Raw genomic sequence first — 115,343 nt, 5'->3', positions numbered from 1 at the left:
GCGAGGGAGCGGCGACAGGAGACGGTGGGGAAAGCGGGGCCGACAGGGATCCCGCAGAGGGCGACGGGGCCGGTGCCGGCGGTGAGCCGGCAGGTCCCGCCGACGAGGACGCCGAGGATCTGCGCAACCGCCTCGACATCGCGGGCGGCGGCACCGACTCGCTCGGCGAGCCGCCGACGGGCCCCGCGAACGAGAACTGACGCGATCGCGGTGAGGGATCGGGAACCCGGTGCGGGTTCCCGATCCCTCACCATGTATGGATCCCTCAGAGGATCTGCCGCAGGTTCGTCTTGGCGAGGTCGACGATCTCGTCGCCGCGCCCCGAGAGCACGGTGCGCAGCGCGTAGAGCGTGAAGCCCTTCATCTGCGCCGCGGAGATCGAGGGCGGCATCGACAGCTCCTGGCGATCGGTCATCACCTCGACGAGCGCGGGCCCCGGATGCGCGAGAGCGTCGCGCAGCGCGGCTTCGAGTTCGGCCGATTCGGCGACCCGCACGGCGTGCAGGCCGACGGCCCGGGCCACCGCCGAGAAGTCGGGATTCTTCAGGCCCGTGCCGTAGTTCACGAAGCCCGCCGCCTTCATCTCGAGCTCCACGAAGTTCAGCGACGAGTTGTTGAACACCACGATCTTCACCGGCAGGGGCTCGTTCTGGCCCAGCGTGAGGAGTTCGCCGAGCAGCATCGCGAAGCCGCCGTCCCCGGCGAGCGCGATGACCTGGCGATCCCTCTGGGCCGCCTGCACCCCGATCGCCTGCGAGACGGCGTTGGCCATCGAGCCGTGGCTGAAGGAGCCGATGAGACGCCTGCGGCCGTTCATCCGCAGATAGCGCGCGGCCCACACGACCGGCGAGCCGACGTCGGGGATGAAGACGGCGTCGTCGGCGGCGATCTCGTCGATCAGGCGCGCGACGTACTGCGGGTGGATCGGCTTTCCCGAGCCCGCGGGCACGGCGAGCTCGTCGAGCCGCCGCCGCGTCTTCGTGTAGTGCTCGACGGAACTCTCGAGGTGGGAGCGGCTGCGCCGGTGCTTCAGGAGCGGGAGGAGCGCCGCGGCGGTCTCGCCGACATCGCCCACGATCCCGAGGTCGAGCGGGGTGCGCCGGCCCAGGTTCTCGCCGCGGAGGTCGACCTGGATCTTCACCGCCTTCTCGGGGTAGAACTGCGGGTACGGAAAGTCGGTGCCGAGCATGAGGATCGTGTCGGCCTGCTCCATCGCCCGGTAGCCCGAGGCGAAGCCGAGGAGGCCCGTCATGCCGACGTCGAAGGGGTTGTCGTACTCGACGTGCTCCTTGCCGCGCAGGGCGTGCACGATCGGGGCCGCGAGCTTGTCGGCGAGCGCCACGACCTCGTCGTGCGCACCCGCGACGCCGGCCCCGGCGAGGATCGTGACCTTCTTGGCCCCGTCGAGCAGCTCGACCGCTCGGTCGAGCTCGGCCTGCGACGGGATCACCCGCGGCTGCGACGGGGTGAGGCGGGTGACGGTCGTGTCGGTCGCCTCGGTGAGCGCGACATCGCCCGGGATCACCACGACGGCCACGCCTCGCTTCTCGATCGCCGTCTGCATCGCGATGCGCAGCACGCCCGGCATCTGCGCCGGGGTCGAGACGTGCTCGACGTAGACCGAGCACTCGCGGAAGAGCTCCTGCGGATGCGTCTCCTGGAAGTAGGTGGAGCCGATCTCGTCACTCGGGATGTGCGCGGCGATCGCCAGCACGGGCACGCGCGAGCGATTGGCGTCGAAGAGCCCGTTGATGAGGTGCAGGTTGCCCGGGCCGCAGCTGCCTGCGCAGACGGCGAGCCTTCCCGTCGTCGCGGCCTCCCCCGATGCGGCGAACGCCGCGGCCTCCTCGTGACGCACGTGCACCCACTCGATGTCGGAAGTGCGGAGCGCGTCCGTGAAGCCGTTGAGCGAGTCGCCCGGAATGCCGTACACGCGCTGCACCCCGTTCTCGGCGAGGGTGTCGACGATGTTCTGCGCCACGGTGACCATAGCTTGCCTCCCTTTTTGCTACTGCCGTTCCATCCTCTCTCCGCCGCGCGGGCGGCACGAGGGGTGGTGCGGCCCGCGTCGCAGTGGTAGTGGGACGGCGCGCGTGTAAGGGGCCGGCCGAGGAGCCTCCGGGGATTGCCCGAGGAGCTCCCGCGGCACGAGGATGGGAGGGTGACCACGACGCTCCTGCTGCTCGCCGACACCCACGTGCCGAAGCGCGCGCGGCGCCTCCCGGGGGCGGTGCTGGACGCCGCCGGGGCCGCGGACGTCGTGGTGCACGCGGGCGACTGGGTCGATGAGGCGACACTCGACCTGCTCGCGTCGCGGGCGAGCGTGCTGCACGGCGTGTTCGGCAACAACGACGGCCCCGAGTTGCGGGCGCGGCTGCCCGAGGTCGCGCGGTTCTCGGTCGAGGGCGTCTCGGTCGCGGTGGTGCACGAGACCGGCCAGACGCGCGGCCGGGAGCAGCGCATGGACGAGCAGGTCCCAGGAGTCGACCTGCTCGTGTTCGGGCACTCGCACATCCCGTGGGACACCGTCTCGCCGGGCGGCATGCGCCTGCTGAACCCCGGGTCGCCCACCGACCGCCGCAGGCAGCCGCGCTGCACGATGATGGAGGTGACCATCGACGGCCGCGAGATCGATGCACGGTTGATCGAGGTCGACAGGGACCGATAGGGATCCCTCTCGCGCGACGCCGGGGGCCGTCAGGGATCCCTCGCCCGAGTCGCCCGAGATCCCTCGCGCAGTGCAGTATCTCGCTCCCGATCCCGCGCCGTCGGGCGCTATTCGAGCACGAAGGTGGCCTCGGGGTCTTCGATCAGCCGGAGCGTCGCCCGCGCGTGCTGCGCCGTTTCGCTGTCGTGCGCGGCGTCGATCGTGACGGCCTGCAGCGCGGGAATCGCATCCTCGCCCAGCTCCACGAAGGCACGGCTCAGGCTGCGCTTCACGTCGAGGTCGCCGCGCCCCAGCTCGCGGGAGAACTCTCGGGCGAGATCCGCGTGGGTGTCGAGTGGCGCGAGCCCGGCTGCGGTGCGCCAGGCGGCGCGGGCGACCTCGTCGTCGGCGTCGTGGAGATGGGCGGGTGTGATCGCGTGCCATCCGCGCTCGTCGCCGAGCTTCGAGAGTGTGTGCAGCGCCTGGCTGCGCGCCTGCGGCACGTCGGATCGCGTCTCCTCGAGCACGCGCGGCAGCACGATCTCGGGCGACAGCCGCGTGAGCGCCCAGGTGAGCATGTCGCGCACGTAGAAGTCGGGCTCGACGGCGCAGCGCTCGATCAGGGGCTCCAGGTACGCGTCGTCGGGGTGCGTGCCCGCGGTGAGCGCCGCCTGCAGGCGCGCCGAAGACTCATCTGCGCTCAGCGCAGCGGCGAGGTTGGCGGCGGTCGTTCCCGTTTCGGTCATGAGCTCCATGGTGGGCGCGATCGTCCCGGAGCGCAAATATCGGGTGTAACGCGGATGGTGCGGTCGGGGATCCACCTGGTCGGCTCCGCCGCAAGGTGGTTCGCGGCGGCCGTGCCTTCCTAGCTGTTGCCCTACTGCGGGTGGGGAGTCTCGCCGTTCTCGAGCATCGTGAGGATCTTGGCGAGCCGGTTGCCGCGAGTCGTGGCGTTCGAGGCGGTCATGAGGCGGTGCAGGATCGCGTAGCGGTTGGCAGCGTTGAGGGAGGCGAACGTCGCGGCGGCCTTTTCGGATGCGGCGAGCGCGACCGTGAGATCGTCGGGCACCTCGGCCTTCGCGGATCCCGCGTATGCGCGCTCCCAGCGACCGTCGACCTTGGCGCGATCGATCTCGGCCTGGCCGCGCTCGCGCATGCGTCCCTGCGCGATCAGCTCCTCGACGATTCCGATGTTGCGCTGCGACCACATCGACGCGCGGCGGCGCGGTGTGAATCGCTGGCGGAACGTCGCCGCGTCGAGGCTGCCCTTCTGCCCGTCGATCCACCCGCTGCACAGGGCCTCCTCGAGCGCCTGCGCATAGCTCAGCGTGGTCGGCTCGGTCGTCCCCTTCTTCGCGAGCACCAGCCAGACCCCGTCGGAGGTGTCTTCGTGCTCGTCGAGCCAGGCGCGCCAGGCGGCGACGTCGGGGACGATGAGGAGCTCGGGAAGCTGTGGCTGCTGCAGTGCCTGCGGAGCGGTCATGGTTCCATCGTAGGGAGTCGGTGCGGTGAAGCTCTGACTCTGATTAAGCAGAAGCGGAGAAGCTGCGTACCGCAGCCGCGAATCCAACGTCGGAGGCCGCTCGTACACTCGTAGGAATCAATCGAACGTAGAGCGGAGCACCCGATGACCCATCTGAAGCAGCAGTTCAAAGATGCCCTGAGCTCTATCGAGCCCGGCGACGACAAGGCCAACGCGCCGGAGGCGCATCGCCTGGTTCGCGAAGTTCTCGAGGCCGATCCGAAGCTCACTGGCTACGGGGTGAATCCGGTGCTGATCGGTTCCTACAAGAGAAGCGTTTCGATCAAGCGTGTGAAGGACGTCGATGTGTTCGTGCGACTTCCCGAGCTGCCGAACGATGTCACGTCGAAGGAGATCCTCGACCGGTTCTTCTCGGTTCTGGATGCCGAGTTCGGCAGAGACGCCGACGGGCATCTCCGGACCAAACGCCAGGATCGGAGCCTGCAGGTTTCCTTCCCCGAGTACGACCTCTATGTCGACGCTGTTCCCGCACGCCCGTACTGGGACGGCGAGTCCTGGGAGATACCGCAGAAGGGGAACGACAACGAATGGGTGCGCACCAACCCGGAGTCACTCACTTCGCTCTCATCTGAGATGAATGCAGCGCACGATGGTTTCTACGTCCCCACCGTGAAGCTTCTGCGGCAGACTCGGCGCTCGCTCCTCGGCACCAAGAAGCCCGGCGGCTTCTTCATCGAGGTCGCAACATACCAGGCCTTCGCTTCCGGCCAGGTGACGGGCAACGACCACGCCGAGTACTACGTCTCGGCGCTCGGCGAAGTGTCCAAGATCGTACGTGCCTTCGTCGATTATGGCATCGAGGTGGATGACCCGACGCTCCCCGGTCACACGATCAGCATTCGCGCGACCGACGACGAACTGGAATTGGCTCAGCGCCGTTTCGCTGATGCTGCAGACGACGCTCAGGCGGCGCTCGCAGAGGAGCACGAGGGCAAGGCAGCGCTCGCTTTCCAGAAGCTGCTCGGCAAGAACGGGGACGACGAGACGGTGTTTCCGATGCCCCCCGGTTTCAATGAAGACGGTTCGAAGCGCGCGTTCGCGATCTCCGCGGGCGAGCGGTTGGTTCCGGCTGGCACGAGGACGTTCGGTTGATGACCGCCGAGCACGAAGAATACGTCGCATACTCGCGTCAGCATTTTGAAGAAGGACTGATCCGCGCCGGTTTCACAGAGAACGAACGCGGGTGGCGAGGCGAGATCGCGCATTCAGGCGAGGCGACGGACGTGGAGATCTTGCTTCCCGTGCGCTTTCCGTTCCGTCCACCGCGCGTCAACCCAGTCGATCCCGACGCCGTCCCCTGGTCATGGCACAGAGAGCTCGACGGGTCCCTATGCCTGGTCGCAGAGGACGATCATGACGACTTGTGGTGGACCGAAGCGGCGGCATTCTTGGAGCACATCGCCGCCTGGCTCGAGGACTCCGACGCCGGGTGGCCAGCGGACCGACCCGACCTAGATCTCGAACGGTACTTCCATCCGTCCGAGGATGAGCGCCTGTATCTCTACGATGATCTCGCCCACCGTCGAAACAGTTTCGTGCGATTCCGACCGAGCAGCAATAGCACGATGCGGATCGGGAGCGGTACGCGCCCGGCGAAGTCTTCCAAGCACAGAAAGGACCGATTCGGCTATATCGCCGATCTCGGCGAAATCGACACTCCGCCGAGGACTTGGGCGGACGTGGCAGCCCGGATCGATCCGAGTGTGGACCTGGACCGGCGTATCCGAAACAAGCTCATCACGATCGTGGTGTTGATCTATCGACGAGGCGACCACGACGCCGCGATCACCCTCGAGGTGCGGCCGACGAAAGACGGAGACATCGATGTTCGACGCCTGCGTGCTGCAGCTGACACCACCGCAGCTAGGACTGCCCGCGCGGGCCTGATCGCGCCCCGGCTTGGGCAGGCGCGGGTCGCCATCGTCGGCGTCGGCGCGATCGGCTCTTTCGTGGCAGATATGCTCGTGCGCTCAGGAGTCCGCTATCTCACGCTGGTTGACGATGACATCGTCATGCCCGGCAACCTCATCCGTCACCTCGTCGGTTCCGAAATGGTGGGTCTGCCGAAAGCCGCCGCCGTGCGGCGGCATCTCATCTCGCGGCACGAGATCCCGCCTGGCAGCGTCGAGGGACTCGTGGAGGCTGTGACTTCGGGTGATGCCGCCATGGAACTCCTGACGAATCACGAACTAGTCGTGGACGCCAGCGCCGACTTCGCGACCACGGCACTGCTTCACGTCATGGCGAAGTCCGTCCAGAAGCGGATCGTCTCTGTGTCGATCCAGGATGACGGTACGGCCTTTCGCATCGACTTGCTCCCGCCGCTCGACGAGGCTGACGCGCTGCCTCGCTCAAGCGGCGGGGGCGACGCGCCCCCGCTCTTCGAAGCAGGGTGCGGCAGCCCGGTCTCGCCGACGCCCCCTCACGTCGCGATCGAGGCTGCGGCAACGGCCGTGCGCCACGCGATCGGGCTTCTCACTGACCGCCCACTCCACCCCTCCGGCGAAGTGCGAGACGTGCTCATCGCTGCAGCAAGGACTTCCCAATGACGCGCTCCACCCTGAGCATCGACGTCCGTCCAGGCGCTTACGAGACGATCGCGGCGGAGTCAGCGAAGCATCTCCCGCTCGAGATCGGGGGCATCCTTCTCGGATACCACGAGGACAACGACGTCGTCGTTACTCACGCCCTCGTCGTCGACAGCGCTGCCGCGACGAAGGACCGCTACGTTCGCGATGATGTGCTGGCGAACGCCCGTCTCGCGGCGTTCCTTACCGATCGAGCAGCAGATGACCCCATCGGCTACGTCGGGGAATGGCACAGCCATCCCGCGCCTTCCGGCCCCAGCTCGATCGACCGCGATGCCATGCGAGCTGCCGCCAGCGCAAGCGACAGCCCCGTCGCTCTGCTCGTCTTCACGCCGGGCGGCGTTGGCAGATTCTTCGGGCTTGTCGCCCGCCGTAGACGACTTGCGCGCGCCACCATAAAGGAAGCGACCGTGACTCTTCCCACGCGATTCGACCCACTGGGCCCACTCCCCGACGGCGCAGTGCGGGGCGACGGCCCCGTCTTCATCTCCTACCGACAGTCAGACGGGACACAGCAGGCGGAGGCGCTGGAAAATCTTCTCCGGGCGGCCGGGCTCGTCGTGTGGCGAGACCGTGTCGATCTTCGCCCTGGCACGACAACCGACCGACTCGAGCAGGCACTCACCCAGGGGCTATCGGCGGGCGTGCTTATCGTCACACCTGAGGTCGCTGCCAGCGAGATCGTCCGTGAACGCGAACTCCCACGGCTCCTTGAGCTTGATCGTGATCCCGCGTTCAGTCTGTGCATCGCTAACAAGGTCGCCCGGCTTCGAAGCCCAAGAAAGTGTGACTACGACGCCCCAGACCGGCTGTTGCGACTCGCGCCGGCGAGGACACTCGCGGACAAAAAGCAAGCCAACATGCTCGTGCCCGAGGGTGAGATCGAGATCGTTCGCGATCTCCTCATGCACCGCATCGAGCAACGAAGGCCACAGATTCATGCGGAGAGCAGGGACTTCACGATCCGGATTCAGAGCCGCCCCGACCCGTTTGCTATCGACGCCGACGACGACGACCTGCACCTTCGGATCAAAGCCGCGACCGAGGGACGGCTCCCCTCCTCCGAGGGGCTCCACCTGTTGCGCCGCACACTCCCGCTGACCGGTGATGCCGTGTTTGCTGCTGGAGCGAAGCGGGTGCAGATCTCTGGAGGCGCTCATCTGTCCATCGGGCTCGCGCTGGGTGCTGCTTTCCCGGAAACCAAGATCGGCAATCTCGCTGTTCTCGATGTGCGGGGCGACTCGTGGGAGTCCACCCCCTCAACCGACGACCCAATAACCACAAACTTCACGTCAGCGAAGCCCTCAACAGGCGCTGCACCGTCGACCGAAACGGACAGGGTCGCCGTTTTTATCACGCTGACGCCGGCCCCGGATCGTGAGGCCTTCGAACGCCTCGTGGCCGACTCCCCCGAAGGCTTCGCCGCAGTCGAGATTCTCTCAGCGACCGGTTCCGATCGAATCGATTCTCGCGAAGCAGGGCGTCTCAGTCAGGCGCTGGCCGGTCACATCAAGCGCCTCTCCGCCGATTACGGGAGAGCAGAGGTGCACCTTGCATTCCATGGCCCCTTCCCCGTGGCCGTACTCATCGGACACTATCTGAACACCCTCCGCACGGTCGTCTACGAGTGGGACGGTGACATGACCAACGGGCCCCGCTTCGAAGCAGCTCTCGTCCTCGAACCAGGAGCGACCGCCGGCCCCATGATGGACGTGCTCCTGCCGCGTTCGACCGACCGTCCGGCCTGACTGAAGATGGAGAACTGTTCCCGTGAGAAACGATGATGAGGGCTTCGACCCCGAGTCGCTGAACTGGACGAATCCCGACGCTCAGGAGATCGAGGACCTGGAGAAGCGGATTAGCCAGCACCCGGGGAATCGCCTCGCCAATCGCCTGGATCAGCTCAAACGCGTCTTCGAAGCATGGGCAGGCTTTTCCGTCTCTTTCGCCGACCTGTTGAACAAGTGCGAGAACGACGAAGAGTTCATGGCCGAGCTGATGCGGAACACCGGCGACCGCACGAAGCAGCAATGGATCATTCGGTCTCTCGACCAGGTCACCATCGCCTATACGGCTGGCCTCGGAGCGGTCATCGACCAGAGCCGAGCCGTCGTCCGAGCTCAGAGCAAGACGATCCAAGACGACTACGCGAAACGCGCCGCCGTCATCATGAAAGACCACCCCGGCGGCCCATTCCTCGCGAAGCTGCGCAACTACGTGCTCCACAATGTCGCGGCTCCGTGGCGCTTCAGCGGAACCATTGGCGAGGCATCGGCTGCGCGGGTAGCGCTCGACTCTGATTCGCTCCTTGAGGACAAGAAGGCGTGGTCCAGCGACGCGAAGAACTTCATCAAGGCGAGCGGAGAGAGCGTTCACCTGTCGCCGCTCATCGCGCCGTATTTGGACGCGATGGTCGAACACATCCGATGGATCTTCCCAACCGTCGCCCAAGCCAACACAAAGATCATCCAAGACTGCGACAAACTCATCGCCCGGCAGAATCTGCTCCTGACGGGCGGCGTGACCGACGGACACGACTGGGAGGAGCGGGTCGCCCACATGGCCGAGAACGTGAGGCGCGCCGATCGCGGCGAACCGCAAACTGACTACCGGACCGGACTGCCGATCGCGGAAGAGAACTCGGCTTAAGCTGTGACCCGCGTTCGCTCGCTGGTGCGCATCGCCGCGTCGCTAGGCGTCGAGGCCGGAGCGCTTTTCGAAGGCATCGAGCCATCTATGTTCGAGCAGGACACCTGAGGGCGGAGAACGAACACGGTGCGAGGGTCGCGTTCGTTTGCACTGAGCACGGCGTACGGAGTCTGGCCGACCGGTACCGAGCCCTCGCGCCGACCGGCGTACTCGGCCCCCCCAACGAGGCTTCCCGCAGATTCGGGTGTCGTACCCCGCCGATAGGATGATCACGACGTGACGCGCTGCCTCATTGAGGAGTCAAAGGCGCGCTATGACTTGCTGTTTCGGAGCAGCACGTGTGAAAGTAGGACATCCATATGGCGGGACTCAGCTTGAAAGCCATCGAGGAGCGCGTCGCGCCTCTGGCTGGCAGAGAGATGTATAACCGAGAGTTCATCTTCGATCTGCTGCTCGCCTACGGGAAGCCTCAGGGCAATGTCACAAGGCTCCGCAACGGCTCGCTGAACGTCGCTGTCGATCCCTCGACCGAGGTCGCGCAGAAGAACGTCGTCTACTTCAAGGAAGCGAACGGCGACCCGCTGGAGGCCCTCGAGGAACTCAAGACGACTCCGGCAGTCGTCCGATTCAGCACGCGCTTCGTTATCGCCACCGACTACGTCGACCTCATCGCGCACGACACGAACACGAATGAGACGATCGGCTTCCCCATCCGGGAGATCGACCAGCACTTCACCTTCTTCCTCCCCTGGGCGGGTATGGAGAAAGCGCAGTACGTCGCGGAGTCGCACGCCGACGTCAAGGCGGCCGAGCGGATGGGCAAGCTCTTCGACGAGCTGCTGAATGCGAACCCGGGCATCTTCGACGACGTGCAGGGGCGTCACTCGCTGAACATCTTCTTCACCCGGCTTCTGTTCTGCTTCTTCGCCGAGGACACTGGAATCTTCGAGGACAACCAGTTCACGAACGCGGTCGGGTCTCAGACCCAGCCCGATGGGTCGGACCTCGCAGAGTTCCTGACGGAGCTGTTCAAGGCACTGGACACTGCCGATCCAGCTGACAAGCCGACTCACCTCGCGGGCTTCCCGTACGTGAACGGCCGACTGTTCACGGTCACCGACGAGCAGGTCGTGCCGCGCTTCACGAAGCAGGCGCGCGACGAGCTCATCGCCTCGGGGAAGCTCATCTGGCGAGACATCAACCCCGACATCTTCGGCTCGATGTTTCAGGCGATCGTCACGCCCGGCAAGCGCAGCGACCTCGGCCAGCACTACACGTCGGTGCCGAACATCCTGAAGACGATCGAGCCGCTGTTCCTCGACGAGCTGAAGGAGGAGCTCAACCAGTCGCAGGGCAGCGAGCGCCGGCTGGTCCGGCTGCTGGACCGTATCGCGACCATAAAGGTGTTCGACCCCGCCTGTGGGTCGGGAAACTTCCTCGTCATCGCGTACAAGGAGTTGCGGAAGCTCGAGCACGCGATTCTCGAGCGTCTCGCCGAGCTGAGCCCGTCGCATCAGGTCCTGTGGGCCGACTCGAAGATCAGCATCGAGAACTTCTACGGAATCGAGATCGACGACTTCGCGGTGGAGGTCGCGATCCTGTCGCTGTGGATCGCCAAACACCAGATGAACAGGGAGTTCCGCGAGAAGTTCAAGGTCGATATCCCGCTGATCCCGCTGAAGGCGACAGGACAGATCAAGGCCGGCAATGCGACACGAGTGGACTGGAACGAGGTCTGTCCGAACGACGGCGAGACGGAGATCTACCTGATCGGGAACCCTCCGTACAAGGGGGCTAGTGAGCAGACAGCAGAGATGAAGGCCGACTTCCTGCCGGTCTTCGGCTCCAGTGCTTATCCGAAGAACCTCGATTACATAGCGCTGTGGTTTATCAAGGGCGCTCGATACATATCGTCTACGCAGGCGGAGCTTGCCTTCGTGACGACGAACTCGGTGGCGCAAGGGCAGCATGTTGAGCTGATGTTCCCAGGCATCTTTGCGCTTGGCCTCGAGATCGGCTATGCGTACACCTCGTTCAAGTGGGAGAACAATGCGAAGTACAACGCTGGCGTCACGGTAGCGGTTATCTCGCTGAGGAACAGGTCGGCGCAGCCGAAGTACATCTTCACGGATGGACTGCAGATCGAAGCAACGAATATCAACGGATATCTCGCCGACGGGACCGACGTCATCGCAACTCGCCGCACTAAGCCCCTGAATACACAGCTGCCACCAATGCTCTTCGGTTCAAAACCCGCGGACGGCGGCAATCTGATCCTTTCATCGAGCGATCGAGAATCCCTGATCACCGCGTCGCCAGTGAGCACGGTGTACATCAAGAGGTACACGGGCGCTGATGATTTCATCAACGGGCGAGATCGGTACTGCCTCTGGATCGAACCAAGGGACGCAGACGAGGTAAGGTCGATCCCCACGATCGCCGATCGGGTGAAACGCACTGCCGCTACACGATCCGAGAGCAAGAAACTCGCTACGCAGCAACTCGCTAATGTTGCGTTTCAATTTGCAGAAGTTCGTTACAAGCCCACCGATGCGATCATCGTGCCCAGGGTGTCCTCGGAACGTCGGTCTTACATACCTATCGGGTATCTGGAGCCGGGATGGGTTATCAATGATCAGGCGTTCGCTGTCTACGACGCAGAGCCGTGGCTATTCGCACTGTTGACGTCACGCATGCACATGGCGTGGACCCGAGCAGTAGGCGGCCAATTGGAGACTCGGCTCCGCTACTCGAACACGATTGTCTACAACAACTTCCCGGTGCCTCCGCTGTCGGAGACGACCAAGGAGAAGCTCACGATCGCGGCACTCCGGGTGCTGGACGTGCGCGAATACCACTGTGAGCAGACACTGGCGGAGCTCTACGACCCAGACAAGATGCCGCGGGACCTGCGGGACGCGCACGCGGAGATCGACGCTCTGGTCGACTCGATCTACTCGAAGAAGCCATATGAGTCCGACGAGCAGCGACTGTCGGACCTGTTCGAGCTGTACGAGCGCATGACAGCTGAGGAGGCTGCGTCGGCCCCGGCGAAGAAGACCCGGAGGACTGCGAAGTGAACGCGATCAACAAGCCCGTCAACATCGTCAACGTCACCTATGCGCAGACGAAGGCCTCGGTGAATACCGACGTCCTGGGCATGCGCGAGATGCAGCAGCGCGTGTTCGAGCAACGCGACGCCCAGCACCTGCTGGTGAAGGCTCCGCCGGCGTCGGGCAAGTCCCGCGCGCTGATGTTCGTGGCGCTGGACAAGCTCTACAACCAGGGCCGCAGGAAGGTCATTGTCGCGGTGCCGGAGCGGTCCATCGGCGCGTCGTTCGCCTCGACTGCGCTGACGAAGCACGGTTTCTGGGCGGACTGGGAGATCAAGGACGAGCACAACCTGTGCGACGCGGGCTCGTCTGCGGGCAAGGTCGACGCGTTCATCGAGTTCCTCGAGGGGCCTGACGCGGTGCTGGTGTGCACGCACGCCACGTTGCGCTTCGCGTTCGAGAAGCTGGCTCCGGAGTCGTTCAACGGCACTGTGCTGGCGATCGACGAGTTCCACCACGTCTCGGCCGACACCGAGACCTCGCGGCTGGGCGCTCTGCTGCGCGACGTAATGAGTGGGTCTGACGTGCACATTGTCGCCATGACCGGCTCGTACTTCCGCGGAGACTCGGTGCCGGTACTGTCGCCCGAGGACGAGGCAAAGTTCACCCCGGTCACGTTCAACTACTACGACCAGCTCAACGGCTACGAGCACCTGCGGTCCCTGGGTATCGGGCATCACTTCTACCAGGGCCGGTACACGGATGCGATCCATGAGGTGCTCGACCTCGACAAGAAGACGATCGTGCATATTCCGAGCGTGAACTCGGGCGAGTCCACGAAGGACAAGCTCGAGGAAGTCGGCCGGATCATCGACGCGATCGGTCACGTGGAATCGACCGATCCCGACACGGGGATCATCGGCGTGCGCCGCTCGGACACCGGCGAGATTGTGCGGGTCGCGGATCTCGTCGACGACACCGACCAGAAGAAGCGCGGCGACACGCTGCACTACCTGTCCCACACCGCCACGAAAGAACGTGACGCGGTCGACATCATCATCGCGCTGGGCATGGCGAAGGAGGGCTTTGACTGGCCCTTCGCAGAGCACGCTCTAACGGTCGGCTACCGGGCTTCCCTCACCGAGGTGATCCAGATCATCGGGCGCGTGACCCGCGACAGCTCTGGCAAGTCGCACGCGCAGTTTACGAACCTCATCGCCGAGCCCGACGCCTCGCAAGGAGAGGTCAAAGTGTCGGTGAACAACATGCTGAAGGCGATCACGGCGTCGCTCCTCATGGAGCAGGTGCTCGCACCGAACTTCAACTTCAAGACCAAGAAGTTCGACGACGAGCCGGCGAAGAAGGGCGAACTCAAGATCAAGGGCTTCAAGGAGCCCTCCAGCGACCGTGTGAAGCAGATCGTCGCGACCGACCTGAACGACCTCAAGGCGACGATCCTGCAGGACGACGCCTTCGCCCGTGCCGCCGCGGGCTCGGTCGACGCCGAGACGACGAACAAGGTGCTGATCCCGAAGATCATCCGCGAGAAGTACCCGGATCTGACAGAGGAACAGGTCGAGGAGGTGCGCCAGCAAGTAGTCGTGGACTCGGTCATCAAGAACGGCGAGGTGCGCGAGGTCGGCGACAAGCGCTTCATCAAGATGGCCGAGAAGTTCGTGAGCATCGACGAGCTGAACATCAACCTCATCGACTCGGTGAATCCGTTCCAGCGGGCGTTCGAGGTGCTGTCGAAGTCGGTCACCCCCTCTGTGCTCCGACTGATCCAGGACACGATCACCTCGACGAGGATTGAGTTCTCCGAGGAGGAGGCTCTGTCACTGTTCCCGAAGATCAAGACGTGGAAGCAGGTGCACGGAAGGAACCCGGACATCCGGTCCGAGGACCCCACCGAGAAGCGCCTGGCCGCGGCCCTGCTGTTCCTGCAGAAGCTCGCGGCGCAGCGTAAAGCAGAGAAGGCCGCGACGGAGACGGGAGAACGGTGATGACGCCCATCGACTTCACGTCGAACGAGAATCTGGTCATCACGCTCGACGACATTCTCGACGACGAACTCCTGAACGCGGCCGAGAAGCCAAAGAAACTCACCTCGTCAGACCGGCTGGAACGCGCCTTCCTCGAGATCGTTGAGTTCAGACGGACCGAAGGACGACCACCCAGCTCGCAGACGCGCGAGATCGCCGAGCGCAAGCTCGGAGCTCGCCTCGACGGGTTCCTGTCCAACGAGGCGAAAGCCGAGGCCGTGAAGCACCTCGACGAGTTCGGGCTGCTCGAGATATCCGAAGCGCCGACATCCATTGACGACCTGCTGGAAGGCGACGACCTCAACGAGCTGCTCAGTGATGAGTCTGGGATTCTCGACGTGTCGGATCTTCCCGTTCGGCGCTCGGCAGATGCACCGGATTCAGTGGCGCGACGAACACGGGCGAAGGACTTCGACAGCTTCGAGTATCTCTTCGCCGAAACGCATGCTGGATTGCGCGACGGTTCAATGCGTCTTGCACCGTTTCAGGGGGTTCAGACGATCGAGGAGGGCCGTTTCTTCGTCTTGAACGGGATGCTGTTGTTCGTTGCCGAGGTCGGCGAATCCAAGACCATGGTTGTGGGCGGCAAGGCTGAACAAAAGCAGCGGCTCCGCGTGATCTTCGAGAATGGTACCGAGTCATCGCTCTATCGACAGTCGCTCTCCATCAGACTCCATGAGCAGAGCGGCGAAGCAGTTGTTCGTGCCAAGACTGACCTGAATGAGATTTTCGACGGCGATACGGAAACAGGCCACATCTACGTGCTGCAGTCGTTGAGCACCGACCCGCTGATCGCGAATATCAAAGACTTGCACAAGATTGGCTTCTCGACCACCAGCGTCGAGCAGCGGGTGAAGAGCGCCTCTATGTCGCCAACGTACCTGATGGCTCCGGTCAAGATCGTCGCTGACTACCGTGTGTACAACGTCAGGGCCTCAGCGCTAGAGAACCTGCTACACCGGGTGTTCGCCGACGTGCGCCTCGACCTCACCCAGGTTGATCGGAAGGGCCGCGATTACGACCCTTCGGAGTGGTTCGTCGTTCCTCGCGATGTGATCAACCAGGCGGTCTCGATGATTATGTCCGGCGAGATCGTCGACTATGTGTACGACAAGACGCAAGGGCGATTGGTTGAGCGTGGCTGAGAGGTCGACATCATGGACCGCTGATCCCGCCGGCATCTACTTCAGCGACCGCTTCAATGTTGACCCGCAGGTGTTAGAGGAGTGGGGCGCATTCGACATCTCCGTGGTCACCGACCTTCCGGTCTTTATCGATCCGTTCCTGCTCTTCAACAGCGACAAGGAAGAATACTAGGCGCTGCACGAGCAGATCGTGGATTACTTCCGATTCCTGCGGGATCACGCCCACGAGCCCCTGTCCCCCGGCCGCATCAAGAGCTGGTACACCTTCAGCGAGGTGCGGCAGAACTGGCTTGGGTTCACAGTCGACGGCAACGCCGGGCACGGCCTCGGGAGGAACTTCGCCGTCTCCCTGCACGGAGCGCTCGGCAGCCTCCTCCGAAACATCGGCGATGAGCAGATCACGAGCTCCAGCCACGTGGAGAAGCTTGCGCTCGTCAGCAATGGCGTCGGTAGGGACACGATCTCCGATCTCACGACCAACCTGATCAAGCACTTCCTATTGCGTTACACGAGCGATTTCGCGGTGAAGCACGTCTCCGAAGGCGACCGGCGGAAGGTGCCGGTCGCGCGGGCCAAGTTCAACTACAACATGCAGACGGGTCTGCTGCACGAATAGGTGACAGTTCCTAGTCACGCCGCCAGTGCGACGGTCGTGTTCATGATGGTCTCGAACTCGATGGGCGTCAAGCGCCCCAGACGGGCCTGGCGACGTCGGCGGTGGTAGGTTCGCTCGATCCAGGTGACGATCGCTATGCGCAGTTGCTCGCGGGTGGTCCAGGACCGGCGGTCGAGGACGTTCTTCTGCAGAAGCGCGAAGAAACTCTCCATAGCCGCGTTGTCCCCGCTCGAGCCCACTCTTCCCATGCTCCCAACCATGCGGTGACGGTTCAGCGCGCGCAGGAACTTCCTGCTTCGGAATTGAGATCCCCTGTCGCTATGGACGATGCAACCGGCGACATCGCCGCGCATCAAGGCGGCGTTCTCGAGCGCCTGCACGGCCAAGCGAGACTTCATCCTGGAATCGATCGAGTACCCCACGATCCGACCGGAGAACACGTCTTTGATCGCGCAGCAGTAGAGCTTGCCTTCGACGGTTTTGTGCTCCGTGATGTCCACGAGCCACAGCTTGTTCGGTGCGTCGGCCGCGAACACATGCCGGGTCCTGCCGTCCCCGTCAATTACGGCGCACAGATCGTCGTGAACCGGCGGTCCAGGACGGCGTCCCTTGCCGCGCTTGGGCTTGCCGAACGCACTGAACCAGCCGTTCGCGGAGGCGATACGCCACGCGGTCCGGTCCGACATCGCCTCACCGGCGTCACGCGCTTCGTCGGCGAGGAGCCGGTGCCCGAACTCGGGGTCGTCACGGTGAGCGTCGAACAGCGCGTTCGCACGATACGCCTCCACCACCTCGCTATCGGTGATGGGGTTCGTTAACCATCAGTAGTAAGGCTGGCGGGAGAGCTTGAGTACCCGACACGTCACCGTCACAGGGATTCCTGCATCAGCGAGCTCCGTCACGAGCGGGTAGAGCCTTTTCCCGGCAGGTTCGCCTGCGACAGATACGCCGCCGCCCGACGCAGAACCTCGTTCTCCTGCTCCAGAAGACGGTTCCGCTTGCGCAGCTCACGGATCTCGGCCGCCTCAGTCCGCGATTGGCCAGGCTTGGCGCCGTCGTCGATGTCGGCGCGACGCATCCACTTCTGCAACGTCATCGGGTGAACGCCGAAGTCTTTCGCGATCTGCTCGATCGTCACTCCAGGCTCGCGGTTCCTCGCGACGCGCACAACATCGTCACGGAACTCACTCGGGTATGGCTTTGGCACAACAACATCCTTCCAGACCCACCCCTCGGGCAAGCCAGATCAGATGTCACCTAAACGTGCAGCAGACCCATCAGGACGGCTGGCGCTTGCTCAACAAGGGGGACAGCAAAGGACTGTCGAGCGAGCAGGATGTCCAGTTGTTCTTCGGCCTCCTGCTTCAGAAGTCCAGGTTCGATGTCAATCGCGAGCCCAACAACGGCCGTGGTCCGGTCGATTTCAAGATCTCGGAGGGACTCGACAAGAGCCTGATCGAGTTCAAGCTGGCCAAGAGTAGCTCACTGAAGCGCAACATGGAGAACCAGGTCGAGGTCTACAAGAAGGCGAACGGCACTAACTCCGCTGTCTTCGTCGTCATCGCCTACACAGCGAGTGAGATCCAAAAGACTAAAGAGACGGTTCTGGACCTCGGGCTGAACAAGCCGGACAGCATGGAAGTCGTAATTATCGATGCTTCGCCAAAACCTCGGCTTCGAAGGTCTGGCAAGGCCGTCGAACCGAGTCCGACGCGGTCGAATCCACCTGGGCTACGCCCCCCCCACTCCGGCCTCGGACGCATGTGGTACATCGCCGACGCCCTCCTCTACCGCTTCGCCGACCCGCTGCCGCCGCATCTTGGTGGCAGGCAGTAACGAGGAATCACCCGGCGGCTATCCTCGTCACATGGAGGATCGCGGACCCGTGTTCGACGGGGTGAAGATCGGTCGCCCGGCGACGGGGGCGCTCATCGACGCGGGCTATGCCGCTGTCGAGGAGTTGCCCAGAGATCTGACAGAGCTGCTGGCCCTGCACGGCGTCGGCCCCAGCGCTGTCAAGCGACTCGAGGAAGCACGCGAGCAACGGAGCGGAGACTGACGATGATCGAACTCATACTGGTGCGGCACGCGAAGTCCGATTGGGGCGATGCCGGCCTCCGCGATCACGAGCGCACCCTGAACGAGCGCGGACTACGCGACGCTCCAGCGATGGCGGAGCGGCTGGTCGCCGCGGGCGCCGAGGTCGAGCGCATCCTCTCGAGCACCGCGGTGCGGGCGCGCACGACCGCGGCCGAGTTCGGCGCCGCGCTCGACGTCGAAGTCGACCTCGACCCCGAGCTGTACCTCGCGCCGGCGGAAACGCTGTTCGAGAAGGCCGGGGAGAGCGGCGCCGCCTCGATGATGGTGGTGGCGCACAACCTGGGGATCAGCGACCTGGCGGCGCAGCTGTCGAACGGCGGCATCGAGCACATGCCGACGTGTGCTGTCGCGCGATTCGCGTGGGATGCGGAGTCATGGGAGGAGATCGCAGGGCGCGCCGCGGATCGCTGGGAGTTGAATACGCCACGGTAGATCGACGGTCAGGTCACCTCAGGTTTCCTTCTATAGGCTGCGGCCACACCGCATCGAGAGGGGACCGCTCATGGCTGAGAACGCGGGCAACGAAGGCAAAGCAGACAACACCGACAACAACTGGTACGAGGAGTTCAAGGTCACGGGCGACGAGCTCATGGCCAAGGTGCGCGAGATCATCGAGGAGGGGAACGCGCGCCGCCTCTACATCAAGCGCGAGAACGGCGAGACGATCTTCGAGATCCCGCTGACCGCGGGCGTCGCCATCACAGCGGCGAGCGCCCTGCTCGCACCGATCCTCGTCGCCGTGGGCGCGGTCGCGGCGCTCGCGACGAGCCTCACGATCGGGGTGGAACGCTCCGAGAAGGGCGAGAGCGATGGCGATCCCGAGGAGACGGAACGACCGCCTTCCTCCGAGACAGGTTCATAGATCACGGTCTATCGATCACTGGGAGCCTTCTGAGCCCCGCGACCTACACCGCTTCGTACACCCCGGTCACCGTTGCGCTCACGGTGATCTCGGCGACGGTCACCTCGGGCGCGCCGGAGCCGGCCGCCGACCGTGCGAACGCGGCCACCGGCGCCCCGCCTCCCGCAGGCGTATCGGAGATGCTCACGACGCGCTCGACGCGCTGACCGAGCGCCTCGGCGTAGTCGTCCGCGACCTCGCGGGCGGCCTCGACCGCGGCCTTGCGAATGCGCCGCTCGTAGACGCGACGGGTGTTCTCGGTGAGGGACCAGTCGACATTGGTCGTCACCCCGGCCTCGGAGAGCTCGGTGACGAGCGCGCTGACGAGCGACAGGTTCGACAGCTTGACGCGCACGCGACTCGAGGTGCGGTGCTCGAAGACGACCTGCTTCAACTTGCCCTCGGCGTAGCTCTTGTAGCTGTACGTGCTGATGGCGTCGGCGGAGTGCCAGGTCGCGTCGCAGCTCCCCCGCAGCTGCTCGGCCCGCTGCACGAGCCAGTTGTGCAGCCGGGTCGCCGCGTCGATGCTCCCCGAACGGTCGCGCGACGTCACGGAGACGAGCGCGGTGATCGTGGCGCGTTCAGCGAGCACGTGCGTCTCGCTCGTACCGGTGGCGTGGATCGTCGTCATGGACACACGCTAGCAGGGGGCCTCAGTGCGTGGAGGGATCGCGGGGGCGGCGGAGTGCGGCGCGTTTCGACTCGCTGCGCTCGCTCAACGGGCGGCTGGGGACTCTGCGCTCGCTCAACGAGCGGCTTGGGACGCTGCGCCCGCTCGACGGACGGGTTGCCCCGCTCAACGGGCGGGACGGCGCAGTACGCTGAGTGGATGGCGATCCTCATCGACCCGCCCGCGTGGCCGGCCCACGGCACCCTCTGGAGCCACCTCGTCTCCGACACCGCCACCGACGAGCTGCACGCCTTCGCGAAACGCCTGAGGATCCCTCGCCGCAGTTTCGACCTCGACCACTACGACGTGCCGGCCTCGCTCCACGATCAGGCCGTCGCGATCGGCGCTCGCCCGGTCACCGCAAAAGACGTGGTGCACGCGCTGCGCGACTCGGGCCTCCGCGTGCGCCAGGCCGAGCGCCCGATCGTCACTCCCCTGCGCCGACGCCAATACCTGACCACCGAGTGGCAGAGCCTCGGCGAGCTGCTCGGCGCGACGAGCGTGACGCGCACCACGAGCGCTACGGCCTCCGACGCCTGGCTCAGCCTCGGCGAGAACACCCTCGCCCGCTGGAGCGAACCCCACCGCAGCTATCACGACGAGCGCCACCTCGAAGACGTGCTGCTCGCCCTCGACCACCTCGCGACCCGCGGCGAGCGCGTCTCCCCGGAGTCGCTGCTCGCGGCCTGGTTCCACGACGCCGTCTACCTCGGCCGGAGCACCGACGAGACCGCCTCGGCGCAGCTGGCGGTCGCCTCCCTCGAGGTGTTCCCACTCGACCCCTCGCTGGTGAGCCGGGTGGGCGAGTTCATCGTCGCCACGGCGCCTGATAAGGAGGCGAGGGATCCCTCCCCCGCACTCGCCCACCTGCTCGACGCGGACCTCTCCATCTTCGCCGCGCCCCGGCACCGCTACGAGGAGTACGCCGGGGCCGTGCGCGCCGAGTACGCCCACGTCGCGGACCCCGAATTCGCGGAGGGTCGATCCCTCATTCTCTCCCGCTACCTCGAGCGGCCCGCCATCTACCGCACGGCCACGGCGCGGCAGCTGTGGGAGGAACGCGCGAGACGGAACGTGGCCGACGAGATCGCGCGGCTGCGAGCGAATGACCACCGACCGGCACGACGGAGGGGCGGAGCATGACCGAGGTGAGCATCACGAGGGCCAAGACCGGCGACGTCTCGGCGACCGAACTGGCGGCGTTCGCGGCGCGCACCTTCCCCGATGCGTGCCCGCCGTCGCTCCCCGCAGGCGAGATCGAGGCCTTCATCGGCGCCAATCTCTCGCCCGCCGAGTTCGAGCGGCACCTCGCCGCGGCCGAGAGCGCGGTGTTCGTGGCCGAGGCCGCGGGCGCGGTCGCGGGCTACGCGCTCAGCGTCCACGGCGTGCACGACGCGGGCCCCACGGAGTGGGCGGGCGAGCGCACTGCCTACCTGTCGAAACTCTACGTCGACCGCGAGCTGCGCGGCGCAGGTGTGGCCGGCCGGCTCCTCGCCGCCGCGGTCGAAGCGGCCCGCACCGAGGGCTGCGCCGCGATCTGGCTCGGCGTCAACTCCGAGAACGCGCGAGCGCGCGCCTTCTATGCCCGTTCGGGAATGCGAGTGGCCGGGCAGCGGCGCTTCGCCGTCGGCAGCGTCGAGTGCGTCGACGACCTGCTCGCAATCCCTCTCTGAGCGCAGCACCGCCGCTCCCCCCTGGCCGGGTGCCACGGGCCGCCGCTCGACTATTGGTCAACTGAACAATAGAATCGGCCTCACGCGCACCGAGCTCGATCCATCCGCGCCGCGCCGCATCGCACAGCGATGCAGCACCGCACCCCGCAGCACCCCGCAGCACCCACCGCGCTCGACCCCGCCCCAAACACCCGCCGAGAGGATCCCGATGTCACGCCAGCTCTACCGCAACGCCCGCGTCTTCACCGCCGACTCGCGCAGGTGGGCCGAGGCCTTCGTAGTCGACGGCGAGCGCATCGCCTACGTCGGAGACGCGGCGACTGCGGGGCGCATCGCGGGAGACGACGCGGAGACGGTCGATCTCGGCGGCGCGACCGTGCTGCCAGGCTTCGTCGACGGGCACGCCCACGTCGTGGGCACGGGCGAGGCCGCGCAGCAGGTGGATCTGTGGGGCGCCGACTCGGTCGAGGAGATCCAGCGCCGCATCTCGGAGTGGGCGAGCGCGCACCCCGATGAGCCGCGGATCCGCGCGCAGGGCTGGGCGCACGGCGCCTTCGGCGGGGCGCAGCCGCACCGAGCCATGCTCGACGCCGTCGTCGCCGATCGCCCGGTCTACGCGCAGGCCTACGACTACCACTCCATCTGGTTGAACACCGCGGCGCTCGCCGAGGTGGGCATCGACGCCGCGACCGAGGCGCCGGAGGGCGGCCGCATCCACGCCGACGCCGAGGGCCCCACAGGCCTCGTCGACGAGACGGCGATGCATCGGCTCGTCTGGCCGTTCCTCGACGGCGCCGTGACCCCGGAGGATCTCGACCGCTTCCTCGCGAGCGCACTGAGCTCGTACCGCGAGCTCGGCATCACCGCGTCGACCGAGATGGCGCTCGACGAGGGCGATCTCACCGCCATGCGCGGAGCCGAGGAGCGGGGCGAACTGACCGCCCGCATCGTCGCTCACTGGCGGGTGCAGCCCACGGGCGACACCGCTCAGAACCTCGCCCAGGTCGAGCGGGCGCGATCCCTCGCCGAGACCCACCGCTCGCCGTGGCTGCGGGTCACGGGTATCAAGGTGCTCGTGGACGGCACGGTCGACGGCTGCACGGCGGCGCTCGGCGCACCCTACGCCGACGGTTCGACGGCCGAGCCCGTCTGGAGCCTCGACGAGCTCGCTCCCGTGGTGATCGCGGCCGACGCTGCCGGCCTGCAGGTCGCCATGCACGCGATCGGCGACGAGGCGATCCGCATTGCCATCGGGGCCGTCGAGGCGGCCATCGCGGCGAACGGGCCGGCCGAGCGCCGCCACCGCATCGAGCACCTGGAGGTCGTGACCCCCGACGAGATCGCGCGGCTGGCGGCGCTCGGCATCACGGCGAGCATGCAGCCCGTGCACTCGGATCCGGCGATCCAGGAGAACTGGCGTTCGATGCTCGGCGACGCGCGCGTCGACCGCGGCTTCCCCTGGCCCGAGATGACGCAAGCCGGAGCCCGGCTCGTCTTCGGCACCGACTCGCCCACCTCGCCGCAGGCGCCGCTGCCCAACATGTTCGTCGCCGCGACCCGCCGCTCGGCGCTCGATCCCTCGCTCGAACCCAACGTGCCCGCCTTCGCGCTCCCCCTGCTCGAGGCCGTCGAGCACGCGACGCGCGACGCGGCGTGGGCCTGCCGCGCCGAGCACGAGTACGGCCGCATCGCGGCCGGGCTGCTCGCCGACTTCGTGGTGCTCGACCGCGACATCTTCGCAGCGGACCCCGAGGAACTGCTCGAGACCACGATCGTGCGCACGGTCGTGGGCGGGCGCACGGTCTACGCGCGCTGAGTTCCGCGAGGGATCCGGCTGTCCTCCGGGCCGGCCGGCCTCGCGGGCCCGGCGAGCCGGTCCCCCTCCCCCGCATCGCCCGACGGACCAAAGGCCCAGCAGCGAGCCGCGCTAGCCGCCCGCGCCCTCCCGCGCGACGCCCCGCAGCGCACCGGCCTCGAGCCCGAGCGCCCACTCCGCGGCGTCGGCGACGAAGCAGGTGAACGCCGGGTCTTCGAAGGAGCTACGGTTGTTGGCGTAGGCGCCGAAGCCGTCCACGGCGATGAGGATGCGAACGGCCGCCGCCGCCGCATCCTCGACGCCGAAGACCCCCTCGCGCACCCCCTCGGCGATGATCGCGGTGAGCTGTTCGCGGTCGAGCGCCTCCTGATCCTCCAAGCACGACCCGAGGAGCGGGCTGAAGCGGGAGAGGTGGCGCGCGTTGAGCCACAGCCGCGAGAGTTCGCGGGCGCCCTCGCTCTGGGCGCGCGCGGCCAGCCGGGCGATCCGTTCGAGCGGGCTCCCGCCGGTCGGAAGGAGCTGCTCGCGCTCCTCCGAGACCGCGAGCGCGAAGGCCGCTGCGACGAGTTCCTCCGCCGCGGGGAAGTAGTGGGTGATGAGCCCGGGCCGCACGCCGAGTCGCTCGGCGACCGCGCGGAGGGTGACTCGTTCGAGCCCGTCGGAGAGGGCGATCGCCGCCGCAGCAGCCACGATCTCGGCCCGGCGCTCCGCCGGAGGCTTGCGCCGAGCCCGCTTCTCCCCGCTTGACACCATGCCCGCAATGCTATTGGATAAGCGGCAGACACACTATTGGCCCAATGACCAATTAGGTGGAGGGATCGAAGACGATCCCGAGATCAGCCCGAGAGGAACCCCGTGGACGAGACCACATCCACCCCATTCGATCCGGCCGCCGACAGCGCCACCCGGGTCGAGACCCGCGGCATCGACCTCGTGGGCGACGACGAGCGTCACGGCAGGGCCCGGCAGCTCTTCGCCGTGTGGGCCGCGCCCAACGTCAGCGTGCTCAACTTCACCATCGGCGCGACCCTCACCCTCGTGCTCGGGCTCGAGATCTGGCAGGCGCTGATCGTCGTCTTCGCCTCGTGCCTGCTGTGGATCTTCCCCGGCATCATCGCGACGAGCGGACCCACGGCCGGCACGTCGGGATCCGTGATCCAGCGCGCCATCTACGGCTACCGCGGCAACAAGATCGTGATCGCCTTCTACGGCTGGTTCATCTCGGGCGTCTTCCTCGCCCTCAACTGGGTGGCCTCCTCGTTCATGGGCGCAGAACTGCTCAGCCGCTGGGGCATGGCCGACCACACTCTCGCGCTCGTCGTCGTCTCGCTCGTCGTCGCGGCGATCACGGTGCTCGTAGCGGTCTACGGCCACGGGCTCATCCTGCGCTCGTACGGCGCGGTCACGGCCGGGCTGCTCGTCGTCTTCCTCGTCGTCGTCGGCTTCATCGCACCGCACATCGACTGGAGCTTCGCACAGCCCGAGCCGCTGTCGGGCCTCCCGCTCTGGTCGTCGCTCACCATCGGCTTCGCGATCCTCGCGTCCACGCCCCTCTCCTACTCGAACAGCGCCGACATGGCCCGCTACCTGCCGCGGTCGACCAAACCGTCCGCGATCATCGCCGCCACCGCTCTCGGCGGCGCGATCCCCTGCTTCTTCTTCACCTCGGTCGGCGCCCTGCTCGGCAGCGCCGTCAGCCCCGACGACATCGCGATCGGCATCGAATACGCCCTGCTCGACATGCTGCCGACCTGGCTCGGACCGATCTTCGTGCTCGGCGTCATCGTGAACACGGTCGCGCTCAACGGCATGACCACCTACACCGCCAGCATGGCGCTGCAGTCGATCGGCGTGCCCATCAAGCGCGTCGCCTCGGCGATCCTCATCGGCGTGCTCGGCACCGTCTTCACACTCGTGCTCGTGCTGTCGACCAGCCTCATCGAAGCGGTCAACCTCATGCTGCAGTTCCTGCTCATCGTCTCGGCACCGACGATGGCGGTCTACGCGGCCGACATCGTGCTGCGCAGGCGCCGCTACGACAGCCTGGACCTCTTCGACGAGAGCCGCCACGGGCGCTTCTGGTATCGGGGCGGCTTCGGGCTCGCGGGCCTCGTGTCGCTGCTCGGCGGCGCGATCGCGACAGCACTCTTCCTCTCCACCGACGTCTGGACGGGTCCGCTCGGCGCGGCGCTCGGGTACCTCGATCTCTCCGTGCCGGTCGGCATGATCGTCTCGATCGTGCTCTACGTGATGCTGGCAGGGCGGCGCGTACGCGAGCAGGCCGCGTCATGAGGGGCGAGGGATCGGCCCCGACCGCGAGGGGCACCGGCCCGCACCCGCCGCGCTACCCGGGCGCGCCCGCCGAGCAGCCCTCGCTCGACAACTGGCAGGAGCCGCCGCACAATCGCTGGACCTTCGCCCATCTCGGCGAGATCGTCCCGTCGGCGACGGTGTCGCGGCGCGCCCCGCACCCGGCCGGCCCGACCTCGCGGCTCGACCTGCTGACCGCCGCGATCCCCGATCTCGAGTCGCGGCTCGAACGGTCGTACACCGACGCATTCCTCGTGCTGCGGGGCGGCGAGCTCGTCGCCGAGTACTACCGCGACGGCTTCGCGCCCCACGACCGGCACCTCGTGATGAGCGTCTCGAAGTCGCTGTGCGCGATCGTCTTCGGTTCCTTCGTCGATGAGGGATCCGTCGACCCCTCGCAGCCGATCACGCGCTACATCCCCGAGCTCGCCGGCTCGGTCTACGACGGCCCGACCGTGCAGCAGCTGCTCGACATGGTCATCGCCGTCGACTACAGCGAGGACTACGTCGACCCCGCCTCGGAGGTGCAGACCCACGACCGCTCGGCGGGTTGGCGCACCAGGCGCGACGACGACCCCGCCGACGACTACGCCTTCCTCGTCTCGCTGCGCGGCGACGGCACGACGGGCCGCTTCCAGTACTGCTCGGCCCACACCGACGTCCTCGCGTGGATCGTCGAGCGCGTCTCGGGCCGCCGCTACGCGGAGCTGCTCTCCGAGCGGCTGTGGGCGAAGCTCGACGCCGACCGCGACGCGACGATCACGGTCGACACCTCCGGCTTCGGCTTCGCGAACGGCGGCGTCTCGTGCACCGCGAGGGATCTCGCGCGCGTGGGGCGGCTCATGCTCGACGGCGGGCTGGCCGCCGGCGGACGGGTCGTCTCGCAGGAGTGGGTCGATGCGACCCTCGCCGGAGGCGACCCCGCGGCGATGGACGATCACTTCCCGGGCGATTTCCCGAACGGCTCGTACACGCGGCAGTGGTGGTGCATGGGCAACGATCGCAGCAACGTCAGCGCCATCGGCATCCACGGGCAGAACCTGTGGCTCGACCCGCAGACCGACTCGGTCGTCGTGAAGCTCTCGACCTGGCCCGAACCCGACACCGAGGAGTGGCACCGCGTGCAGTCCCGTCTGCTGCTCGACGTCTGCGAGGCGCTCGACGGCTAGTCCCCGGCCGCCGCCGAGGTCCGATCCCTCGCCCGCCCGACCGCGACGACTCCGACCGCGATCACCGCGATCACCACGGCGATGCCGATCACATACGCGAACACCCCGCCGTAGCCGTCCTGCAGGTGCGGGTCGAGGAACGGGTACGGATACCACCACGGGTTGCCGGTCGCCGGGCTCGTGACGAGCGGGCCGCGCACCAGCGTGTAGATCACCCACGCGAGCGGGAAGACCAGCACCCCGAGCACCGCCCGCCACGGCAGCCTCGCGCGACCCGGCGCCCAGACGACGTCGGCGAGCATGAAGGCCGGCGCGACGACGTGCAGCACCTCGTTCGACCACGGCACCGTCGCGCCCTGATCGAGAGGGATCTGCCGCAGCAGCACGTTGTAGACGATGCCGGTGAGGATCATGTACGACGAGGCGCTCGCGAGCGCGAACGACAGGGATCGGGGCTCGCGCCCGTCCTGCCCCTCCGCGCGGAGCACGCGGACCGCCGCGACGGCGAGCACGAGCAGCGCGGCGATGTTCGACAGGATCGTGAAGAAGCTGAAGAAGTTCGCGACCGTCGTGGCGACGTCCGAGCCGTTCGCGACGGCGCGAGAGAACGTCGTCGCGGCCTGCTGCCAGATCGCGACGAGGATCAGGATCGCGCAGAGCAGCCGGAGCACGGGCCAGAGCCCCTCGCGCACGGTGCGGCGGCGGGTCAGCGGGTCCTGGCTCATGGCCCCACACTACCCGGGTCGCGCGGCGGATCCGGAACAGCGCCGGGCCCGCATACCGGACCGGCATCCGGCCCGGCAAGGCTCGGCCGGGGCGCGCGTTGCCCCAACCCCTCGCCGTGCGATCAGACGGGCGCACCCCCGAGGGCCCCACCGGAACCGCTGACGCGAGAACGCTCGCAAAGCGCGGAGAGCACGGCGCACGACCCACGGGTGAGGGGAAGCACCCGGTCGAACGCCGCTCCGGTGGGGCCGGCATGACATCCGGCGGGCGCTGGGGCCGTCCGCCGGAAGATCGCAGAGCATCCGAGACCGGCGTCACCGGGACGCCCGCGGCGAGCCGCATGTCGGCGCCGTTCCTGCGCCGACGACGAAGGCCGCGCCGCCCTCGGCGCGCCGACCGCCGTCTTCCTCGGTTGCATGACCCCTCCATCCCCTGGGCCCGATGGGAGCCATGCTAGGAACAGCGGCGGGGCCCGCAGGCCGAATTACGCACTCTCCACGCATACGAACTGCGAGCTGCGCATCACGCCGAGAGCTTGCCCCCGCGGAGGTAGGAGCGCAGCTCGTCCCTGCCCGTCACGCCGAGCTTCGTGAACACGTGCCGCAGATGGGTCTCGACCGTGCGGGTGGAGAGGAAGAAGCGCTCGGCGATCCACTTGCTCGAGTAGCCCAGCGCGGCGTGCAGGGCGATCTCGCGCTCCCTGGCCGAGAGCAGCGGGGTGTGCGGCAGCGGAAGCCACACCCCGAGGTCGGTGAGGATGCGCGCGGAGGGTGCATCCCACGCCGACTCCCCCGCGTTCACCTCTTCGATGAACCCCAGCAGCGCCGACCCCATGGGTTCGTCGATGCGCGCGGAGATCTCACGCGCCCGCATCAGCCGCGCCGAGTCGAGGCCTCCCTGCACACTCGCGAGCACCTGCATCGCCCTCAGCTCGATGAAGGGCAGCTCTTCGCGGCGCGCCCAGGCGATCGTGCGGTTCGCCTGTTCGACGACGTCGGCCTCACCGTTCCAGTGCCGCGCCTCGAGCGTCAGGATCCGCACGATGCCCCGCAGCACCTGGCCGGTGCCTGGCCGTGCGGTTTCCGACGCGAAGATGCTGCGGCGCGATTCGGTTCGCTCCCCGAGCGCCGCCTGCGCATAGGCGAGCACGCTGTTGAAGATCGCGAGCATCCCGAAGGGATCCCTCTGCCCGAAGCGGGCGACGGCCCGTTCTGCGTGCAGCGCCGCGTCGCGCCACCGTCCCTGCCCCACGGCGAGGATCGCGGAGGATCCCTCCACGAACCCGGTGTTCTGCAGCAGGCTGAGCGAGCGCGTCTGCACCTGCTCGAGGATGTCGGATGCGGCGAGCAGGGATCCCGAGGACCAGCGCGAGATGAACATGGCGAGCGTGAGCTGGTCCCCGACGAAGCGCTCGACGCGGCCCCCGAGCGCCGCGAAGGTGCGGGTGCGGTCGGCGATCTCGAAGGCTTCGGAGAACCGTCCCTGCTGGGAGAGCGTCAGCGACGAGACGAGACGCGCCTGGCTCCGCACCCACTCGAGTTCCATGCGTCCCTGCTCGTCGGGAGCGGGGGCGGCCTCCGCGGCCTTCCGCAGCTGGCCGGTGCGGGCGTAGAACAGCGGATAGGCGCAGCGCACCATTTCGTCGGCGGCACTGCCCGGCTCGTACTCCAGCCGCTTCAGCTGCTCGATGGTCTCGAACGCCTCATCGTATTGCTCGCGGTCGAGGGTGAGATGGGTGGCGAGTTCGATCTGCAGGCGGATCCGAAGGGGCACCGGGAGCGCTTGCCGCGTTCCCGGGTCGAGCAGTTCGCCGATGACCTCCATCGCCTCGTCGACGGCACGACGGTCACCGAGCAGGCGGGCCGTGTGGTAGATGCCGATCGCGGCCTCCGCGAGGCGAGCGGGGTGCACGTCGGGGTGGCGCGTGATCGCTCTCGCGATCGCCAGCTTGGTCTCGGGGTCGCTCTCGAACCCGGGATCGTCGAGCGCCGCGACGAGCCATTCGATCGGCAGTAGACGGCCGGCCTCGAGGCCGAGGCTCACGAGTCTGAACAGTCGGTTCGGTTTTCTCAGCTCGTCCTGCTTGTCGAAGCCGTGCCTGAGCGCCGTGTAGAGCTCCGAGCTGATCTTGCGCCGCCTGTCGGCTCCCATGCGGCTCTTCAGCGAGCTCGCGAGCAGCTCGTGACTCGTGGTGATCGCGACCTCCCCGCCCTCCCGCTCCCGCGGCACGATGAGCCCCATCGCCTGGAGCGCCCGCAGGTGCGCGGGCGTCAGCTTCTCGAGCAGCACCGCCTCGGTGATGGGCTCGCCCACGGCGATCGTCTCGAGCGTCTCCAGCTCCTCCGCCGTGCACGCCTCGCCGAGGTAGGTGAGGAATTCCTCGGGGATCGCCCCGAAGTCGCGGGTCTTCTCCCAGATCATGCCGCGCTCCCGTTCGAGCAGTCCGCGGCGGTCGAGGGCGAGCGCGAGCACCGTCAGGGAGTGCGCGTAGCCGTTGGTGATGGCGTACCAGCGGTGCAGCGTCGAGAACTCGATCTGCTCGCAGCCGAGCAGCTGCGTCAGCATGGTGTTGGCCTCCAGACGGCTGAGCGGTCCGATGCTGAGCCGCTGCATGCGGGGGTGGCGCGAGATCTGCTCGGCGGCGCCCGAGAGGTAGCGGGCGGTCGCGATGAGACGGATCCTGCCGCTTCTCACCATCGAGGCGAGCAGTGCGCCCGTCCTCACGGGGTAGCGGTCGACCGAGGGGGCGACGATCACCGGGGCGAGCCCAGCCGACTCCGCCAGCACCGCTTCGAGCACGCGCTTCGAGGCGGCCGACGTCGCGGCCGGGCCGCGGACCTGTCGCTCCTCGCACGGCTCGACGCCGAGCTGGGCGATGAACCAGTTCTCGAAGACCTCCTCATCCCACTGCTCGTCCAGGGACGGGGCGGGGAGCAGGAAGATCTTCACGCCGCCGTCGATGCGACGCTCGAGTTCGTATGCGGCCTCCTCGGCGAGACGACCCTTGCCGCTCCCCGGTTCGCCGAGCAGCAGCACGGAGCCGCCCTCCGGTTCGAGAGCGGCGACGGCACGAGCGAGCCGCTCCGTCATCACCGACCCTCCGAGCGAGGTATCCGACCGTTCGCGTTCGTAGTCCCGCACGGATGCGGAACCCACCCCTTTATTCATGTTCATGTCCAGTTCGATCCGGTGCCGTACCAGCCCCCCGCACTGGCCCCTGGCCATATCATAGGCACGCAGAATTTGACAAGGCCACTACTACGTAGTCGTCACGTACGGGATTTTCTCACTTCGGATTCAGTGGTGTTTCAGGGGCAAGGAGCCCGAGTGCACGGCGCCCTCCGTCTCGGGTTTCGGATACCGGCTCCGCACCAGCGCCCTCGTCGCGCGGTGAGGGATCCCTCACGGGGAGAGGGATCCTTCACAGGGAGAACGATCCCTCACGGAACCGGGGCGGTCCGCACGCGACGCGCGGAGCTCACCGCCTGCGTCGACGGGATTCCACCAGTGCGAGAGAACCCGCGCGTGCGGCTCTATGGCGGAACGCTCGAAACCGGTCTCGGAACCGGCCGGTAGTGGGCGGCGCGAGCCGTCTTCCCGCTGGAAAGGAAGCGCGAGGCCTCTCAGCGCCCCACCCGGAGATCGTGCTCATGGACATTCGCATGCCCGTCATGGATGGCATCGAAGCCACCGCCGCAATGGTCGCCCTAGCCCCCGCCGCCCGCCGAAGGTGCTCGTGCTCACGACCTTCGACCTCGGGGAAGCCTTACGCCGCGGCCAGCACGAACAGCGGATCGGTGGTCGGGGCGCCCGTCGGAGACCCGCCGCGGTCCTCGATCGTTACGGCCAGTGCGTCGCCGGGTTCGAAGCCCGCAGCGAGCACCGTCGCCTCCCCCTCCGGACCGACTCGCATGACCCCGAGGGAGGTCGGCTGCTCACCGCGCACGATCCACAGCTCGTAGTCGCGCCCGCTGGGGGCGTCGGACATGCCCTCGGTGACCAGCACCGCCTTCCGCGCCTGATCCGACCAGTGCAGCGCTCCCTTCGAGCCGTCGGGCAGCTCGGCGGTGACGGTGTCGGCGTCGGGCGAGGCCTCGATCTGCTGCAGGGCGACGACGGCCGGATCCTGCGCAGGCAGGAGGCTGCCCCACGGAAACGAGAGCGACACCGCGAGCAGCACGGCGACCGATGCCGCGAGCACGAACCACGCAGCGCGCCTCCGCGACCGACGCGGGGCCTCCTCTGGGCCGTCTTCCCCCGCAGCGTCCGGCGCAGGGTCCGCGACGGGCGTATGAGTGCCGTCGAACTGGGGAGTCCGAGAGATGAGGTCGAGGATCGCGGCCCTCGAAGCCTCGGAGGGCGAGACCTCGGGAGCCGCGGCGCCGAGTGCGGCAGCGGTCTCGCGGTCCTCCTCCACGACCGATCGCCATTCGGGGTGAGCCGCCAGCGCGAGAGAGAATGCCTGCTCCTCCTCGGGAGAGAGTGCGTGCAGCGCGCGGGCTGCGGAGAGCTCGCGGAACTCCTGCTCGTTCATCGCGTCGCCTCCAGTTCTCTTTTCAGGCGGGTCAGGCCGTCCCTGATCCGAGTCTTGATCGTGCCGAGCGGGGCGTCGAGCAGCACGGAGATCTCGCGTTGGCTGTAACCCCCGAAGTACGCCAGCACGATCGCTCGCCGCTGGGGCTCGGGCAGCCCGTCGAGGCACCGTATCGCCCGGCCTCCGTCGATGAGCAGTTCCACCTCTGCGTCGACGCCGGGCCGGGACTCCGCAAGATCGCGGATGCCCACCGCGAGGTCTCGGCGCTTCGACGCCTGGGAGGAGCGCACCCGATCGACTGCTCGACGGTGTGCGATGGTCAGCAGCCAGCTTCGCGCCCGCCCTCGATCGGCGTCGAACGACGGCGCAGACTGCCAGGCCTCCAGGAAGACCTCCTGCAGCACCTCCTCGCTCTGCGAGCGATCCACGACGACGCGAATGATGAGCCCGAACACCCGCCCCGACATCATGTCGTAGAGCGCCGCGAACGCGCGCTCGTCGCCGTCCGCTGCCCGCGACAGCGCCTCATCCGCAGGATCGACGCCTCCGCCGTCCTCGGGAATCTCCACTCCGTCGATGACCATCTCCTCAAGCATGCCCCATGCACCTCCCGTCCGTCCGCCACCGCCGACGCGAGTCCTCCGCTCACCCGAAGGTGAAGGAGTAGACCTGCACGCCGGGAGGCACGTGGAGCTCCAGCGTCCCCGTGTCGGGGTCGGACGTCCCGACGAGCCGATAGGAACGGGGCGCATCTCCCACATCGATCGATCGTGGCTCGGATCCCTCGCCCGCGAGCTCCACGGTGCCCCGGCCTCCCAGCACCGCCCGCACCTCGCTCGCACGATAGTTCAGCCGGACGGAGGCCGGGCGGCCCCCTACGGGGGTTGCGAACTGGGTCTCGACGATCCATTCGCCGTCGAGCGCGAAGGTATCGGGATCCTGCCCCTCCGGGAACGCGAAGGATCCCTCGCCCGCACGATACGCGCCAGGTCCGGCGAAATTGCGGTCCTTCGAGGACCCGAGGAACGTCTCAGGGGTCGTGCTCCCGACAGCCGGAGCGGTGTCAGCGATATCGGTCTCCTCGGGCAGCCGCACATCGGCATCCGCGTCTCGCAGCAGCTCGCGGATGAGTCGCTCGGTGACGTCGTAATCGCCTTCGCCGAACGAGATATGGCGCACCGTCCCCTGCGCATCGATCAGGTAGTGGGCCGGCCAGTAGCGGTTGCGGTAGCTCGTCCAGGTCGCGAGACGGTTGTCGAGCGCGACCGGATAGGTGATACCGAAATCGCGCACTCCGGCCTCCACGTTCGCGCGTTCCTTCTCGAACGCGTATTCGGGAGAGTGCACGCCGATCACACGCAACCCGACATCGCGGTAGGCCCGATCCCAGGCCGTCACGTGGGGAATGGAGCGCTGGCAGTTGATGCAGGAGTACGCCCAGAAGTCGATCAGCACGACCTCCCCTCGCAACTCCCGCAGGTCGATCCCCTTCCCGCCGGGCGTGTTGATCCACCCCTCGATGCCCTTGAGCGCCGGCGCGGTGCCGCACGAGGCGAGCTCGGCCGCATCGTTCGCACAGTTGTCGAGCTCGCGATTCTCCTCGGTCACGAGCCCGCCGAGCCCCAGCGCGCGCTCTCCCGAATCGCTCTGCGCGAGACTCTGCTGCAGCCCGGCCGTGTAGTCCGGCAGCAGCCGCTGCAGAGCCTGCGGCACGTCGAACGCGAGGCCGACTGCGAGGGCGATGAGAGCGACACCGCCGGTGATGCGGATCGCGCGCTCGCGCTTGCGGAACCCGCGGAGCCGCCGCGCCACGCCGCTCCCGGCGAGCGCGAATACGAGCAGCGGAACCGCGACGCCCAGTGCGAAGGAAACGGTGAGCAGCACCGTCTCGATCCCGATCCTGCCGGTCGCCCCTGCGACGATGATCGCTGCGAGCACTGGCCCTGCGCAGGGCACGAAGACCGTGCCGAGCGCCAGGCCGACGCCGAAACCGTTGCCTCCCTCGCCCACCGATCTGCGCGGCAGCCGCTGGAACGGCCTCTCGAGCAGCTGCTCGAAGCCCGGCACGAGCATGCCGAAGCCGATCGCGAGCAGCACCACCACGCCGGCCCAGCGGATCGCGTCCTGAGGGATCGAGAGCAGCCCGAGGAGCAGCGAACCGAGCAACGTGACGAGCGAGAAGCTCAGCACGAGGCCCGCGATGATCCAGTACGGACGGCTGCGCTTCGCCGGGATCACCTCGGGCATCCTGCCCCGCTCGGCAGGCCGAGCCCCGGCTGTGAGAAAGATGACCGGCAGAACCGGCAGGATGCACGGGGAGATGCCGGTGATGAGGCCGCCCAGCAGCCCGATGACGATAACGTCCATGAGATGTCCTCCTGTCGAATGGCATTCGGAGCCGAGGGCGATCCGGATGGGCGGGACCGCTTCGACCGGCGCCGGCGGAAAACTTTCGAGAATCTCCCATCCGGATCCGCCCGGGCTCCGAACACCCTCACGAGCCGCTGAACACGCGGACAGCCATTCGAGGAGGAATCATGTTCACGAAGAAGCAGACCCTGGGCGCCGCTTTCGCACTGGTGCTCGCCGGTGCGACCCTGACCGGGTGCTCGATGGGCGGAGCATCGGAGGAGGCGACGAAGACCCCGTCTTCGCAGAGCGACGAGAGCACGACGGACGATTCGATGGGAAAGACCGATCCGGCGGCGAACCTCGTCGGTCCTGGCTGCGCGGCTTACGCCGAGCAGGTGCCCGACGGTGCAGGCTCGATCCAGGGCATGTCGCAGGACCCCGTCGCGGTCGCCGCTTCGAACAACCCGATGCTGACAACGCTCGTCTCGGCCGTCAGCGGCAAGCTCAACCCCGACGTCGACCTGGTGGACACGCTGAACGGCGATGAGTTCACTGTCTTCGCCCCCGTCGACGACGCCTTCGGCAAGATCGACGCGGCGACGATCGACACGCTGAAGACCGACAGCGATCTACTGACCAAGATCCTGACCTACCACGTCGTGCCCGGCCAGATCGAGCCGGCCGACATCGGCGGCGCTCACCAGACTGTCGAAGGTCAGGAACTCGAGGTGACCGGTTCGGGAGACTCGATGAAAGTCAATGATGCGAACGTGATCTGCGGCGGCGTCCAGACCGCGAACGCCACGGTCTACCTGGTCGACGGCGTCCTGATGCCCCCGGCCATGTAGACGGGACCAGGGGCCGCAAGACCGGCGCCACGGCCCCGGGGCGGCCGCTTCGTGCATCTCGAGGCGGCCGTCCGGTGCGTACGAAAGGCTCGCCCGCACCGGCACCTTACCCGCACCCGCGCCCGCGAGGACGGGGCGCATCGCAGGTTTCTCACCCCTACAGGAGGACCGCGCTCCGGAAACGCATGAGCCCCCGACTCTCCGCGGAGAATCAGGGGCTCAGTGGCTGGGATACCAGGACTCGAACCTAGAATGACGGTACCAGAAACCGTAGTGTTGCCAATTACACCATATCCCAATAGTGGAAATCCGGACTCCCAAGGAGCTCGGCACCGAGAGATAACTTTACCGCGACCGAGCCTGAAGTTCAAATCCGCACGGGAACACCGGGCGCGTTGCCCGATGGCCCACCCGGAAGGATCCCCGAGCGGGGCGCGACACGACCTCTTGTGCACGAGCTGCCCCCTTTATGCACGTGCATAAGGGGGCAGCTCGTGCATACGGGTGCGTGTCGCGGCGCATACGGCCGGGCAGCAAGCGACCCGGGCAGCACGCAGCCGAGGCGACGGGCGGCAGAGGCGCCGCACGGCGCCGCGGGATCCCTCGCCTGAGAGAATCGGCGCCGGTCACAGGGAACGGGCGTACCCTGGAAGCACCCCTCGAAGAGGAGGTGCATCATGCGACACGCAGCTGAATATCCCGCATTCGAGAAGCATGCGGCGGCACCCTCCCCGCACTGGGACCGCCCGCACGACGGCAACCGCACCGAGGCCCCCAACGGCCACGGCACCGTTCGCCGCTGGCCCCCGGGCAAGACGCTCGATCGCCCCGTGCTCGACGGGGCGACGCAACCCGCCGAGAGCGAGCACGACGTCGACAACCCCTGGCGCGGGCTCGCCGACCCCGGGCTCGTCAACCACCCGGGCGGCAAGCCGAGCTTCTGGTGATGGCGGAAGCGGAGGCCCGGCTACTGAGCACCCGGGAGAAGTCCGAGGGATCCGCGAGGGATCCGACGGCGATCAGAGCGACGGCGCGTGGAGGGCGAGGAACTCGTCGTAGGTCTCTCGGCGCGCGACGAGGCGGGCCTCGCCGTCCGCGACGAAGACGACCGCGGGCTTCAGCGCGCCGTTGTAGTTGTTCGCGAGCGTGTAGCCGTAGGCGCCCGTCGTCGCGGTCACCACGAGGTCGCCCACGCGCGCCGCCGGCAGCGGCGCCCGGTCGACGAGCAGGTCGCCCGACTCGCACTGCCGGCCGACGAGCTGCACGGTCTCGGTCCACGGCTCGGTGGCGCGGTTCGCGAGCAGCGCCTCGAAGCGCTGCCCGGTGAGCGCGGCGTCCATCTGGTCGGCGAGCCCGCCGTCGACGGCCACGAACACGCGGCCCGTGCGCTTCACGGTCGTAGCCCGGTAGAGGGTGACGCCGGCGCGGGCGACGATCGAGCGACCCGGCTCGATCATGAGCTTGGCGTCCGCGGGCAGGTGCTCGCGCGCGGCGTTCACGACGGCGTCGAGGTAGGCCTCCACCGTCGGGGCATCGTCGGAGTACGTGTACTTCACACCGACACCGCCGCCCACGTCGTAGGTCTCGAACTCGCCCGCGGTGGAGATCTTCTCGACGGCCTCGGCGAACTGCTCCACCTCGAGGATCTGCGAGCCGATGTGCAGGTGCACGCCCTCGAACTCCATGAGCGGGTGCGCGCGCATCCGCTCGATCGCCGCGAGGGCCTGGTCCATCGGCAGCCCGAACTTCGAGTCGGAGCCGCCCGTCGCCTGCGAGGCGTGCGTCTTCGCCTCGACGCCGGGGATCACGCGCAGCATCAGCTTCTGGGGCTTCGTGAGCAGCCGTTCGAGCCGGTCGAGCTCATCCTCGTTGTCGACGATGATCACGGCGATGCCGGCCTCGAGCGCCATCGCGAGTTCGGCGTCGGTCTTCGCGTTGCCGTGCAGGTGCAGGCGCTCGGGCGGCACGCCCGCGGCGAGCGCCATGCGCAGCTCTCCCCCGCCCGCGACGTCGACCGAAATGCCCTCCTCGGCGGCGAGCCGGTACATGCCCGCGGCGGGGAACGACTTCGACGCCCACAGCACCTCGGAGTTCGGCCAGCGCTCGGCCATGCCGTCGACGAACCGCCTGATCTGCCTGCGCAGCCCCGCCTCGTCGTACACGTACAGCGGCGTGCCGTATCGCTCGGCGAGCTCTTCCACCGACACCCCGCCGATGTGCAGCACGCCTCGCTCGTCGACGCCCGACTCCTCCGGCAGGATCGACCACAGCTCTCCGAGTCGCGTTCCTTCGGGGCTGGGCTGGGTGAGGTGAGTCATGACTTCCATTCTGTCGGTGGGACTGGGTGAGGGATCGGAGCTGCACACCGTATGCGATCTGCAGAAGATATGCCGCACGAGGTCGAAACGGGCATATCTTCTGCAGATCGCATATCTTCGGCGCACGCATGCGCGGGCCGACTCAGTCGGTGCCCGGAAATGCCGGGGCCCGGTGCCTGCGGGCTACCCGAGGAGCTCGTCGGCCTGCGCGGCGTACTCGTCGGCGGCCCTGCGCGGCACCACCACGACGGGCACGGGCGAGTTGCGCACGATCTTCACGGCGTGCGAGCCGAGGGAGATGCGGGCGAGCGGGCCGAGACTGCTCGAGCCGACGACCAGCACCTCGGCGTCGAGCCACGGGATCGCCCGCAGCGCCGCGTGCCAGCTGTCGCCCGATCCGACGACCACCTCGACCGAGTCGGGCTGCCGCTCGAACTGCTCGATGCTGTCGAGGATGGCGCCGGCGTCCTCGCGGATCTGCGCCTCCCAGTCGGCGATGATCTCGTTCTCGGCGTCGCTGCCGACGCCCGCGGTGAGGAAGCCGCGAGGGCGGGTGTGGAACGACGCGATGCGGATCCCCTCCCCGGCCTCGGCGGCGATCGCAGCGGCGCCCAGCACGAGCTCGGCCGAAGTCTCGGAGCCGCTGTAGGCGGCGGTGACGCGCTCGAGCTTCGCGCCGGGCGCGGCCTCGAAACCGTGCGGCGCGACGACGACCGGCAGGTGCGCGCTCTGCAGCAGGCCCGTGGCGACCGAGCCGAGCACCACCTCGTCCTCGGACCCCGCATCCTTCGCACCGACCACGAGCCGCTGCGCACCGGCCTGCTCGCACGCCTCGAGCAGGCCGCGGCGCGCGCTCGACGCGTCGTGCACGACATAGCTCGCCTCGACGTCCTGCGGCACGAGGGCACGGGCCTCGTCGAGGGCGGTCTCCGCCTGCTCGCGCACGAAACGCTGGTACTCCCCGTCGACGCCGCTGATCGGGCGCTGCGGGGGCCAGCCGGCCGAGTTCACCGAGACGACCACGAGCGGCAGCTCCGACGAGCGAGCCAGAAGTGCGGCGAGGCTCACCGCCGAGTGGGAGCAGTGCCCGGGTGCGACGCCGACGACGACGCTCATCGTGCACCCCCGTCGTCGCGGGTCGAGGATCCCTCATCGCCGAGGTCGTCGGCACCCGCAGCGGCGGTGCCCCTCGTCTCCACACCCGCCACGGGGATGCTGCCGGTCTCGATGTGGGCCGCCGCGCGCTCGGCATCGCCCTCGCGGTACTTGCCTGGGCCCACGAGCACGATGAGGCCGGTCTTCAGCTGCTCGCCGAGCACCGAGTTCTTGCGACCGGTGAACCACCACCACACGAGCACGACGGCCGTCCAACCGAGGAACACGAAGATCGTGATGGGGCGCAGATCCTTGATGATCCAGAGGCAGCCGACGATCGACAGGATCGGGATCACCGGGTAGAACGGCACCTTGAACTTGCGCTCGAGATCGGGCTCGCGCCTGCGCAGCACGATGACCGCGACCGACACGACCGTGAACGCGGCGAGCGTGCCGATCGACGTCATCTCGGCGAGGAAGTTGATGGGGAGCACGCCCGCGAGGATCGCGACGATCACCGAGACGATGATGGTATTCGCGACCGGGGTCATGGTGCGCGGGTTGACCTTCTGGAAGATCTTGGGCGCCATGCCGTCGCGCGACATCGCGAACAGGATGCGGGTCTGCCCGTAGAGCACCACGAGCGTCACGCTGAAGATCGAGATCACGGCGCCCGCGGCGACGAGCGTGCCCGGCCACTGCGCTCCGATGATGTTCTCGAGAATCTGCGAGAGGCCGGCCTCCTGGCCCTCGAAATCCTCGGTGGGCTGCGCACCGAGCGCCGCGACCGCGACGAGCACGTACATCGAGGTCACGACGACGAGGGCGGCGACGAGCGCGATCGGCAGGTTGCGGCGCGGGTTCTTCGCCTCGTCACCCGCGGTGGCGACGGCGTCGAGGCCCACGAAGGAGAAGAAGATGAGACCGGCGCCCGTCATCACGCCGCTGAAGCCGAAGGGCGCGAAGTCGGCGAAGTTGTTGACGTTCCAGCCGGTGATGCCGACCGCGACGAAGAACAGCAGCACCGCGATCTTGATGAGCACCATGATCGTGTTGGCCACGACCGAGTGCGAGGTGCCGCGGATGAGCAGGAAGGCGCACATCGCGATGAGGATCACGGCGGGCAGGTTGATGATCCCTCCCTCCTCGGGGGCCGCGGAGAGCGCCTCGGGCAGCCGGAAGCCGAACAGGTTGCCCATGAGCTGGTTCACGTACTGCGACCAGCCCACCGCCACCGCGGCGGTCGACACGCCGTACTCGAGCAGCAGACAGGCCGCGACACCCATGGCGGGCAGCTCGCCGAGCGTGCTGTAGGCGTAGGAGTAGGAGGAACCCGAGACGGGCACGCTGCTCGCGAGCTCCGCATAGCAGAGCGCCGAGAGGCCCGCCACGGCCGCCGCGATGACGAAGGACCAGATGACCGCGGGGCCCGCGATGGGCACGGCCTCCGAGAGGATGAAGAAGATACCGGTGCCGATCGTGCCGCCGACGCCGATGAGGGTGAGCTGGAAGAGCCCGATGCTGCGCTTCAGCGTGGAGCCCCCCTCACCCCCGTCGCGTGGCACCGGCTTCACCCGGAAGAGCTGCTGTCGCAGTGATGTGGCCATGTCGTATTTCTCCAGACTTCTTTGTCCTCGGGCTGCCCGCCGCGGAACTGATCCCCGCGTCGGTGCGGCTCTGGTGGTCAACTATAGGCCTCTTTCGAGACCGGGTTGTTTCAACTCCCGATAACGGTTCCGCACGACGCCGAAGCGCAGGATCCGGGAGTCGATGACGCCGCGCACGCTGGCGAACTCGGGGAGCCCGCGCGCGTCGGAGCAGAGCGCCCGCTCGTGGGTGAGCATTGCTCCATCGTGCGACAGTGATCCCTCCAGACGGAATCCCCGAGACCTCTCTGGGCTCACATATGCTGTATATGACTGGCGGTCGAATGACCGCCGATCTGATATATGGGATAGGTGACGCGATGATCGACCTGCGGCAGTTCGCAGCCCTGCGCGCGGTGCACGGCGAGGGATCCGTGACGCGCGCGGCCCGCCGGCTCGGTTGGAGCCAACCCACCGTCGACTACCACCTCAAGAACCTCGAACGGCTCGTGGGCGCACCCGTGCTGCACCGCACCACCCGGGGCAGCACCCTCACGCCCGTCGGCACGCTGCTGCTCGAACGCGGACAGGAGATCCTCACCCTCACCACCCGCGCCCTGCGCGACGCGCAGGACCTCACGACCCGCGGGCAGGTGCGGCTGCGATTCGGCACCTTCCCCACCGCCGCCGCGAAGCTGCTGCCCTCCGTCGTCGCCCAGGTCGGCGAGCACAGCGTCGAGGTGGACGCCACCCTCTCGGAGGTGCCCGTGCTCGTCGACCGCGTGCACCGCAGGGAGCTCGACGCCGTACTCGTCTACTCCGTGCCCGGCTACGAGCTGCCGTTCCAACCCGGCATCGTCACGACCGAGGTGCTGCGCGACCCGCTGATGCTCGCCCTGCCCGACGACCATCGGCTCGCCGCACGCACCTCGATCGACCTGCCCACCCTGCTCACCCTGCACGACGAGCGCTGGCTCTTCGGCGCCACCTGGGACGACCCCATGGACCGCGTGGTGATCGACGCCTTCGAGCGGGCCGGTCACGCGCTCGAGGTGGCGATCCACACCGACGACTTCCAGGTCATGCTCGGCATGATCGCCGCGCGCATGGTGATCGGGATGGTGCCCCGGCTCGCGAGCGGGCCCGTGCACCCGGGCGTGGTGCTGCGCCCCATCGAGGATCCGTCCTTCGCCCGATCCGTGCTGCTCGCGGCCCCCGGCGAGGGATCGCAGCGGCAGCCCTCCGCGGCCGTGCGGCGTCTCGCCGCCGCGATTCGTCGCGCCGTGTCGGAGTTGGAGTGAGTGGGGAGCAGCCCCGCTCGCTCACCGCTGGTCGAGCGAGGCGAAGCCGAGTCGAAACCACGGAGGACCCTCGATTTCGACTCGCTCCGCTCGCTCAATCACCGGGAAGTCGCTCCGCTCGCTCAATCAGCGGGAAGGGGGCGCGCCTGAAGCCTCAGTCCCGCGCGATGCGCTCGCGCACGAGCGGGCCGGAATCCGGCGCTTCATCGCCGATCTCCCACGCGCCATCCAGCGCCTCGAGAGCGCGGTCGAAACGGGCCGCATCATCGGCGGAGAGCGTGAAGAGCGGCTGCCCGGCCTCCACACGGTCCCCCGGCTTCGCGTGCAGGTCGATGCCCGCCGCGTGCACCACCGGATCCTCGGCGCGCGCACGACCGGCGCCGAGGCGCCACGCCGCGATACCGAAGGGCAGCGCCTCGAGCCTCGTCACCACGCCCGGAGCAGGGGCGGTCACCACATGGGTCTCGCGAGGCGTCGGCAGCTCGGCGTCGGGGTCACCGCCCTGCGCGCGGATCATGCGGCGCCACGCGTCCATCGCCCGGCCGTCGTCGAGCGCGGCCTCCACGTCAGCATCCGGCTGCCCTACGAGTGCGAGCATCTCCCGCGCCAGCGCGACGGTGAGCTCACGGATGTCGGCCGGCCCTGCGCCGGCGAGCACCTCGACCGATTCGCGCACCTCGTTCGCGTTGCCGATCGCCAGCCCGAGCGGCACGTTCATGTCGGTGAGCAGCGCCGTCGTGCGCACGCCCGAGTCCTCGCCGAGCGACACCATGGTGCTCGCGAGCTCCCGTGCCTTCTCGAAGTCCTGCATGAATGCGCCCGAGCCGAACTTCACGTCGAGCACGAGCGCGCCCGTGCCCTCCGCGATCTTCTTCGACATGATGCTCGACGCGATGAGCGGGATCGAATCGACCGTGCCGGTCACGTCGCGCAGCGCGTAGAGCTTCTTGTCGGCCGGCGCAAGGCCCGACCCCGCAGCGCAGATCACGGCGCCGACCTCGTCCAACTGGGCGAACATCTCCTCGTTCGAGAGGGCCGCGCGCCAGCCGGGGATCGATTCGAGCTTGTCGAGCGTGCCGCCCGTGTGGCCCAGCCCCCGGCCCGACAGCTGCGGCACCGCCACGCCGAATGCGGCCACGAGCGGCGCGAGCGGCAGCGTGATCTTGTCGCCCACCCCGCCCGTCGAGTGCTTGTCCACGGTCGGCTTCGACAGCGCCGAGAAGCTCATGCGCTCGCCCGACGCGATCATCGCATCGGTGAGCACCCGGATCTCGTCGCGTTCCATACCGCGCTGGAACACCGCCATCGCGAACGACGCCATCTGCGCCTCGGAGACGTAGCCGCGGGTATAGGCGTCCACCATCCAGCGCAGCGCGGGCTCGGGCACCGCCCCGCCGTCGCGCTTGGCGCGGATCACATCGACGGCGTCGTAGGGCTCTACACTCATGGCTGGTCCTTCCGGGAGGGATCTGGTTGCTCGGGTCGTGGCGGCATCGCCGCGAAGCTACCGCCTCGTGCGGTCGAGGTCACGGGGGCCGAAGGCGTCGGGGATCACCTCGTCGATCGTGCGGATTCCCGAGACCGTCTCGAGCAGCATCCCCGGCGCCGAGTGCTCGAAGAGCAGCTGCCGGCACCTGCCGCACGGCATGATCGTCTCGCGCTCGCGGTTCACGCAGACGAAGGCTACGAGCCGCCCGCCTCCGCTCATGTGCAGCGCCGAGACGAGCGCGCACTCCGCGCAGAGCGTCAGCCCGTACGAGGCGTTCTCGACGTTGCAGCCCGAGACCAGCCTGCCCGACTCCGTGAACGCCGCCGCTCCCACCGGATAGTCCGAGTAGGGCACGTAGGCGCGGTCGAGAGCCGCGATCGCCGCGGCGCGCAGGCCGTCCCAGTCCACGTCGCCGCCCGCGCCTCCGGACGCGCCGTCGCCCGACGCCTCATCGCCGAGGATCTCGCCGTCGACGGTCTCGTCCACGACGAGTTCACCCCGTCTCGGCTCCGAAGAATGTGCGCCCGCGGAATCCGAGGAGCCCTCGTGTTCTCGGGCGAGGGATCCCTCACCCGCAGGAACCGAGGATCCCTCACCCGCGGGAATCCCGTCACCGGTGTCGGCCACAGTCGTCTCCCCTCTACGCCTTGATGTAGGGCTTGCCCGCCGCCGCCGGCCCCCGGGAACGGCCGACCAGGCCGGCCACCGCGAAGATCGTGACCACGTAGGGCAGCATCAGCATGAACTGGCTCGGCACCGGCGAACCGATCACCGAGAGCACGCCCTGCAGGTTCGTCGCGAAGCCGAAGAGCAGCGCCGCCAGGGTCGCCTTGATCGGATCCCACTTGCCGAAGATGACCGCGGCGAGGGCGATGAAGCCGGCGCCGGCCGTCATCTCGCGATTGAACGCGGGAACCGAGGCGAGCGTGAAGAACGCGCCTCCGAGCCCCACGATCGCCCCGGCGAGCATGAGGTTCAGGTAGCGGGTGCGCGCCACCTTGATGCCCACGGTGTCGGCGGCCTGGGGGTGCTCGCCCACGGCGCGCAGGCGGAGGCCCCAGCGGGTGCGGTACAGGGCGAAGGCGACGCCCGCCACTACGAAGTACATGATGTACACGATCACGGTCTGCCGGAAGAACACGGGCCCGATCAGCGGGATCTCGCTGAGCACGGGGATCGCCACGGCCTTGAAGGGCTGCGGCGAGTTCAGCAGCGCGGCGTTCGGGGCGAGCACCTTCGAGAAGAGGAACGTCGTCACACCGATGACGAGCACGTTGAGCACGACACCGACGATCACCTGGTCCACGAAATAGGTGATGGCGAACACGCCGAGCACGAGCGACACGAGCAGGGCGGCGAGCATCGCGGCGACGACGCCGGCGGTCCCGGCGATCGCGGCGGCAGCGCCGTCGGAGATGTCGGCGTTCGCGAGCACGCCGTTGAAGACGAGCGAGGCGACCACTGCGGCGCTGAAGGCGCCCGCGAGCAGCTGCGCCTCGATCGCGATGTTGACGACGCCGACGCGCTCGCCGATCACGCCGCCGAGAGCGCCGAAGACGAGCGGCGTGGCGAGCGCGAGCGCGCCGCCGAGCAGGCCGACCATCGGGATCGTACCGCCTGCCGCGGCCCAGGCGAGGAAGCCGACGAGCAGCAGCACCACATAGGCGATCGTGAGCCACATCGGCGTGCGGCGCCCGCGCGAGGTGAGCAGCGTCGACAGCGCCGCACCCGCGAGCAGCAGCACGGCGGCGACCCAGGCGGTGCCATTGGCCGGAACCACCAGATCGGGCATCGCGAAGAGCTCGTGCCCCGCGGTCAGCCGGAAGGTCGCATTCCCCTCGCGAGGCGCGAGCAGCGGCAGCAGTGTGAAGAGCACGGCGAACACGCCGAAGATGATCGGCGCCTTCCACGAGACGACGGTGACGCGTCGCAGGTCCTCGCTGACCGGGCCCTGCGACGGGACGACGGCGGTGGCGCTCATGCGGACGCCTCCTTCTTCTGGCGGCGCTGCTGCTTTCGGCGCTTGCGGTCGGGATCTGGGAGGTGGAACATCGCCCGCACGAGCGGCGGCGCGGCGATGAAGAGCACGATGAGCGACTGCACCACGAGCACGATCTCGACCGGAACACCCTGCGACGCCTGCATCGCGAAGCCGCCCGCCTTGAACGCTCCGAAGAGCAGGCCGGCACCGAGGATGCCGATCGGCGACGACCGGCCGAGCAGTGCAACGGTGATCGCGTCGAAGCCGATGCCGGCATCGATGTCGCCGCCGAAGCCCGAGGTGACGGTGCCCTGCACCTGGCTCACGCCGGCGATGCCTACGAGAGCACCCGCGATGAGCATCGCGAAGAGGTACATGCGACCGACGTTGATGCCGGCGACCCTCGCCGCATCGGGGTTCTCGCCGACGGCCCGGAAACGGTAGCCGAGGCTCGAGCGCTCGAGCAGCCACCAGGTGAAGGCGACGGCGATGAGCGCGAGGATGAGGCCGGCGTGCAGTTTGAACTGCGGGCCGAGCAGTTGCGGCAGCACAGCGGTGTCGGCCATCGCCGCGGTCTTCGGGTTCTTCGAGCCGGGCGCTTGCAGCACGCCCTGGGTGGCGAGCATCCAGGCCAGCAGGTAGACCGCGATGTGGTTGAGCATGATCGTCACGATGACCTCGTGCGCGCCGGTCCGAGCCTTCAGGAAGCCGGCGATCCCCGCCCAGATCGCTGCGGCGGCGAGGCCGGCGACGATGGCGGCGATCATGTGGATGCCGGCGGGCAGGTCCACCGAGGTGCCCACCCAACCGGCCGCCGCGGCAGCCATGAGCAGCTGGCCCTGACCGCCGATGTTGAACATGCCGGCGCGGAAGGCGAGGCCGACGCCGAGGCCCGCCGCGATGAGCGGGGTCGCGAACTTCAGCGTCTCGGTGAGGGGCTTGATGCCCTTCGCGAAGCTGTCGGCGCGGAAGTTGTAGATCGATCCCTGGAAGAGCGCGATGTAGGCTCCCGAGACCGAATCCCAGATCGCCTTGAAGGTATCTCCGGGCCGGGAGAAGAAGTACCCGGCCGCCTCCTGCACATCCTTGTCGGTGCAGGCGATCATGATCGAGCCGACGAGCACCGCGGCGAGCACGGCGAACACGGAGATGATCGCGTTGCCGGTCGTGATCTGCCTGCCCGCGACGCGCCAGCGAGACGGTCCGAGCGAGGGATCGGGCGCCGGCAGCGACGACGCGGACGACGGGGTGGCCTGGGGCGTGACGTGGCTCATGCCGCCGCTCCTTCGTTCATCCCGGCCATCATGAGGCCGAGTCTGTCGCGCGGAGTGTCTCCTGGCACGATACCGACGACGCGGCCACGGTACATCACCATGATGCGGTCGGCGAGCGCCGCCACCTCGTCGAGCTCGGTGGAGATCACGACGACGGGGACACCCGCGTCACGGGTCTCGATGACGCGCTGGTGGATGAACTCGATCGATCCCACGTCGACGCCCCTGGTGGGCTGCGCGGCGATGAACAGCTGCAGATCACGGCTCAGCTCGCGGGCGATGACGACCTTCTGCTGGTTGCCGCCCGAGAGGCTGCCCACCGGCTGCGAGGGACCCTGGGTGCGGATGTCGTACTCCCGGATCTTCTCGGTCGCGAACTCGTTCAGAGCGCGCAGCTGCAGCGACCCGGCCTTGACGAAGGGCGCGCCGTGCGAACGGTCGAGCATCATGTTCTCGGCGACGCTGAACTGCTTGACGAGCCCGTCGACGCTGCGATCCTCGGGCACGAAGCCGACGCCGGCGTCGAGGATCTCGCGCACGCTGCTGCCGAGCAGTTCCCTGCCGCCGAGCCGCACGCTGCCGCGCGCACCCGGCTGCAGTCCGACGATGGCCTCGGTGAGCTCGGTCTGACCGTTGCCCTGCACACCCGCGATGGCGAGCACCTCGCCCCGGCGCACCGAGAAGCTGACGTCGTCGACGAGCACGAGGCCCGCCGCGTCGTTGACGGTGAGGTGCTCGACGGTGAGCGCCTCGTCGCCGAGCTGCGGCGGGTTCTTGCGCACCCTGAGCTCGACGGCCCGGCCCACCATGAGCGAGGCCAGCTCCTCGTTGCTCGCGGTCGGCGACGCCTCGCCGACCACCCTGCCGAGCCGGATGACGGTGATGCGGTCGGCGACCTCGCGCACCTCGCGCAGCTTGTGCGTGATGAAGACGATGGAGGTGCCGCCCTCGCGCAGCTGCCGCATCGTCGCCATGAGCTCGTCGGTCTCCTGCGGCGTGAGCACGGCGGTGGGCTCGTCGAACACGAGCACCCTCGCGTCGCGGGAGAGGGCCTTGATGATCTCGACGCGCTGCTGCACGCCGACAGGCAGATCCTCGACGATCGCGTCGGGGTCGACGTCGAAGCCGAAGCGATCGGAGATCTCGCGCACCCGACGCCTCGCCTCGGCGAGGTCGAGCACGCCGCCGGCCTTCGTCGCCTCGTTGCCGAGCATCACGTTCTCGGCGACGGAGAAGACCGGGATGAGCATGAAGTGCTGGTGGACCATGCCGACGCCGGCTGCCATGGCATCGCCGGGGCCGGAGAAGTGCTGCACCCTGCCGTCGAGCACGATCTCGCCCTCATCGGCCTGGTAGAGGCCGTACAGCACGTTCATGAGCGTCGACTTGCCCGCGCCGTTCTCCCCGAGCAGGCAGTGGATCTCCCCCGGTTCGACGGTAAGGTCGATGTGATCGTTGGCGGTGAAGTCGCCGAAGCGCTTCGTGATGCCGCGAAGTTCAAGCTTCATGTGCTCGATCCTAGTGGTGTGGAACGCCCGGGTGCGGGCGGAGAAATGGGGCGGGAGCGGCCCGTGTGCACCGGCCGCTCCCGCTCTGATCACCTCAGCTGAGGTAGGACTTGACGGTCACCTTGCCGTCGATGATGTCCTGCTGCAGCGCCTCGACCTCCTTGACGAGGTCGGCGTCGACCTTGTCCTCGAAGTTATGGAGCGGGGCGATGCCGACGCCCTCGTTCTCGAGGGTGCCGATGTAGGACTCGGGATCGAACTTGCCATCGGCGCTCGACATCACGGCCTCGTAGGTGGAGAGGTGCATATCCTTCAGGATCGAGGTCAGCACGAAGTCCTGCGTGCTGGGATCGGTCTCGAAGAGGTCGGCATCGGTGCCGATGAGGGCGACGTCGCGACCCGACTCCTTGATCGCCTGCAGCGCCGACTGGTAGATCGGGCCGCCGACGGGCAGCAGCACGTCGACGCCCTGGTCGAGGATGTTCTGCGCGGTCGACTTGGCGTCCTGGTTGGCCTCGAAGCCGCCGGTGAACGAGCCGGTCTCCTTCTCGCTGTCCCATCCGACGACCTGCACGTCGGTGCCCTTGACCTCGTTGTAGTGCTTCACGCCCTGCGCGAAGCCGTCCATGAAGATGGTCACGGTCGGGAACTCCATGCCGCCGAAGGTGCCGACCTTGCCCGCCTCGGACTGTCCGGCGGCGAGGTAGCCGGCGAGGAACGCGGCCTGAGAGGTGTCGTACAGGAGGGGCTTGACGTTCTCCGCGTCCTTGTTGCCGTCGAAGTCGTTGTCGGCCGCGTCGTCGACGAGGATGTAGTCGACGTCGGGGTTCGCGGTGGCCGACTCCACGGTCGCAGCCGAGAGCGCGAAGCCGACGGAGACGACGGCGTTGCAGCCCTCGCCCACGAGGCTCTCGAGATTCGGGCCGAAGTCGGTCTCGCTGTTGGACTCGACGCTCTTCAGGTCGACGCCGATCTCATCGGCGGCCTGCTTCGCGCCCTCGTAGGAGAGCTGGTTGAACGACTTGTCGTCGAAGCCGCCGGCGTCGGAGACGATGCAGGGGATGAAATCGGAATCGCCCTTCGCCGAGTTGCTCTCCTCGGGCGCCTGCCCGCAGGATGCGAGACCCAGAACGAGACCGGCCGCGGCTGTCGCGCCGATCAGCTTCTTGGTGTGAGAGATGGTCAATTCGTACCTCCCTGTATGAGCGCCCGCGCGTTCGCAGGCGAATGCGTACTCATCGACATTCCTACCGGAGATCGTCGGGCTCCGGAAAACCAGGGCGGAATAGTTACGATTCCGACATTTTCCCGGCCCGTTCACCCGCGGTCTCCGTACACTATCGCGAATACACGACGGGATCTGCGGCTATGCGCCGCCGTGCGCAGCGGATTCGGTGGGACGCAGAGCGCTGTGAGCCGCATCGACTCCGCCCGCGTCGAGCGCGTCGATGTAGCGCAGCACGATGCCCTCCCGCAGTGCCCACGGCGAGATCGTCAGCGTATCGACCTCGAACACCTTCATGGCGGTGCGCAGCACGACCGCCCCCGCCATGATCTGGTACCCGCGCTCGGGGGTGATGCCCGGCAGATACTCGCGTACCGATCCCGGCATGTCGCGCAGCGTGGGCTCCCACTCCCGCAGGCCGACGTAGTGCAGCTGCGCCAGATCGCCGGTCACGGGATCCGAAGGGCCGCCGATGAGCCGCGCGAGCGAGCGAATGGTCTTCGAGGTGCCGACCACCCGCTTCGGGCGGGGTCGGCCCGCGAATATCTCCTCGCGAACGCGGGCGAACTCGGCCCTGGCGTGCGCCCGCAGCTTGGACACCGCCTCGCGCGTGGGCGGGTCCTCCGGCAGGTAGTTGATCGTCGAGCGACCGGCACCGAGCGGCAGCGACACCTGAACGTCGGGGTACTCGTCGGCGCCCTGCGCGATCTCGAAGGAGCCGCCGCCGATGTCGAAGAGCAGGATCTCCCCCGCCGACCATCCGAGCCAGCGCCGCACGGCGAGCATCGTGATGCGCGCCTCCTCCTCACCGGAGAGCACCTGCAGCCGCACGCCCGTCTCCCGTTCGATGCGGGCGAGCACCGCCTCGCCGTTCGCCGCCTCGCGGATCGCGCTCGTGGCGGTCGCGATCATGTCGTCGACCCCGATCTCGCGCACGGTCTCAGCGGCCTCCGCGATCGCGGAGACGATACGGTCCACGCCCTCCTCGACGATCGCTCCGTCGGAGTCGAGGTAGCGCATCAGCCGCAGCACCGACCGCTGCGAGTGGTAGGGCACCGGGCTCGCGCCGGGGTGAGCGTCGACCACGAGCAGGTGGACGGTGTTGGATCCGACGTCGATCACTCCGAGGCGCATGGGGAGATTCTAGAGGGATCCCTCGTCCTCCGCCTACACCGGGTCGCCGAGAGAGGCGAGCATGCCGGGCGCCGGCACGAAGTAGGCGCTGCCCGTCGCCGGAGTGGAGAAATCGAGCAATCGGTCGTGCAGGCCCGGCGGATCACCGATGAACATGCGCTCGAGCATCCGCTCGATCACCCAGAGGTGACGGGAGTAGCCGATGAAGTAGGTGCCGTATTCACCGCTGCCGGGCCTGGCGAACGGCATGTTGTCGCGGACGATATCGTGCTCGCCCGCCTCGTCTTCGATCGTGGCGAGCGTCTTGTGCGCCTTCTGCGCGTGCGCGGCTGCGTCGTCGAGCTCGACGTTGTCGGCCTTCGTACGGCCGATGACGGCCTCCTGCTGCTCGGTCGTCAACGCCTGCCACGCATCGAGCTCGTGCAGATACTTCTGCACCACTGCGTAGCTGCCGCCAGCGAAGCCGCGGTCCTCATCGCCGACGATCGCCGACAGCGGCAGATCCGGTCCGATCGGATTCGCGGTCCCGTCCACGAAGCCGAGCAGGTCGCGCGAGTCGAAGTACCGGAAACCGGAGACCTCGTCGACGACGGAGACGGAGGAGCCGAGATCCCTCAGCAGCAGGCGCTCGAACTCGAAGGCCAGATCCTCGCGATCGGCGCGGATGTGGAACAGCAGGTCGCCCGGCGTGGACACGGCCGTGTGCCGCTTCCCCGACACCTCGCGGAACGGGTGCAGCTCGCGCGGTCGGTCGGCTCCCGCGATCCGATCCCACACTCGCGCCCCGATCCCCGCGGTGCAGGAGAGCCTGGCCGTCGGCGCGCGGAACCCGACGGTCTTCACCAGTGCCTCGAGACCCGAGAGCACCTCGCGAACGGTCGCAGCCGCACGCGGATCGTCCTCGACGGTGACGACCAGGAACACCGCGTGCAGCGTCAGCGGTCACTCGATGTTCTGCGTGCGGTAGTCGCCCTGGTCCATGTCATCACGCTAACACCGCGCCGGTACGGACGGGGCCGAGCCCGGCCGTGTCCCGGCCGGCGCAGCCGAGAACGGTGTCGGCACCGCTCGGGCGGCTCAGTAGCCGGATCCCTCGCCCTCATCGGAGCTGTCCCACTGCTTCACGATCGGCTCCGTGCTCGAGATGCCGAAGCGCGTCGCCCCCGCCCGCCACATGCGCCGCGCCGCCTCGGCGGTGCGGATGCCGCCAGAGGCCTTGACACCGAGACGATCGCCGACGGTGGCCGACATGACGCGCACGGCCCCGGTCGTCGCATTGCCCGCGGCGTGGAAGCCGGTCGAGGTCTTCACGTAGTCGGCGCCCGCCGCCTCGGAGGCGAGGCAGGCGGCCTCGGTCTGCTCGTCGGTGAGGGCCGCGGTCTCGAGGATGACCTTGAGCACGGAGGCGGGAACGGCGCGCCGCACGGCCCGGATCTCGTCCTCCAGCGCCTCCCAGTCGCCCGCCTGCAGGAGGCCGGGGTTCACCACCATGTCGATCTCGTCTGCACCGGCCTCGACGGCCTGCGCAGCCTCGAACGCCTTCACCTCTGCCGAGTGCACGCCCGTCGGGAAACCCACGACCGTGACGATCTCGAGCCCGCGCTTGTCGGCGGGGATCAGGGTCGGACTCACGCACACCCGGGCCACTCCGAGCGCGACCGCCGACTCGATGAACGCATCGAGCTGCGCGCGCGTCGTCTCGGGGGCGAGCAGCGTGTGATCCGCGTTCGCGAGGAAGGTCTCGGTGGTGAGGGGACGCTCTTCAGTCATCCCTCGATTCTACCGCCGGGCAGACCCCGATCCGACCGGGCCGACGTCCGTGCGCGGCACCCCCGGGTCGGCCGTCACTCCCGCAACGGCCCGACCCGCTCCACCCGCACAGCGGGTTCACCGAGCTGTTCGGAGGCGCGGAGGTCGATCGATCCCTCGATGCCCCAGTCGCGATCGCCCGCCGGGTCGAGCAGCACCTGCCTGAACCGCCACTCCCCCGCGGCGAGCGCGTCGGCGCCGCGATCGAGCTCGAGCAGACCCGACGCACGCGCGTCGGGCCCGACCCCGATCTCGTCGTACTCGGTGAAGTAGCCGTCGAGCGCCTCGCGCCACCTCTTCTCGCCGAAGCCGCCGGTTCCCGACCCGGCCGAGGGGCCGTCGAGTTCCGCGAGCTCGTCGTAACGCTCGAACGCGGCCGCCTGCACGCGCCTGAAGAGCGCGTTGCGCACCATGACCGTGAAGGCGCGCTCGTTCGCGAGCAGGGATCGGGAGGGAGGGGCGAGGGATCCCTCGATCTCATCCGAATGCGCCCGCTCCTCGAGCTGCCCCACCGCCGCGGGGTCGGCGAGCGCGGCCCACTCGTCGACGAGGCTCGAGTCGACCTGGCGCACGAGCTCGCCGAGCCAATCGATCAGCTCCTCGAGCTCGTCGTTCCTGGACTGCTCCGGCACCGTGCGCTCGAGCGCACGGAACGCATCGCTGAGATAGCGCAGCACACCGCCCTCGGCCCGGCCGAGCTGGTAGAACGAGACGAGGTCGCGGAAGCCGAAGGCCCGCTCCACCATGTCGCGCACCACCGACTTCGGCCTCAGCTCGTAGTCCCGCGCCCAGGGCACCTCTTTGGCGTAGGCCTCGTACGCCTCGCCGAGCAGTTCTTTGAGGGGCTGCGGATGCGTCACCTCTTCGAGCAGCTCCATGCGCTCGTCGTATTCGATGCCCTCGGCCTTCATCGCCGCGACGGCCTCGCCGCGGGCCCTGTGCTCCTGCGCGCGCAGGATCGCTCGCGGGTCCTCGAGAGTCGACTCGATGATCGAGATCACATCGAGGGCGTAGCTCTCGGATTCCGGATCGAGCAGCTCGATCGCCGCGAGCGCGAAGGGCGACAGCGGCTGATTGAGGGCGAAGTTCGCCTGCAGCTCGACCGTGAGGCGCAGCAGCCGCTGCCCGTTCACCTCGCGCACCTCGACGATGCCCCCGCTCCGCAGCGTGCGGAAGATGCCGAGGGCGGTGCGCGCGTGCGCGAACTGGGCGGCGCGCGGCTCGTGACTGTCGAAGATCAGCATCTGCATCGTGTTCAGGGCCTCGCCCTCCCACTCCTCGCCGCGGCCGATCACGCCGAGCACCATCGAGTGGGTGACGCGCATGCGGCTCACGAGGGGTTCGGGTTCCGAGGCGACGAGCTTGTCGAGCGTCTGCTCGCTCCACCCGACGAAGCCCTGCGGGGGCGCCTTCTTCTTGGGCCCCTTGCCGATCTTCTTGCCGGCAGCGGCCTTGGCCTGCGCCTTCGCACTCTGCTTGGCGTTCTCGACCTCGTGCTCGGGGGCGAGGGCGATCACGTCGCCCTCGGTGTCGAAGCCCGCGCGGCCCGCCCTGCCCGCGATCTGGTGGAACTCGCGGGCCGAGAGCCGGCGCATCTTCTCGCCGTCGAACTTCGTGAGCGCCGTGATGACGACGGTGCGGATGGGCACGTTGATGCCGACTCCGAGCGTGTCGGTGCCGCAGATCACCTTGAGCAGGCCGCGCTGCGCGAGCTGCTCGACGAGGCGGCGGTAGCGGGGCAGCATGCCGGCGTGGTGCACGCCGATCCCGGCCCGAACGAGTCTCGAGAGCGTCTGCCCGAAACCCGTGGAGAAGCGGAAGTCGCCGATCGCCTCGGCGATCGCGTCGCGCCCGGCACGGTCGACCACGCGGATGCTCGCGAGCGCCTGCGCCTGCTCGACGGCGTGCGACTGGTTGAAGTGCACGAGGTAGGCCGGGGTGCGGTGCTCCTCGACGAGGCGTTCGACGACTTCGTGGGCCGGGGCGACCGCGTACGAGAAGTGCAGCGGGACGGGGCGCTCGACTCCGGTGACGAGCGCGGTGTCGCGCCCGGTCGCGTCGCTCAGATCGGCGGCGAGTTCGGTCACGTCGCCGAGCGTGGCCGACATCAGCAGGAACTGCGCGTCGTGCATGAGCAGCAGCGGCACCTGCCACGCCCACCCGCGCTCGGGATCGGCGTAGTAGTGGAACTCGTCCATGATCACCTGAGTGATGCCGCCCGCATCGGGGTTGTCGACGTCTTTGTCGCGGATCGCCTGGTTCGCGAGGATCTCGGCCGTGCAGCACAGGATCGGAGCGTCGGGGTTGATCGAGGTGTCGCCGGTCACCATGCCCACGCGCTCGGCGCCGAACACCGATACGAGGTCGAAGAACTTCTCGCTCACGAGCGCCTTGATGGGCGCCGTGTAGACGGTGCGCCTGCCCTCGGCGACCGCGACGAAATGCGCGCCGAGCGCCACGAGCGACTTGCCCGTTCCGGTCGGGGTCGCGAGGATCACGTTCGAGCCGAGCGCGATGCCGAGCACCGCCTCCTCCTGCGCGGGGTAGAGGCGCAGGCCGCGCTGCTCCCACGCCCACTCCTCGAAAACCGCGTAGGCCTCGTCCGCGCTCGCGATCTCGGTCGCACCGTCGAGGATCTGGCCCAGGTTCATGGTGCTCAAGCCTACTGTCACCCCACGACGTCGAAGCGCTTGAGTCGCTTGCGGTCGGCCTTCGAGGCCGAGTGCTGCAGGGCGAGCAGTTCGGCGTAGATGCCGCCCGACTGGGCGAGTTCGGCGGGCGTGCCGATCTCGTCGATGCGTCCGTCGCGCAGGGTGACGATGCGGTCGACCTCGGCGATGGTCGAGAGCCGGTGGGCGATGATGAAGCTCGTGCGGTCGCTCATGAGATCCTCGAGCCCGGCCTGCACCAGCCGCTCCGACTTCGTGTCGAGCGCCGACGTCGCCTCGTCGAGCACGAGGTAGGGCGCGTCCTTCAGCATGGCGCGCGCCACCGCGATGCGCTGCTTCTGCCCGCCCGAGAGCTTGATGCCCCGCTCCCCGATGAGGGTGTCGTAGCCGTTCGGCAACCGCTCGACGAACGACGCGACGGCGGCGCGCTCGGCGACCGCCTCGATCTCCTCGCGAGTGGCGTCGGGCCGGCCGTAGGCGATGTTCTCGGCGATCGTGCCCGAGAAGAGCGAGGGATCCTGGAAGACCGCGCCGATGCTGCGCCGCAGCGCTTCGGGCGAATCGCCCGCCCCGGCGACCTCGATCGTGCCCGAACGCGTCGCGTAGAGCCCCATCAGCAGGTTCACGAGCGTCGACTTGCCGCCGCCCGACTCGCCGACGAACGCGATGCGCTCGCCCCGCCTCACCGAGAGGGTGACGCCGGAGAGCACGTCGGGGTCGTCGTCGTAGCCGAAGCGCACATCGGTGAAGCGCACGACCTCGGGGGCGGCACCGTCCTGGTGCCCGACGACGTCGGGGGCCGCGCCGTCTCCGCTCCGCACGAGTTCGACCGGCCGTCCTCCCCCGCCCTCGACCTCGTCGGGATCGAGCTCCATCACCTCGAAGTACGATTTGGAGCCCGCGGTGGCGCGCTGCGCCGTGTCGACGACCCAGCTGAGGCTCGTGACGGGCTGCCGCGCGAGCGCCATGAGCTGGATGAGCATGACCATGTCGCCGACGCTGAAATGCCCCGTCACGGTGCGCAGGAAGATGATGACGTAGAGGGCGAAGAAGATGACGTTGAGCACTCCGCGGCGCAGCGCGTCCATCGTGTGCCAGTGCCGCGACTGCGCGCCCGTGAGCGTCACCGTCTCGTCGAAGTGCTGTTCGAAGTGCCGCAGCTCGCTGCGCTCGCGCACGAACGACTTCACGACGCGCATCTGCCCGACCACCTCGGCGAAACGACCGGAGGCGACGTCGACGTGCTCGTTCTTCTCGTTCTCGAGGCGCTGCCACTTGCGGCTCGTGAGCGCGGTCAGCCAGAGGTAGACCGGGTAGGCGATCGCGAGCAGCACGGCGAGGGGCCAGTAGTACCAGGCGCTGATCGCGAGCACGGCGACCGTCGTCATGAACATCGTCACGAACATGTTCGAGAACGTCTTCATGAAGTTCGTGATCTCGGTGATCGAGCGGTTCAGCCTGGCGACGATCGTGCCCGTGAGCTCGTGATCGTAGTAGCGCTGGGGCAGCGCCAGCAGCTTCTCGAAGTAGCGGGAGGAGAGGATCGTGCGCATCTTCGCGCTCATGACGTCACCCCAGTAGCCGCCGATGTTGCCCATGAGGGTCTCGACGAGGCTCGCGGCGAGCAGGGCGACCGCGAGCAGCACGACCGTGCGGACGGTGCCCTCCGCGACGCTCTCACCGCGTGCGACGGCTCCCACGGCGGAGACGACCACGTCGGTCGCCCGCCCCGTGATGAAGGGCACGGCGAGGCCCGCTCCCGTGACCACGACGGCGGCGATCGTGATGCCGGCGTAGTAGGGGGCGAGGGATCGGGTGAAGCGCAGGATGCGCAGCAGTGGGGACACGAGTGCCTTCCGGAGGGTGCATCGTTGGGCGGGCGGTCTGGGCGTCGGAGACGCGGCGGCCCGTTCGGCAGCTGCCATGATACGCGCGGCCTGCGACATTCCCGGGCCGTGTTCGCTCGCAGCGCCGATGTCGGAGGCGCGCCATACACTGTGCCCATGGACGCGACTCCCTCGATCACCCCGGCAGAACTGCTTCGCCTGCGCATGGCCGCACTCGGCCTGGCCGAGTCGGCCGTCGGATCGACGCCCGGCCCGAGCATCCGTGAGGGATCCGCGCCCGCCGGCCCCGCGCCGGTGCCCGCGGGCGAGGCATCCGGCCCGCAGCTCGTCGCGGCCGTGGCCAGGCGCATGCTCGCGGTGCAGGGCCAGGACTGGCGCTCGGCGCGGTGGGCGCTCGGCGTGCGCGCGCCCGGCACCACGGTCGATGACGTGACGGCGGCGTTCGAGGCGGGTCTCATCGTGCGCTCCTGGCCCATGCGGGGCACGATCCACGTGGTCGCGGCTGAGGACATCGGGTGGATGCAGCGCCTCACGAACCATCGGGTGCTGTCGGGCGCTCCGAAGCGGCGGGAGTTCCTCGGCATGAGCGACGCGGTGCTCGATCGGCTCGTCGAGGTCTCGACCGCTGCGCTCGCGGGCGGCGCCTCGCACGACCGCGACAGCCTCGCCGCGGTGTGGACGGAGGCGGGTATCGAGTGGCGGAGCAACTGGCGCTACCACGTGATCTGGTGGCTCTGCCAGAACGGCATCGCGGTTTTCGGTCCGTCGCCGGGCGGCGGCGAGCCGCGGCTCGTGCTCGCCGCCGACTGGATCGCATCGCCGCGCGAGCTCTCAGGAGACGAAGCCCTCGCCGAGCTCGCCGTGCGCTACACCGGGGCGCGCGGCCCCGTGCGCGTCAAGGATCTCGCGTGGTGGAGCGGCCTCACGGTGCGCGAGGCCAAGCAGGCCGTCGCCCTCGGCGGGGAGCGCGGCGACCTCGTGCCGCTGCGCCTCGACGGGGTCGCGGGTGCGGCCGGCGAGCTGTGGGCACCCGCAGACCTCGCCGATCGCGCGCTCGCGAGCGGAGCGAGCGGATCCCTCGCCCCCTCGTGGCTGCTGCTGCCGGCCTTCGACGAGCATCTGCTCGGCTACACCGACCGCGACGCGCAGCTCGACCCCGCGCACTTCGAGCGGATCGTGCCGGGCCGCAACGGCATGTTCCTCGCGACGGCAGTGCACGACGGGCGCGTCGTGGGCACCTGGAGACGCGGCTCGCGAAAGGGATCGGGCCTCGCGGTCACCCCGCTCCCCGGTGAGGAGATCGATCTCGACGGGCTCGCCCCCGAGGCGGCGCGATGGGCCGCATTCCACGGCACCGGGCAGACGCCGCTCTCGATCGCCCCGTCCGCAGGCTCGTAGGCTTATCCCATGGAAATCGGACTCCTCGCCGTCGCCGCGGTCGTGGTGCTCGTGGGCGCGTCGATCCTCGGCGGCCGCATCGGCATCGCCGCGCCGCTGCTGCTCGTGGTCATCGGCATCGGCATCGGCTACCTGCCCATGGTGCCGCCGGTGCGCGTCGACCCCGAGATCATCCTGCTCGGCGTGCTGCCGCCGCTGCTCTACTCGGCCGCGGTGAACACGCCTCTCGTCGACTTCAGACGCAACATCCGGCCGATCGCCGGGCTGTCCGTGGTGCTCGTGCTCATCTCGGCGATCATCATCGGCTGGCTGCTCCACCTCGCCGTGCCGAGCATCCCCTTCCCCGTGGCGGTCGCGCTCGGCGCGGTCGTCAGCCCGACAGACGCCGTCGCCGCCACCTCGATCGGCAAGCGGCTCGGCATGCCCGAACGGCTCGTGTCGATCCTCGAGGGCGAGAGCCTCGTCAACGACGCGACCTCGCTCGTGCTGCTGAAGACGGCGCTCGCCGCGATCGCCGGCAGCTTCGCGTTCTGGAACGCCGCGGGCACCTTCGTCTTCTCCGTCGCGGCCGCGATCGTCATCGGCTACCTCGTCGGGGTGCTCACCGTCTGGGTGCGCTCCCATCTCGTGAGCCCCGTCTACGACACCGTCGTCTCGTTCGTGGTGCCGTTCGTCGCGTTCATCCCGGCCGAGGAGATCGGTGCTTCGGGCGTGCTCGCCGTCGTCGTCACGGGCCTGTACACCGGCCACCACTCCGCCAAACGGTTCAGCGCGACCGCCCGCATGAACGAGCGTCTGAACTGGCGCACGCTGCAGTTCGTCATCGAGAACGGCGTCTTCCTGCTCATGGGCCTCGAACTGCATTACCTCGTCGACGAGGTGGGCGGCGACGAGCTGCGCTTCGAGCACCTGCCGCTCATCGCCCTGGGCGTGGTCGCCGTGCTCATCCTCGTGCGCGCGCTCTTCCTCGTGCCGATGCTGCTCTCCATGCGCGGCGCCGTCGGCCGCTACGAGGCGCGCAGCGAGGGCATGTCGCGCATCGCCGAGCGGCTGCGCGGCAAGAAGAACGTCGACCCCGAGAAGGCGCACCGCTTCAGAATGCTGGAGCAGCGCAACCAGGCCGACCTCGACCACGAGCGCGACCAGCAGCTCGGCTGGCGCGACGGTGCGGTGCTGTCGTGGAGCGGCATGCGCGGCGTCGTCACGCTCGCGGCAGCGCAGTCGATCCCCACGGAGGTGCCGTTCCGCCCCCAACTCGTGCTCGTCGCATTCTTCGTCGCCGTCATCACCCTGCTGCTGCACGGGCTCACGCTGCCATCCGTGATCAAGCGGCTGTGGCCCGACGGTCCGGGGTCGCAGCACGATCGCAAGGAGCTCGCCTCGCTCAGCCAGGACCTCATCGAGGCCGGCAACGCGGCACTCGACGACCTGCTGCAGCAGCCGTCGGGCGACGAAGAGCTCTTCCCGACTCCGTCGGAGCAGGTCGTCGAACGCGTACGGGCGAGCTCCCGCAACGCGCTCGCACCGCTCGCGGTGGCGCTGCCCGCCACGGGGGCGATCGAGACGCTCGAACAGGAGACGCCGGCGCAGGCCTACCTGCGTCTCGCCAGGCTCGTGCTCGACGCGCAGCGCGACGCGCTGCTCGAGGAGCGGGCCATCGGCCGCTACAGCTCGAGTGCGCTGCGCGCTGCGGGCCTGGCGCTCGACGCCCACGAGACGCGACTCGCGCCGCTGCAGTAGCGCCGACGAGCGGTGAGCGCCGTCGTAATGGCCCCGCAGGAACTGAGGTACGCGCTTCCGCTCCCGTCGCTGCTGGTCAGCCGATGTCCTGTTCTCGCGAATTCTCGACATCTACTGCCGAGCGGAGAAGGGACGACGACGATCACGCGGGGACGCGCGGCACGCGGTGCCCGATGCGGGTGACGATCTCGTAGTTGATCGTGCCGGCGGCATCGGCCCACTCGGTGGCCGACGGCGCACCCGTGGCGGGGTCGCCGAAAAGCGTCGCGACGTCGCCCTCCGCAACGGGTGCATCGCCCACGTCGAGCACCAGCTGGTCCATCGCGACACGGCCCGCGACCGTGTAGCGCTCGCCGTTCAGCAGCACCGGCCCGCGGCTCGAGGCCTGCCGCGGCACGCCGTCGGCGTAGCCGAGCGGCACGAGCGCGAGGGTGGTCTCGCGCTCGGTGCGATAGGTGTGGTCGTACGAGACGCCCGCACCGGCGGGCACTCGACGCACCTTCGCGACGCCGGCCCGCAGCGTCATCGCGGGGCGCAGGCCGAGCTCGGCAGAGCTCACGCCGTCGAAGGGCGACAGACCGTACATGCCGATGCCGAGGCGCACGGCGTCGAGACGGGCCTCCGGCAGCTCGAAGGTGCCGTGGGTCGCCGCGAGGTGGCGCGTCTCCGGGTGCACCCCGAGCGACTCGGCGAGCGCGACCGCAGTCAGATACTCCCCGAGCGCCTCCCGGTTCGACTCGGGAGTCGTGTTGGCGAGGTGGCTGAAGATGCCGGCCACCCGCACGGAGCCGGCCGCCTCGAGCCGGGCGGCCTCCGCGAAGAGCACCTCCCATTCCTCGGGGGCGGCGCCGTTGCGCGAGAGGCCGGTGTCGAGCTTGATGTGCACTCGGGTGGGACGGCCGGCCCGCGCTGCGTCGGCCGCCGCCGCGAGCTGCCCGATCGAGGAGACGCCGAGTTCGATGCCATGCTCGGCGGCCTCCGCGAAACTCGCCCCCGCACCGTGCAGCCAGGCGATCAGAGGCGCCTCCAGCCCCTCCGCACGCAATGCGAGCGCCTCGCCGATGTCGGCCACGCCGATGCGACGCGCACCGCCCTCGAGCGCGGCCCGTGCGACGGTCATGGCGCCGTGGCCGTAGCCGTTCGCCTTCACCACGCCGATCACCTCGACGCCCGTCAGCCCGGCGACGTGGGCGACGTTCGCCGAGATGGCGTCCGCATCGATCACGGCTTCGCGGAAGAGAGCGGTCATACTGTGCACCTCCGAGTGCATGTGGCGGCGGAAGCGGGCGATGCTCCGCGGCCGGGTCGAGACGAGGGATCGGATACGGGCGAGAGGGATCGGGCTCGGTCCGCCGGGCGGACGTCCACCCTGAAGAGAGGATACGCGGATCCCTCGCGAACAGTGCGAACCGGGAAGAACAGCGCGGGGCCGGGAAGCCGCAGCTCCCCGGCCCCGCGTCCGCGCCCGACGACCGAACCGTCGGGGCTCGGTACCGGCTAGCGGTTCGAGGCGAGCCAGGCCGCCGCGGCCTGCTTCTCCTCGGCGACCTTCGCGACGTGGTCGGCGCGCTGCTTGGCGTGCGCCGGGTTGTTGCGGAGCGCCAGGTAGCCGATACCCACGAGCAGGAACCAGACGGGCGTGGCGATCAGGCCGGCGAGGGTGTCGGCGTCCTTCGTGAAGGCCCACAGGAGGAAGACGAAGAACGCCATCACCACGTAGGGCATCACGGTGCCGAGCGGCATCTTGAACTTGCTCGTCGCGTGATCCTGCGGGCGGCGCTTGCGGTACACGAGGTAGCTCACGAGGATCAGCGTCCACACGAACATGAAGCAGAGCGACGAGATCGTGGTGACGATCGAGAAGCCGGTCGACTTGTCGAGGCCGGTCGCGAGCAGCACGAGCGAGCTGAGCAGCAGCACACCGGTGAGGAAGAGGGCGTTGCGGGGCACCTTGCGGCTCGTGAGCTTCGCGAAGACGCTCGGCGCGTCTCCGTCGGTCGCGAGCGTGTAGACCATGCGCGAGGTCGAGTAGATGCCCGAGTTCGCCGACGAGGTGGCCGAGGTCAGCACGACGAGGTTGACGAGGTGGGCCGCGGCGCCGATGCCCGCGAGCGAGAAGAGCATCACGAAGGGAGACTCGTCCTTGCTGAAGGCGACCCACGGGACGACCGACATGAGAATGACGAGCGAGCCCACGTAGAACAGCAGGATGCGGACCGGGATGGCGTTGACGGCCTTCGGCAGGTTGTGCTCGGGGTTCTTCGTCTCAGCCGCGGCGGTGCCGACGAGCTCGATGCCGACGAACGCGAACACGGCGATCTGGAAGCCCATCACGAAGCCCATGAAGCCGCCGCCGAAGAATCCGCCGTATGCCGGGTCGAACAGGTTGAAGAACGATGCGCTGCCCTCGAACGAGGAGTTGTCGTGCACGTTGGTGTAGTCGGCGGTGAAGCCGGTGATGACGAGGACGAGGCCGACCGCGATGAGGGCGACGATCGCGACGATCTTGATCATGGCGAACCAGAACTCGGTCTCGCCGAAGCCGCGCACGGAGGGCAGGTTCAGCAGGATGAGCAGCACGATCACCGCGACAGCCGGGATCCAAGCCGGAAGCGCCGGCAGCCAGTAGTTGATGTAGACCGAGGCGATCACGATGACGTCGGCGACGCCCGTGACGACCCAGCAGAACCAGTAGGTCCAGCCCACGAAGAACGCGGCCCAGGGGCCGAGAATGTCGCCCGCGAAGTCGGCGAAGTTGCGGTAGTCGGTGCGGCTCAGCAGCAACTCGCCCATGGCGCGCATGACGAAGTAGAGCATGAAGCCGATGATCATGTAGACGAGCACCACGGAGGGGCCCGCGACGGAGATGGTCTTGCCCGAACCCATGAAGAGGCCCGTGCCGATCGCACCGCCGATGGCGATGAGCTGGATGTGACGGTTGCTGAGAGCCCGTTCGAGGCCGGATCCTTCGGCCTGCGAGATTTCAGTCTGCGTTGACATGTGGTGAGGCGTGCCTTTCTGTAAACCGCATCATTGCGAACAGATCCCCGCCCGACGGTGGTGGGAGGGGCCATCGCTTCGACACCGAGGCGTCGTGTTCCGCCCGGTCGGCGGAAGCGTAGAAAGTATATGTCCGCCCTGGGGCGGAAACTGCGACGGGTGAGCGAACATCCCGGCTGAAGTTCAGGATCCACCCCTATCTCCGAATTTTCTTCGAATCGCAGCGAAGCTTGCGTGCCCGCGCCGAATGTTCTGAGGGTCGAGCGCACGGCGAAGGCCGGGACGATCGAACCGCCCCGGCCTTCGTCGTCGAGAATCGCCGCATCGCTACGGCTGCGAGTTCGTGCGATGCCCCTCGCCTCGGGCGTCGAGTTCGACCTCCTGCGCACGCCACTCCTGGTAGCCGGGCTCATCCTTGAGTGCCGCCTCGATCTCGGCCTCGGTCGCGACGAGCTTCGGATCGAACTTCAGGTACGCTCGCGTCTCCCGCGCGATGAGCCCCGAGAGGATGACGAGTCCGATCAGGTTCGGGATCGCCATGAGACCGTTCATCACGTCGGAGAACGACCACACGATGCTCAGCTGCGTCGTCGCGCCGATGAAGACGACGAGGCAGAACACGATGCGGAACGGCATCACCGAGGGGCGCCCGAAGATGCGTTCGAGCGCCCGCTCGCCGTAGTACGACCAACCGAGGATGGTGGAGAAGGCGAACATGATCAAGCCGAGCGTGACCACCCAGTGGCCCCACTCGCCCGGCAGGCCGTGCGAGAAGGCCTGACCGGTCATGAGCGCAGACGAGACCTGCTCCCCGGTCTCCGGGTCCACGTCGTCCCAGGTGCCCGTGGTGATGATCACGAGGCCGGTCATCGTCACGACGATGATGGTGTCGATGAAGGTCTGGGTCATCGAGACGAGGCCCTGGCGCACGGGATGGGTGGTCTGCGCGGCAGCGGCGGCGATCGCCGCCGAGCCCATGCCCGACTCGTTCGAGAAGATGCCGCGGGCGAAGCCGTACTGCACCGCGATGATCATGATCGAGCCGAGGAAGCCTCCCGTCGCAGCGGTGCCGGTGAAGGCGTCGGTGAAGATCTGCCCGAAGGCGGCGGGGACGTCGCCGATGTTCACGAACAGGATGTACAGGGCGGCGGCGACGTAGAAGACGATCATGATCGGCACGAACGCGGAGGTGACGCGCCCGATCGACTTGATGCCGCCGACGAGCACGACGAGGGCGAGCACCGTGAGCACGGCACCCGTGATCCAGGTGGGCACGTTGAAGCTGTTCTCGACGTTCGCCGAGATCGAGTTGGCCTGGGTCATGTTGCCGATGCCGAAGCAGGCGAGCACCGTGAAGATGGTGAACGACCAGCCGAGGATCTTGCCCAGCGGCCCCCTGATGCCGCGCTCGAGGTAGTACTGCGGACCGCCGTTGCGCTCGCCCTTCGAATCGATGGTGCGGTAGCGGACGGCGAGGAACGCCTCGGAGTACTTCGAGGCCATGCCGAGCACGCCCGTGACCCACATCCAGAACAGCGCGCCGGGGCCGCCGATGCCGATGGCCGCGGCGACGCCGACGATGTTGCCCGTGCCGACAGTGGCTGCGAGTGCGGTGGTGAGGGCCTGGAACTGAGAGATGTCGCCACCCTTGGCTCCGGGATCCCTGCGACGGATGATGCCGAGATTCAGCGCCGAGCCGAGCCGGAGGAACTGGAGGCCTCCGAGCCTGACGGTCAGATAGAGGCCGGTGAGGAAGAGGAGCGGGATGAGGACGAAGGGACCCCAGATGATTCCGCTGAGCCAGTCGAGAATTCCCTGGAACGTTTCCACGAGGTGAGTTTCCTATTCTGCTTTCGCCACATTGCGACGTGCTGGACAAGGGAGTTAGGCGCCGAGGCGCCACGTTTCGAGTCTAGACTTTCCTGAGATTCAGCTGTGGACCAAGCACGGCGGTGGCGCATATTCGTCTACGAAAACCACGACCGCCGAATCTTCATCGACAGGCGCAGCGAATACGACCTCCGGAGCGGAGGAAATGCGAACGGGGGCGGGCGAACGGTCTCCGGACTCAGGAGACCGAGCGCACCGGGTTCTGATAGTGGCTGAAGACGAGGCTGGTGCGGGTGGACGAGACCGCAGGGTGCGCCGAGAGGTTCTCGGTCACGAAGTCGCGCACGTGGTCGGAGTCGCGTGCCGCCAGGTGCACGATGAAGTCCTCGACGCCGCCGAGGAAGTAGAGCTGCATCACCTCGGGGAGGGATCGCAGCTCCTCGCTGAGCTCGGTGATGCGCTGCCGGGCGCCGGACCTCACGGTGACGCTCACGAGCACCTGCAGCTCGAGGCCCATGGCCCGGGGGTCGACGGTCGCGGTGAAGCCGGTGATGATGCGGCGGGAGACGAGCCCGCGCACGCGGGCGATGCAGGTGGAGGCCGCGACACCGACGCGCTCGGCCAGCTCGGCATTCGTGATGCGGCCGTTCGACTGCAACTCCTCCACGATCTTCCGATCGATGGCATCGAGCTCGGTATCGGGGCGCAGATTCTTCGAACCATCGGTCATTTCAGATCTTCCTTCCGCAAGGGATCCCTCTAATATAACCGAGTTGCCGCAGACTATTCACTATTCTCTCGAAGATGACGAATATACTGCACAATCAGTGCAGCACCTCCGCAGCGACGCTCGCCTCCGCCGGCTCGCGCGAGGGGTGACAGAGCCGGAATCGTCGACGACGAATTCCACCCGTTGCAAAGTAGGAGCACATCATGCGCGTCGGTATCCCCACCGAGATCAAGAACAACGAGAACCGCGTCGCCATCACGCAGGCCGGCGTCTTCGAGCTGACCCGCCGCGGCCACGAGGTGCTGGTGCAGTCCGGCGCCGGCCTCGGATCCGCGATCACCGACGACGAGTACGCCGCAGCGGGCGCCACGATCGTCGAGGGCGCCGAGGGCGTCTGGGCCGACTCCGACATGATCCTCAAGGTCAAGGAGCCCATCGCCTCGGAGTACGACAAGCTCCGCAAGGGCCAGGTGCTCTTCACCTACCTGCACCTCGCCGCCGACAAGGAGCTGACCGAGGCCGTACTCGAGTCGGGCACCACGGCCATCGCCTACGAGACCGTGCAGCTGCCGAACCGCGGCCTGCCGCTCCTCGCCCCCATGTCCGAGGTCGCGGGCCGCCTCTCCGTGCAGGTCGGCGCGTACTCGCTCATGAAGGCCAACGGCGGCCGCGGCATCCTCCTCGGGGGCGTCACCGCGACCCGCCGCGGCAAGGTCGTCGTGATCGGCGGCGGCGCCGCCGGTGAGCAGGCCGCGCGCATCGCGTACGGCATGGGCGCCGAGGTCACCGTGATCGACATCGCACTCCCCCGCCTCAAGCAGCTCGAGGACGAGTTCAACGGCCGCATCCAGACCCGCACCTCCAACGCGCACAACATCACCGAGGCGCTCAAGGAGGCCGATCTCGTCATCGGCTCCGTGCTGATCCCGGGTGAGAAGGCTCCGAAGCTCGTCACCGACGAGATGGTCGCGCAGATGAAGACCGGCTCGGTGCTCGTCGACATCGCCATCGACCAGGGCGGCTGCTTCGAGAACTCGCGCCCCACCACGCACGACGATCCCACCTTCGAGGTGCACAACTCGATCTACTACTGCGTGGCGAACATGCCGGGCGCGGTGCCCGAGACCTCGACCGCGGCGCTCACGAACGCCACCCTCCCCTACGTCGTCGCGCTCGCCGACAAGGGCTGGGTCAAGGCGCTGAACGACGACGCTTCGCTCGCGAAGGGCCTCAACGCGCACGAGGGCGTCATCGCCAACCACGGCGTCTCGCTCGCGTTCCCCGACCTCGCGTCGTCGCCGCTGGAGGACGTGCTGGCCGCGCAGGCGTAACCTGGACTTCATGGATCTGAAGTTCTCCTTCGGAGGGGCGTCACCCGACCACGGCCACGAGGCCCGCGGTCGCGGTGACGCCCCTTCGGGCATTCCGCTGCCCTTCTCGACCGTGCCGCCCCGCTCCACGAGCGGGGTGCTGGAGGTACGGGTGCGGCGCAGTGCGGACGGGGTCACGGCCTCGGCCGTGACGGGTGACGGCGTCGTCTACTGCGACGCCGAGGCTCCCGTGCGAGGCGAGGGATCCGCGGCGCTCGCACGGGCCGTGCGCTCGGCGGCGAGCCGCGCCGTCGCCGCGCTCGAGGGCCCGCTCGCAGACTCGGTGACGGGCCTCGTGCTGGGGCTCGACGGCGAGGAGTCCGCAGTGCTCGACGAGTTCGGCATCGTCGCCGACGCGGATGCGGAGCAGGCCGCCGCCGTCGACGAGGGACTGCAGCGCCGCATCGGCGTCGCGGCGGGAACTCCGATCCGCTTCGAGCGCTAGCGAGAACGCGTGTCGCTCAGCCTGCGCAAGCTGCTCCAGAACCCCTCGCTGAGGCTCCGGCTGGTGACCGGAGACGCGGGCTCCTCGGAGACGAGCGCCTTCGACGAGGAGTTCGAGTGGCTGCACGCCACCGATCTCATCGATCCGACCCCGTTCCTCGGTCCGGCCGAGGTGATCCTCACGCTCGGATGGCAGTTCCCGATCGTCGAGGCTGCGGATTCTTCGATCGCCGAGGTGCGCGTCTCGCCCGAGCGTCTCGACCGCATCTACGACGACTACGCGGCGCTCGTCGCCGCGCACGGGGTGATCGGCATCGGCTTCGGCAGCGACGTCGTGCACCGGGGCGTGCCCAGACAGCTCGCGCGCGCCTGCGCCAGGCACGGCCTGATCCTCTTCGACGTGCCCTACGAGATCTCTTTCATGGACCTGCTGCAGGAGGCCGCACGGGTGCTGCAGCGCGATCAGACCGAGCGCTACACCCGGTCCCTCCGCGCGCAGAAGGCGATCGCGAACGCCGCGACCCGCCGCGACGGCCTCAACGCCACGCTGCACGAGACGGCGAGGCAGCTGGGCTGCGGCGTCGCGCTCTACGATCCCCTCGGTCGCCCCGTGACCCTTGTCGAGGCTCCCGACGGACCGCGCATCTCGGAGGCGGAGCTCACACCCATCGTGCAGCTCGCACTCGAGAGCGGGCAGCGCTTCCGTTCGACGCAGGCGACGCCCGAGATCGAGGCCGTGCTGCAGCTGCTCGGAGAGGCCGGCGATCCGAGCGGCATGCTCGTGCTGACGCTCAGCCGCGGCTTCGACGATGTCTCCCGCAATGTGCTCTCGAGCGTGCTCGCGCTCGTGAGCGTGTCGCTCGAGCAGAATCAGGCGCTCGCCGGCCTGCACCGCACCCTGCGCGAGGCGCTGCTGCAGCTCGTGCTCTCGGGCAGCGTCGAGGTGACGCGGCACATCGTCGAGAGCGTGTGGGGGCCGCTGCCCCAGCCGCCGCTCGTCGCGCTCATCTGCATCCCGCAGCACTTCGAGGCGGCGCGGCTGCTGCCCGCGTTCGACTCGCTCCAGCTGAACGACGAGCTGCCTGCCTTCTTCGCGCAGTACCGCAGCGACGCGGCGGTGCTCGTGCGCGAGGCCGATGCCGAGCGCTTCCTGGAGCAGATCCGTCCGTTCGGCCTCGTGATCGGCCGGTCTCGCTGCGAGCGGTGGGAGGATCTCGGCCTCGCCCTCGAGGAGGCCAAGAAGGCGGCGGAGACCGGGCTCAGGCGCGGCGAGCCCGGCGTGACCGCGTTCTCCGAGATCTGGCGGGAGGGCGTGGCGGATCTCATCGACGCCTCGGACGCGGCGCACGTCGCCCGGCGCCTGCTGGGGCCGCTCACCGCGAGCGACCGCGATCAGGGCACGGATCTCGTGCGCACGCTCCGGATCTGGCTCGAGCAGCACGGCAGGCAGGTGCCGACGGCCCGCGAGCTCGGCATCCACAGGCACACGCTCGCCCATCGGCTCGAGCAGATCGCGTCGCTGACCTCATCGGACCTCGACGACTACCAGGTGCGGGCCGAGCTGGCGCTGGCCCTGCGGTATCTCCGCGGCGACTGAGCCGTCGCCCCCCCCTGCACCTCTACCGCGCCGGCCGTCTCTGCGCCTTCTGTCACTTCTGTCTCGACACGACGCGCCGATTCAACAGTTCGTCGGATCCCTCACCTTCAGATATCCGTCATTCTGTCGATGAAGGTCGCAAAAAACAACATTGTGTCGAGTGCGATTCCTGTCGTCCAGGTGCATGCTGACAGCTGACACATTCTCACGATCGGGCAAAGGGGCCGATAACTCAATGACAAAACTCAAGCGGAGTCTCGGATTCGGAGCGGCCTACGCGGCCTCCACAGGTCTCGTGGTGTCGGGTACCGCGATGGTCTCTCTCGGCAACGGGTTCGGCACCGGCGGCCTCGCCTTCGCCATCCCGGCGCTGATCGGCCTCGTGATCATCACGATGGTCGCCATCTCCTACGGCGAGCTCGCCTCCATGCTCCCCGGAGGCGGCATGGTCGGCGAGTACACTCTCCCAGCGCTCGGCCGCCTCATGGCGATCATCGCGGTGCTCGGCGGCTACCTCGTGCTCGTCTCGGCTGACGGCGGCACCCAGCTGCTCGTCGCAGGCGACTCCTTCGAATCGCTCACGGGCTTCCCGGCCCCGGCCTTCTCGTTCATCCTGCTCGCGATCCTGCTCACGCTCAACATCTCGGGCGTCGATATCTTCGCCCGCGTGCAGATCCCCGTCGTCTTCGGCATGATGGGCATCCTCGCGATCATGGGCCTCGCGGGCGTCTTCGGCTTCGCCACGGGCGAGCGCGTCGACAACCCGCTCCTCGCGACCGACTGGAGCACCCTCGCCTCGATGGGCGCGGTCGCGATCTGGCTCTACATCGGCATGGAATTCGTCGCGCCGCTGGCCGAAGAGGTCAAGAAGCCGTGGAAGAACATCCCCCTCGCGATGGTCGTCGGCGTCTGCACCATCTTCCTCGTCGACGTGCTCTTCGGCTGGGGTGCCACCCGCTACGCCGACCTCGCCGAGATGGCGACCTCCTCGATCCCCCACGTCGTGGGCGCTACCGCGATCTTCGGCGCGACCGGCGGCCTGGTCATGACGGTCGTCACGATCCTCGCCTCCTTCTCGACCGGCAACTCCTACCTCGCCGCGATCCCCCGCATGCTCTACGGCCTCGCGAACGAGGGCCTGCTGCCGAAGTGGTTCGGCAAGATCAGCCGCCGCAGCCGCGTCCCCTGGGCCGGCATGCTCGTCACCGCCGGCTGCATGGCCGCCGTGCTGCTCTACTCGACCTTCGCCCAGGGCGGCATCGACCTGATCCTGAACCTCATCAGCATCGCCTGCGTCACCTGGCTGCTCAGCTACATCATCGCCCAGATCGACGTCATCGTGCTGCGCCGCCGCTACCCCGAGGCGAAGCGGCCCTTCAAGACGCCGCTCTACCCGGTGCCCCAGATCCTCGGCATCGCGTCGTGCGCGTACCTGATCATCTTCATCGTGCCCGACATGTCGCAGCGTCTCGTGGTGTGGGGCAGCGCAGGCGTCGTGCTCGCAGCGATCGCGCTCTTCGGGATCATCTGGCTGAAGCGCAACCGTCTGCCGCTGTTCGCGCCGACCGACCTCACCCACACGCAGAGCAACATCGTCGTGCGCTCCGAGGACCTCGGCCACGAGTACGACGACGCCCTCGCGGCAGACGGGCGGCTCGGGAGCGACGCGTGAGCAAGGCTCAGCGCACCCGCCGCGACGCGCTCGCGGGCGCCGGCCCCATCGTGGACCGCGCCCGCGCCGCGCTGCGGCGCACCGCCGAGCAGTTCGGCGCGGTCACGGGCTCCGATCAGACCAGCGTCACCGTGCGCACGCGCGACGGCATCGTGCTCACGCTCGGCTACGATCCGGGCAACTACGTCTTCTCCCGGGTCTACAACCTGCGCATCACGACCGAGCTCCCCGCCGACACCCCCGTGCCCGCCGACCTCGAACTTTCGCACAGGGGCAGGCAGGGAGCGCGCTTCGTGCGCCGCGATGACCGGCAGGGATCCCTCGCCTCTCCCGTTCTCGATTCCATGAACCGGCGCATCGAGAAGCACCTCGGCCGCATCGACCTGATCAAGGCCGATGTCAGCGGCCCGAAGCACGCCCGTCGCCTGAGCCTCGTGCCCATGGGCGGCTCGTACGTGTGGGTGCTCATCCCTCCCGTCTTCAAGGCGACGGCGTTCCCGGCCGGAGAGCCCGACCGCATCCTCGACCTCATCCGCTCGCTCCGCACCTGGTGCCCCGCGAGCACCGCGACCGACCCGACCACCCGCCACTGAAAGGATCCCTCATGATCGATGTGAAAGCCGCCGTATTCGTCGGCCCCGAGCAGCCCCTCGAGATCCAGGACCTCCAGATCTCGTCCGAACCCGGGCCGAACGAGGTGCTCGTCAAGCTTGCGGCATCGGGTGTCTGCCACTCCGATCTGCACGCGCTCGACGGCGAGTGGGACACCCCCGCTCCCCTCGTGCTCGGCCACGAGGGCGCCGGCGTCGTCGTCGCCGTGGGCAGCGAGGTCACCGACCTCGAGGTCGACGACCACGTGATCCTGTCGTGGACGCCGTCGTGCCAGAAGTGCGAGTTCTGCGTCTCGGGCAACCCCGTGCTGTGCCAGCTCGCCAACGAGACCGCGTACCAGCATGTCTTCTTCGATGGCAAGCCGCGCCTCAGCGACGGCGAGCAGGATGTGAAGAGCTTCCTCGCCGTGGGCTCCTTCGGCGACCACGCCATGGTGCCCGCCTCGGCGGCGATCAAGATCCGCAAGGACGCCCCGCTCGCCCAGGCCGCGCTCGTCGGCTGCGCCGTGACGACCGGCATCGGTGCCGTCACCAACACCGCGAAGGTCGAGCCGGGCTCGACCGTGCTCGTGGTCGGCTGCGGCGGCGTCGGCCTCAACGTCGTGCAGGGCGCCCGCCTCGCCGGTGCGAAGCAGATCATCGTCGCCGACGTGAGCGAGGAGAAGCTCGAGCTCGGCCGTCAGTTCGGCGCCACGCACACCGTCAACAGCCGGGAGCGCGACCTCGTCGAGGCCGTACGCGAACTCACCGGCGGACGCGGCGTCGACTACGCGTTCGAGGCCATCGGCCTGCCGTTCACGATCGAGGCCTGCTACGAGGCGATCCGCCGCGGCGGCACGGCCGTCGTCGTCGGCCAGGTCGCCGACGGCGTGAAGATCACGATCGACCCGTTCGTGATGAGCGACCAGGAGAAGAAGCTCATCGGCTGCAACTACGGCTCGACCCGCATGTCGATCGACTTCCCGAAGATCATCGACCTCTACATGGAGGGCCGCGTCGACCTCGACTCGATGATCACCGACCGCATCAAGCTCGAAGAGGTCAACGAGGCGTTCGCGCAGATGCGCAAGGGCCGGGGCATCCGCAGCGTCATCGAGTACTGAGCGGGCGCGGGGCGCTCCTGGCGCCCGCATCGAGGGGTGAGGGATCCGCGGATCCCTCACCCCCTTCGCGTTTCGCGGCGCACGGACGGTCGCCGCGGGACCCGGCGGGCTCGGCCGCGAGCGGCCCGCTCAGCCGCCGCCGGAACGCTCAGCCGCGCTGGAAGCGGATGATTCGCGCGAGCGCCTCCTCGACCGCGGCCTCGCCCGCCGCGTACGAGAGGCGCACCGAGCGCCCGCCTGCGACCGGGTCGAAGTCGACGCCGGGCACGAGCGCGACGTCGGCCCGTTCGAGCAGCGCGCGGGCGTAGGCGACCGAATCGCCGAAGCGGTCGAGCTGCGGGCCCAGCTCGGAGTAGTAGTAGAAGGCGCCGTCCGAGGGGGCGGCCTCGCCCCAGCCGAGTTCGGGCTCGGCCGCGAGGATCAGCGCCCGGGCGCGCGCGAAGCCCGCGACCACCGCGTCGCGCTCGGCGTAGCTCTCTGCGGTGAAGGCGGTGAGGGCCAGCTCCTGGGCGGGCGCGGGCGGGGAGAGCGCGAAGTTGGAGGCGAGCGCTTCGAGCGGGGCGACGAGGCTCTGCGGCAGGATCGCCCAGCCGAGACGCCACCCGGTCATGCCCCAGTACTTCGAGAAGGAGTTGATGATGATCGCCTCGGGGTCGAGCTCGCGAGCGGAGACACCGCGCGGATCGGGGTCGCCCGCCTCGGGGAAGGTGATGCCGTGGTAGATCTCATCGCTGATGAGGCGCGTGCCGTTCGCGCGGCACCACTCGACGAGAGCCGAGAGCTCGCCTCGGCCGAGCATCGTGCCCGTCGGGTTCGCGGGCGACGCGATGATCAGCCCCGCGAGCGGGCCGCGCTCGGCGACGGCCGCGTCGAGCAGCTCGGGCGTCGGCTGGTATCTGGTCGCAGAGCCGGTGGGGATCTCGACGACGTCGACGCCGAGCGCGCGCAGGATGTTGCGGTAGGCCGGGTAGCCGGGGCTCGCGAGCGCGACCCGGTCGCCCGGATCGAAGGCGGTGAGGAAGACGAGCTGGAACGCGCCGGAGGAACCCGTCGTCACCGCCACGGTCTGCGGCTCGAGCTCGACCCCGTACCAGTCGCGGTAGTGGCCGGCGATGGCCTCGCGCAGCGGCATCGTGCCGAGCGGACCGGTGTAGCCGGCGGGTTTCAGCGTGCCCGGTGCGGGACGCGCGCTCGGCTCGCCTGCGCAGAGCGAGACGACGTCGTGGCCTGCGAGCCGACGGCGCGCGATCTCGTCGGTGATGCGCATCACCTCGAAGGCGGGGATCTCCGATCGCCGCGAGGCGCGGGGCACGGGAATCTCGGTCTGAACCGGATCTGCAGCAGCCGCGGACGGCACGAGATCCGGCAGTGGACTCGACGGCGGGGTCTTGAAGGGGCCTCCGGGTTTCACCATGCCTCCAGGCTAGCGTCCGCGACCGAAGCGCGCTCCAGCAGGCGGAGGTACCCCGAGAGCGCAGCGAGGCCCTCGGCGCTCGTCGGGAGCCCCTCGCCGAGCCTGTCGGAGGAGACGAGGTGCGCCGCCCACTGCGCCCGGCTGATGGCGACGTTGAGGCGGTTGCGCATGAGCAGGAACTCGAGCCCTCGCGGCACGTCCTCGGGACTCGAGGCGGCGAGCGCGACGATCGCGAGTACGGCCTCCTGGCCCTGGAATCTATCGACGGTCCCGACCCGGATCTCGCTGAGTCCCACGGCGTCGAGCGCCTCGGCGATGCACTCGACGTGCGCGTTGTAGGGCGCGACCACGATGACGTCGCTCGGTTCGAGCGGGCGCGGAGGCGCATCCCCCTGCCGGAGGAATCCGCGCAGCAGCCGCTGCGCGAGACGCACGACCTCCGCCGCCTCCTCGGTCGAATGCGTCGAGTTGCCGCGGTGCGGCACTGCGTGCCGCACGAGCCCGGCGGGGCCGGCCCCGGAGACCAGCCGCTCCGAAGCGCCCGGGTGGGCGTGCAGCCTGCCGTCGTAGGCGAGTTCCGATACGATCTCGGCGAGCTCCGGGCGCATGCGCCGCGTCTCGGAGAGGAAGTAGCCGAGCGAGGGCGGCACGGTCTCGTGCTCGCCGAGCAGCCAGCCGAGCGCCGAAGCGTCGACGGGCTCGGGGTGGCTGCCCTGCGACACCTGCGGCAGCTGCTGCGGATCGCCGAGCAGCAGCAGTCGCTCGGCCGCGACGGACGCCGCGATCGTGGGCGCGAGCGAGAACTGCCCGGCCTCGTCGACGACGAGCAGGTCGAGGCCGCGACGCTCGAAGCGGGCTGAGTTGCTGAAGTCCCAGGCGGTGCCGCCGACCACGCAGCCCAGGCCCGTCTCCCGGTGCGACCGGACGAACGGCAGCTGGCCGTTCCTCGACAGCACCGTGTAGGCCGGCTCCTCCGCGCCCTCCTCGAGGGCGCCGCCCTGCGGCACCTTGCCGACGCGCTGCGGGGCGAGGCCTGCGCGAACCGCTCCCTCGAGCACGTTCTCGACGACCTTGTGGGACTGCGCGACCACGCCGATGCACCAGCCCCGCTCCTCGACCAGGTGCTTGATGACGCGCGCCGCGAGGTAGGTCTTGCCGGTGCCGGGCGGCCCCTGCACCGCCAGGAAGCTGCGGTCGAGGCCCGCGAGACTCGCGACCACCGCGCCGATCGTGCGGGCCTCGGGGTCGCCGCCGGCCGCCGACAGCGCCGCCTCCGAATCGACGGGGACGAGCCCTCCGCCCGCCCGCAGGCGGGGCCGCGAACGGCGCAGCAGGTCGACGACCGGATCGCTCGGAAAGCGCCCTCGTTCGAGCTCCGCGGCGAGCTCCGCGCCCCACTCCTCGATCGCGCTCCTCTGCGCGCCGGCGGGCGGCGGCGGCCCCGGGGTCAGCGCCATCGGAAGGGCGTCGTGCACCGTTCCGCCTCCCGCGGTCTCCTCCACGATCACCCCGCCGTCGAAGACCTCGACGATCCTGGCCCTGCGCGCCCCGCGCGCGCCGGGAGCGGCGCCCGGCTGCGGGAACGGGGCGGGGTGGGCGTAGAGCAGATAGGTCTCGCCCCCGGCGCGCAGGCGACTGCCCGGTGCGACCTCGCCGCGCAGGCGCAGGCGCCGCCGGTCCACCCGCGCCCGCGGCGGCCTGAACCAGTCCTCGAGCACCCCGCTGCTCGCCTCATCGACGACGAGCACATCGCGGGTCTCGGCCCAGTCGTCGACCGGGTCGACGAGCCGTGCGAAGTGCGCCCACCAGAAGGCCTTCTGCTCGCGCTGGTGATAGTCGATGGCGCTTGCAGCGAGCGCCGCCGCGGTGCGGTCGCCCGGATCGTCGGCGGCATCGGCGTGCCGGGCGAGTGCGGCGGCCACGGCGCTCAGCTCGAGTTCCGGCCCCGCATCGGCCGGCTCCTCGGCCCGGTGCGGCTCGACGCCGCGCTCGGCCGCGATTCCCAGCAGCCAGTCGCGCAACCGCAGGGTCGAGACGCAGTCGTAGCGGTTGTAGTCGGCGATCGCGTCGAGGCGCCGCTCCCCCTCCGCCCGCTCCGCCGTGTCCGAGGAGGCGAGCAGCGCGCTCGCCTCGGCGTACTCGGTCACCGATTGCGCACCGCTCGTCACCCCGTCTGCGTCGCGCAGCTCGTCGCCCATGTAGAGCGGTTCGAGCTTCTTGATCGAGTAGGACCGAGTGCCGATGCGCAGCGCCGACCGCACGATCGGATAGAGGTCGACCAGCACGTGCTCGCGCAGCAGACGATCGACGCGCGCCTCGCCCGCGCCGTGCCTCGCCGCGATCGAGAGCAGGTGGGTGCGCTCATAGGAGGCGTAGTGATAGATGCGCATGTCGGGATGGCGGCGCCTGCGCTCCTCGACGAGATCGAGGAAGGCGAGCAGCGCGCGCCGCTCCGCGGCGAGGTCGTGCGCCCAGAGCGGTGTGAACCGCTCTTCGGCGTCGACCATGCCGAAGAGGTAATCGAGCCCCCACCTCGCGGTGCCCGCATCGCCCGGCTCGCGGAACATCGGGTCCCCCTCGAAATCGAAGAAGAGATCTCCGGGGCTCGGCGGAGGGATCGCCGCGAGCGCCGACGCGTCGACGACGCGGACGGGCGGCACCGTCGCGCCTCCCGCTCCGGCGGCGAGCGCCTCGGCCTCGACCTGCACGGCGGCCTGCGCCGCGATGCGCTCGAGCGCCTGCGCGGCGATGCCGTCGACCTCGCGCGCGCCGGCCACCGCCTCGATCGTGCCGACGCCCGCCGCGAGGAGCGCATCGCGCTGCGTTCGGCGGATGCCCGCGACCAGCAGCGGATCCCTCGTCCGCACGATCTCGGGCTCGCACACCTCGCAGCGGCCGCAGGCGGCGACGCCCGCGGCTCCCCACGCGATCGGCGCCGCGCTCTCCCGCCGCCCGTCGGCCCCCGCTGCGGCGAAGCGCTCGAGCAGCAGCCGGTGCAGCCGCGACCGCCGTGCGCGGAACACGGGGGCGATGTCGGCGATGCGGTGCCGGGAGCGCGCCCCGTCGCCGAGGATCAGCACCGCCTCCCCCGCGACCGGCGCACCGACGCGCTCGAGCTGCTCCGCGTACGCGGCGAGCTGCATGAGCGCCGTCACCTTCGCACGCCGCGCGAGCTTCGTGTCCTGCACCTCGTAGGCTCCGTCCTCGGTGCGCGCGAGGAAGTCGGCGAAGCCGAGAAAACCGATCTCGGGCTCGTCCGAGCCGGGCGCGGCAGGCCGCTGCGACGGCTCGAAGAAGGTCGCTTGGAAGACGACATCGGCTCCGCCGCGCAGCGCTGCGACGGTCTGGGCGGCGAGCCTCGCGAGCGCTAACTCGTCGCGCGGGTCGCAGCGCGCGATCTCGACCACTCCGCCCGGTGCCCCCGCGAATCCCTCGCCCAGCGCATCGCGATACGCGGTCAGCACCCGCTCCTCGTGCGCATCTCCGAGGCGCGCCGCCCGCGCCAGCATCGGGTCGTCGTCGGGCGGTACCTCGACGTCGCGGCCGAGCTTCGCATCGGCGCGGCGGAGGAAGGCGAACTCGCAGGCGCTCGCGGCTGTCAGGTCGCTCGCGCTCGTCATGATGCGCAGCCCCGTGCCGTCTGCCCGCTCCTGTACGAACACGCCGTCTCCCTCCGCGGTGCGAGCCGGATGCCGCCCCGTCTCCGACGCTAGCGGGTACCACCGACAGCGGGGGCCCGCGCCCCGCTTCTACAGCCGCGCGAGCAGCTCGATGTCCTCGAGGAACGAGGCCTGCTGCTCGTCCGAGACCGTCGCGCGCGTCACTTCGAGCGCAGCGGCGTAGTCGCCGGTCGAGAGATCCGCGGGAGCCCCGCTCTCCCCGGTTCCCCGCAGTGCGCGGGCCAGCGCCTCCTGCGACGCGCGCCGCGCCGCGTACTCGATGTCCGCGGGCGTGAGCCCCTCGCTGCGCGCGACGAGCATCGCGAAGTCGATCCCTCCGGCGACCTCGGCGGGCACGTAGCGCCGCCAGATCGCCTCGCGGGCGTCGGCGTCGGGCAGCCCGATCGGCAGCACGTAGTCGAAGCGGCCGTGCCGCATGAAGGCAGCGTCGAGACCCCGCACGAAATTCGTGGCGCAGACGAGCAGCAGCCCTTCGCGGCTGCGGAAGTCGGCGACGATCTTCAGCAGCTCGTTCGTGACGCCCTGGGTCGGTGTGGGCGGGTCGCTGCGCTGAGAGGCGATCTCCTCGACCTCGTCGATGAACACGACCCCGTGCTCGAGCTCCCCGATGCGCTCGAACACACTGCGCAACGACGCCGCCATCGACGCCTTGCCGTCTCCGAGCCGCGACGGGAACACCTCGACGAACGGCCAGTCGAGCCGCGAGGCCACCGCCTTCGCGAAGGTCGTCTTGCCGGTGCCGGGAGGCCCGAAGAGCATGACGGCCCGCGGCGGGACGACACCGTAGCGATCGGCGAGTTCGGGTTGCGCGAGCGGGGCGACCAGCCGCTCCTCGAGCAGCTGCTTCTCGTGCCGCATCCCGGCCACGTTCTGCCACAGGTGGCGCGGCAGGATGCGCCCGCCGACGTCCTTCAGCAGATCGAGCTCGCGCCGCTGCACGGGCATCTGGCGCTCCAGGTAGCGCAGGCTGTGCCGCAGCTGGAAGCCGTTCGAGGTGAGCAGGTCGATGCGGCTGCCCTCGGGCATCAGCACGGAGAGCGTCGAGAGGCCGAGCGGCGCCATCTTGCGCTCCAGGGAGTCGAGCAGCGCGCCCGAGACGTTCTCGGAGCGGGCGTCCTCGGCCACACCGAAGAACACGACCCACCCCTGGGCGTGCGCCGCGCGCCCCACGGCCGCGGCGACCACCTCGTTGCCGCGCACCGCGACGACGGCGTGATCCTCGCGGCAGGAAGCCGTGACCTCGGCGAGCGAGTAGACCGGCTGCTCCGAGGAGGAACTCGCCTCCCACCACAGCCGCACCACTGCGTCGAGGTCGTCGTCGTGAAACTCGCGGATGTGAATGCGTCCCATGTTTCAACCATAAGCGCCTCACACGTCGCGATCCCTCCGATTCGGGAGGCGCAGAATCACGGTTCTTCTCGGTTTCGGCAGAAATCCGTTTCATTCGCGAGGGATCCGTGCCGCCCGCGAGCGGGCCCGGAAGCGGCGAGGGATCCGGGTTCCTCCCCGATCCCTCGCCCGCTCACGGCGCATCGCACAGCGAGACCGCGCCTGCTTTGCCCTACAGTGGACTACGAACGATGTATGCGACGAGTGGCGAAGCTCGGCCGATCGAATCGGCGGTTCGGCACCGCGATTCGCGTACCGGGGAACGCACACGGGAGGACCGCAGATCGTGATGAGTGGCGCGTCGTATCGCAAGCTGACGAGAACGGCCGCAGCGGTCATCGCCGCCTCGGCTCTCGTACTCACCGGCTGCTCGGCGGGCGGCGGGCAGGGCGGCATGGGCTCGGACGGCTGCACGCCGGTGGTCGTCGCGACCTCCTCCGAGAAGGTGAACCTGATGGAGGAGCTCGGGAAGAAGTTCAAGGAGTCCTCCGAGCACGACGCGCTCGGCAGCTGCGCCACCGTGCATCCCGTCAACGTGGCCTCGGGCCGCGCGGCCGAATACCTCTCCGACTCGACGAAGACCTGGGCCCTCGGCGACGACACCGCCCCGTCGGTGTGGTCGCCCGCCTCGACCGTGTGGACCGATCGCGTCGCCTCGATCGCCGGCGAGAAGGTCGTCGCGAACGCCGAGAGCTTCGCGAAGACCCCCATCGTGTTCGGCATGCCCGAGTCGATGGCGAAGGCTCTCGGATACCCGGGCAAGCAGATCGGCATCCCCGAGATCCACGATCTGATCGCGAGCCCCGACGGCTGGGGCGCCGTCGGCAAGCCCATGTGGGGGTCGTTCAAGATCGCCAAGACCAACCCGAACAGCTCGACCACCGGCATGTCGATGCTGCTGATGCAGGCCTACGCCGCCTCCGGCAAGTCTCAGGACCTGACCACGGCGGACGTCGCCGCCGCCCAGGACTTCTCGCGCGTATTCGAGTCGGGCGCCATCCACTACGGCGACACGACGGGCAAGGTGCTGCAGAACCTCGCCGACAAGACCTCGGGGAGCGGCTCGAACTACGTGAGCGCCGTCGCGCTCGAGGAGACCTCGCTCTACAACTACAATCTGGGCAATCCCGACTCGCACACGGTGCAGCCGGGCGAACAGCTCACCCCGCCCGACGAGAAGCTCGTCGCGATCTATCCGAGCGGCGGCTCGATGTGGAGCGACAACCCCGCCGTCGTGCTGCACGCCGACTGGGTCACTCCCGAGCAGCAGGAGGCCTCAGAGGCCTTCGTGAAGTTCCTCCATACCGCCGAGGCGCAGCAGGAGCTGCCGAAGTACGGCTTCCGCCCGCTCGACGACGGCATCGACGTGAGCGAGTACCTGAACTCCGATGTGGGCATCGACCCTGCGCAGCCCGCGGTCACGCTCCCCCAGCCCGCGCCCGAGGTGGTGTCGGCCGCGATCGACCAGTGGGCCACGATCCGCAAGCCCTCCGCCGTGCTGCAGCTCATCGACATCTCGGGGTCGATGGACGAGTCGATCGGCGACGGCAAGACCCGCCTCGACGGCGCCATCGAGGGCGCGTCGACCACGCTCGGCGAGGTGCGGTCAACCGACGAGATCGGCGTGTGGGCGTTCACCACCGGCCTCACCACGGAGATCGACGGCGAACGGGTGAACGGCATCGGAGTCGTGCGCCCCTTCAGCGCGCTCGGCGGCGACAAGGAGGGCCTGCAGTCCGACATCGCCGACCTGGCGAACAGTCAGCGCGCGGGCACCCCCATGTACGACGCGATCTCCGAGGCCTACGACTACATGAAGGCCCACGCCGAAGAGGGCCGCATCAACGCGATCGTCGTGCTCTCGGACGGCGAGGACACCGACTCGGCGACTCGACTCGACACCCTCGTGCAGAAGATCAACGCCGATCAGAAGGAGGGCGGCAACCGCAAGCCGGTGCGCATCTTCGCGATCGCCTACTCGAGCAGCGCCGACGTCGAGGCGCTCGCGAAGCTCGCTCGCGCATCGGGCGGGCAGGTCTTCGACGCGACTGATCCCGCGAAGATCACCGAGACCTTCCAGTCGGTCATGAACAACTTCTAGGCGGTGACCGTGCGACTTCCTCAGAGCATCACAGCGGGCCTGGCAGGCCTCGCGGTCGCCTCAGCCGCCGTGCTCGCGAGCGGCGCACCCGCTCTCGCCGTCACCGACGCGAATCAGCTCGTCGAGGCCTGCGGGGACCGGGCGGTCTGCCTGTTCGACGGCGCATCGATCTCGAACGCCGGCGAGCTCGCCGGTTCCCTCCCCGAGGGCGTGCGCGTCGTCGTGATCCCGCAGCCCGACCAGGCCGAGAGCGTGCAGTCGAGCACCCTCGCCGCGCAGTTCAAGAGCGCGACCGGCGCGGACACCGTGATCATCGTCGAGGACTACGCGAAGGATCGCTTCGCCGTGGCATCGGACGGCGACGGCGCCGGTATCGCCGAGGCCCTGTACTCGCAGGGCGAGGCCGACGGCGGTCTCGCCATCGCGGCGGTCTCGCAGGATCTCGCCGGGAACGGCGGCGGAGGGAGCTCGGTCGGCAGCGGCATCGCCCTCGGGATCGCGATCCTCGCGGCGATCGTCGTGGCCGGCGGCGCGGTGCTGATCATCGCCAGGAGGCGCAGGGCCCGCGGTGCGCGCATCATCACGTCGAACCGGCGCCTCGAGAGGGAGCTCGCCAAGGCGCTCGACGGCGGTGACGGCGACGTCGTGAGAGACGCCATCGAGCGGTTGCGCGAGCGGGCCGCCGCGTATCCCGACATCGGCGACCGGCTCTCCTCCCTCGCCCAGCACCTCTCCGAGCTCTTCATCCGCGTGCGCAAGCGCGGCACCGACCAGCAGATCCGGCTGCTGCAGGCGCAGTACAAGGACACGCTGACCAAGCTGCACAAGGCGCTCGACGATGACTATTACGGCGACATCATGGCGAACCCGCAGTACTGGAGCGGTCCCGAGGCCCGTATCGCGGAGGTGCGGCAGGCGGTCGAGGCCGTCGACCTCCAGGCCGTCGAGAACATCAGGCAGGTCAACGAGTCGCGCGACCTCGACTTCAAGGTGGCACTCGACTCGCTCATCAGGACCGTCGCCGAGGCCAAGCTGTCGGACGTCTACAGCGACCGCGAGAAATAGCATCAACCCGACCACCGAACAGGAGATGATCGATGTCTGAAGAGACCGTCGCAGTGGATTTCGCCGAGCTGATGGAGCCGGGCGACACGCAGGCACCCGAGGTGCAGGGCACCCCGCTCGAAGCCGCGATCGCCCGGACCTCGCAGGGCGACGTCGAGGTCGCCCGCCCTGAGGACGCGGTGTTCAAGTTCCGCAGCCTGCTCACCGAGAAGCAGCTCTCGGACCTGCAGAAGGGTGCGCCGGCGCTCGCACGCAAGTTCATCGACGACGTGAACCAGATCGTCACCTTCGGCGGCCCGATCATGCAGAAGATGAACAGCGCGTCGGTGCAGCTGCTCGAGGCGCAGCGCGACATCAAGGTGCCCGAGGCCGACGTGATCGTCAACGACATGCTGCGCGAGATGGACGGCTTCGAGAAGAAGTGGCGCTCTCCCAAGATCGAGGAGGCCGTGAACTCGATCGTGGGCTGGTTCAAGAAGGGCCGCTACACGCTGACCACGATGGTGCGCGAGTCGAAGCCCATCACCGACAAGATCGACCTCGCCGAGATCAAGCTGCAGGAGATGGAGTCGGCGCTCGCCGACAACATCTCGCGCGGCCAGCTGCTGCACAAGCAGACGCTCGCGCACATGGACGACGTCGTGGCCGTGCTCGCGGCGCTCGAGCAGGTCATCGAGGAGCTGCGCAAGGAGTTCGACGAGGCCGACGCCGCCCTGCGGTCGGCGGAATCGTCGGGGTCGGAGTCGGTCGAGTACAAGGGCGAGACGATCTCGGTGAGCGAGCTGCGCGAGGTGCACAGCAACCTCGCCTTCGTGCTCTCCGAGACCGAGAAGACCTGGTCCGACTGGCGCTCGCAGTTCTTCCTCGGCTTCGCCCACGCGCCCGCCACTCGCAACCTCATCGTGACGACGTTCGCGCTGCGCAGGCGGCTCGCGGCGTTCCGCACCATGGGTCTCCCCTCTGCCCGCCAGTCGCTCGCGATGTGGCAGCAGGCGGTGTTCGCGAAGCAGGGCGCCGAGCTCGGCGAGGCGGTGCAGGAGGGCACGAACAAGCTCATCCAGGGTGCGTTCTCGGAGACGGCGAAGTCGGTCGAGGCCGTTGCGAACGCGGCGCAGGCTCCCATCGTCACCGAGGAGACCATCTGGACCGTGATCGACTCGGTCAAGGCCCAGTGCAGCGCGATCGTCGCGGCCGACAAGGCGGGACGCGCGCTGCGGGCGCGCAACCTGCAGGCGCTCGAGCGGGGCGAGACCATGATCGAGGACGCGGTGGTCGCCTCCCAGCGCGCCGTCGCCGACGCCAACCGGCCGGGCGATGTCGCTGCGGCCTCCGGCTCGCGCGGCGACAGCACGGACTCGGGCGACGATCTGCTGAACAAGCTCACCAACTGAGGCCGGTTCCCGCGGCGGGTCTCTACGGGCAGGGGCGAGGGATCGGCGGGCTCTGCCGGATCCCTCGCGAGGCCCGCAGAGGGGCGCTCACGGGGCCTCTCCCGGCAGCGGCTCGGCCTCTAGGGTGTTGGCATGGACAACCGAGCAGAGGTGCGCGAGTTTCTCTCGACCCGGCGGGCGCGCGTCACGCCGGACCGGGTCGGCCTGCCCGCCGGCGCCAACCGCCGTGTGCCCGGCCTGCGCCGCTCTGAGGCCGCCGCGCTCGCCGGCGTGAGCGTCGAGTACTACACCCGCATCGAGCGCGGCGCGATCTCCGGCGTCTCACCCGGGGTGCTCGACGCGATCTCGCGCGCACTGCTGCTCGACGACGCCGAGCGCGCACACCTGTTCGACCTCGCGCACGCCGCGAGCCCGGTCGCACGACCGGTGCGTCGCCGACCGGCGAGGGGCTGGAGGGCGCATCCGGGTCTCCAGTGGATGCTCGACGGCTTCACCGCGGGCGCCGCCTTCGTACGCAACGGTCGCATGGACCTGCTCGCGGCCAACTCGCTCGCCCGCGCTCTCTACGCCGAGGTCTACGACATGCAGGGAGAGCCGCCCAACCTCGCCCGCTACACGTTTCTCGATGAGCGCGCCCGCGCCTTCTACCCCGACTGGGAGACGTTCGCGGAGGTGACTGCGGCGATCCTGCGCACCGAGGCGGGCCGCGACCCGCACGACAAGGACCTGCACGATCTGATCGGCGAGCTGAGCACGAGAAGCCGGGAGTTCCGCGTGCTGTGGAGCGGACACGACGTGCGCCACCACGGTACCGGCACCAAGACCTTCAGACACCCCGCGGTCGGCGAGATGACCCTCGCCTACGAGGGGATGGCGCTCGAGGCGGAGCCGGGCCTCACCTTCACGGCCTACACAGCCGAGCCGGGCTCGCCGTCGGAGGAGCGCATGCGGCTGCTCGCCTCGTGGGCGGTGCCGCTCGCCGATCCCTCGTCTAGAGGGTCTTCGCGTCGATGACGAAGCGATAGCGCACATCGGCCGAGAGCACGCGATCCCACGCCTCGTTGATCCCCTCGGCGCTCACGAGCTCGGTCTCGGGATGGACGCCGTGCTCGGCGCAGAACTCGAGCATCTCCTCGATCTCGGGAATACCGCCCGTCGTGGAGCCCGCGAGCGAACGACGGCGAGGGATCAGCGCGAACGCCGGAACGCTGAACGGCTCCGCGGGCGCACCCACGTTCACGAGCGTGCCGTCCACATCGAGGAGGTTCAGATACCGACTGATGTCAAGACCCGCGGAGACCGTGTTCACGATCAGGTCGAGCCCTCCCCGCAGCTCGCGCAACGCCCCGACATCGGTGGTGTCGACGTAGCGGTCCGCACCGAAGGCGAGCGCGTCATCGCGCTTCTTCGTGCCGCGGGAGAGCACGGTCACGTCCGCACCGAGCGCGACGGCGAGTTTCACGCCCATGTGCCCCAGCCCGCCCATCCCGACGACCCCGACACGCGTGCCCGGGCCGGCGTTCCAGTGCTTCAGCGGCGAGTACGTCGTGATCCCCGCGCACAGGAGCGGGGCGACCTTCGCGGGATCGAGGCCCACGGGGATCGCGACCACGTAGTCCTCGTTCGTGACGATCGCCTGCGAATACCCGCCCTGGGTGATCGTGCCGTCGGCGGGATCGATGCCGTTGTAGGTCTGCGTGTTCCCGTTCAGGCAGTACTGGTCGTGACCCTGAAGGCACTGCGTGCACTCGCGGCAGGAGTTCGACTGGCAGCCGACACCGACGAGGTCGCCGACCCGATGCCTCGTGACGGCCCCGCCCACCTCGGCGACACGGCCCACGATCTCGTGCCCCACGACCTGCGGGTAGGCGATCGGCCCCCAATCACCGCGCACCGTGTGGATGTCGGAGTGGCAGATGCCCGCGTAATCGATGTCGATGAGCACATCGTGCGCGCCGACGTCTCGCCGCTCGATCATGAGCGGTACGAGCGGATCGGTGGCGTTCACGGCTCCGTAGGCGTTGACGGTGCGCATCGGCGGTCTCCTTCGGCACGGGTGGTCGGGTACAGGGATCGGCCTCGAGGTCGATGCCTCCAGTCAACACGATCGTGCCGCGCCGCGGGAGTCCCTGCGAGAGGGGCACTCCCAGGGTCTCCCCGGGCCGATTCGAGTCCCCTAGCGTGGAGGAACGTCGCCGGTTCCCGCGGGAACCTCCGATCGGCCCGCCGCAGTCCCGAATGAGAGGCACGCACATGGACACCGACCAGTTTCTCGCGCAGATGCACACGGGCCTGGCTGCGACCCCGGGCGGCGAGCTGGCGCAGAAGATGCACGAGCTCGCCGACGAGGCCATCCGAATCTGCATGGAGCTCAACACCCGCTATACGAGGGTCGAGGAGCGGGTCGGGATCATGTCGCGCCTGACGGGACGGGCCGTGCCCGAATCTCTCACGATCTTCCCACCGTTCACTGCCGACTGCGGCAAGAACCTCGTCTTCGGCGAGCGCGTGTTCGTGAACAGCGGGTGCCGCTTCCAGGATCAGGGAGGGATCACGATCGGCGACGACGCCCTCATCGGGCACAACGTCGTGATCGCGACGCTGAACCACTCGCTCGATCCCTCCAGGCGCGCCACGACCGAACCGGCGCCGGTGCGCATCGGAGCGCGCGTCTGGGTGGGAGCGAACGCGACCGTGCTGCCAGGCGTCACGATCGGCGAGGGATCGATCGTCGCCGCCGGCGCGGTCGTGACGAAGGACGTGCCGCCCCGCACGGTCGTCGCAGGGGTCCCGGCGAGGCCGATCCGCGAGGTGTAGGCCGGACGAGACGGGCCGGCACCGCGCCGTACGGCGCACCGCACAGCTCGACCCGCTAGGCTGGAACCACGGGCCGGTTCGACGCCGACCCCATCGTCGCTGATTTTCATGCGTACGGGATCCCTCAGGGATCCCCGCCGGAGCCCGAGGCTCCGAGACTCTCCGCGGCGAACGGATGCGCGGTCCCGCGCACTCGCCGATCCAGCAGCGACGCAGGCCCGGGCCTCACCGATCACGCAGGTGCGCGATCGTGACGGCCGCGAGGCCGCGCTGCACATGACAGGAAAGGTCCACGTGACCGACACCCAGACCCCCACGTTCATCGAGCTCGGCGTGCCCGAGCCCATCGCGCACGCGCTCGAGAAGAACGGGAAGTCCTCCCCCTTCCCCATCCAGCGCGATACGCTGCCCGACACGCTCGCCGGCCGCGACGTGCTCGGCCGCGGCCGCACCGGCTCCGGCAAGACGATCGCGTTCGGCATCCCGCTCGTCGCGAACCTCATGGAGAACGTGCAGCAGAAGCGCCGCCCGAACCGGCCGCGCGCGATCGTGCTCGCCCCCACCCGCGAGCTCGTCACGCAGATCGCCGAGACCGTCAAGATGCTCGCCGATCCCGTGCACGTGAAGGTCACGACGATCTTCGGCGGCATCCCCCAGCGCCGCCAAGAGGCCGCGCTCGAGGCCGGCGTCGACGTCGTCGTCGCCGCGCCAGGCCGTCTCGACGACCTCATGAAGCAGGGCCTCGTCGACCTGTCGGGTGTCGAGATCACCGTGCTCGACGAGGCCGACCACATGGCCGACATGGGCTTCCTGCCCGTCGTCACGCGCATCCTCAACAAGACCCCGAAGCAGGGCCAGCGGCTGCTCTTCAGCGCGACCCTCGACAACGGGGTCGACAACATCGTGAAGAAGTACCTGCACGATCCGATCCTGCACTCCGTCGACTCCGCAGAGAGCCCCGTGCCGCAGCTCACCCACCACGTCTTCGAGGTGGCCGGTAAGACGCAGAAGGACGCGCTCATCGAGGCCCTCGCAAGCGGCACCGCTCGCCGCATCTTCTTCACGCGTATGAAGCACCAGGCCAAGAAGCTCGCGAAGCAGCTCACCGCGGCCGGTATCCCCGCCGTCGAGCTGCAGGGCAACCTGTCGCAGAACGCGCGCGACCGCAACCTCGCCGAGTTCGTGTCGGGCGAGGCGAAGGTGCTCGTGGCCACGGATGTCGCGGCGCGCGGGGTGCACGTCGACGGCGTCGATCTCGTCGTCCACGTGGACCCCCCGGTCGAGCACAAGGCCTACCTGCACCGCTCGGGCCGCACCGCGCGCGCGGGCAACGAGGGCGACGTGGTCACCCTCGTGCTGCCCGAGCAGCGCGGCGAGATGCGCCAGATCATGCGGGCCGCGAAGATCCGTGTGACTCCCAAGCCCGTTGACCCGATGGCGAAGAGCGTCGATCCCGAGGTGCTCGCGCTCATCGGCGAGGTCGCGCCGCGCGTCGACCCGCGCGTCACCGAGCAGAAGCGCGCCGCGGCCCAGGCCGCGCAGCAGCGGGCCGCGGGTCACGCTCCGGCTGGCGAGGGCAAGTCGCAGGGCGCCAACGCGAAGCGCAAGCGCTCGCGCGGCGGCCGCGGCCGCGGTCAGGGGTCGGGCCAGGGATCCGGCACGGCGCAGGGCCAGGCCGCTCAGGGCCAGAACCGACAGGGATCCCAGCAGTCCCGCTCCCAGGAGCAGTCGCAGGGCGGTGGCGGACGCCGCCGTTCGGGCGGTCGCGGCCGGGGCAGGGGCCAGGGCGGCGGCCCCGTCTACTCGACCAGCAGCTGATCGGGCCGGATGCGTTCACCGCCGGTGAGCGCATCCGGCGACTGAATCCGCAGCCTCGACTCTCGAACTCCGCGCAATACGCACATATACTCGTCTGATGGGCATTTATCGTGATCTGGGACGGAATCCGGGTGTCTTCCGAGTCATCGCCTCTCAGCTCACCGCCCGGTTCCCGTTCGGGATGCTGTCGATCATCCTGCTGCTGCACATCGAGCTCGGCTACGGCGACTACACCTCTGCCGGCGTCGTGCTCGCCTCGCAGAGCGTGGGGCAGGCGGTCTCCGGCCCGCTGAGCAGCAGGCTCATGGGCCGCTGGGGCATGCGGCCGGTGCTCGGCGCGACCTCGCTGGTCTGCGGCGTGCTGCTCATCACGATCGCGGTCGTGCACCTTCCGCTCGCGATCGTCGCGGGCATCGCAGCGCTCATCGGTTTGACGACGCCGCCCGTCACGCCCGCGGTGCGCACGCTCTATCCGCGTCTCGTGCCGTCCACCCAGCTCTCCGCCCTCTTCTCCCTCGACGCCGCGGCCCAGGAACTCATCTGGGTCGCGGGGCCGGTCGTCGCGGTCTTCGTCTCCTCGCAGTTCGGCACCGCCGTCGGCCTCGGAGTCGCAGCCGCCTTCATGGTGCTCGGCGGAGCCTGGTTCATCATGAGCCCCGCCGTCGGCACCGTGCGTCTCGACCCGCCGAAGCGCGGCTTCGGCGCGGTGCTGCGCTACCCGACCGTGGTCATCACGACCGTGATCAGCTTCTTCTTCGTCGCCTCGTTCTCCGCGATCGAGGCGGGTGTCGTCGCCGCGTTCGCCGGAGGCGGTCCGGGCCACTCCGGTGGGCACGGCAGCATCGAATCCGGCATCGTGCTGGCGCTGTTCGCGGCAGGATCCCTCGTCGGGGGCCTGCTCATCGGGCACCGCGAGATGCGGCCGTGGTCGCTGCTGCTGCGCATCCTCGTCGTGCTGGCGGGCACCCTCGCCTGCCTCGTGAGCCTCGACATGTGGTGGCTGAGCGCCGTGCTCTTCATCGGCGGCCTCGGCACCGCCCCGGCCTTCGCCGCAGTATCGAATATCATCGGCGTCACCGTGCGCTTCTCGGAGACGGCAGAGGCCTACGGTTGGATCGGCACCGGGCAGCTCGTGGGCGTCGCCACGGGCTCGGCGCTCGCGGGCGTCGCGATCGACGCGGCCGGCGCGCACGGAGCCGTCCTCGTGTCGTCCGGGCTGCTCCTCATCTGCGCGATCGTCGCAGCGGCCACCATGCGCTGGCTCCCCGATCTGCGCGGGCGCACGATCGAGGCACCGCCCGAGACCGGCACCGTCTCGCTCCCCCTCAACTGATCCGTGCGGGCCGACGGGCGCTCTTGCGAACGGTAACGATCGCGCCACGCCCAGGGAAAGCGCAGCCCCTTCACGAGCACCGCGGCCCCGTGCCGTCTATGGTGTGGGCATGTCTCGTCGCACACAGCTCCGCGCCCTGTCCGCAGCAGCAGCAGCCGGTCTGCTGCTCATCCCGCTCTCCGCATGCGCGGCCGGCGGGAGTTCGGGAGCCCCCGACTTCGCGGCGAGCGAGTCGGCGGTCTCACCCGACCAGCGGGCGCTCGACGGCGCCACGGCCGAGGCACCCGCCGATCCCTCATCGGCGGCCGAGAAGTCGGTGGTCCGCACGGGGTCTCTGACCATCGAGGTGGCGAACCCGGAGGCCGCCGCAGACGATGCCGCTGCCGCGATGACCGATCTGGACGGCTCGGTCGAGTCGCTCGAGGTGCGGCAGGAGGGCGAGGGATCGACGGCGTGGCTCACCGTGCGCGTTCCGGCGGACAAACTCGACGAGGCATTCGAAGCGCTCGGCGAGATCGGCGATGTGGTGTCAGAGAGCCGCTCGGCGGTGGACGTGACGACCGAGCACGTCGACCTCGAGGCCCGGGTCGGCGCGCTCAAAGCGTCGGTCGAGCGTCTCGAGCAGCTGATGTCGAACTCGGCTTCGACGAGCGAACTGCTCGAGGCCGAGTCGGCGCTGTCGCAGCGCCAGCAGGAGCTCGACGGACTGCGCGCGCAGCTCACGGCGCTCGAGGGACAGGTCGAGAAGGCCACGATCCAGGTCTCGCTCAGCTCGAAGAGCGCGCTGCCCGGAGGCGGCCCCGCGAACTTCTGGGAGGGGCTGCTCGCCGGGTTCTCCTCGCTCGGCGCCGCTGCGAGCGGTGCGCTGGTCGTGCTGGGGGTGCTGCTGCCCTGGCTGGTCGTCGCAGGCGTCGTGGCCCTGGTCGTCGTGCTGCTGGTGCGAGGGATCCGCGGGCGCCGCGCACGGCGCCGCGCCGCGGCCTCGGCTCCGCCGGTCGAGGGAGCGAGCGAGGGAGCCGCCTCCGCCGGTTGAGCGGGCGGAGGAGAACGCTTCAGCCGCTCAGTCTGCGGGAGGCAGCGGACCGGTGAGTCCCGCGAGCGCGATCGGCCTGCCGAGCACCCGCTCCGCCGCCCGGTGCCCCGAGAGCAGCGCGGCGGATACGGTCGCGGGGTCGTCGGTCCAGCTCGCCTCGCCCGCGAGGTGCAGCACCGGGCCTCCAGGCCCCGAGCCGATGGGCTCGGCGATGCGGTCGTGATCCTCCGGCGCCGACCCGACGGTCATGTAGGCGTAGGCTCCGCGGCTCCACTCGTCGTCCTGCCAGCGCGTGATGCGCGCATGCGAAGGGCCGGGGATGCCGTCGCCGTAGATGCCGCGCAGCCCGTCCATGACCGATGCGGCGATGCGCTCATCCGACCAGTCGCGTATCTGCTTCGCGCACTCCCCTGCCGCGAAGGTGAGCAGGGTCGGCTCTCCGTGCAGCTCGGTGAGGTCGTACCACGAGTGCCACCAGGCCCCCGCTGCGCCCTGCCTGCGGATCGCGTAGACGCCCTCGTCCCAGAATCGCTCCGGAAATCTGAGGAAGATCTTCTCGAAGGCGTTCATGCGCAGGCCTGCGAGGGCTCCGGCGACCGGGTCAGGCAGCGGCGGCTCGAAGGCGAGGGATCCGGCCTGCATCACCCCGACCGGCACGGTGACGACGGCGCGGGCCGCGGCGAGGGATCCCCGGCTCGTCTCGACCTCGACACCGGCATCCGACCAGCGCACGCGCGAGACCGGATGCTCGAGGCGCACGTCGAGTCCGTCGGCGAGGCTGGTCGCCAGGCGATCGTACCCTTCGGGGAAGACGACCTCGTCGCCCTCGACCGCGTCGTCGTCGAGGCCGTGCGCGTCGAGCAGGGACGCGTCCACGCCGTACTGCTCCTCGGAGCGGTGGTGCAGGTATTCGACGACGCGCTCGGCGCGGCTCGCCTCCCAGCCGCCGCGCTCCGCGACGGCGCCCACGGCGAGTGCCGCCGCGTCGGCGTAGCTGCTGCCCGGCTCTGCCTCGGCGATCGTCCGCGACAGCTGGGCGTCCGCTTCCGCAATGTCTGCGATGAAGCGTTCGGCGTCGGTGTCGGCGAGCCGCACGCCCTCCGGGCCGTAGTAGGCCACGGGTCTGCCGCCCGCCTGGTAGCTGCCCATCGTGAACTCGTGGACGGGCATGCCGAGGGCGGTCGCAGTCTCGAAGAGCGGACTGTCGTCGATGCCGTGGATCCAGGATGCGCCGATATCGGTGATCCGACCGCCCTCGCGCTCGGTGCGCACGCGACCGCCGACGCGATCCCTCGCCTCGAGCACCGCCACCCGCAGCCCGGCCTGCGCGAGCAGGCGCGCAACCGTCAGCCCCGACACGCCGGCGCCGACCACCAATGCGTCGAACCGATCCATCATCCCGCCTTTCAGCAGCCGGCCCGAACCGGGCCGATCCCTCGTCGGATCCCGCGGATCACTCGTCCGGAACGAGCACCGGGGTATCGCGGTTCAGGCTCTCACCGCGGAAGAACGGCTTCGAGCCCGGTCGCAGCCACCAGATGCCCATGAGCAGGAACCCGAGCAGGATCGCGCCGACACCGATCACGAAGGCGCCGCCGATGCCGAGCAGAACGGTCTCGCCGTAGTTGCGATCCCACATGTCGATCGCCGACTGCACGAACGCGTAGCCGAGCAGCAGGCCCCCGAGAAGCGGGAAGATGCCCCGCATCCAGAGATTGCGGGCGCTGTCGCGCAGCGTGTCGCGGAAGTACCAGACGCACGCGAAGGAGGTGATCGCGTAGTAGAGGGCGATCGCGAGGCCCATCGAGGTGAGCGAATCGGCGAGCACGTTCTCGGAGATGAGCGACATGCCGACGTAGTAGATGATCGCCGCGACGCCCATGAGCGTCGTGGAGAACCACGGCGTCTTGAACTTCGGGTGCAGCTCCGCGAACTTCGCGGGGAGCGCCCGGTACACGGCCATCGACAGCGTGCCGCGCGCGGTGGGCAGGATCGTCGTCTGCGTCGACGATGCGGCCGACAGCATCACGCCGAGCAGCAGGAACCAACCCCAGGGACCGAAGAGCGCGCCGCCCAGCACCGAGAACACATCGTCGATGCTGTCTGGGTTGGTGAGGCCGAAGCCGGTATCGCCGAGGCCCGCGAACATCATCGCCACGACCGAGACGCCGACGTAGAGCACGATCAGCACGACGATGCTCGCGAGCGCCGCCCGCCCGGGCGTCTTGCGCGGGTTCTTCGTCTCCTCGTTGAGCGCGAGGCAGGTATCCCAGCCCCAGTAGATGAAGAGCGCGAGGAGCACCGCCTCCATGAAGCCCGACCACGAGGTCAGCTCTGCAGGGTTGAACCAGCTCCAGTCGAACGCGACCGATCCCTCGTAGCTGCCGTTCGTGGCATTCACGAGCGCCAGCACGCCGAAGAGCACCATGGCCACGAGCTGGATCGTCATGAGCACCATCTGCAGGCGCTCGCCCATCTGCACGCCGATCGTGCTGATGAAGGTCATGATCGCCATGAACACGACCGAGGTGCAGACGACGATCAGCCGGTTGTCGGCGAACTCCTCGTTGCCGAGCAGCAGCCAGAAGTACATGCCGGTGATCTCGCCGACGTTGGAGAGCACCATGACCGCCGACACCGCGACGGCCCAGCCCCCGACCCAGCCGATGACGGGCCCGAAGGCCTTGGTGCCCCAGACGAAGGTGGTGCCGCAGTCGGGCATCTCGCGGTTGAGCTCCTGATAGGCGAAGGCCGCGAAGATCATCGGGATGCAGGCCACGATGAATACGAGCGGGGCCTGGGCGCCGACGGCGAGGATCACCCAGCCGAGCGTCGCGGCGAGGGAGTAGAGCGGAGCCGTCGACGCGAGACCGATGATGGTCGATCCGACCACTCCGAGCGCGCCGCGGTTGAGGCCCTTGCCGACGTGGATATGCCCCGTCTCGGTGGCGTTGCTGAGCGTCTTCTTCGACATGTGAATGATTCTCCTGCATCGGGAGCGTTTCAGGGAAGGTCGGTCAACGATTCCCCCATCACAACTGATTTCGAAGCAAAAACCGTTGTAGATTTCCGAAATCAGCACTCCGCGGAGGTTATCCCGACGCAAAGACGTTACCAGAAGCCGTGGTGCAGCCGATCCCGGTATGCGACACTGGCAGTATCCGAACACCGACGTCACTGAGGAGTGAATCATCCATGGGCACGTTCGCAGTAATCAACCCCGCCACCGGTGAGACGGTCGCCGAATACCCCGACGCGACCGCCGAGGAGATCGAGGCCGCCCTGGCCTCGGCCCAGCGCACGTACCGCGAGTGGTCGCGCACCACGACGGTCGCCGAGCGCGCGGCGCTCGCGAAGCGCGCGGCCGAGCTCTTCGAGGAGCGCAAGGACGAGCTCGCCGAGATCATCAACCGTGAGATGGGCAAGCCGGTCGAGCAGTCCGTCGGCGAGGCCGAGTTCTCCGGGGCCATCACCGCTGCGTTCGCGGACAACGCCGAGGAGTGGCTCGCCGACGAGGAGCTCAAGGTCGAGGACGGCCTGAAGACCTTCTTCCGTTACCAGGGCACCGGCGTGATCCTCGGCATCATGCCGTGGAACTACCCCTACTATCAGGTCGCCCGCTTCGCGGTTCCGAACCTGATCCTGGGCAACACGATCATCCTGAAGCACGCTGCGCAGTGCCCCGAGTCGGCGCTCGCCCTCGAGAAGATCTTCCGCGACGCCGGCTTCCCCGAGGGCGCCTACGTCAACGTCTTCGCGACCCATGAGCAGCTCGCCGATATCATCGCCGACGACCGCATCCAGGGCGTCTCGCTCACCGGCTCCGAGCGCGCCGGCGCGATCGTCGCCGAGCAGGCCGGCCGCGCGCTGAAGAAGTGCGTGCTCGAGCTGGGCGGATCCGACGTCTTCCTCGTGCTCGACACCGATGATCTCGACCACGCCGTCGCGCACGCGGTCGGCGGCCGCATGGAGAACACGGGCCAGGCCTGCAACGGTTCCAAGCGCATCGTGGTGCTCGACAAGTACTTCGACGAGTTCGCCGAGAAGTTCAAGAACGCGATCGCCGGCCAGTCGTACGAGTCGGGCGACTTCGGTCCGCTCTCCTCGGCGCAGGCGACGAAGACGCTCACCGCGCAGGTGCAGGGCGCGCTCGAGCAGGGCGCAGAGGTGCTCGTGGGCGACAACGAGCCCGAGGGCAACGTCTACACCCCGACCGTGCTCACGAACATCACCCCCTCCATGGACGTCTACAGTCAGGAGCTCTTCGGCCCCGTCGCGCAGCTGTACAGGGTGTCGAGCGACGAGGAGGCGATCGAGCTCGCCAACTCCTCGCCCTACGGCCTCGGATCGGTCGTGATCTGCGACGACCTCGAGCGCGCCGAGCGCGTCGGCGATCAGCTCGACGTGGGCATGGTGTTCATCGGCGCCTCCGGCCTCGAGGGCCCCGACGTGCCCTTCGGCGGCGTGAAGAAGTCGGGCTACGGCCGCGAGATGGGCAAGGTCGGCATGCTCGAGTTCGCGAACAAGAAGCTCTTCCGCTTCGCCGCGAAGTAGTCGCCCGCCTCCGGCACTCCGAGGCCCCGGGATCCCGCGATCCCGGGGCCTCGCCCGTCCGAGACGGGCACCCCTTCCTTTTGCGCCAGAATAGACACATGACCATCGCACGCGAGACCGCAGCGGCAGCCACCGGCTCCCAGACGCTCTCGCGCGGACTGCGCGCACTCGAACTGCTCGCGGAGGCCGGGCGACCGATCACCATCGCCGAGCTCGCCGACGGACTCGGGGTGCACCGTTCGAATGCGTACCGGATCCTGCGCACGCTGGAGCAGCACCGCTTCGTGGCGAGGGATCAGGCGGGCATCCGGCTCGGGCCGAAGCTGACGGCGCTCGCGCGCGGCGTCGCCCCCGCGCTGCACGAGGCCGCGATGCCCGCGGTCACGGAGCTCGCCTACGAGCTCGGCATGACCGCGTTCGTCGCAGTGCTCGACGGCGACGAGGCCGTCACCCTCATCACCGTCGAGCCCTCGAACGTCACCGCGACGATCGCCCGCAACCCGGGCGTGCGCCATCCCGTGGTGCGCGGCGCGGCCGGCCACGCGATCGAGTCCTCCCTCTCGCCCGTCGAGCACGCCGCGCAGCTCGGCACCGCGGAGTTCAGCGAGGGCGCGCTGCGCGTGATCCGCGACGGCTACGCGATCAGCAGCGATGAGGTCATCAACGGTGTGACCGGCATCGCCCTGCCGATGCGCATCGACGGCGAGCCGCCCGCGGCCGTCGCAGTCGTGAACTTCAACCTGCCCGATCCCGTCGACAAGGTCGTCGACGCGCTGAGGCGCGCGCGCTGGCGCATCGTGCACACCTACTGACCCCGCGCCGGCGCCGCTCGGCCAAGACCAGGGAGGACCCGCGATGACGCGATCCGCAACCGCCTTCACCCGCACGCTCGCCCACTCGCTCGCGCGTCACGCGGGTCGCGCATTCGGCGGCTCGTCGGGCGCCCTGCAGGCCGCACTCGCGGAGGCGGGGGTGCACCGCACGGCGATTCCCGACGCCGCGGGTGCGGTCGCCGCGGCCGACGCCTGCGCACGTGTGGCAGGCGCGCCCGCGATCGCACTGCTCGGCTTCGGCTCGGGCTTCACCGACGCGACCACCGCGATCGCCGAGGCCGCGCAGGCGCGCACTCCCCTGCTGATCGTGGCTGAGGATGAGCCGGGCACCGCACCCGCGCGAGAGGTCGACCAGGAGATGCTCGCCGCCGCACTCGGCGTGCGCAGCTATCCCCTGTCGGCCGTCGATGTCGGTCGCGCGGTCGGGCGAGCCGCCTCGTACGCCCTGCGCGCCGCACGACCCGTCGTGCTCGCGGTGCCCGCCGACCTGCTGCGCGGAGACGACGGTGCCGCCCCGCACGAGCACGCGTCGGAGGGCGAGGGATCCGCACCCGCGGCGGCCCTGGCCGCCGGCGGCATCGATCTCGACGACCCCGCGACGATCGCGTCGCTGAGCGCCGCGACTCTCGGAGCCGACTCTCCCCGGCCGCGGGAAGCTCCCGGGGCTCGATCCCTCGCGGCTCCCCTCGGCCTCGACGCCGCGGTGAACGCTCTGCTGGGCGCGGCGCGGCCGCTCGTCGTCGCCGGCCGCGGCGCCCACCTCGCCGGAGCAGCCCCCGAGCTCGGGGCGCTCGCCCAGGCTCTGGGAGCCCTCACCGCGACCACCGCGCTCGTGCCGGGGATCTTCCCCGACCCTCGCACCGACCTCGGCGTCTTCGGCTGCTTCGGCCAGGCGGCCGCCATGTCCGTCACGGCTCAGGCGGATGTCGCCGTCGTCGTGGGCGCGAGTCTCGAAGGAGACTCGTCCCGGGGCCTCTTCGGTGCGGAGACAACCGTGATCCGCATCGACGAGGGTGTTGTCGGCGCTCCGGAAGGCGTCGACCACGCCCGCCAGATCCTGCTCCAGGGCGACGCGAAGGCGGTGCTCGATGCCCTGCTCGGGTCGCTCGCCGCGGCCGGTGCCCTGCCGAGCGGCTGGCGGGAGAGCGTTTTCGGGCTGGAGGCCGGGGGCGCGCTGCGGGTGCGCGACACGGGGGCGGTAGAGCACCCGGGCGGCGTCTGCGCCGACCTGCGCCTCGATCCCAGGGCGGTGGCCTCGCGCATCGGCGAGCTCCTGCCGCTCGACCGGTACGTCGTCGCCGAGAACGGCAGCGGCCTCGCCTGGGCGAGCATGTTCTGGCCCGCCTCCGCACCCGAGCGCCTCATCGCTGTCGGTGCCGGCTTCGAGTCGACCGGTCTCGGGCTCTCCGCCCTCGCCGGCGTCGCCGCTGCGGCCCCGAGTACGAGCGTCGTGCTGAGCACGGGCGCCGACGGGCTGGCATCGCTCAGCCGTCTCGAGTCGGCCGTCCGCAGCATCCCGAGCTGCGCGATCGTCGTCTGGAACGAGGGGCGCGCGGCCGACGATCCCGCGATGGCGCCGAGCATCGCGGTCGACACCGACTTCGCGGCGGTGGCGACGGCGCTCGGCGCCCGCGGCGTGCGCGTCGAACGACTCGAAGCGCTCGACGCGCTGGGATCCTGGGTCGCGGCCGGAGCCTACGGCACGATCCTGCTCGACTGCCGCGTCTCTCCGATCGTCGGCTGGAACCCTCCGCCCGCAGGTTGAGCGAGTGCCGGCGCCCTCCCGCTGATTGAGCGAGCGAGGAACGAGCGAGTCGAAACCCACCCTCGATTTCGATACTTCGACTCGTCGCTGCGCTCCTCGCTCAGCACGGCGCTCGCCGGCGCACGCTCAACCAGCGGGTGGGGCGCTCGCTCAATCAGCGGTGGGCGCCCCGCTTCACCAGCGGGGCTTGCGCTTGCCGTCCGCGCGGCCGGGACCCGAGTCGCGACGGCGGTCGTCGCCGCCCCAGCGGTCGCGGCCCCGGTCATCGCCGTCGCGCTTCCCGCGATAGCCGCCGCGGTCGCCCTGGTAGCCGTCGCGATCCCGCCGATCGTTCCGGTCGTAGCCCCGGTCTCCCCGGTCGTAGCCGCCGCGCGAACCGCGATCGTACCCGCGATCACCGCGATCGTATCCGCGACCGCCCCGGTCGGAGCCGCGATCTCCACGGTCCCGATCGTAGCCGCGCCCGCCGCGGTCATCGCGGTCGTAGCCGCCGCGCCCGCCGCGGTCGTACCCTCCGCGTCCGCCGCGATCACCGCCGCGCCGATCCTCCCAGCCCTTGCCGCGCGGCGCGGGGCCGCTGTCCTCGCGCATCTCGATGAGCTTGCCGCCGATGCGTGTGGCGGAGAGGGCGTCGAGCGTCTCCCGCGACAGCTTCGCGGGCAGCTCGACGAGCGAGAAGTCGTCGCGCACCTGGATGCGACCGAAGTCGTCGCGTCGGAGGCCGCCCTCGTTGGCGATGGCGCCGACGATCTGGCCCGGGTTGACGTTCTGGCGGCGGCCCACCTCGATGCGGTACATCTTCAGGTCGTCGCGGCGCTCGCGCGGGCCGCGGTCCTCGCGCGCACCGCGATCGGGGCGGTCGCCGCGGTCGCGATCCCTCGCCCCATCCTCGAGGAACCGGGCAGCCTGCTTGCGATCGCGCTCGAACTTGCGGTCGTCGTCCTCGGTGAGCAGCAGCGGGGTATCGCCCTGGGCCACGACGGCGAGCGCCGCTGCCACGTCGGCCTCGGGCACGTCGTGGTGGCGCACGTAGTGGTCGATGATGTCGCGGAAGGCCTCGATGCGCTTCGTCTCGTCGAGAGCGGCGGTGATGGCGTCGTCGAAGCGCGAGAGACGGGTCGCGTTGACCTCCTCTACCCGCGGCAGCGGCATCTGCGTGAGCGGCTGCTTCGTGGCCTTCTCGATCGCCTTGAGCAGGCGCTGCTCGCGCGGGGTGACGAAGCTGATCGCGTCGCCCGAGCGGCCGGCGCGGCCGGTGCGGCCGATGCGGTGCACGTAGCTCTCCGTGTCGATCGGCAGATCGTAGTTGACGACGTGGCTGATGCGCTCGACGTCGAGGCCGCGCGCGGCGACATCGGTGGCGACGAGGATGTCGAGCTTGCCGTCCTTCAGCGCCTGCACCGTGCGCTCGCGCTGGGCCTGGGCGATGTCGCCGTTGATCGCGGCGGCCGAGTAGCCCCGGGCGCGCAGCTTCTCGGCGACCTGCTCCGAGTCGCCGCGGGTGCGGGTGAAGACGATGAGCCCGTCGAACTCCTCGACCTCGAGGATGCGGGTGAGCGCGTCGAGCTTCTGCGTGTACGAGACGACCGAGTAGCGCTGCGTGATGTTGGAGCTCGTCTGCGTCTTGCCGGCGATCTTGATCTCTTCGGCGTCGTTCAGGTACTGCTCGGAGATGCGGCGGATCTGCTTCGGCATGGTCGCCGAGAACAGTGCCACCTGCTTGTCGTCGGGGGTGTCTGCGAGGATCGTCTCGACGTCCTCGGCGAAGCCCATCTTCAGCATCTCGTCGGCCTCGTCGAGCACGAGATACTTGATCTGCGTGAGGTCGAGCGAGCCGCGCTTCAGGTGATCCATGATGCGGCCGGGGGTGCCGACCACGATATCGACGCCGCGGCGCAGCGCCGACAGCTGCTGGCCGTAGGCCTGTCCGCCGTAGACGGGCAGCAGGTGCACCTCGGGAAGCTTGGCCGAATAGCTCTCGAACGCCTCGCACACCTGGAGCGCGAGCTCGCGGGTGGGCGCGAGCACGAGTGCCTGGGGAACGCCCTGGCCGGGCTCGATGCGCGAGAGGATCGGGAGCGCGAAGGCCGCCGTCTTGCCGGTGCCGGTCTGAGCGAGGCCGACCACGTCGCGCCCGTCGAGCAGCACGGGGATGGTCGCGGCCTGGATGGCCGAGGGGGTCTCGTACCCGACCTCGGTCACCGCGCGGAGCACCTCCGGCGCGAGTCCCAGATCGGCGAAGGTGATTCGTTCGGGAGCGTCGGCCTTCGCGGAACCGGGCTGAGGCTCCGTCGGCTCGGTCTCGGCCGGCGCGGTGGCGGCTTCGGCCTGGGGCTCGGCCGCGGGATCTTCGACTGCGGGTCGGTCGGTGTTCTCGGAAGAGGGCATCGTAACAGTCTACACGCCGCGGTCGCAGCACCGGGCTCGCCGCGGCGTGGCGGCGAGGCGACGCAGGCCCGCCGCGCCCGGGTTAGGGTATCCAGGTGGATTCCCCCGACATCGACTCCGGCACGACCCCCGGCACCGGCGAGACCGCCGAGGCGGCGGCGCCCCGCGATCCCTCGCCCGATACCCCTCGCACAGGGAGACTCCGCAGGGGCCTCACCGCGAGGCACATCCGCTTCATGGCGCTCGGATCGGCGATCGGCACGGGCCTCTTCATGGGGTCGGCCAGCGCGATCCAGGCCGCGGGGCCGGCCGTGCTGCTCGCCTACGTCATCGGCGGGGCCGCCGTGTTCATGGTGATGCGCGCGCTCGGCGAGATGGCCGTTCGAGAACCGGTCTCGGGTTCGTTCGCCCAGTACGCGTCGCGCTACGTCGGCCCGTTCGCCGGCTTCCTGGCCGGCTGGACCTACACCTTCGAGATGTTCGTCGTCGCGGTCGCCGACGTCACAGCGTTCGGCATCTACATGGGGTTCTGGTTCCCCGACGTCGACCGCTGGGTGTGGGTGCTCGCGGTGGTCTGCTTCATCGCGGGCATCAACCTGATCAGTGTGAAGGTGTTCGGCGAGTTCGAGTTCTGGTTCGCGATCATCAAGGTCACCGCGATCATCCTCATGATCGCGGGCGGCATCGCCATCATCCTGTTCGGGCTCGGCAACCGGAGCGAGGGTGCGGCCGGCATCGGCAACCTCGTCGACCACGGCGGCCTCCTCCCGAACGGCGTCATCGGCTTCCTCGCCTGCTTCACGATCGTGATGTTCGCATTCGGCGGCATCGAGGTCATCGGCATCACCGCGGGCGAGGCGCAGGATCCGAAGCGCGTCATCCCGAAGGCGATCAACTCGGTGCCGGTGCGCATCCTGCTCTTCTACGTGCTCGCGCTCGGCGTGATCATGTGCATCCAGCCGTGGAACACGATCGACGGCGAGACGAGCCCGTTCGTCTCGATCTTCGACACGGTGGGCGTTCCGGGCGCGGCCCACGTGCTCAACGCCGTCGTGATCACGGCAGCCGTCTCCGCCATCAACGCCGACATCTTCGGTGCGGGCCGCATGCTGCACGGCCTCGCCGAACAGGGTCAGGCGCCGCGGGCGTTCACTCGCCTGTCGAAGCAGGGAGTGCCCTGGATGACCGTCGTCGCGATGACCGGGGCGCTGCTCGTCGGCGTGCTGCTGAACGCGCTCTATCCCGACCAGATCTACTTCCTCATCGCCGCGCTCGCGACCTTCGCGACCGTGCTGGTGTGGCTCATGATCCTGCTCGCGCACCTCGGCATGAAGCGGAGGCTCGCGGCAGGCGGGGAGGCGAGCGAGTTCCCCGTGCCGTGGTGGCCGTTCGCGTCATACGCGACACTCGCATTCATCGGCTTCGTGATCGTCATGATCGCGGTCGTTCCCGATACCCGGCCGGCCATGATCGTCGGCGCGGCCTGGGTCGTGCTGCTGTGGGTCGGGTACCGCGTGCTCGTGCGGCGGCGCGTCGGCTCCGGCGATTGAGCGGAGCGGAGCCCGATCGCGGAGGAACGGGCTACGCCAGCCGCCAGTCGACCGGCGCCGATCCCTGCTGCTTGAGCGCCGCGTTCGCCCGGCTGAACGGTTTCGAGCCGAAGAAGCCGCGCGACGCCGAGAGCGGAGAAGGGTGCGGGCTCTCGATGCGCGGCACGGAGCCGAGCATGGGGGCGAGGGATCGCGCGTCGTTGCCCCACAGGATCGCGACGAGCGGGCCTCCCCGCGCCACGAGCGCCCGGATCGCCCGCTCCGTGAACGCTTCCCACCCCTTGCCGCGATGCGAGGCGGGAGCGCCCGCTCGCACCGTGAGCACACGGTTGAGCAGCATGACGCCGTGATCGGCCCATGCGGTGAGATCGCCGTGCGGGGCGGGCGGGATGCCGAGATCGTCGTGCAGCTCCTTGTAGATGTTCTGCAGGCTGCGAGGGATCGGCCGCACATCGAGCGCCGTGGCGAACGAGAGCCCGATGGGGTGCCCGGGGGTCGGGTAGGGATCCTGCCCGACGATGAGCACCCGCACATCCGCGAGCGGACGTTGGAACGCCGCAAGGATGCAGTCGCCCGCGGGCAGCACCCTGTGCCCCGCCGCACGCTCGGCGTTCAGGAACCGTCCGAGCTCCGCGAGCCGGTCCCCCACCGGCTCGAGCGCCTCGGCCCAGTCGGCGGCCACGTGGCCGTGCTCGGCCAGTTCGCGCAGCGTCATCGCCATGTGCGTCGCCTCGCTCAACCCTTGGGCACCAGAGGGCCGCGATGCGTGTGGAACACACTCGACTGCGCGACGGGGCGCAGCGTGATGAGATCCTGGTTCACGTGCGGGGGCTGCTCGAAGGCGCCCACCAGCACACGGGCCACGTCCTCGGCCGTGAGCGGGATGACGTCGGCGTAGGTCCTCTCAGCCGCCGCGGCGTCGCCGCGCAGCCGGTTCAGCGTGAACTCCTCCGTGTGCACGAGGCCGGGCGCGAGCTCCATGACCCGGATCGGCTCGCCCGCGAGCTCGAGGCGCAGCACCTCCGTGACGGCGTGCGCAGCGAACTTCGCGGCGTTGTATCCTCCCCCGCCCGGGTAGGCGCTGAGGCCCGCCGTCGAGGTGAGGTTCAGGATCGAGGCCCAACCGCTCGCGCGGGCTCCCTCGCGCAGCACCGGCAGCATCGCGGCGGTCACGGCGCGGAGCCCGAGCACGTTGACCTCGAACATGCGGCGCCAGTCGTCGTTCGACGAGTGCTCCACCGACTCGGTGCCGATGGCGCCGCCCGCGTTGTTCACGAGCCCCGTCGCACCGCCCGTGGCCGCGACCTCCGCAGCCAGGCGCGACACCTGCTCCTCGTCGGTCACGTCGCAGACGACGGCGTGCGCACCCGTCTCCTCGGCGAGCGCCCTGAGCCGGTCCTCGCGGCGGGCGACCGCGACGGTCTCCCAGCCGAGCTCCGCGAAGCGCCGTACCGATGCGGCGCCGATCCCCGAGCTCGCCCCGGTCACCACCACGCGTCTCACCATCTGCGACTCCTCTCGTCTCGATCCCTCTCTTCGATCCTATTCCGCATCGGGGTCGCCGTTCTTCGCCGGGTTGGCCCACGATTCACGCGATTCGCGGGCCATCCCGGTGCGCATCGGCGCTCTCGGAGGGGCATCAGGTTACGCGGAGTGTCGCGCGGCATTGTCGTTCCCGCAAGACCTTCGTAGTCTCTTCAGCAGCGCATCTCCGCGCGCCGACCCTCTCCGCATCACTCACCGAGGAGCAGCCATGACCGACCAGACCGCCTGGGGTTTCGAGACCAAGCAGATCCACGCGGGCCAGCAGCCCGATCCCTCGACCGGGTCGCGCGCGCTGCCCATCCACCAGACCACGGCCTTCGTCTTCGAGGGAACCGAGCAGGCGGCGAACCGCTTCGCGCTCGCCGAGCTCGGCCCGATCTACACGCGCATCACCAACCCGACCCAGGCGGTCGCCGAGGAGCGCGTCGCCGCGCTCGAGGGCGGCGTCGCGGCGCTGCTGCTCGCCAGCGGTCAGGCTGCTTCCACCTTCGCCGTGCTGAACATCGCGAACGCCGGCGACCACATCGTCTCGTCGAGCTCCATCTACGGCGGCACCTACAACCTGTTCAAGTACTCGCTCGCGAAGCTCGGCATCGAGGTCACCTTCGTCGAGGATCAGGACGACCCCGCGGCCTGGCAGCGCGCCGTGCGTCCGAACACGAAACTGTTCTTCGCCGAGTCGATCGCCAACCCGCGCTCCGCGGTGCTCGATATCCGCGCCGTCGCCGACGTCGCCCACGAGAACGGCCTGCCGCTGCTCGTCGACAACACCGTGGCGAGCCCCTACCTGATCCGCCCGTTCGAGCACGGCGCCGACATCGTGCTGCACTCGGCCACGAAGTTCCTCGGCGGCCATGGCACCACCCTCGGCGGCGTCATCGTGGACGGCGGCACCTTCCCGTGGTCCGAGCACGCGGACCGCTTCCCCGGCCTCACGGAGCCCGATCCCTCGTACAACGGCATCAGCTACACCGGCGCCGTCGGCGACGCTATCGCCTACATCATCAAGGCGCGCGTGCAGCTGCTGCGCGACTTCGGTTCGGCGATCGCCCCGAACAGCGCCTGGCTGCTGCTGCAGGGCATCGAGACGCTGTCGCTGCGCATCGAGCGCCACGTGCAGAACGCGCAGGAGGTCGCCGAGTGGCTGGACTCCCACGACGACGTCGCCTCGGTGTCGTACTCGGGGCTGCCGACCTCGCCCTGGTACGCGACTGCGAACCGCTACGCACCCAAGGGCGTCGGCGCGGTGCTCTCCTTCGAGCTGAAGGGAGGCGTCGAGGCCGGCAAGGCGTTCGTGAACAGCCTCGAGCTGTTCAGCCACGTCGCGAACATCGGCGATGTGCGCTCGCTCGTGATCCACCCGGCCTCGACGACGCACTCGCAGCTCACGCCCGAGCAGCAGCTCACCGCGGGCGTCACCCCGGGCCTCGTGCGACTCTCGGTGGGGCTCGAGAACATCGCCGACATCAAGGCCGACCTGGAGCAGGGCTTCGCCGCGGCGCGCGAGGTGCGGGCAGCGGCGGCGAACGCGTAGGGCTCGCGAGGCCTCGCTCGCGACGCGGCTCGGCGGCGGGCGCCGAGTGAACGAACACTGCGGGGGTGAGAGAACATCCCGGGAGACCTTCCCACGATGTTCTCTCACCCCCGCAGTGTTCGTTCGCGCCCCAGGTGTTCGTTCGGCCTGCAGATCCAGGGAGAGGGATCGGGCCTGCGTCACGAGGGGCGCCGAGCGCTCGGCCTCAGACCGGCAGGCGGGCGAGGGATCGGCAGCCCGAACGCATCGAGCACGCTTGCGAATACCAGCTCGGTCGCGATCTCGGGCCAGCCCCAGCGGAACACCGCCTTCCGCGTGGTGGCCTCCACCCAGTTCTGCCTGCGCCGCTCGCGATAGAGCACCTCGTCCGCGGTCATCTCGCCCCGCACCTCGACGTCGAGGTACTTCTGCTTGCCGTCGCACTCGCCGAAGCATCCCAGCCCGAGGAACTCGAAGTCGATGAGGTAGTTCCCGCCGCGCGGCGACCTCACCGGCACCTGCAGCGCCACTTCGAAGCCGAATCTGCTCAGGTACAGGTGGCTCACGCTCTCGAGGGGCGAATCGGTGCGGGGGTCTGCGACCTCCAACGGCTCGCGGGCGCGGCGCACCCCGCGCCGACCGCGAAGTCTCGCGAGCCTCTCCTGCATGATCGCCCGCCACTCGTCGAGGCCCGACTCGTCGATGTCACGACGAATCCGGAAACGGTCGCGGAGGTATGCGTCGGCGCAGGAGACCGCAGTCTCGGGCCTGTCGAACCGTGCCAGGTCGAGCAGTGTCCGGTCGGGTGACGTGCAGAGGAGGCCGTTCACCTCGACGACCTCGTGCGGCTCGAGGTGCGCGCGGCGTCTCACGACTCCCGCCGTGTTGCGGTTCGTTCCCTCGGTGCGGGTCGTGACGAGGACGGGCGGATCACCGGATTCGTAGAGCGGCCATCCGTGCAGCACCGCGGCGGAGACGCCCGAGAAGACGGGCGGGCACGACGCTCTGCGATGCGTCGCAAGCACCCGGGCGAGATGCCGGTCCTCGGGCTGCAGCGCTCGCCACAGCTCGGCGGGGAGAGCAGCGCCGCGGCCCAGCCTCACGGACTTCTGCGGCCCGATCCGCGCGTCGCGATCGGTCAAGATGAGATGCGCCTCGATCCTCCCCATGCGCTCTGCGGTGCTCATGCGCTCTCCGTGATGCTCATGTCCCGATCATCGCCTGCGCGCAGCCCCTGCGGTGGCCCGAAGACCGATCTGTGGATAACTCGGTGCCCCCGGCACCGGGCACTCGAAACCGAATGAACACGAAGGGGACGAGCGAACACTCGGGGATCCCTTCCCGGAGTGTTCGTCCGCGCCCCGGGTGTTCATTCGCGCCCCGGGTGTTCGTTCGCACCCCAGGTGCTCGCCGGACCGCGAGGGGTCCCCCTCCCGTAACAATTGCGCGGGCCACCTCCGACACGGGCAGAATGGGGAGCTATGGACTGGCAGACGCCCGAGGACTCGTTCCCGACCGACTTCATCACCGACGCGCAGCTGCGCGCGCTGATGGGCCGGCCGCCGATCTCCGGCGGTTGGCGCGACGGCGACCCCGTCGGCGACCGCCGATTCGCCTCGATCGGGGCGCTCACCACGGAGGCGGGCGCCGAGCTGCCGAACGTGCGCATCGCCTACGAGACCTTCGGCGAGCTGAACGAACGGCGCGACAACGCGATCCTCGTGTTCCACGCGCTGACCGGCGACAGCCACCTCGTCGGCTCGGCGGCCCCCGGCCATCCGACCGACGGCTGGTGGGCCGAGATCGTCGGGCCCGGCCGCCCCCTCGACACGACGAAGTACTGCGTCGTCGCGCCCAACGTGCTCGGCGGCTGCCAGGGATCCACGGGCCCCGGCTCGCTCGATCCCTCGGGGCACGAGTGGGGCGGCCGCTTCCCCTACCTCACGATCCGGGATCAGGTGGAGGCGGCGGCCCGCTTCGCAGACGAGATCGGCATCGAGCGCTTCCACACGGTCATCGGCGGTTCGATGGGCGGCATGCACGCCCTGGAATGGGCGATCACCCGGCCCGGACGCGTGGAACGCCTCGCGGTGATCGCGGCGCCCCCCGTCACGACGGCCGACCAGATCGGACTCAACCTCGTGCAGCTCGAGGCGATCCGCTCGGATCCCTTCTACCGCGACGGCAACTACTACGACGCCCCCGACGGCACCGGCCCTCACCACGGCCTCGCGACGGCGCGCCGCCTGGCCCTCCTGAACTACCGCAGCAACACCGAGCTCGACGAGCGCTTCGGGCGGTCCTGGCAGTCGGCGGTGAGCCCGCTCGGCGGCGGCGGGCGCTTCGCGGTCGAGTCGTACCTCGACTTCCACGGCAACAAGTTCACCAGGCGCTTCGATGCGAACAGCTACCTGACGCTCGTGCAGGCTATGAATTCCCACGACGTCGGCCGCGGCCGCGGCGGGGTGCGCGCGGCGCTCTCGACCCTGGAGCTGCCCACCCTCGTGCTGGGAATCCCCAGCGACCGGCTCTTCACGCTCGAGGGGCAGGACGAGATCGCGCGGCACACACCCGGCAGCCTCGACGGCGACCGGGCGACCCGCATCGATTCGCCGTTCGGGCACGACGCCTTCCTCATCGAGTTCGAGAAAGTCGGTGCGCAGCTGCAGCGGCTGCTCGCCGTCTGACGAGGGATCGGCTGCCCTCCCATCATTCTCACAAGCGGCTCCCACATTGCCGTCGTAGGCTCTCCGCGGAAGCAATTCGCAGCAAGACGGGAGCCGCATTGGTCGTCAACCGCGTCACACGCGCGCCGCGCGCGTTCACCGCTGCCGCGGTCGTGACGGTCGCCCTCCCGCTGTGCCTGACCGCGTGCGCGACGGCGGAGGACCTGGGAAACCGGGCCGCCGAGCTGCGCGCCGCGAATGACTCGGACCTGCTGGCGGTTCCGGTCGAGCGGGTGTACGAGGTCTCCAGCTTCGAGCTCACCGAACCGCAGGCGCTCTCCTCGCTCGGCGAGGTCGCAGGGTCGCAGCTGCGGCACTCGGGCTACGTCGTGCTGAGCGACGACGTGATCACCGAGGCGGAGCTCTCCTTCGAGCTGGTCGGAGTGCAGAGCGCGAGCTTCACCCTGACCGAGCCGACCGTCATCAGGCGCGCGGAGGGCGAGACCGATCCGGTATACGTCGCCGGCGACCTCACCGTCGGCGACCGCGAACCGTACCCCGCCACCGTGAAGCTCACGCCCACCGTGATCGACGAGGACGCCCTCGAGTTCTCGCTCGACTTCGAGCTGCCCGCCGACCTCCCCTTCGCCGAGAACGGGCTCGTGCCGAGCGAGTTCTCGGCGCGGATCGCGCTGACCGCGGAGCTTTGAGTCCCGACGAGTCGAAACCGGGGCGGCCCTCGATTTCGACTCGCTTCGCTGGCTCAATCAGCAGGGAGAGGCTTCGCTCGCTCAATCGGCTGGAAGGGCTCCACCTCGCTCAGTCGGCGTCATAGCGCTGCCGCCTGGTGGCGTCGTGCACCTCTCCGACGAGTTCCTCGATGACGTCCTCGAGGAAGACGACGCCGAGGGCCGTCCCCTCCGAGTCGTAGATGCGGGCGAGGTGGATGCCCCGCTCCTGCATGCGCGCGAGCACGTCCTCGAGCTCCGTGTCGGCGTGCATCGTCATCATCTCGCGGATGCGCTTCTGAGGGATCGGCTGCGAGATCCGGTCCTCCCCCAGACGCACCAGATCCTTGATGTGCACGTAGCCGTCGAGGCCGCCGTCGGAATCGGCGATCGGGTAGCGGGAGAAACCGTGACGGGCGACGGCCGCCTCGACGTCCTCGGGAGTCGACCCGGCCGGCAGCACCACGAGCCGTTCGAACGGCACGAGCAGATCCCTCGCCCGCTTCGTCGTGAACTCGAACGCGGCCGTCAGCGCACCGCTGCGGTCCTCGAGCACGCCCTCGCGGGTGGAGTGGCTCACGATGCTCGCGACCTCCTCGAGCGTGTAGGTGCTCGTGGTCTCCGATTTCGGCTCGACGCCGAAGAGGCGCAGCGTACCGTTCGCGACCGCGTTGAGCGCCGCGATCACGTGCCGCAGGAGGCGGGAGACCGCGACGAGCGGCGGCGCGAGCAGCAGCACGGCCTGATCGGGCATCGAGAACGCCGCGTTCTTCGGCACCATCTCGCCGAACACGACGTGCAGGTACGAGACCAGCACGAGCGTCAGCACGAACGCGGTGACGCTGACGACCTCGGGCGACAGCCCGGTCCACGCGAGGGGACCCTCCAGCAGGTGGTGGATGGCGGGCTCCGAGACGTTCAGGATCAGCAGCGAGCACACGGTGATGCCGAGCTGGCTGGTCGCGAGCATGAGCGTCGCGTGCTCCATGGCGTAGAGCGCGGTGCGCGCGCGCTTCGAGCCAGCCTCGGCCCGAGGCTCGATCTGCGAGCGACGCGCGGAGATGACGGCGAACTCGGCGCCGACGAAGAAGGCGTTCGCGATGAGCAGCACCACGAGCCAGACGATTCCCATCCAGTCGCTCATCGGACGCCTCCCCCCTGGGGGTCGCCGTCTCGCGACGCATCGTCCTCCGCGTCGGCGGGGATCGGCCGCGCCGTGAACCGCAGCCGCGAGATCCGGCGTCCGTCCATCCGCACGACGCTCAGCGCGCTGCCGTCCGGCAGAGCGACCTCGTCGCCCGGCTCGGGGATGCGCCCGAGCCGGCTCAGCACGAAGCCCGCAACAGTGTCGTAGTCGTCATCGTCGGGGATTTCGATCCCCGTCTGCTCGCGCACCTCGTCGGGGCGCAGGTCGGCGGGGAAGGTCATCTCGTCGGCCGTGCCGACGACGCCCGCCGCCGCGCGGTCGTGCTCGTCGGCGACCTCGCCGACGATCTCCTCGACGAGGTCCTCGAGCGTCACGATGCCGGCGGTTCCGCCGTACTCGTCGACCACGATCGCGAGCTGGAAGCCGCTGCTGCGCAGCTCCTCGAGCAGCTGATCGAGTCGCATCGTGTCGGGGACGCGCACGACCTCCTCCGCGAGCGCGGCGACCGGCACCTCGCCGCGCTTCGCGCGCGGCACGGAGACGGCCTGCTTCACGTGGACGAGCCCGACGACGTCGTCGCGGTCCTCGTCGATGACCGGGAAGCGCGAGAAGCCGGTGCGGCCCGACAGTTCGAGCACGGCCCGCGCCGGCTCGAGGCGCTGCAGGCTCTCGACCCGCAGCCTGGGCGTCATGACGTCGCCGGCGGTCAGCTCCGAGAAGCGCAGCGTGCGGTCGAGCAGCGTCGCCGTGTCGGCCTCGAGCAGACCGGCGCTCGCCGAGTGCCGCACGAGCGAGGAGAGCTCCTCGGCCGACCTGGCTCCCGAGAGCTCCTCCTTCGGCTCGATGCCGATCGAGCGCAGGATGCCGTTCGCGCTGCCGTTGAGCGCGAGGACGGCCGGCTTGAACGTGGTGGTGAACGCGGCCTGAGCGGGCATCACGACGCGGGCGGTCGCGAGAGGCTTCGCGAGGGCGAAGTTCTTCGGGACGAGCTCGCCGACGATCATCGAAAACACCGTTGCGAGGGCGACTGCGACGGGAGCACTGATCGCGCGCCGCAGATCCTCCGGCACGCCGATCGCGCCGAGCGGCGCGTCGAGGAAGCCGCTGACGGCCGGTTCGAGGGTGTACCCGGCGAGCAGGGTCGTGAGGGTGATGCCCAGCTGCGCGCTCGAGAGGTGCGTCGAGGTGCGCGAGAGGCCCTTGATGACGCGGTCGAGACCGCGCTGGCCCGCGTCGCGCCGACGCTCGAGCTCCTGCCTGTCGAGGGCGACGAGAGAGAACTCAGCGGCGACGAAGATGCCGGTGCCCGCTGTGAGGACGATTCCGATGGCGAGGAGGATCCAGTCGTTCACCGCCGGCTCCACCTCGAAACGTTGGGCCGCGCGTCAGCGCGGCAGGTACTCGGGGGGTCCGAAGGTCTTCGAGAGTCTGCATCCATGGCCTTTCGACCCTATCAGGATCGCCCCGGAGATATCACCGAGAGTTTGGGCGCGGATCGTACGGAAAGGGCGTAGTGTGGACTGCGGTATGGCTATGGCGCCGGCACCCCGGTTACACGATTGCCACCTATCGACACGAACGAGAGGAAGTCGCTTTGGCGGAGCGCACGGAGACCACCGGCCAGGCTGGTCCCGCAGGAGAATTCGGTGCAAACGCATGGCTTGTCGAGGAGATGTGGAAGCAATTCCAGGTCGACAAGAACTCGGTTGATCAGGCGTGGTGGTCGACGCTCGAGAAGTACGGGGCCTCGCAGCAGGCCGCCGACGCCGCCCCGGCCGCCGCTCGCGAACCGGCGCCCGCAACGGCCTCGATCAGCACGGCGACGCAGCCTGCGCGCACCACCAACGCTGCCCCCCGAGTCGCACCGATTCCCGCAGATGCGCCGCGCACCAACGCGGGCGCGAACCGTGAGGCCCTCGAGGCCGACCAGATCACGCCGCTGCGCGGCATGGCGCGCACGCTCTCCAAGAACATGGATCAGAGCCTCGCCGTGCCGACCGCCACGAGTGTCCGCACGATTCCGGCGAAGCTGCTGATCGACAACCGCATCGTCATCAACAGCAACCTGCGCCGCAGCCGCGGCGGCAAGGTCTCCTTCACCCACCTCATCGGCTGGGCGCTGATCCAGACGCTGAAGGAGTTCCCCAGCCAGAACGTGGCCTACGCCGAGGTCGACGGCAAGCCCTCGATCGTCGTGCCCGCCCACATCGGCCTCGGCATCGCGATCGACGTGCCGAAGGCCGACGGCACCCGCTCGCTGCTCGTGCCCGCGATCAAGCGCGCCGAGACGCTCGACTTCAACGACTTCCTCGCCGCGTACGAGGATCTGGTGAAGCGCGCGCGGGCCGGCAAGCTCGAGCCCTCCGACTTCCAGGGCACCACGATCTCGCTCACCAATCCCGGCGGCATCGGCACCGTCCACTCGGTGCCCCGACTCATGCAGGGGCAGGGATCGATCATCGGCGCCGGTGCTCTCGAGTACCCGGCCGAGTTCCAGGGCGCCTCGGAGGAGGTGCTCGTCAACCTGGGCATCTCGAAGACGATCACCCTCACGAGCACCTACGACCACCGTGTCATCCAGGGCGCCGGCTCGGGCGAGTTCCTGAAGAAGGTGCACGAGCGTCTGACGGGGGGCCACAACTTCTACGAGGAGATCTTCGCGGCCCTGCGCATCCCCTACAAGCCGATCCAGTGGGCGAGCGACATCCACGTCGACGTCGCAGGCGCCGTGGACAAGACGGCGCGCGTGCAGGAGCTCATCAACTCCTTCCGCGTGCGCGGCCACCTCATGGCCGACATCGACCCGCTCGAGTACGTGCAGCGCACCCACCCCGACCTCGAGATCGAGAACCACGGCCTGACCTTCTGGGATCTCGACCGCGAGTTCGTGACGGGAGGGATCGGCGGCAAGCGCACCATGAAGCTGCGCGACATCCTCGGCGTGCTCCGCGACTCCTACTGCCGCAAGATCGGCATCGAGTACATGCACATCCAGGATCCCGAGCAGCGCCTGTGGCTGCGGGATCAGCTCGAGGTGCCCTACGCCAAGCCGAGCCACGACGAGCAGATGCGCATCCTCGAGAAGCTCAACGAGGCCGAGGCCTTCGAGACCTTCCTCCAGACCAAGTACGTCGGTCAGAAGCGCTTCAGCCTCGAGGGCGGCGAGTCGGTGATCCCGCTGCTCGACGCGATGCTCATCGACGCGGCCGAGGACGGCGTCGACAGCGTCGACGTCGGCATGGCGCACCGAGGTCGCCTGAACGTGCTCTCCAACATCGCGGGCAAGACCTACGGCCAGATCTTCCGCGAATTCGAGGGCGCCCAGTCGCAGAAGGCGGGATCGGGCGACGTCAAGTACCACCTCGGCACCACCGGCGTGTTCACCGCCCCGAACGGTACGCAGGTGCCGATCCACCTCGCGGCGAACCCGTCGCACCTCGAGACCGTCGACGGGGTGCTCGAGGGCATCGTCCGCGCGAAGCAGGATCTGAAGCCGATCGGCTCCTTCACCACCCTCCCGATCCTCGTGCACGGCGATGCGGCGATGGCCGGCCAGGGCGTCGTGTACGAGACGCTGCAGATGTCGCAGCTGCGCGGCTACCGCACGGGCGGCACGATCCACATCATCATCAACAACCAGGTGGGCTTCACGACGCTGCCGCGCGACTCCCGCTCCGCGGTCTACTCCTCCGACGTGGGCAAGGTCGTGCAGGCGCCCATCTTCCACGTGAACGGCGACGACCCCGAGTCGGTCGTGCGCGTGGCGCGGCTCGCCTACGAGTTCCGTCAGCGCTTCCACATCGACGTCATCATCGACCTCGTCTGCTACCGCAGGCGCGGCCACAACGAGGGCGACGATCCCTCGATGACGCAGCCGCTCATGTACGACCTCATCGAAGCGAAGCGCTCCACGCGACGCCTCTACACGAGCGCGCTCGTGGGTCGCGGCGACATCACCGAGGAGCAGTACGAGAAGGCGAAGCAGGACTTCCAGGACCGCCTGGAGCGGGCGTTCCAGGAGACGCACGCGGCGCAGACCGGCTCGATCCCCGTCATCGATCAGAGCGGCATCGGGGAGGCGCAGAGCAACGGCGAGCGCGAGGGCGCCGTGCTCGAGACGGCCGTCGACCGCTCGGTGATCGAACGCATCGGCGACGCCCACCTCAACAAGCCCGAGGGCTTCACCGTGCACCGCAAGCTCGAGCAGCTGCTGCAGAAGCGCGGCGAGATGAGCCGCGAGGGCGGGATCGACTGGGGCTTCGGCGAGCTGCTCGCGCTCGGATCCCTGCTGATGGAGGGCACGGCGGTGCGATTCGCCGGTCAGGACGCGAGACGCGGCACCTTCGCCCAGCGCCATGCCGTCTTCCATGATCGCGCCAACGGCCAGGAGTGGATCCCGCTGCTGAACCTCTCCGAGGATCAGGCCCGGTTCTGGATCTACGACTCGCTGCTCGCCGAGTACGCCGCGCTCGCCTACGAGTACGGCTACTCGCTGCAGCGCGAGGACGCGCTCGTCGTGTGGGAGGCGCAGTTCGGCGACTTCGCCAACACCGCGCAGGCCGTCATCGACGAGTACATCGCGGCCGCCGAGCAGAAGTGGGGGCAGCAGTCCTCCGTCGTGATGATGCTTCCGCACGGCTACGAGGGCCAGGGCCCGGACCACTCCTCCGCGCGCATCGAGCGCTTCCTGCAGCTGTGCGCCGAGGACAACATGATCGTGGCCCGTCCCTCCACGCCGGCGAACCACTTCCACCTGCTGCGCCGCCAGGCCTACGCCCGCCCGCGCAAGCCGCTCGTGATCTTCACGCCCAAGTCGATGCTGCGACTGCGCGGGGCGACCTCGAGCGTCGAGGACTTCACCTCGGGTGGTTTCCAGCCGGTCATCGACGACGCCCGCATCGAGAACGGCGACGCCGTCGAGCGCGTCGTGCTCGTCTCGGGCAAGCTCTACTACGACCTGCTCGCGGCCCTCGAGAAGCGGCCCGATCCGCGCGTCGCGCTCGTGCGCGTCGAGCAGTTCTACCCGATCCCGGCGATCGAGCTCGGCCGCGTGCTGGCCCGTTACCAGAACGCCGAGCTCGTGTGGGCCCAGGACGAGCCGGAGAACCAGGGCGCCTGGCCCTTCATCTCCCTCGTGCTCGCGAAGCACCTCGCGAACGACCGCATCAGCGTCATCTCCCGCCCGGCCTCGGCGGCCCCGTCCACCGGCTCCGCCAAGGTGCACGCGGTCGAGCAGGAGGCCCTCATCGCGAGGACGCTCAGCTTCGACGACTGAACTCGAGGCGCGAGGGATCGACAGGGATCCCTCGCGCAGTCTCCCGATGCCCGGTCGCCCAGCGGCCGGGCATCACCCGTAACCCCGCACTTCACCACAAGGAGCACCCCATGACCACCTGGCGCATGCCGATCGAGGGCCACGAGCAGGAGCGCATCTGGCTCGCGTGGCCGTCGAGCGGCTACACCCTCGGCGACACCGAGACCGAGGTCGAGGAGGCCCGCACGACGTGGGCCGCCGTCGCCAACGCCGCGAGCGAGCACGAGCCCGTCACCGTCGTAGTGAACCCCGGCGACGAGTCGATCGCCTCGAAGTATCTCTCGGCGCAGATCGATCGCATTTCGGCGCCGCTGAACGACGCCTGGATGCGCGACATCGGCCCGAGCTTCGTGATCGGCGACGACGGGCGCCTGGGCGCCGTCAACTTCGTGTTCAACGGCTGGGGCGGCCAGGACTGGGCGGAGTGGGACAAGGATCAGCACATCGGCCGCATCGTGGCCGAGGCGGCGGGTGCCGAACTGGTCGACTCGGAGATGACCAATGAGGGCGGCGGCATCCAGGTCGACGGCACCGGCCGCGTCGTGCTGACGGAGACGGTGCAGCTCGATCCGGGCCGCAACCCGGGCTGGACCAAGGAACGGGTCGAGGCGGAGCTCGAGCGCACCATCGGCACGACGAGCGCGCTGTGGCTGCCGCGCGGTCTCACGGCCGACCACGAGACCTACGGCACTCGCGGTCACTCCGACATCCTCGCGGCCTTCCCCCACCCCGACGTGCTCCTCATGCACCGGCAGGATGCGGAGTCGCACCCCGATCATGCGATCGCGCGCACTAACCGCGAGGTCGCCGAGCGCTGGATCGCCGACACGGCTCCCGGCGTCGAGATCATCGACCTGCCCGCCCCCGCGGCGCTCCGCGGCGCGGAGGGCTGGGTCGACTACAGCTACATCAACCACGTCGTCATCAACGGCGCCGTGATCGCCTGCGCATTCGGCGAGCAGGCGGCCGACGAGCGCGCCCAGGCGATTCTGCGCGAGGTGTACCCCGGTCGCGAGGTCGTCGGCATCGACGCGCGGCCGCTCTTCGCACGCGGCGGCGGCATCCACTGCATCACGCAGCAGCAGCCGAAGGCCGGCTGAGCGGCCTCGCGCTGAGCTGTGTCGCGGGCCCCGCGTACCCCCAGGGGGGCCGGGGCGCGCCCGGGGTGTGGGGGGCCCCGCCGCCG

At 69.0% G+C, this 115,343-nt stretch carries 89 protein-coding genes, 1 tRNA gene and 1 pseudogene (1 of these 91 running past the window's edge); 48 read left to right on the top strand and 43 right to left on the bottom strand.

Annotated features, from left to right (window positions below):
* Window positions 1-200, top strand: partial view of a hypothetical protein gene (locus tag J4H91_RS03070; protein WP_208044853.1) — the final stretch only. Its footprint begins 223 nt before the window's first position; 200 of the gene's 423 nt are visible here — the last part of the coding sequence; its start codon lies beyond the left edge, outside the window; its stop codon occupies window positions 198-200.
* Between the two features lie 65 nt (window positions 201-265).
* Here the strand turns inward: J4H91_RS03070 and poxB are convergent, their stop codons facing one another.
* Entirely contained in the window at window positions 266-1,990 is a 1,725-nt protein-coding gene (gene poxB / locus J4H91_RS03065; protein ID WP_208044791.1) for a ubiquinone-dependent pyruvate dehydrogenase, read from the bottom strand.
* 171 nt (window positions 1,991-2,161) lie between these two features.
* On the opposite strand from poxB, the gene J4H91_RS03060 reads away from it, so the two are divergent.
* Window positions 2,162-2,668 carry a YfcE family phosphodiesterase gene (locus J4H91_RS03060; RefSeq protein ID WP_208044790.1) on the top strand — a complete coding sequence of 169 codons (507 nt, stop codon included), beginning with the start codon at window positions 2,162-2,164 and terminating at the stop codon, window positions 2,666-2,668.
* A gap of 107 nt (window positions 2,669-2,775) precedes the next feature.
* Here J4H91_RS03060 and J4H91_RS03055 read toward each other — a convergent pair whose 3' ends face one another.
* Both J4H91_RS03055 and J4H91_RS03050 read right to left on the bottom strand, forming a co-directional pair.
* Window positions 2,776-3,393 carry a HEAT repeat domain-containing protein gene (locus tag J4H91_RS03055; RefSeq protein ID WP_208044789.1) on the bottom strand — a complete coding sequence of 206 codons (618 nt, stop codon included), beginning with the start codon at window positions 3,391-3,393 and terminating at the stop codon, window positions 2,776-2,778.
* 131 nt (window positions 3,394-3,524) lie between these two features.
* A complete protein-coding gene (locus J4H91_RS03050; protein WP_208044788.1) occupies window positions 3,525-4,130 on the bottom strand; it encodes a YdeI/OmpD-associated family protein in 606 nt (201 codons plus the stop codon).
* Between the two features lie 144 nt (window positions 4,131-4,274).
* Between J4H91_RS03050 and J4H91_RS03045 the strand changes: the two genes are divergently transcribed.
* The 9 genes from J4H91_RS03045 (at window position 4,275) to J4H91_RS03005 (ending at window position 16,283) form a co-directional block, all read left to right on the top strand.
* Complete coding sequence (locus J4H91_RS03045; RefSeq protein WP_208044787.1) at window positions 4,275-5,282, top strand: nucleotidyltransferase domain-containing protein; 1,008 nt, start codon at window positions 4,275-4,277, stop codon at window positions 5,280-5,282.
* Window positions 5,282-6,739 carry a ThiF family adenylyltransferase gene (locus J4H91_RS03040; RefSeq protein WP_243752573.1) on the top strand — a complete coding sequence of 486 codons (1,458 nt, stop codon included), beginning with the start codon at window positions 5,282-5,284 and terminating at the stop codon, window positions 6,737-6,739. The genes J4H91_RS03045 and J4H91_RS03040 overlap by 1 nt, the downstream gene beginning before the upstream one ends.
* Window positions 6,736-8,526: an SAVED domain-containing protein gene (locus tag J4H91_RS03035; protein ID WP_208044785.1), complete on the top strand. Its 1,791-nt coding sequence runs from the start codon at window positions 6,736-6,738 to the stop codon at window positions 8,524-8,526. Before J4H91_RS03040 ends, J4H91_RS03035 begins: the two co-directional genes overlap by 4 nt.
* A gap of 22 nt (window positions 8,527-8,548) precedes the next feature.
* Window positions 8,549-9,427, top strand: a complete 879-nt coding sequence (locus tag J4H91_RS03030) for a hypothetical protein (protein ID WP_208044784.1) — start codon at window positions 8,549-8,551, stop codon at window positions 9,425-9,427.
* 359 nt (window positions 9,428-9,786) lie between these two features.
* Window positions 9,787-12,507, top strand: coding sequence for a DNA methyltransferase (locus J4H91_RS03025; protein ID WP_208044783.1), 2,721 nt, complete (start codon window positions 9,787-9,789; stop codon window positions 12,505-12,507).
* Complete coding sequence (locus J4H91_RS03020; protein ID WP_208044782.1) at window positions 12,504-14,483, top strand: DEAD/DEAH box helicase; 1,980 nt, start codon at window positions 12,504-12,506, stop codon at window positions 14,481-14,483. The genes J4H91_RS03025 and J4H91_RS03020 overlap by 4 nt, the downstream gene beginning before the upstream one ends.
* Entirely contained in the window at window positions 14,483-15,667 is a 1,185-nt protein-coding gene (locus tag J4H91_RS03015; RefSeq protein WP_208044781.1) for a GIY-YIG nuclease family protein, read from the top strand. The genes J4H91_RS03020 and J4H91_RS03015 overlap by 1 nt, the downstream gene beginning before the upstream one ends.
* Complete coding sequence (locus tag J4H91_RS03010) at window positions 15,660-15,839, top strand: hypothetical protein (RefSeq protein WP_208044780.1); 180 nt, start codon at window positions 15,660-15,662, stop codon at window positions 15,837-15,839. Before J4H91_RS03015 ends, J4H91_RS03010 begins: the two co-directional genes overlap by 8 nt.
* A gap of 18 nt (window positions 15,840-15,857) precedes the next feature.
* On the top strand, window positions 15,858-16,283 hold the full coding sequence (locus J4H91_RS03005) for a hypothetical protein (protein ID WP_208044779.1): 426 nt from the start codon (window positions 15,858-15,860) through the stop codon (window positions 16,281-16,283).
* A gap of 14 nt (window positions 16,284-16,297) precedes the next feature.
* On the opposite strand, the pseudogene J4H91_RS03000 reads toward J4H91_RS03005, so the two are convergent.
* Window positions 16,298-17,490: pseudogene (locus J4H91_RS03000) on the bottom strand (IS3 family transposase).
* A 56-nt stretch (window positions 17,491-17,546) separates the two neighbouring features.
* On the opposite strand from J4H91_RS03000, the gene J4H91_RS02995 reads away from it, so the two are divergent.
* From J4H91_RS02995 to J4H91_RS02980, 4 genes are all read left to right on the top strand, one after another.
* The gene (locus J4H91_RS02995; protein WP_208044778.1) at window positions 17,547-18,119 is read left to right on the top strand and encodes a hypothetical protein; all 573 of its coding nucleotides are present in this window, start codon (window positions 17,547-17,549) and stop codon (window positions 18,117-18,119) included.
* A 31-nt stretch (window positions 18,120-18,150) separates the two neighbouring features.
* A complete protein-coding gene (locus J4H91_RS02990; RefSeq protein ID WP_243752572.1) occupies window positions 18,151-18,342 on the top strand; it encodes a helix-hairpin-helix domain-containing protein in 192 nt (63 codons plus the stop codon).
* Between the two features lie 2 nt (window positions 18,343-18,344).
* Window positions 18,345-18,815, top strand: coding sequence for a SixA phosphatase family protein (locus J4H91_RS02985; protein ID WP_208044777.1), 471 nt, complete (start codon window positions 18,345-18,347; stop codon window positions 18,813-18,815).
* 70 nt (window positions 18,816-18,885) lie between these two features.
* Complete coding sequence (locus tag J4H91_RS02980; protein ID WP_208044776.1) at window positions 18,886-19,245, top strand: DUF4342 domain-containing protein; 360 nt, start codon at window positions 18,886-18,888, stop codon at window positions 19,243-19,245.
* 43 nt (window positions 19,246-19,288) lie between these two features.
* Here J4H91_RS02980 and J4H91_RS02975 read toward each other — a convergent pair whose 3' ends face one another.
* The gene (locus J4H91_RS02975) at window positions 19,289-19,915 is read right to left on the bottom strand and encodes an SIMPL domain-containing protein (protein WP_208044775.1); all 627 of its coding nucleotides are present in this window, start codon (window positions 19,913-19,915) and stop codon (window positions 19,289-19,291) included.
* 198 nt (window positions 19,916-20,113) lie between these two features.
* On the opposite strand from J4H91_RS02975, the gene J4H91_RS02970 reads away from it, so the two are divergent.
* From J4H91_RS02970 to J4H91_RS02960, 3 genes are all read left to right on the top strand, one after another.
* Window positions 20,114-21,097 carry a DUF4031 domain-containing protein gene (locus J4H91_RS02970; protein WP_208044774.1) on the top strand — a complete coding sequence of 328 codons (984 nt, stop codon included), beginning with the start codon at window positions 20,114-20,116 and terminating at the stop codon, window positions 21,095-21,097.
* Window positions 21,094-21,627, top strand: coding sequence for a GNAT family N-acetyltransferase (locus J4H91_RS02965; RefSeq protein ID WP_208044773.1), 534 nt, complete (start codon window positions 21,094-21,096; stop codon window positions 21,625-21,627). The genes J4H91_RS02970 and J4H91_RS02965 overlap by 4 nt, the downstream gene beginning before the upstream one ends.
* A gap of 208 nt (window positions 21,628-21,835) precedes the next feature.
* On the top strand, window positions 21,836-23,443 hold the full coding sequence (locus J4H91_RS02960) for an amidohydrolase (protein WP_208044772.1): 1,608 nt from the start codon (window positions 21,836-21,838) through the stop codon (window positions 23,441-23,443).
* A gap of 111 nt (window positions 23,444-23,554) precedes the next feature.
* Here the strand turns inward: J4H91_RS02960 and J4H91_RS02955 are convergent, their stop codons facing one another.
* Window positions 23,555-24,196: a TetR family transcriptional regulator gene (locus tag J4H91_RS02955; protein ID WP_208044771.1), complete on the bottom strand. Its 642-nt coding sequence runs from the start codon at window positions 24,194-24,196 to the stop codon at window positions 23,555-23,557.
* A gap of 102 nt (window positions 24,197-24,298) precedes the next feature.
* Between J4H91_RS02955 and J4H91_RS02950 the strand changes: the two genes are divergently transcribed.
* On the top strand, window positions 24,299-25,735 hold the full coding sequence (locus J4H91_RS02950) for a cytosine permease (protein WP_208044770.1): 1,437 nt from the start codon (window positions 24,299-24,301) through the stop codon (window positions 25,733-25,735).
* Window positions 25,732-26,922, top strand: a complete 1,191-nt coding sequence (locus tag J4H91_RS02945; protein WP_208044769.1) for a serine hydrolase domain-containing protein — start codon at window positions 25,732-25,734, stop codon at window positions 26,920-26,922. The genes J4H91_RS02950 and J4H91_RS02945 overlap by 4 nt, the downstream gene beginning before the upstream one ends.
* Here the strand turns inward: J4H91_RS02945 and J4H91_RS02940 are convergent.
* The 5 genes from J4H91_RS02940 to J4H91_RS02920 form a co-directional block, all read right to left on the bottom strand.
* Window positions 26,919-27,647, bottom strand: coding sequence for a Pr6Pr family membrane protein (locus J4H91_RS02940; protein WP_208044768.1), 729 nt, complete (start codon window positions 27,645-27,647; stop codon window positions 26,919-26,921). The genes J4H91_RS02945 and J4H91_RS02940 overlap by 4 nt on opposite strands.
* 523 nt (window positions 27,648-28,170) lie before the next feature.
* The gene (locus J4H91_RS02935; RefSeq protein ID WP_208044767.1) at window positions 28,171-30,738 is read right to left on the bottom strand and encodes a LuxR C-terminal-related transcriptional regulator; all 2,568 of its coding nucleotides are present in this window, start codon (window positions 30,736-30,738) and stop codon (window positions 28,171-28,173) included.
* Between the two features lie 676 nt (window positions 30,739-31,414).
* Complete coding sequence (locus J4H91_RS02930) at window positions 31,415-32,182, bottom strand: anti-sigma factor (RefSeq protein WP_208044766.1); 768 nt, start codon at window positions 32,180-32,182, stop codon at window positions 31,415-31,417.
* Window positions 32,179-32,778 (bottom strand): sigma-70 family RNA polymerase sigma factor, encoded by a 600-nt coding sequence (locus J4H91_RS02925; RefSeq protein WP_243752571.1) that lies wholly within the window; start codon window positions 32,776-32,778, stop codon window positions 32,179-32,181. The genes J4H91_RS02930 and J4H91_RS02925 overlap by 4 nt, the downstream gene beginning before the upstream one ends.
* Window positions 32,779-32,827: 49 nt before the next feature.
* Window positions 32,828-34,549, bottom strand: a complete 1,722-nt coding sequence (locus J4H91_RS02920) for a cytochrome c biogenesis protein DipZ (RefSeq protein WP_208044765.1) — start codon at window positions 34,547-34,549, stop codon at window positions 32,828-32,830.
* Window positions 34,550-34,719: 170 nt separating this feature from the next.
* Here J4H91_RS02920 and J4H91_RS02915 point away from each other — a divergent pair, with 170 nt between their 5' ends.
* Window positions 34,720-35,382 carry a fasciclin domain-containing protein gene (locus J4H91_RS02915; RefSeq protein ID WP_208044764.1) on the top strand — a complete coding sequence of 221 codons (663 nt, stop codon included), beginning with the start codon at window positions 34,720-34,722 and terminating at the stop codon, window positions 35,380-35,382.
* A 223-nt stretch (window positions 35,383-35,605) separates the two neighbouring features.
* On the opposite strand, the gene J4H91_RS02910 is transcribed toward J4H91_RS02915, so the two are convergent.
* Window positions 35,606-35,680: transfer RNA gene (locus J4H91_RS02910), tRNA-Gln, on the bottom strand.
* 379 nt (window positions 35,681-36,059) lie between these two features.
* On the opposite strand from J4H91_RS02910, the gene J4H91_RS02905 reads away from it, so the two are divergent.
* A complete protein-coding gene (locus J4H91_RS02905) occupies window positions 36,060-36,329 on the top strand; it encodes a hypothetical protein (RefSeq protein WP_208044763.1) in 270 nt (89 codons plus the stop codon).
* Between the two features lie 72 nt (window positions 36,330-36,401).
* Here J4H91_RS02905 and lysA read toward each other — a convergent pair whose 3' ends face one another.
* From lysA to J4H91_RS02885, 4 genes are all read right to left on the bottom strand, one after another.
* On the bottom strand, window positions 36,402-37,700 hold the full coding sequence (gene lysA / locus J4H91_RS02900; protein WP_208044762.1) for a diaminopimelate decarboxylase: 1,299 nt from the start codon (window positions 37,698-37,700) through the stop codon (window positions 36,402-36,404).
* 183 nt (window positions 37,701-37,883) lie between these two features.
* Window positions 37,884-38,816, bottom strand: a complete 933-nt coding sequence (locus tag J4H91_RS02895) for a universal stress protein (protein WP_208044761.1) — start codon at window positions 38,814-38,816, stop codon at window positions 37,884-37,886.
* On the bottom strand, window positions 38,813-40,402 hold the full coding sequence (locus J4H91_RS02890) for an amino acid permease (RefSeq protein WP_208044760.1): 1,590 nt from the start codon (window positions 40,400-40,402) through the stop codon (window positions 38,813-38,815). The genes J4H91_RS02895 and J4H91_RS02890 overlap by 4 nt, the downstream gene beginning before the upstream one ends.
* Before the next feature lie 81 nt (window positions 40,403-40,483).
* On the bottom strand, window positions 40,484-40,639 hold the full coding sequence (locus tag J4H91_RS02885) for a hypothetical protein (protein ID WP_208044759.1): 156 nt from the start codon (window positions 40,637-40,639) through the stop codon (window positions 40,484-40,486).
* A 122-nt stretch (window positions 40,640-40,761) separates the two neighbouring features.
* Here J4H91_RS02885 and J4H91_RS02880 point away from each other — a divergent pair, with 122 nt between their 5' ends.
* A complete protein-coding gene (locus J4H91_RS02880) occupies window positions 40,762-41,682 on the top strand; it encodes a LysR family transcriptional regulator (protein ID WP_208044758.1) in 921 nt (306 codons plus the stop codon).
* Between the two features lie 154 nt (window positions 41,683-41,836).
* Here J4H91_RS02880 and J4H91_RS02875 read toward each other — a convergent pair whose 3' ends face one another.
* The 11 genes from J4H91_RS02875 to J4H91_RS02825 all read right to left on the bottom strand — a co-directional run bounded on the left by J4H91_RS02875 (window position 41,837) and on the right by J4H91_RS02825 (window position 56,618).
* Window positions 41,837-43,129 (bottom strand): thymidine phosphorylase, encoded by a 1,293-nt coding sequence (locus J4H91_RS02875; protein ID WP_208044757.1) that lies wholly within the window; start codon window positions 43,127-43,129, stop codon window positions 41,837-41,839.
* A 57-nt stretch (window positions 43,130-43,186) separates the two neighbouring features.
* The gene (locus J4H91_RS02870; protein WP_208044844.1) at window positions 43,187-43,633 is read right to left on the bottom strand and encodes a cytidine deaminase; all 447 of its coding nucleotides are present in this window, start codon (window positions 43,631-43,633) and stop codon (window positions 43,187-43,189) included.
* A 178-nt stretch (window positions 43,634-43,811) separates the two neighbouring features.
* Window positions 43,812-45,152, bottom strand: a complete 1,341-nt coding sequence (locus J4H91_RS02865) for an ABC transporter permease (protein ID WP_208044756.1) — start codon at window positions 45,150-45,152, stop codon at window positions 43,812-43,814.
* Window positions 45,149-46,426 carry an ABC transporter permease gene (locus J4H91_RS02860; RefSeq protein ID WP_208044755.1) on the bottom strand — a complete coding sequence of 426 codons (1,278 nt, stop codon included), beginning with the start codon at window positions 46,424-46,426 and terminating at the stop codon, window positions 45,149-45,151. The genes J4H91_RS02865 and J4H91_RS02860 overlap by 4 nt, the downstream gene beginning before the upstream one ends.
* Window positions 46,423-47,934: an ABC transporter ATP-binding protein gene (locus J4H91_RS02855; protein ID WP_208044754.1), complete on the bottom strand. Its 1,512-nt coding sequence runs from the start codon at window positions 47,932-47,934 to the stop codon at window positions 46,423-46,425. The genes J4H91_RS02860 and J4H91_RS02855 overlap by 4 nt, the downstream gene beginning before the upstream one ends.
* 94 nt (window positions 47,935-48,028) lie before the next feature.
* Entirely contained in the window at window positions 48,029-49,120 is a 1,092-nt protein-coding gene (locus tag J4H91_RS02850) for a BMP family lipoprotein (RefSeq protein ID WP_208044753.1), read from the bottom strand.
* Between the two features lie 180 nt (window positions 49,121-49,300).
* A complete protein-coding gene (locus J4H91_RS02845; RefSeq protein WP_243752570.1) occupies window positions 49,301-50,293 on the bottom strand; it encodes a Ppx/GppA phosphatase family protein in 993 nt (330 codons plus the stop codon).
* Window positions 50,294-50,326: 33 nt separating this feature from the next.
* Window positions 50,327-51,232, bottom strand: a complete 906-nt coding sequence (locus J4H91_RS02840) for a Dyp-type peroxidase (RefSeq protein ID WP_424960820.1) — start codon at window positions 51,230-51,232, stop codon at window positions 50,327-50,329.
* A 138-nt stretch (window positions 51,233-51,370) separates the two neighbouring features.
* Window positions 51,371-52,063 (bottom strand): deoxyribose-phosphate aldolase, encoded by a 693-nt coding sequence (gene deoC / locus J4H91_RS02835; RefSeq protein ID WP_208044752.1) that lies wholly within the window; start codon window positions 52,061-52,063, stop codon window positions 51,371-51,373.
* Between the two features lie 74 nt (window positions 52,064-52,137).
* Window positions 52,138-54,753: a DEAD/DEAH box helicase gene (locus J4H91_RS02830; RefSeq protein ID WP_208044751.1), complete on the bottom strand. Its 2,616-nt coding sequence runs from the start codon at window positions 54,751-54,753 to the stop codon at window positions 52,138-52,140.
* Between the two features lie 17 nt (window positions 54,754-54,770).
* A complete protein-coding gene (locus J4H91_RS02825) occupies window positions 54,771-56,618 on the bottom strand; it encodes an ABC transporter transmembrane domain-containing protein (RefSeq protein ID WP_208044750.1) in 1,848 nt (615 codons plus the stop codon).
* 156 nt (window positions 56,619-56,774) lie between these two features.
* Here J4H91_RS02825 and J4H91_RS02820 point away from each other — a divergent pair, with 156 nt between their 5' ends.
* A complete protein-coding gene (locus J4H91_RS02820) occupies window positions 56,775-58,016 on the top strand; it encodes a winged helix DNA-binding domain-containing protein (RefSeq protein ID WP_208044749.1) in 1,242 nt (413 codons plus the stop codon).
* A gap of 9 nt (window positions 58,017-58,025) precedes the next feature.
* Window positions 58,026-59,756, top strand: a complete 1,731-nt coding sequence (locus J4H91_RS02815; RefSeq protein ID WP_208044748.1) for a cation:proton antiporter — start codon at window positions 58,026-58,028, stop codon at window positions 59,754-59,756.
* A 142-nt stretch (window positions 59,757-59,898) separates the two neighbouring features.
* On the opposite strand, the gene alr is transcribed toward J4H91_RS02815, so the two are convergent.
* From alr to J4H91_RS02795, 4 genes are all read right to left on the bottom strand, one after another.
* Complete coding sequence (alr, locus tag J4H91_RS02810) at window positions 59,899-61,005, bottom strand: alanine racemase (RefSeq protein WP_208044747.1); 1,107 nt, start codon at window positions 61,003-61,005, stop codon at window positions 59,899-59,901.
* A 248-nt stretch (window positions 61,006-61,253) separates the two neighbouring features.
* Complete coding sequence (locus J4H91_RS02805; RefSeq protein WP_208044746.1) at window positions 61,254-62,756, bottom strand: amino acid permease; 1,503 nt, start codon at window positions 62,754-62,756, stop codon at window positions 61,254-61,256.
* Between the two features lie 327 nt (window positions 62,757-63,083).
* Entirely contained in the window at window positions 63,084-64,586 is a 1,503-nt protein-coding gene (locus tag J4H91_RS02800) for an amino acid carrier protein (RefSeq protein WP_208044745.1), read from the bottom strand.
* A gap of 238 nt (window positions 64,587-64,824) precedes the next feature.
* Window positions 64,825-65,316, bottom strand: coding sequence for an Lrp/AsnC family transcriptional regulator (locus J4H91_RS02795; RefSeq protein WP_208044744.1), 492 nt, complete (start codon window positions 65,314-65,316; stop codon window positions 64,825-64,827).
* 203 nt (window positions 65,317-65,519) lie between these two features.
* Between J4H91_RS02795 and ald the strand changes: the two genes are divergently transcribed.
* From ald to J4H91_RS02765, 6 genes are all read left to right on the top strand, one after another.
* On the top strand, window positions 65,520-66,647 hold the full coding sequence (ald, locus tag J4H91_RS02790; RefSeq protein ID WP_208044743.1) for an alanine dehydrogenase: 1,128 nt from the start codon (window positions 65,520-65,522) through the stop codon (window positions 66,645-66,647).
* 10 nt (window positions 66,648-66,657) lie between these two features.
* Window positions 66,658-67,131: a hypothetical protein gene (locus J4H91_RS02785; protein WP_208044742.1), complete on the top strand. Its 474-nt coding sequence runs from the start codon at window positions 66,658-66,660 to the stop codon at window positions 67,129-67,131.
* A 9-nt stretch (window positions 67,132-67,140) separates the two neighbouring features.
* Window positions 67,141-68,727, top strand: coding sequence for a helix-turn-helix domain-containing protein (locus J4H91_RS02780; RefSeq protein ID WP_208044741.1), 1,587 nt, complete (start codon window positions 67,141-67,143; stop codon window positions 68,725-68,727).
* A 235-nt stretch (window positions 68,728-68,962) separates the two neighbouring features.
* Complete coding sequence (locus J4H91_RS02775; protein ID WP_208044740.1) at window positions 68,963-70,399, top strand: APC family permease; 1,437 nt, start codon at window positions 68,963-68,965, stop codon at window positions 70,397-70,399.
* Entirely contained in the window at window positions 70,396-70,992 is a 597-nt protein-coding gene (locus J4H91_RS02770; RefSeq protein WP_208044739.1) for a DUF3156 family protein, read from the top strand. Before J4H91_RS02775 ends, J4H91_RS02770 begins: the two co-directional genes overlap by 4 nt.
* A gap of 11 nt (window positions 70,993-71,003) precedes the next feature.
* Entirely contained in the window at window positions 71,004-72,113 is a 1,110-nt protein-coding gene (locus J4H91_RS02765; RefSeq protein ID WP_208044738.1) for a Zn-dependent alcohol dehydrogenase, read from the top strand.
* 148 nt (window positions 72,114-72,261) lie between these two features.
* Here J4H91_RS02765 and J4H91_RS02760 read toward each other — a convergent pair whose 3' ends face one another.
* From J4H91_RS02760 to J4H91_RS02750, 3 genes are all read right to left on the bottom strand, one after another.
* Window positions 72,262-73,527: a pyridoxal phosphate-dependent aminotransferase gene (locus J4H91_RS02760; RefSeq protein WP_208044737.1), complete on the bottom strand. Its 1,266-nt coding sequence runs from the start codon at window positions 73,525-73,527 to the stop codon at window positions 72,262-72,264.
* Window positions 73,521-77,189, bottom strand: a complete 3,669-nt coding sequence (locus tag J4H91_RS02755; RefSeq protein WP_208044736.1) for a TM0106 family RecB-like putative nuclease — start codon at window positions 77,187-77,189, stop codon at window positions 73,521-73,523. Before J4H91_RS02755 ends, J4H91_RS02760 begins: the two co-directional genes overlap by 7 nt.
* 87 nt (window positions 77,190-77,276) lie before the next feature.
* Window positions 77,277-78,557 carry an ATP-binding protein gene (locus J4H91_RS02750; RefSeq protein WP_208044735.1) on the bottom strand — a complete coding sequence of 427 codons (1,281 nt, stop codon included), beginning with the start codon at window positions 78,555-78,557 and terminating at the stop codon, window positions 77,277-77,279.
* 328 nt (window positions 78,558-78,885) lie between these two features.
* Between J4H91_RS02750 and J4H91_RS02745 the strand changes: the two genes are divergently transcribed.
* The 4 genes from J4H91_RS02745 (at window position 78,886) to J4H91_RS02730 (ending at window position 84,167) form a co-directional block, all read left to right on the top strand.
* Window positions 78,886-80,697: a substrate-binding and vWA domain-containing protein gene (locus J4H91_RS02745; protein ID WP_208044734.1), complete on the top strand. Its 1,812-nt coding sequence runs from the start codon at window positions 78,886-78,888 to the stop codon at window positions 80,695-80,697.
* A 9-nt stretch (window positions 80,698-80,706) separates the two neighbouring features.
* Complete coding sequence (locus J4H91_RS02740; RefSeq protein ID WP_208044733.1) at window positions 80,707-81,762, top strand: hypothetical protein; 1,056 nt, start codon at window positions 80,707-80,709, stop codon at window positions 81,760-81,762.
* Window positions 81,763-81,794: 32 nt separating this feature from the next.
* Window positions 81,795-83,153 (top strand): toxic anion resistance protein, encoded by a 1,359-nt coding sequence (locus J4H91_RS02735; RefSeq protein ID WP_208044732.1) that lies wholly within the window; start codon window positions 81,795-81,797, stop codon window positions 83,151-83,153.
* A 132-nt stretch (window positions 83,154-83,285) separates the two neighbouring features.
* Window positions 83,286-84,167: a helix-turn-helix transcriptional regulator gene (locus J4H91_RS02730; protein ID WP_208044731.1), complete on the top strand. Its 882-nt coding sequence runs from the start codon at window positions 83,286-83,288 to the stop codon at window positions 84,165-84,167.
* On the opposite strand, the gene J4H91_RS02725 is transcribed toward J4H91_RS02730, so the two are convergent.
* Window positions 84,145-85,188 carry an NAD(P)-dependent alcohol dehydrogenase gene (locus J4H91_RS02725; RefSeq protein WP_208044730.1) on the bottom strand — a complete coding sequence of 348 codons (1,044 nt, stop codon included), beginning with the start codon at window positions 85,186-85,188 and terminating at the stop codon, window positions 84,145-84,147. The two genes, J4H91_RS02730 and J4H91_RS02725, sit on opposite strands and share 23 nt — an antisense overlap.
* Before the next feature lie 218 nt (window positions 85,189-85,406).
* On the opposite strand from J4H91_RS02725, the gene J4H91_RS02720 reads away from it, so the two are divergent.
* From J4H91_RS02720 to J4H91_RS02705, 4 genes are all read left to right on the top strand, one after another.
* The gene (locus tag J4H91_RS02720) at window positions 85,407-85,970 is read left to right on the top strand and encodes a sugar O-acetyltransferase (protein ID WP_208044729.1); all 564 of its coding nucleotides are present in this window, start codon (window positions 85,407-85,409) and stop codon (window positions 85,968-85,970) included.
* 276 nt (window positions 85,971-86,246) lie between these two features.
* Window positions 86,247-87,788: a DEAD/DEAH box helicase gene (locus J4H91_RS02715; RefSeq protein WP_243752569.1), complete on the top strand. Its 1,542-nt coding sequence runs from the start codon at window positions 86,247-86,249 to the stop codon at window positions 87,786-87,788.
* Between the two features lie 97 nt (window positions 87,789-87,885).
* The gene (locus J4H91_RS02710; RefSeq protein ID WP_208044727.1) at window positions 87,886-89,121 is read left to right on the top strand and encodes an MFS transporter; all 1,236 of its coding nucleotides are present in this window, start codon (window positions 87,886-87,888) and stop codon (window positions 89,119-89,121) included.
* A 109-nt stretch (window positions 89,122-89,230) separates the two neighbouring features.
* Window positions 89,231-90,154 carry a DUF4349 domain-containing protein gene (locus J4H91_RS02705; protein WP_208044726.1) on the top strand — a complete coding sequence of 308 codons (924 nt, stop codon included), beginning with the start codon at window positions 89,231-89,233 and terminating at the stop codon, window positions 90,152-90,154.
* A gap of 27 nt (window positions 90,155-90,181) precedes the next feature.
* On the opposite strand, the gene J4H91_RS02700 is transcribed toward J4H91_RS02705, so the two are convergent.
* Window positions 90,182-91,552, bottom strand: a complete 1,371-nt coding sequence (locus tag J4H91_RS02700) for a flavin monoamine oxidase family protein (RefSeq protein WP_341783401.1) — start codon at window positions 91,550-91,552, stop codon at window positions 90,182-90,184.
* Window positions 91,553-91,607: 55 nt separating this feature from the next.
* A complete protein-coding gene (locus J4H91_RS02695; protein ID WP_208044725.1) occupies window positions 91,608-93,128 on the bottom strand; it encodes an APC family permease in 1,521 nt (506 codons plus the stop codon).
* A gap of 221 nt (window positions 93,129-93,349) precedes the next feature.
* On the opposite strand from J4H91_RS02695, the gene J4H91_RS02690 reads away from it, so the two are divergent.
* From J4H91_RS02690 to J4H91_RS02680, 3 genes are all read left to right on the top strand, one after another.
* On the top strand, window positions 93,350-94,708 hold the full coding sequence (locus tag J4H91_RS02690; protein ID WP_208044724.1) for an NAD-dependent succinate-semialdehyde dehydrogenase: 1,359 nt from the start codon (window positions 93,350-93,352) through the stop codon (window positions 94,706-94,708).
* 98 nt (window positions 94,709-94,806) lie between these two features.
* Complete coding sequence (locus tag J4H91_RS02685; RefSeq protein ID WP_208044723.1) at window positions 94,807-95,520, top strand: IclR family transcriptional regulator; 714 nt, start codon at window positions 94,807-94,809, stop codon at window positions 95,518-95,520.
* 43 nt (window positions 95,521-95,563) lie between these two features.
* Window positions 95,564-97,306 (top strand): thiamine pyrophosphate-binding protein, encoded by a 1,743-nt coding sequence (locus tag J4H91_RS02680; protein ID WP_208044722.1) that lies wholly within the window; start codon window positions 95,564-95,566, stop codon window positions 97,304-97,306.
* Window positions 97,307-97,480: 174 nt separating this feature from the next.
* Here the strand turns inward: J4H91_RS02680 and J4H91_RS02675 are convergent, their stop codons facing one another.
* The gene (locus J4H91_RS02675) at window positions 97,481-99,694 is read right to left on the bottom strand and encodes a DEAD/DEAH box helicase (RefSeq protein ID WP_208044721.1); all 2,214 of its coding nucleotides are present in this window, start codon (window positions 99,692-99,694) and stop codon (window positions 97,481-97,483) included.
* Between the two features lie 236 nt (window positions 99,695-99,930).
* Here J4H91_RS02675 and J4H91_RS02670 point away from each other — a divergent pair, with 236 nt between their 5' ends.
* The gene (locus tag J4H91_RS02670) at window positions 99,931-101,244 is read left to right on the top strand and encodes an amino acid permease (RefSeq protein ID WP_208044842.1); all 1,314 of its coding nucleotides are present in this window, start codon (window positions 99,931-99,933) and stop codon (window positions 101,242-101,244) included.
* A 31-nt stretch (window positions 101,245-101,275) separates the two neighbouring features.
* On the opposite strand, the gene J4H91_RS02665 is transcribed toward J4H91_RS02670, so the two are convergent.
* Entirely contained in the window at window positions 101,276-101,965 is a 690-nt protein-coding gene (locus J4H91_RS02665) for a uracil-DNA glycosylase (protein WP_208044720.1), read from the bottom strand.
* A gap of 14 nt (window positions 101,966-101,979) precedes the next feature.
* Window positions 101,980-102,750, bottom strand: a complete 771-nt coding sequence (locus J4H91_RS02660; RefSeq protein WP_208044719.1) for an SDR family oxidoreductase — start codon at window positions 102,748-102,750, stop codon at window positions 101,980-101,982.
* 247 nt (window positions 102,751-102,997) lie between these two features.
* On the opposite strand from J4H91_RS02660, the gene J4H91_RS02655 reads away from it, so the two are divergent.
* Complete coding sequence (locus J4H91_RS02655) at window positions 102,998-104,323, top strand: bifunctional o-acetylhomoserine/o-acetylserine sulfhydrylase (protein WP_208044718.1); 1,326 nt, start codon at window positions 102,998-103,000, stop codon at window positions 104,321-104,323.
* Between the two features lie 179 nt (window positions 104,324-104,502).
* Here the strand turns inward: J4H91_RS02655 and J4H91_RS02650 are convergent, their stop codons facing one another.
* Complete coding sequence (locus J4H91_RS02650) at window positions 104,503-105,489, bottom strand: hypothetical protein (RefSeq protein ID WP_208044717.1); 987 nt, start codon at window positions 105,487-105,489, stop codon at window positions 104,503-104,505.
* Window positions 105,490-105,783: 294 nt separating this feature from the next.
* Between J4H91_RS02650 and metX the strand changes: the two genes are divergently transcribed.
* Window positions 105,784-106,989: a homoserine O-acetyltransferase MetX gene (gene metX, locus J4H91_RS02645; RefSeq protein WP_208044716.1), complete on the top strand. Its 1,206-nt coding sequence runs from the start codon at window positions 105,784-105,786 to the stop codon at window positions 106,987-106,989.
* Window positions 106,990-107,087: 98 nt separating this feature from the next.
* A complete protein-coding gene (locus tag J4H91_RS02640; RefSeq protein WP_208044715.1) occupies window positions 107,088-107,678 on the top strand; it encodes a hypothetical protein in 591 nt (196 codons plus the stop codon).
* A 109-nt stretch (window positions 107,679-107,787) separates the two neighbouring features.
* On the opposite strand, the gene J4H91_RS02635 is transcribed toward J4H91_RS02640, so the two are convergent.
* On the bottom strand, window positions 107,788-108,840 hold the full coding sequence (locus tag J4H91_RS02635; protein WP_208044714.1) for a hemolysin family protein: 1,053 nt from the start codon (window positions 108,838-108,840) through the stop codon (window positions 107,788-107,790).
* Window positions 108,837-110,195, bottom strand: a complete 1,359-nt coding sequence (locus tag J4H91_RS02630) for a CNNM domain-containing protein (protein WP_208044713.1) — start codon at window positions 110,193-110,195, stop codon at window positions 108,837-108,839. The genes J4H91_RS02635 and J4H91_RS02630 overlap by 4 nt, the downstream gene beginning before the upstream one ends.
* A gap of 320 nt (window positions 110,196-110,515) precedes the next feature.
* Between J4H91_RS02630 and J4H91_RS02625 the strand changes: the two genes are divergently transcribed.
* Together J4H91_RS02625 and J4H91_RS02620 are read left to right on the top strand one after the other, a co-directional pair.
* Complete coding sequence (locus tag J4H91_RS02625; protein ID WP_243752568.1) at window positions 110,516-114,118, top strand: multifunctional oxoglutarate decarboxylase/oxoglutarate dehydrogenase thiamine pyrophosphate-binding subunit/dihydrolipoyllysine-residue succinyltransferase subunit; 3,603 nt, start codon at window positions 110,516-110,518, stop codon at window positions 114,116-114,118.
* A gap of 110 nt (window positions 114,119-114,228) precedes the next feature.
* A complete protein-coding gene (locus J4H91_RS02620; protein WP_208044711.1) occupies window positions 114,229-115,257 on the top strand; it encodes an agmatine deiminase family protein in 1,029 nt (342 codons plus the stop codon).
* The last annotated feature ends 86 nt before the right edge of the window (window positions 115,258-115,343 follow it).

Origin of the sequence: Leucobacter ruminantium, from assembly GCF_017565705.1 — a bacterium.
GTDB classification, from domain to species: domain Bacteria; phylum Actinomycetota; class Actinomycetes; order Actinomycetales; family Microbacteriaceae; genus Leucobacter; species Leucobacter ruminantium.
Note: the sequence above shows the minus strand (reverse complement) of the source record. Positions and strands in the feature narration are given on the sequence as shown.

What these genes read in the sequence shown, in the direction of transcription:
- J4H91_RS02970 (WP_208044774.1), top strand. Translation starts at nt 20,114, where the DNA reads ATGGCGATCCTCATCGACCCGCCCGCGTGGCCGGCCCACGGCACCCTC.
- poxB (WP_208044791.1), bottom strand. Translation starts at nt 1,990, where the DNA reads ATGGTCACCGTGGCGCAGAACATCGTCGACACCCTCGCCGAGAACGGG.
- J4H91_RS02745 (WP_208044734.1), top strand. Translation starts at nt 78,886, where the DNA reads ATGAGTGGCGCGTCGTATCGCAAGCTGACGAGAACGGCCGCAGCGGTC.
- J4H91_RS02660 (WP_208044719.1), bottom strand. Translation starts at nt 102,750, where the DNA reads ATGGTGAGACGCGTGGTGGTGACCGGGGCGAGCTCGGGGATCGGCGCC.
- J4H91_RS02885 (WP_208044759.1), bottom strand. Translation starts at nt 40,639, where the DNA reads ATGCTCACCCACGAGCGGGCGCTCTGCTCCGACGCGCGCGGGCTCCCC.
- J4H91_RS03035 (WP_208044785.1), top strand. Translation starts at nt 6,736, where the DNA reads ATGACGCGCTCCACCCTGAGCATCGACGTCCGTCCAGGCGCTTACGAG.
- J4H91_RS02930 (WP_208044766.1), bottom strand. Translation starts at nt 32,182, where the DNA reads ATGAACGAGCAGGAGTTCCGCGAGCTCTCCGCAGCCCGCGCGCTGCAC.
- J4H91_RS02700 (WP_341783401.1), bottom strand. Translation starts at nt 91,552, where the DNA reads ATGATGGATCGGTTCGACGCATTGGTGGTCGGCGCCGGCGTGTCGGGG.
- J4H91_RS02975 (WP_208044775.1), bottom strand. Translation starts at nt 19,915, where the DNA reads ATGACGACGATCCACGCCACCGGTACGAGCGAGACGCACGTGCTCGCT.
- J4H91_RS02875 (WP_208044757.1), bottom strand. Translation starts at nt 43,129, where the DNA reads ATGAGTGTAGAGCCCTACGACGCCGTCGATGTGATCCGCGCCAAGCGC.
- J4H91_RS03025 (WP_208044783.1), top strand. Translation starts at nt 9,787, where the DNA reads ATGGCGGGACTCAGCTTGAAAGCCATCGAGGAGCGCGTCGCGCCTCTG.
- J4H91_RS02860 (WP_208044755.1), bottom strand. Translation starts at nt 46,426, where the DNA reads ATGAGCCACGTCACGCCCCAGGCCACCCCGTCGTCCGCGTCGTCGCTG.
- J4H91_RS02980 (WP_208044776.1), top strand. Translation starts at nt 18,886, where the DNA reads ATGGCTGAGAACGCGGGCAACGAAGGCAAAGCAGACAACACCGACAAC.
- J4H91_RS02925 (WP_243752571.1), bottom strand. Translation starts at nt 32,778, where the DNA reads ATGCTTGAGGAGATGGTCATCGACGGAGTGGAGATTCCCGAGGACGGC.
- J4H91_RS02695 (WP_208044725.1), bottom strand. Translation starts at nt 93,128, where the DNA reads ATGTCGAAGAAGACGCTCAGCAACGCCACCGAGACGGGGCATATCCAC.
- J4H91_RS02920 (WP_208044765.1), bottom strand. Translation starts at nt 34,549, where the DNA reads ATGGACGTTATCGTCATCGGGCTGCTGGGCGGCCTCATCACCGGCATC.
- J4H91_RS02765 (WP_208044738.1), top strand. Translation starts at nt 71,004, where the DNA reads ATGATCGATGTGAAAGCCGCCGTATTCGTCGGCCCCGAGCAGCCCCTC.
- J4H91_RS02750 (WP_208044735.1), bottom strand. Translation starts at nt 78,557, where the DNA reads ATGGGACGCATTCACATCCGCGAGTTTCACGACGACGACCTCGACGCA.
- J4H91_RS02710 (WP_208044727.1), top strand. Translation starts at nt 87,886, where the DNA reads ATGGGCATTTATCGTGATCTGGGACGGAATCCGGGTGTCTTCCGAGTC.
- J4H91_RS02990 (WP_243752572.1), top strand. Translation starts at nt 18,151, where the DNA reads ATGGAGGATCGCGGACCCGTGTTCGACGGGGTGAAGATCGGTCGCCCG.
- J4H91_RS02635 (WP_208044714.1), bottom strand. Translation starts at nt 108,840, where the DNA reads ATGAGCGACTGGATGGGAATCGTCTGGCTCGTGGTGCTGCTCATCGCG.
- J4H91_RS02805 (WP_208044746.1), bottom strand. Translation starts at nt 62,756, where the DNA reads ATGTCAACGCAGACTGAAATCTCGCAGGCCGAAGGATCCGGCCTCGAA.
- J4H91_RS02865 (WP_208044756.1), bottom strand. Translation starts at nt 45,152, where the DNA reads ATGAGCGCCACCGCCGTCGTCCCGTCGCAGGGCCCGGTCAGCGAGGAC.
- J4H91_RS02655 (WP_208044718.1), top strand. Translation starts at nt 102,998, where the DNA reads ATGACCGACCAGACCGCCTGGGGTTTCGAGACCAAGCAGATCCACGCG.
- J4H91_RS02670 (WP_208044842.1), top strand. Translation starts at nt 99,931, where the DNA reads ATGGCGCTCGGATCGGCGATCGGCACGGGCCTCTTCATGGGGTCGGCC.
- J4H91_RS02815 (WP_208044748.1), top strand. Translation starts at nt 58,026, where the DNA reads ATGGAAATCGGACTCCTCGCCGTCGCCGCGGTCGTGGTGCTCGTGGGC.
- J4H91_RS02795 (WP_208044744.1), bottom strand. Translation starts at nt 65,316, where the DNA reads ATGACCGATGGTTCGAAGAATCTGCGCCCCGATACCGAGCTCGATGCC.
- alr (WP_208044747.1), bottom strand. Translation starts at nt 61,005, where the DNA reads ATGACCGCTCTCTTCCGCGAAGCCGTGATCGATGCGGACGCCATCTCG.
- J4H91_RS02760 (WP_208044737.1), bottom strand. Translation starts at nt 73,527, where the DNA reads ATGGTGAAACCCGGAGGCCCCTTCAAGACCCCGCCGTCGAGTCCACTG.
- J4H91_RS03015 (WP_208044781.1), top strand. Translation starts at nt 14,483, where the DNA reads ATGACGCCCATCGACTTCACGTCGAACGAGAATCTGGTCATCACGCTC.
- ald (WP_208044743.1), top strand. Translation starts at nt 65,520, where the DNA reads ATGCGCGTCGGTATCCCCACCGAGATCAAGAACAACGAGAACCGCGTC.
- lysA (WP_208044762.1), bottom strand. Translation starts at nt 37,700, where the DNA reads ATGACTCACCTCACCCAGCCCAGCCCCGAAGGAACGCGACTCGGAGAG.
- J4H91_RS02985 (WP_208044777.1), top strand. Translation starts at nt 18,345, where the DNA reads ATGATCGAACTCATACTGGTGCGGCACGCGAAGTCCGATTGGGGCGAT.
- J4H91_RS02725 (WP_208044730.1), bottom strand. Translation starts at nt 85,188, where the DNA reads ATGCGCACCGTCAACGCCTACGGAGCCGTGAACGCCACCGATCCGCTC.
- J4H91_RS03040 (WP_243752573.1), top strand. Translation starts at nt 5,282, where the DNA reads ATGACCGCCGAGCACGAAGAATACGTCGCATACTCGCGTCAGCATTTT.
- J4H91_RS03045 (WP_208044787.1), top strand. Translation starts at nt 4,275, where the DNA reads ATGACCCATCTGAAGCAGCAGTTCAAAGATGCCCTGAGCTCTATCGAG.
- J4H91_RS02830 (WP_208044751.1), bottom strand. Translation starts at nt 54,753, where the DNA reads ATGAACCTGGGCCAGATCCTCGACGGTGCGACCGAGATCGCGAGCGCG.
- J4H91_RS02945 (WP_208044769.1), top strand. Translation starts at nt 25,732, where the DNA reads ATGAGGGGCGAGGGATCGGCCCCGACCGCGAGGGGCACCGGCCCGCAC.
- J4H91_RS02650 (WP_208044717.1), bottom strand. Translation starts at nt 105,489, where the DNA reads ATGAGCACCGCAGAGCGCATGGGGAGGATCGAGGCGCATCTCATCTTG.
- J4H91_RS02960 (WP_208044772.1), top strand. Translation starts at nt 21,836, where the DNA reads ATGTCACGCCAGCTCTACCGCAACGCCCGCGTCTTCACCGCCGACTCG.
- J4H91_RS02845 (WP_243752570.1), bottom strand. Translation starts at nt 50,293, where the DNA reads ATGCGCCTCGGAGTGATCGACGTCGGATCCAACACCGTCCACCTGCTC.
- metX (WP_208044716.1), top strand. Translation starts at nt 105,784, where the DNA reads ATGGACTGGCAGACGCCCGAGGACTCGTTCCCGACCGACTTCATCACC.
- J4H91_RS02820 (WP_208044749.1), top strand. Translation starts at nt 56,775, where the DNA reads ATGGACGCGACTCCCTCGATCACCCCGGCAGAACTGCTTCGCCTGCGC.
- J4H91_RS02915 (WP_208044764.1), top strand. Translation starts at nt 34,720, where the DNA reads ATGTTCACGAAGAAGCAGACCCTGGGCGCCGCTTTCGCACTGGTGCTC.
- J4H91_RS02675 (WP_208044721.1), bottom strand. Translation starts at nt 99,694, where the DNA reads ATGCCCTCTTCCGAGAACACCGACCGACCCGCAGTCGAAGATCCCGCG.
- deoC (WP_208044752.1), bottom strand. Translation starts at nt 52,063, where the DNA reads ATGACTGAAGAGCGTCCCCTCACCACCGAGACCTTCCTCGCGAACGCG.
- J4H91_RS02895 (WP_208044761.1), bottom strand. Translation starts at nt 38,816, where the DNA reads ATGAGCGTCGTCGTCGGCGTCGCACCCGGGCACTGCTCCCACTCGGCG.
- J4H91_RS02905 (WP_208044763.1), top strand. Translation starts at nt 36,060, where the DNA reads ATGCGACACGCAGCTGAATATCCCGCATTCGAGAAGCATGCGGCGGCA.
- J4H91_RS02940 (WP_208044768.1), bottom strand. Translation starts at nt 27,647, where the DNA reads ATGAGCCAGGACCCGCTGACCCGCCGCCGCACCGTGCGCGAGGGGCTC.
- J4H91_RS02785 (WP_208044742.1), top strand. Translation starts at nt 66,658, where the DNA reads ATGGATCTGAAGTTCTCCTTCGGAGGGGCGTCACCCGACCACGGCCAC.
- J4H91_RS02715 (WP_243752569.1), top strand. Translation starts at nt 86,247, where the DNA reads ATGACAGGAAAGGTCCACGTGACCGACACCCAGACCCCCACGTTCATC.
- J4H91_RS02855 (WP_208044754.1), bottom strand. Translation starts at nt 47,934, where the DNA reads ATGAAGCTTGAACTTCGCGGCATCACGAAGCGCTTCGGCGACTTCACC.
- J4H91_RS02935 (WP_208044767.1), bottom strand. Translation starts at nt 30,738, where the DNA reads ATGACGGAGCGGCTCGCTCGTGCCGTCGCCGCTCTCGAACCGGAGGGC.
- J4H91_RS02735 (WP_208044732.1), top strand. Translation starts at nt 81,795, where the DNA reads ATGTCTGAAGAGACCGTCGCAGTGGATTTCGCCGAGCTGATGGAGCCG.
- J4H91_RS02680 (WP_208044722.1), top strand. Translation starts at nt 95,564, where the DNA reads ATGACGCGATCCGCAACCGCCTTCACCCGCACGCTCGCCCACTCGCTC.
- J4H91_RS02685 (WP_208044723.1), top strand. Translation starts at nt 94,807, where the DNA reads ATGACCATCGCACGCGAGACCGCAGCGGCAGCCACCGGCTCCCAGACG.
- J4H91_RS02720 (WP_208044729.1), top strand. Translation starts at nt 85,407, where the DNA reads ATGGACACCGACCAGTTTCTCGCGCAGATGCACACGGGCCTGGCTGCG.
- J4H91_RS02665 (WP_208044720.1), bottom strand. Translation starts at nt 101,965, where the DNA reads ATGGCGATGACGCTGCGCGAACTGGCCGAGCACGGCCACGTGGCCGCC.
- J4H91_RS02775 (WP_208044740.1), top strand. Translation starts at nt 68,963, where the DNA reads ATGACAAAACTCAAGCGGAGTCTCGGATTCGGAGCGGCCTACGCGGCC.
- J4H91_RS02955 (WP_208044771.1), bottom strand. Translation starts at nt 24,196, where the DNA reads ATGGTGTCAAGCGGGGAGAAGCGGGCTCGGCGCAAGCCTCCGGCGGAG.
- J4H91_RS03050 (WP_208044788.1), bottom strand. Translation starts at nt 4,130, where the DNA reads ATGACCGCTCCGCAGGCACTGCAGCAGCCACAGCTTCCCGAGCTCCTC.
- J4H91_RS02965 (WP_208044773.1), top strand. Translation starts at nt 21,094, where the DNA reads ATGACCGAGGTGAGCATCACGAGGGCCAAGACCGGCGACGTCTCGGCG.
- J4H91_RS02625 (WP_243752568.1), top strand. Translation starts at nt 110,516, where the DNA reads ATGTGGAAGCAATTCCAGGTCGACAAGAACTCGGTTGATCAGGCGTGG.
- J4H91_RS02890 (WP_208044760.1), bottom strand. Translation starts at nt 40,402, where the DNA reads ATGGCCACATCACTGCGACAGCAGCTCTTCCGGGTGAAGCCGGTGCCA.
- J4H91_RS02705 (WP_208044726.1), top strand. Translation starts at nt 89,231, where the DNA reads ATGTCTCGTCGCACACAGCTCCGCGCCCTGTCCGCAGCAGCAGCAGCC.
- J4H91_RS02690 (WP_208044724.1), top strand. Translation starts at nt 93,350, where the DNA reads ATGGGCACGTTCGCAGTAATCAACCCCGCCACCGGTGAGACGGTCGCC.
- J4H91_RS02880 (WP_208044758.1), top strand. Translation starts at nt 40,762, where the DNA reads ATGATCGACCTGCGGCAGTTCGCAGCCCTGCGCGCGGTGCACGGCGAG.
- J4H91_RS02730 (WP_208044731.1), top strand. Translation starts at nt 83,286, where the DNA reads ATGGACAACCGAGCAGAGGTGCGCGAGTTTCTCTCGACCCGGCGGGCG.
- J4H91_RS02620 (WP_208044711.1), top strand. Translation starts at nt 114,229, where the DNA reads ATGACCACCTGGCGCATGCCGATCGAGGGCCACGAGCAGGAGCGCATC.
- J4H91_RS03055 (WP_208044789.1), bottom strand. Translation starts at nt 3,393, where the DNA reads ATGACCGAAACGGGAACGACCGCCGCCAACCTCGCCGCTGCGCTGAGC.